Annotated in this window: 101 protein-coding genes and 1 pseudogene (1 of these 102 running past the window's edge); 43 read left to right on the top strand and 59 right to left on the bottom strand. The window is 66.8% G+C overall.

Translation table 11 applies throughout. From position 1 onward, the window contains the following. Nucleotides 1-50, top strand: partial view of a type II toxin-antitoxin system HipA family toxin gene (locus AC3WLF_RS24325; RefSeq protein WP_492351737.1) — the end only. The gene continues 1,270 nt to the left of window position 1, outside the view; the window shows 50 of its 1,320 coding nt (coding positions 1,271-1,320); its start codon lies off the left edge, out of view; it ends in the stop codon at nt 48-50. A gap of 19 nt (nt 51-69) precedes the next feature. Here the strand turns inward: AC3WLF_RS24325 and AC3WLF_RS24320 are convergent, their stop codons facing one another. Both AC3WLF_RS24320 and pedF read right to left on the bottom strand, forming a co-directional pair. Continuing rightward, complete coding sequence (locus AC3WLF_RS24320) at nt 70-981, bottom strand: substrate-binding periplasmic protein (RefSeq protein ID WP_492351736.1); 912 nt, start codon at nt 979-981, stop codon at nt 70-72. Between the two features lie 82 nt (nt 982-1,063). Next, on the bottom strand, nt 1,064-1,543 hold the full coding sequence (gene pedF, locus AC3WLF_RS24315; RefSeq protein WP_492318604.1) for a cytochrome c-550 PedF: 480 nt from the start codon (nt 1,541-1,543) through the stop codon (nt 1,064-1,066). 274 nt (nt 1,544-1,817) lie between these two features. On the opposite strand from pedF, the gene AC3WLF_RS24310 reads away from it, so the two are divergent. Continuing rightward, on the top strand, nt 1,818-3,806 hold the full coding sequence (locus AC3WLF_RS24310; protein WP_492358938.1) for a sigma-54-dependent Fis family transcriptional regulator: 1,989 nt from the start codon (nt 1,818-1,820) through the stop codon (nt 3,804-3,806). Nucleotides 3,807-3,836: 30 nt separating this feature from the next. Here the strand turns inward: AC3WLF_RS24310 and AC3WLF_RS24305 are convergent, their stop codons facing one another. Continuing rightward, complete coding sequence (locus AC3WLF_RS24305) at nt 3,837-4,799, bottom strand: MBL fold metallo-hydrolase (RefSeq protein WP_492318606.1); 963 nt, start codon at nt 4,797-4,799, stop codon at nt 3,837-3,839. Then, entirely contained in the window at nt 4,799-5,758 is a 960-nt protein-coding gene (locus AC3WLF_RS24300; protein WP_492351733.1) for an alpha/beta fold hydrolase, read from the bottom strand. The genes AC3WLF_RS24305 and AC3WLF_RS24300 overlap by 1 nt, the downstream gene beginning before the upstream one ends. 92 nt (nt 5,759-5,850) lie before the next feature. On the opposite strand from AC3WLF_RS24300, the gene pqqA reads away from it, so the two are divergent. From pqqA to pqqE, 5 genes are all read left to right on the top strand, one after another. After that, nucleotides 5,851-5,925, top strand: a complete 75-nt coding sequence (gene pqqA / locus AC3WLF_RS24295) for a pyrroloquinoline quinone precursor peptide PqqA (RefSeq protein WP_010809778.1) — start codon at nt 5,851-5,853, stop codon at nt 5,923-5,925. A 132-nt stretch (nt 5,926-6,057) separates the two neighbouring features. Beyond that, complete coding sequence (pqqB, locus tag AC3WLF_RS24290) at nt 6,058-6,975, top strand: pyrroloquinoline quinone biosynthesis protein PqqB (RefSeq protein WP_492318608.1); 918 nt, start codon at nt 6,058-6,060, stop codon at nt 6,973-6,975. Further along, nucleotides 6,972-7,673 (top strand): pyrroloquinoline-quinone synthase PqqC, encoded by a 702-nt coding sequence (gene pqqC, locus AC3WLF_RS24285; protein ID WP_492358937.1) that lies wholly within the window; start codon nt 6,972-6,974, stop codon nt 7,671-7,673. Before pqqB ends, pqqC begins: the two co-directional genes overlap by 4 nt. Beyond that, on the top strand, nt 7,670-7,942 hold the full coding sequence (pqqD, locus tag AC3WLF_RS24280; RefSeq protein ID WP_010809775.1) for a pyrroloquinoline quinone biosynthesis peptide chaperone PqqD: 273 nt from the start codon (nt 7,670-7,672) through the stop codon (nt 7,940-7,942). Before pqqC ends, pqqD begins: the two co-directional genes overlap by 4 nt. Next, the gene (pqqE, locus tag AC3WLF_RS24275; protein ID WP_492358941.1) at nt 7,914-9,065 is read left to right on the top strand and encodes a pyrroloquinoline quinone biosynthesis protein PqqE; all 1,152 of its coding nucleotides are present in this window, start codon (nt 7,914-7,916) and stop codon (nt 9,063-9,065) included. Before pqqD ends, pqqE begins: the two co-directional genes overlap by 29 nt. An 80-nt stretch (nt 9,066-9,145) precedes the next feature. Here pqqE and AC3WLF_RS24270 read toward each other — a convergent pair whose 3' ends face one another. The 9 genes from AC3WLF_RS24270 to AC3WLF_RS24230 form a co-directional block, all read right to left on the bottom strand. Beyond that, nucleotides 9,146-9,469: a c-type cytochrome gene (locus AC3WLF_RS24270; protein WP_492358936.1), complete on the bottom strand. Its 324-nt coding sequence runs from the start codon at nt 9,467-9,469 to the stop codon at nt 9,146-9,148. A gap of 100 nt (nt 9,470-9,569) precedes the next feature. Next, nucleotides 9,570-11,312 (bottom strand): PQQ-dependent methanol/ethanol family dehydrogenase, encoded by a 1,743-nt coding sequence (locus AC3WLF_RS24265; protein WP_492318610.1) that lies wholly within the window; start codon nt 11,310-11,312, stop codon nt 9,570-9,572. A gap of 201 nt (nt 11,313-11,513) precedes the next feature. Next, entirely contained in the window at nt 11,514-12,485 is a 972-nt protein-coding gene (locus AC3WLF_RS24260; protein ID WP_492358935.1) for a quinoprotein relay system zinc metallohydrolase 1, read from the bottom strand. After that, on the bottom strand, nt 12,482-13,261 hold the full coding sequence (locus tag AC3WLF_RS24255; RefSeq protein WP_492318612.1) for a quinoprotein dehydrogenase-associated SoxYZ-like carrier: 780 nt from the start codon (nt 13,259-13,261) through the stop codon (nt 12,482-12,484). The genes AC3WLF_RS24260 and AC3WLF_RS24255 overlap by 4 nt, the downstream gene beginning before the upstream one ends. Before the next feature lie 17 nt (nt 13,262-13,278). Continuing rightward, a complete protein-coding gene (locus AC3WLF_RS24250) occupies nt 13,279-14,091 on the bottom strand; it encodes an ABC transporter permease (RefSeq protein ID WP_492318613.1) in 813 nt (270 codons plus the stop codon). A gap of 7 nt (nt 14,092-14,098) precedes the next feature. Beyond that, nucleotides 14,099-15,304 carry a type 1 periplasmic-binding domain-containing protein gene (locus AC3WLF_RS24245; protein ID WP_492318614.1) on the bottom strand — a complete coding sequence of 402 codons (1,206 nt, stop codon included), beginning with the start codon at nt 15,302-15,304 and terminating at the stop codon, nt 14,099-14,101. Then, on the bottom strand, nt 15,297-16,325 hold the full coding sequence (locus AC3WLF_RS24240) for a PQQ-dependent catabolism-associated beta-propeller protein (protein WP_492351730.1): 1,029 nt from the start codon (nt 16,323-16,325) through the stop codon (nt 15,297-15,299). The genes AC3WLF_RS24245 and AC3WLF_RS24240 overlap by 8 nt, the downstream gene beginning before the upstream one ends. Further along, nucleotides 16,322-17,098: an ABC transporter ATP-binding protein gene (locus AC3WLF_RS24235; RefSeq protein WP_492356187.1), complete on the bottom strand. Its 777-nt coding sequence runs from the start codon at nt 17,096-17,098 to the stop codon at nt 16,322-16,324. Before AC3WLF_RS24235 ends, AC3WLF_RS24240 begins: the two co-directional genes overlap by 4 nt. Beyond that, nucleotides 17,098-18,093: a tripartite tricarboxylate transporter substrate binding protein gene (locus tag AC3WLF_RS24230; RefSeq protein ID WP_492358934.1), complete on the bottom strand. Its 996-nt coding sequence runs from the start codon at nt 18,091-18,093 to the stop codon at nt 17,098-17,100. Before AC3WLF_RS24230 ends, AC3WLF_RS24235 begins: the two co-directional genes overlap by 1 nt. 373 nt (nt 18,094-18,466) lie before the next feature. On the opposite strand from AC3WLF_RS24230, the gene AC3WLF_RS24225 reads away from it, so the two are divergent. The 3 genes from AC3WLF_RS24225 to AC3WLF_RS24215 all read left to right on the top strand — a co-directional run bounded on the left by AC3WLF_RS24225 (nt 18,467) and on the right by AC3WLF_RS24215 (nt 23,126). Further along, the gene (locus AC3WLF_RS24225; RefSeq protein ID WP_492358933.1) at nt 18,467-20,908 is read left to right on the top strand and encodes a TonB-dependent receptor; all 2,442 of its coding nucleotides are present in this window, start codon (nt 18,467-18,469) and stop codon (nt 20,906-20,908) included. A gap of 226 nt (nt 20,909-21,134) precedes the next feature. Continuing rightward, the gene (locus AC3WLF_RS24220) at nt 21,135-22,679 is read left to right on the top strand and encodes a methyl-accepting chemotaxis protein (protein ID WP_492297108.1); all 1,545 of its coding nucleotides are present in this window, start codon (nt 21,135-21,137) and stop codon (nt 22,677-22,679) included. 114 nt (nt 22,680-22,793) lie between these two features. After that, nucleotides 22,794-23,126: a hypothetical protein gene (locus tag AC3WLF_RS24215; protein WP_492356183.1), complete on the top strand. Its 333-nt coding sequence runs from the start codon at nt 22,794-22,796 to the stop codon at nt 23,124-23,126. Nucleotides 23,127-23,163: 37 nt separating this feature from the next. Here AC3WLF_RS24215 and AC3WLF_RS24210 read toward each other — a convergent pair whose 3' ends face one another. Together AC3WLF_RS24210 and AC3WLF_RS24205 are read right to left on the bottom strand one after the other, a co-directional pair. Continuing rightward, nucleotides 23,164-23,877 (bottom strand): GntR family transcriptional regulator, encoded by a 714-nt coding sequence (locus AC3WLF_RS24210; protein WP_492344827.1) that lies wholly within the window; start codon nt 23,875-23,877, stop codon nt 23,164-23,166. A gap of 239 nt (nt 23,878-24,116) precedes the next feature. After that, nucleotides 24,117-25,142 carry an AraC family transcriptional regulator gene (locus AC3WLF_RS24205; protein WP_492318621.1) on the bottom strand — a complete coding sequence of 342 codons (1,026 nt, stop codon included), beginning with the start codon at nt 25,140-25,142 and terminating at the stop codon, nt 24,117-24,119. 128 nt (nt 25,143-25,270) lie between these two features. Here AC3WLF_RS24205 and AC3WLF_RS24200 point away from each other — a divergent pair, with 128 nt between their 5' ends. Continuing rightward, on the top strand, nt 25,271-26,182 hold the full coding sequence (locus AC3WLF_RS24200) for a TauD/TfdA dioxygenase family protein (RefSeq protein ID WP_492318622.1): 912 nt from the start codon (nt 25,271-25,273) through the stop codon (nt 26,180-26,182). Between the two features lie 75 nt (nt 26,183-26,257). On the opposite strand, the gene AC3WLF_RS24195 is transcribed toward AC3WLF_RS24200, so the two are convergent. From AC3WLF_RS24195 to cyoA, 9 genes are all read right to left on the bottom strand, one after another. Beyond that, a complete protein-coding gene (locus AC3WLF_RS24195) occupies nt 26,258-27,253 on the bottom strand; it encodes a Bug family tripartite tricarboxylate transporter substrate binding protein (protein ID WP_492356181.1) in 996 nt (331 codons plus the stop codon). Nucleotides 27,254-27,512: 259 nt separating this feature from the next. Continuing rightward, nucleotides 27,513-28,574, bottom strand: coding sequence for a beta-keto acid cleavage family enzyme (locus AC3WLF_RS24190; RefSeq protein WP_010809758.1), 1,062 nt, complete (start codon nt 28,572-28,574; stop codon nt 27,513-27,515). Between the two features lie 71 nt (nt 28,575-28,645). Beyond that, entirely contained in the window at nt 28,646-29,626 is a 981-nt protein-coding gene (locus tag AC3WLF_RS24185) for a quinone oxidoreductase family protein (RefSeq protein WP_492358932.1), read from the bottom strand. Between the two features lie 289 nt (nt 29,627-29,915). Then, nucleotides 29,916-30,908, bottom strand: coding sequence for a Bug family tripartite tricarboxylate transporter substrate binding protein (locus AC3WLF_RS24180; RefSeq protein ID WP_492318625.1), 993 nt, complete (start codon nt 30,906-30,908; stop codon nt 29,916-29,918). Between the two features lie 174 nt (nt 30,909-31,082). Then, complete coding sequence (locus tag AC3WLF_RS24175) at nt 31,083-32,069, bottom strand: hypothetical protein (RefSeq protein WP_492356179.1); 987 nt, start codon at nt 32,067-32,069, stop codon at nt 31,083-31,085. A 59-nt stretch (nt 32,070-32,128) separates the two neighbouring features. Beyond that, nucleotides 32,129-32,542, bottom strand: a complete 414-nt coding sequence (gene cyoD, locus AC3WLF_RS24170; RefSeq protein WP_492358931.1) for a cytochrome o ubiquinol oxidase subunit IV — start codon at nt 32,540-32,542, stop codon at nt 32,129-32,131. Beyond that, complete coding sequence (gene cyoC / locus AC3WLF_RS24165; protein WP_492318627.1) at nt 32,539-33,195, bottom strand: cytochrome o ubiquinol oxidase subunit III; 657 nt, start codon at nt 33,193-33,195, stop codon at nt 32,539-32,541. Before cyoC ends, cyoD begins: the two co-directional genes overlap by 4 nt. Then, the gene (cyoB, locus tag AC3WLF_RS24160; protein ID WP_492318628.1) at nt 33,188-35,191 is read right to left on the bottom strand and encodes a cytochrome o ubiquinol oxidase subunit I; all 2,004 of its coding nucleotides are present in this window, start codon (nt 35,189-35,191) and stop codon (nt 33,188-33,190) included. The genes cyoC and cyoB overlap by 8 nt, the downstream gene beginning before the upstream one ends. An 81-nt stretch (nt 35,192-35,272) precedes the next feature. Further along, nucleotides 35,273-36,322, bottom strand: coding sequence for a ubiquinol oxidase subunit II (gene cyoA / locus AC3WLF_RS24155; RefSeq protein WP_492318629.1), 1,050 nt, complete (start codon nt 36,320-36,322; stop codon nt 35,273-35,275). Between the two features lie 177 nt (nt 36,323-36,499). On the opposite strand from cyoA, the gene AC3WLF_RS24150 reads away from it, so the two are divergent. The 3 genes from AC3WLF_RS24150 to AC3WLF_RS24140 all read left to right on the top strand — a co-directional run bounded on the left by AC3WLF_RS24150 (nt 36,500) and on the right by AC3WLF_RS24140 (nt 39,814). Further along, the gene (locus tag AC3WLF_RS24150; RefSeq protein ID WP_492318630.1) at nt 36,500-37,819 is read left to right on the top strand and encodes an MFS transporter; all 1,320 of its coding nucleotides are present in this window, start codon (nt 36,500-36,502) and stop codon (nt 37,817-37,819) included. 182 nt (nt 37,820-38,001) lie between these two features. Continuing rightward, a complete protein-coding gene (locus tag AC3WLF_RS24145; protein WP_492351723.1) occupies nt 38,002-38,910 on the top strand; it encodes a DMT family transporter in 909 nt (302 codons plus the stop codon). Nucleotides 38,911-39,253: 343 nt separating this feature from the next. Continuing rightward, nucleotides 39,254-39,814 carry a cysteine peptidase family C39 domain-containing protein gene (locus tag AC3WLF_RS24140; protein ID WP_492358930.1) on the top strand — a complete coding sequence of 187 codons (561 nt, stop codon included), beginning with the start codon at nt 39,254-39,256 and terminating at the stop codon, nt 39,812-39,814. A 337-nt stretch (nt 39,815-40,151) separates the two neighbouring features. On the opposite strand, the gene AC3WLF_RS24135 is transcribed toward AC3WLF_RS24140, so the two are convergent. Together AC3WLF_RS24135 and ppk1 are read right to left on the bottom strand one after the other, a co-directional pair. After that, complete coding sequence (locus AC3WLF_RS24135) at nt 40,152-41,387, bottom strand: hypothetical protein (RefSeq protein ID WP_492351721.1); 1,236 nt, start codon at nt 41,385-41,387, stop codon at nt 40,152-40,154. A 543-nt stretch (nt 41,388-41,930) separates the two neighbouring features. Then, the gene (ppk1, locus tag AC3WLF_RS24130; RefSeq protein WP_492358929.1) at nt 41,931-44,066 is read right to left on the bottom strand and encodes a polyphosphate kinase 1; all 2,136 of its coding nucleotides are present in this window, start codon (nt 44,064-44,066) and stop codon (nt 41,931-41,933) included. A 153-nt stretch (nt 44,067-44,219) separates the two neighbouring features. Here ppk1 and AC3WLF_RS24125 point away from each other — a divergent pair, with 153 nt between their 5' ends. The 6 genes from AC3WLF_RS24125 to AC3WLF_RS24100 all read left to right on the top strand — a co-directional run bounded on the left by AC3WLF_RS24125 (nt 44,220) and on the right by AC3WLF_RS24100 (nt 51,101). Beyond that, nucleotides 44,220-44,546: a hypothetical protein gene (locus tag AC3WLF_RS24125; protein ID WP_492358928.1), complete on the top strand. Its 327-nt coding sequence runs from the start codon at nt 44,220-44,222 to the stop codon at nt 44,544-44,546. 87 nt (nt 44,547-44,633) lie between these two features. Next, the gene (locus AC3WLF_RS24120; RefSeq protein ID WP_492318636.1) at nt 44,634-44,864 is read left to right on the top strand and encodes a hypothetical protein; all 231 of its coding nucleotides are present in this window, start codon (nt 44,634-44,636) and stop codon (nt 44,862-44,864) included. Next, nucleotides 44,865-46,397, top strand: coding sequence for a CYTH and CHAD domain-containing protein (locus tag AC3WLF_RS24115; protein ID WP_492358927.1), 1,533 nt, complete (start codon nt 44,865-44,867; stop codon nt 46,395-46,397). Between the two features lie 243 nt (nt 46,398-46,640). Beyond that, a complete protein-coding gene (locus AC3WLF_RS24110) occupies nt 46,641-47,681 on the top strand; it encodes an isocitrate/isopropylmalate dehydrogenase family protein (RefSeq protein WP_492318638.1) in 1,041 nt (346 codons plus the stop codon). A 187-nt stretch (nt 47,682-47,868) separates the two neighbouring features. Next, complete coding sequence (locus tag AC3WLF_RS24105) at nt 47,869-49,191, top strand: CitMHS family transporter (RefSeq protein WP_492358926.1); 1,323 nt, start codon at nt 47,869-47,871, stop codon at nt 49,189-49,191. Between the two features lie 686 nt (nt 49,192-49,877). Then, the gene (locus AC3WLF_RS24100) at nt 49,878-51,101 is read left to right on the top strand and encodes a polyhydroxyalkanoate depolymerase (RefSeq protein WP_492356173.1); all 1,224 of its coding nucleotides are present in this window, start codon (nt 49,878-49,880) and stop codon (nt 51,099-51,101) included. Here the strand turns inward: AC3WLF_RS24100 and AC3WLF_RS24095 are convergent. Together AC3WLF_RS24095 and AC3WLF_RS24090 are read right to left on the bottom strand one after the other, a co-directional pair. Then, complete coding sequence (locus AC3WLF_RS24095) at nt 51,079-52,368, bottom strand: MFS transporter (RefSeq protein WP_492318641.1); 1,290 nt, start codon at nt 52,366-52,368, stop codon at nt 51,079-51,081. The two genes, AC3WLF_RS24100 and AC3WLF_RS24095, sit on opposite strands and share 23 nt — an antisense overlap. 24 nt (nt 52,369-52,392) lie before the next feature. Then, nucleotides 52,393-53,550, bottom strand: a complete 1,158-nt coding sequence (locus AC3WLF_RS24090) for a pyridoxal phosphate-dependent aminotransferase (protein WP_492318642.1) — start codon at nt 53,548-53,550, stop codon at nt 52,393-52,395. A 287-nt stretch (nt 53,551-53,837) separates the two neighbouring features. On the opposite strand from AC3WLF_RS24090, the gene AC3WLF_RS24085 reads away from it, so the two are divergent. Beyond that, a complete protein-coding gene (locus AC3WLF_RS24085) occupies nt 53,838-54,281 on the top strand; it encodes a cupin domain-containing protein (RefSeq protein ID WP_492318643.1) in 444 nt (147 codons plus the stop codon). A 79-nt stretch (nt 54,282-54,360) separates the two neighbouring features. Here AC3WLF_RS24085 and AC3WLF_RS24080 read toward each other — a convergent pair whose 3' ends face one another. Further along, nucleotides 54,361-55,008 (bottom strand): TetR family transcriptional regulator, encoded by a 648-nt coding sequence (locus AC3WLF_RS24080; RefSeq protein WP_492318644.1) that lies wholly within the window; start codon nt 55,006-55,008, stop codon nt 54,361-54,363. Nucleotides 55,009-55,172: 164 nt separating this feature from the next. Here AC3WLF_RS24080 and AC3WLF_RS24075 point away from each other — a divergent pair, with 164 nt between their 5' ends. Next, the gene (locus AC3WLF_RS24075; protein ID WP_492358925.1) at nt 55,173-58,460 is read left to right on the top strand and encodes a bifunctional cytochrome P450/NADPH--P450 reductase; all 3,288 of its coding nucleotides are present in this window, start codon (nt 55,173-55,175) and stop codon (nt 58,458-58,460) included. A 39-nt stretch (nt 58,461-58,499) separates the two neighbouring features. On the opposite strand, the gene AC3WLF_RS24070 is transcribed toward AC3WLF_RS24075, so the two are convergent. Both AC3WLF_RS24070 and AC3WLF_RS24065 read right to left on the bottom strand, forming a co-directional pair. Next, nucleotides 58,500-59,996, bottom strand: coding sequence for a M81 family metallopeptidase (locus tag AC3WLF_RS24070; RefSeq protein WP_492356170.1), 1,497 nt, complete (start codon nt 59,994-59,996; stop codon nt 58,500-58,502). Between the two features lie 29 nt (nt 59,997-60,025). Next, nucleotides 60,026-61,345, bottom strand: coding sequence for an MFS transporter (locus tag AC3WLF_RS24065; RefSeq protein ID WP_058698529.1), 1,320 nt, complete (start codon nt 61,343-61,345; stop codon nt 60,026-60,028). Between the two features lie 137 nt (nt 61,346-61,482). Between AC3WLF_RS24065 and AC3WLF_RS24060 the strand changes: the two genes are divergently transcribed. Beyond that, the gene (locus AC3WLF_RS24060) at nt 61,483-62,445 is read left to right on the top strand and encodes a LysR family transcriptional regulator (protein WP_010809730.1); all 963 of its coding nucleotides are present in this window, start codon (nt 61,483-61,485) and stop codon (nt 62,443-62,445) included. A 26-nt stretch (nt 62,446-62,471) separates the two neighbouring features. Here the strand turns inward: AC3WLF_RS24060 and AC3WLF_RS24055 are convergent, their stop codons facing one another. The 6 genes from AC3WLF_RS24055 to AC3WLF_RS24030 all read right to left on the bottom strand — a co-directional run bounded on the left by AC3WLF_RS24055 (nt 62,472) and on the right by AC3WLF_RS24030 (nt 67,446). After that, nucleotides 62,472-62,813: a zinc ribbon domain-containing protein YjdM gene (locus AC3WLF_RS24055; RefSeq protein ID WP_492318647.1), complete on the bottom strand. Its 342-nt coding sequence runs from the start codon at nt 62,811-62,813 to the stop codon at nt 62,472-62,474. 57 nt (nt 62,814-62,870) lie between these two features. Further along, entirely contained in the window at nt 62,871-63,254 is a 384-nt protein-coding gene (locus tag AC3WLF_RS24050; protein ID WP_035827758.1) for a hypothetical protein, read from the bottom strand. A 122-nt stretch (nt 63,255-63,376) separates the two neighbouring features. Then, complete coding sequence (locus AC3WLF_RS24045; RefSeq protein ID WP_492318648.1) at nt 63,377-64,387, bottom strand: Bug family tripartite tricarboxylate transporter substrate binding protein; 1,011 nt, start codon at nt 64,385-64,387, stop codon at nt 63,377-63,379. A 114-nt stretch (nt 64,388-64,501) separates the two neighbouring features. Beyond that, entirely contained in the window at nt 64,502-65,560 is a 1,059-nt protein-coding gene (locus AC3WLF_RS24040; protein WP_492318649.1) for a beta-keto acid cleavage family enzyme, read from the bottom strand. A gap of 50 nt (nt 65,561-65,610) precedes the next feature. Next, nucleotides 65,611-66,453 carry a TauD/TfdA dioxygenase family protein gene (locus AC3WLF_RS24035; RefSeq protein WP_010809725.1) on the bottom strand — a complete coding sequence of 281 codons (843 nt, stop codon included), beginning with the start codon at nt 66,451-66,453 and terminating at the stop codon, nt 65,611-65,613. A gap of 12 nt (nt 66,454-66,465) precedes the next feature. Further along, the gene (locus AC3WLF_RS24030; protein WP_492351713.1) at nt 66,466-67,446 is read right to left on the bottom strand and encodes a quinone oxidoreductase family protein; all 981 of its coding nucleotides are present in this window, start codon (nt 67,444-67,446) and stop codon (nt 66,466-66,468) included. A gap of 161 nt (nt 67,447-67,607) precedes the next feature. On the opposite strand from AC3WLF_RS24030, the gene AC3WLF_RS24025 reads away from it, so the two are divergent. Further along, complete coding sequence (locus AC3WLF_RS24025) at nt 67,608-68,606, top strand: AraC family transcriptional regulator (protein ID WP_492318651.1); 999 nt, start codon at nt 67,608-67,610, stop codon at nt 68,604-68,606. 9 nt (nt 68,607-68,615) lie between these two features. Here AC3WLF_RS24025 and AC3WLF_RS24020 read toward each other — a convergent pair whose 3' ends face one another. Next, nucleotides 68,616-69,035, bottom strand: coding sequence for a PaaI family thioesterase (locus AC3WLF_RS24020; RefSeq protein ID WP_492318691.1), 420 nt, complete (start codon nt 69,033-69,035; stop codon nt 68,616-68,618). A gap of 304 nt (nt 69,036-69,339) precedes the next feature. Here AC3WLF_RS24020 and AC3WLF_RS24015 point away from each other — a divergent pair, with 304 nt between their 5' ends. Together AC3WLF_RS24015 and AC3WLF_RS24010 are read left to right on the top strand one after the other, a co-directional pair. After that, nucleotides 69,340-70,746, top strand: a complete 1,407-nt coding sequence (locus tag AC3WLF_RS24015) for a selenium-binding protein SBP56-related protein (RefSeq protein ID WP_492340454.1) — start codon at nt 69,340-69,342, stop codon at nt 70,744-70,746. Continuing rightward, on the top strand, nt 70,743-71,408 hold the full coding sequence (locus tag AC3WLF_RS24010; RefSeq protein ID WP_492318653.1) for a hypothetical protein: 666 nt from the start codon (nt 70,743-70,745) through the stop codon (nt 71,406-71,408). Before AC3WLF_RS24015 ends, AC3WLF_RS24010 begins: the two co-directional genes overlap by 4 nt. 9 nt (nt 71,409-71,417) lie before the next feature. On the opposite strand, the gene uraD is transcribed toward AC3WLF_RS24010, so the two are convergent. Then, the gene (uraD, locus tag AC3WLF_RS24005; protein ID WP_492318654.1) at nt 71,418-71,936 is read right to left on the bottom strand and encodes a 2-oxo-4-hydroxy-4-carboxy-5-ureidoimidazoline decarboxylase; all 519 of its coding nucleotides are present in this window, start codon (nt 71,934-71,936) and stop codon (nt 71,418-71,420) included. A gap of 124 nt (nt 71,937-72,060) precedes the next feature. After that, on the bottom strand, nt 72,061-73,005 hold the full coding sequence (locus tag AC3WLF_RS24000) for a LysR family transcriptional regulator (protein WP_492318655.1): 945 nt from the start codon (nt 73,003-73,005) through the stop codon (nt 72,061-72,063). Between the two features lie 390 nt (nt 73,006-73,395). On the opposite strand from AC3WLF_RS24000, the gene AC3WLF_RS23995 reads away from it, so the two are divergent. The 3 genes from AC3WLF_RS23995 to uraH (AC3WLF_RS23985) are packed head-to-tail and all read left to right on the top strand — an operon-like array spanning nt 73,396 to nt 75,623. Continuing rightward, the gene (locus AC3WLF_RS23995; RefSeq protein WP_492351711.1) at nt 73,396-74,745 is read left to right on the top strand and encodes an MFS transporter; all 1,350 of its coding nucleotides are present in this window, start codon (nt 73,396-73,398) and stop codon (nt 74,743-74,745) included. A 1-nt stretch (nt 74,746) separates the two neighbouring features. Next, nucleotides 74,747-75,256, top strand: a complete 510-nt coding sequence (uraH, locus tag AC3WLF_RS23990) for a hydroxyisourate hydrolase (protein ID WP_340526673.1) — start codon at nt 74,747-74,749, stop codon at nt 75,254-75,256. A 31-nt stretch (nt 75,257-75,287) separates the two neighbouring features. After that, a complete protein-coding gene (uraH, locus tag AC3WLF_RS23985) occupies nt 75,288-75,623 on the top strand; it encodes a hydroxyisourate hydrolase (protein ID WP_011616942.1) in 336 nt (111 codons plus the stop codon). A gap of 66 nt (nt 75,624-75,689) precedes the next feature. On the opposite strand, the gene AC3WLF_RS23980 is transcribed toward uraH (AC3WLF_RS23985), so the two are convergent. Further along, nucleotides 75,690-76,136, bottom strand: coding sequence for a winged helix-turn-helix transcriptional regulator (locus tag AC3WLF_RS23980; RefSeq protein WP_492318657.1), 447 nt, complete (start codon nt 76,134-76,136; stop codon nt 75,690-75,692). A gap of 103 nt (nt 76,137-76,239) precedes the next feature. On the opposite strand from AC3WLF_RS23980, the gene AC3WLF_RS23975 reads away from it, so the two are divergent. Next, complete coding sequence (locus AC3WLF_RS23975) at nt 76,240-77,496, top strand: MFS transporter (RefSeq protein ID WP_492318658.1); 1,257 nt, start codon at nt 76,240-76,242, stop codon at nt 77,494-77,496. Nucleotides 77,497-77,538: 42 nt separating this feature from the next. On the opposite strand, the gene AC3WLF_RS23970 is transcribed toward AC3WLF_RS23975, so the two are convergent. The 6 genes from AC3WLF_RS23970 to AC3WLF_RS23945 are packed head-to-tail and all read right to left on the bottom strand — an operon-like array spanning nt 77,539 to nt 84,020. Continuing rightward, complete coding sequence (locus tag AC3WLF_RS23970; RefSeq protein ID WP_492318659.1) at nt 77,539-78,525, bottom strand: Bug family tripartite tricarboxylate transporter substrate binding protein; 987 nt, start codon at nt 78,523-78,525, stop codon at nt 77,539-77,541. 60 nt (nt 78,526-78,585) lie between these two features. After that, the gene (locus AC3WLF_RS23965) at nt 78,586-79,347 is read right to left on the bottom strand and encodes a cupin domain-containing protein (protein WP_492318660.1); all 762 of its coding nucleotides are present in this window, start codon (nt 79,345-79,347) and stop codon (nt 78,586-78,588) included. A 14-nt stretch (nt 79,348-79,361) separates the two neighbouring features. Next, entirely contained in the window at nt 79,362-80,189 is an 828-nt protein-coding gene (locus AC3WLF_RS23960; protein WP_492358924.1) for a GntR family transcriptional regulator, read from the bottom strand. Then, nucleotides 80,186-81,976 carry an acyclic terpene utilization AtuA family protein gene (locus AC3WLF_RS23955; RefSeq protein WP_492358923.1) on the bottom strand — a complete coding sequence of 597 codons (1,791 nt, stop codon included), beginning with the start codon at nt 81,974-81,976 and terminating at the stop codon, nt 80,186-80,188. The genes AC3WLF_RS23960 and AC3WLF_RS23955 overlap by 4 nt, the downstream gene beginning before the upstream one ends. Before the next feature lie 23 nt (nt 81,977-81,999). Next, a complete protein-coding gene (locus tag AC3WLF_RS23950; RefSeq protein WP_492356166.1) occupies nt 82,000-82,767 on the bottom strand; it encodes an enoyl-CoA hydratase/isomerase family protein in 768 nt (255 codons plus the stop codon). Between the two features lie 2 nt (nt 82,768-82,769). Then, nucleotides 82,770-84,020: a CaiB/BaiF CoA transferase family protein gene (locus AC3WLF_RS23945; protein WP_492358922.1), complete on the bottom strand. Its 1,251-nt coding sequence runs from the start codon at nt 84,018-84,020 to the stop codon at nt 82,770-82,772. 147 nt (nt 84,021-84,167) lie between these two features. On the opposite strand from AC3WLF_RS23945, the gene AC3WLF_RS23940 reads away from it, so the two are divergent. Next, nucleotides 84,168-84,761, top strand: a complete 594-nt coding sequence (locus tag AC3WLF_RS23940) for a hypothetical protein (RefSeq protein ID WP_316154142.1) — start codon at nt 84,168-84,170, stop codon at nt 84,759-84,761. Nucleotides 84,762-84,809: 48 nt separating this feature from the next. Here AC3WLF_RS23940 and AC3WLF_RS23935 read toward each other — a convergent pair whose 3' ends face one another. Continuing rightward, nucleotides 84,810-85,706, bottom strand: a complete 897-nt coding sequence (locus tag AC3WLF_RS23935) for a LysR family transcriptional regulator (protein ID WP_492358921.1) — start codon at nt 85,704-85,706, stop codon at nt 84,810-84,812. 142 nt (nt 85,707-85,848) lie between these two features. On the opposite strand from AC3WLF_RS23935, the gene AC3WLF_RS23930 reads away from it, so the two are divergent. The 3 genes from AC3WLF_RS23930 to AC3WLF_RS23920 are packed head-to-tail and all read left to right on the top strand — an operon-like array spanning nt 85,849 to nt 88,619. Continuing rightward, a complete protein-coding gene (locus AC3WLF_RS23930) occupies nt 85,849-86,844 on the top strand; it encodes a hydroxyacid dehydrogenase (protein WP_492358920.1) in 996 nt (331 codons plus the stop codon). A gap of 44 nt (nt 86,845-86,888) precedes the next feature. Further along, nucleotides 86,889-87,593 (top strand): RraA family protein, encoded by a 705-nt coding sequence (locus tag AC3WLF_RS23925; RefSeq protein WP_492318667.1) that lies wholly within the window; start codon nt 86,889-86,891, stop codon nt 87,591-87,593. A 51-nt stretch (nt 87,594-87,644) separates the two neighbouring features. Continuing rightward, the gene (locus AC3WLF_RS23920) at nt 87,645-88,619 is read left to right on the top strand and encodes a Bug family tripartite tricarboxylate transporter substrate binding protein (RefSeq protein WP_492318668.1); all 975 of its coding nucleotides are present in this window, start codon (nt 87,645-87,647) and stop codon (nt 88,617-88,619) included. A gap of 52 nt (nt 88,620-88,671) precedes the next feature. Here the strand turns inward: AC3WLF_RS23920 and AC3WLF_RS23915 are convergent, their stop codons facing one another. From AC3WLF_RS23915 to AC3WLF_RS23900, 4 genes are all read right to left on the bottom strand, one after another. Further along, entirely contained in the window at nt 88,672-90,261 is a 1,590-nt protein-coding gene (locus AC3WLF_RS23915) for a gamma-glutamyltransferase family protein (RefSeq protein WP_492318669.1), read from the bottom strand. Between the two features lie 65 nt (nt 90,262-90,326). Next, nucleotides 90,327-91,304, bottom strand: coding sequence for a Bug family tripartite tricarboxylate transporter substrate binding protein (locus tag AC3WLF_RS23910; RefSeq protein ID WP_316154148.1), 978 nt, complete (start codon nt 91,302-91,304; stop codon nt 90,327-90,329). 273 nt (nt 91,305-91,577) lie between these two features. Further along, nucleotides 91,578-93,029, bottom strand: a complete 1,452-nt coding sequence (locus AC3WLF_RS23905; protein WP_492318670.1) for an NAD-dependent succinate-semialdehyde dehydrogenase — start codon at nt 93,027-93,029, stop codon at nt 91,578-91,580. Nucleotides 93,030-93,038: 9 nt separating this feature from the next. Then, the gene (locus AC3WLF_RS23900; RefSeq protein WP_492318671.1) at nt 93,039-94,304 is read right to left on the bottom strand and encodes a 4-aminobutyrate--2-oxoglutarate transaminase; all 1,266 of its coding nucleotides are present in this window, start codon (nt 94,302-94,304) and stop codon (nt 93,039-93,041) included. A 140-nt stretch (nt 94,305-94,444) separates the two neighbouring features. On the opposite strand from AC3WLF_RS23900, the gene pdxR reads away from it, so the two are divergent. The 4 genes from pdxR to AC3WLF_RS23880 all read left to right on the top strand — a co-directional run bounded on the left by pdxR (nt 94,445) and on the right by AC3WLF_RS23880 (nt 98,792). Next, nucleotides 94,445-95,959, top strand: coding sequence for a MocR-like pyridoxine biosynthesis transcription factor PdxR (pdxR, locus tag AC3WLF_RS23895; RefSeq protein WP_492358919.1), 1,515 nt, complete (start codon nt 94,445-94,447; stop codon nt 95,957-95,959). A gap of 65 nt (nt 95,960-96,024) precedes the next feature. Next, nucleotides 96,025-97,209, top strand: coding sequence for an amidohydrolase family protein (locus tag AC3WLF_RS23890; protein ID WP_492318673.1), 1,185 nt, complete (start codon nt 96,025-96,027; stop codon nt 97,207-97,209). Between the two features lie 136 nt (nt 97,210-97,345). Then, nucleotides 97,346-97,687 carry a hypothetical protein gene (locus tag AC3WLF_RS23885; RefSeq protein ID WP_492318674.1) on the top strand — a complete coding sequence of 114 codons (342 nt, stop codon included), beginning with the start codon at nt 97,346-97,348 and terminating at the stop codon, nt 97,685-97,687. Between the two features lie 64 nt (nt 97,688-97,751). Then, nucleotides 97,752-98,792: a ribonuclease Z gene (locus AC3WLF_RS23880; protein ID WP_492358918.1), complete on the top strand. Its 1,041-nt coding sequence runs from the start codon at nt 97,752-97,754 to the stop codon at nt 98,790-98,792. On the opposite strand, the gene AC3WLF_RS23875 is transcribed toward AC3WLF_RS23880, so the two are convergent. Further along, nucleotides 98,789-100,690 carry a potassium transporter Kup gene (locus tag AC3WLF_RS23875; RefSeq protein ID WP_492358917.1) on the bottom strand — a complete coding sequence of 634 codons (1,902 nt, stop codon included), beginning with the start codon at nt 100,688-100,690 and terminating at the stop codon, nt 98,789-98,791. The two genes, AC3WLF_RS23880 and AC3WLF_RS23875, sit on opposite strands and share 4 nt — an antisense overlap. Nucleotides 100,691-100,908: 218 nt before the next feature. On the opposite strand from AC3WLF_RS23875, the gene AC3WLF_RS23870 reads away from it, so the two are divergent. After that, on the top strand, nt 100,909-101,454 hold the full coding sequence (locus AC3WLF_RS23870; RefSeq protein ID WP_492351699.1) for a ProQ/FinO family protein: 546 nt from the start codon (nt 100,909-100,911) through the stop codon (nt 101,452-101,454). A gap of 27 nt (nt 101,455-101,481) precedes the next feature. On the opposite strand, the gene AC3WLF_RS23865 is transcribed toward AC3WLF_RS23870, so the two are convergent. Together AC3WLF_RS23865 and AC3WLF_RS23860 are read right to left on the bottom strand one after the other, a co-directional pair. Next, on the bottom strand, nt 101,482-102,621 hold the full coding sequence (locus tag AC3WLF_RS23865) for an acyl-CoA dehydrogenase family protein (RefSeq protein ID WP_492318678.1): 1,140 nt from the start codon (nt 102,619-102,621) through the stop codon (nt 101,482-101,484). After that, nucleotides 102,614-103,810, bottom strand: a complete 1,197-nt coding sequence (locus AC3WLF_RS23860; RefSeq protein ID WP_492351698.1) for a CaiB/BaiF CoA transferase family protein — start codon at nt 103,808-103,810, stop codon at nt 102,614-102,616. Before AC3WLF_RS23860 ends, AC3WLF_RS23865 begins: the two co-directional genes overlap by 8 nt. A gap of 115 nt (nt 103,811-103,925) precedes the next feature. Between AC3WLF_RS23860 and AC3WLF_RS23855 the strand changes: the two genes are divergently transcribed. Further along, nucleotides 103,926-104,831 (top strand): LysR family transcriptional regulator, encoded by a 906-nt coding sequence (locus AC3WLF_RS23855; RefSeq protein WP_492318680.1) that lies wholly within the window; start codon nt 103,926-103,928, stop codon nt 104,829-104,831. 114 nt (nt 104,832-104,945) lie between these two features. Further along, the gene (locus AC3WLF_RS23850; RefSeq protein ID WP_013952607.1) at nt 104,946-105,170 is read left to right on the top strand and encodes a DUF3820 family protein; all 225 of its coding nucleotides are present in this window, start codon (nt 104,946-104,948) and stop codon (nt 105,168-105,170) included. Between the two features lie 18 nt (nt 105,171-105,188). On the opposite strand, the gene garD is transcribed toward AC3WLF_RS23850, so the two are convergent. After that, complete coding sequence (gene garD, locus AC3WLF_RS23845; protein WP_492358916.1) at nt 105,189-106,754, bottom strand: galactarate dehydratase; 1,566 nt, start codon at nt 106,752-106,754, stop codon at nt 105,189-105,191. Between the two features lie 388 nt (nt 106,755-107,142). Between garD and AC3WLF_RS23840 the strand changes: the two genes are divergently transcribed. Then, nucleotides 107,143-108,198: a cyclase family protein gene (locus AC3WLF_RS23840; protein ID WP_492318682.1), complete on the top strand. Its 1,056-nt coding sequence runs from the start codon at nt 107,143-107,145 to the stop codon at nt 108,196-108,198. A gap of 28 nt (nt 108,199-108,226) precedes the next feature. Continuing rightward, complete coding sequence (locus AC3WLF_RS23835) at nt 108,227-109,468, top strand: ABC transporter substrate-binding protein (protein ID WP_492318683.1); 1,242 nt, start codon at nt 108,227-108,229, stop codon at nt 109,466-109,468. Nucleotides 109,469-109,572: 104 nt separating this feature from the next. Here the strand turns inward: AC3WLF_RS23835 and AC3WLF_RS23830 are convergent, their stop codons facing one another. The 3 genes and pseudogenes from AC3WLF_RS23830 to AC3WLF_RS23820 form a co-directional block, all read right to left on the bottom strand. Then, nucleotides 109,573-110,160 carry a helix-turn-helix transcriptional regulator gene (locus tag AC3WLF_RS23830; RefSeq protein ID WP_492318684.1) on the bottom strand — a complete coding sequence of 196 codons (588 nt, stop codon included), beginning with the start codon at nt 110,158-110,160 and terminating at the stop codon, nt 109,573-109,575. Between the two features lie 482 nt (nt 110,161-110,642). Next, nucleotides 110,643-112,061, bottom strand: coding sequence for a pyruvate kinase (gene pyk, locus AC3WLF_RS23825; RefSeq protein WP_492318685.1), 1,419 nt, complete (start codon nt 112,059-112,061; stop codon nt 110,643-110,645). 56 nt (nt 112,062-112,117) lie between these two features. Continuing rightward, a pseudogene (locus AC3WLF_RS23820) lies at nt 112,118-112,295 on the bottom strand (iron-sulfur cluster carrier protein ApbC); the annotation flags it as partial.

Here is a 112,295-nt window from a genome sequence, read left to right as displayed (position 1 = left end):
AGCGCCTGCAGACGCTGCCGCTTGCACGGGCCGGCAGGCCGGCCCGGTGAGGCGCTCGCCACCCACCCCTCACGGCGCCTGCATCGACACCCCGTAGCCGGCAAAGATGCGCGCCAGCTCGCCATTGCTGCGCAGCGCGCTCAACGCCTTTTCCAGCGCTTCGGCCAGTTCCCGCTCGCCTGCCTTGACCGCCATGCCGACGGCCCACCCGCGCCGCGGCAGCAGCGGCGCGCTGGGTTCCGTCGCGGCAAAGCGCGCCCCGGATTGCCCCGCGGCCTTGAGCGCGCTCTCGTATTGGGCGCGCGTCACCATCGCCGCCGCGATCTCGCCGGAGAACAGCGCGCGCAATGCCGCGTCGGCTTCGGGGTAGATCCTGACCTTGTCGCGCAAGGCGCCGCCCGCGCCGGACAGCAGCGCATTGGCCCCGGCCGAACCGGCTGCGGCGCCGGTCGGCTGCCCGGCCAGGTCTTCCAGGCCGCGCACCGCCGGCACGCGCTCGCGGTCCTGCACCAGCACGAAGGTCTCGCGGTAATACGGCGCGAAGATCAGCGCCTTGTCGTTCTCGCGCATGAAGGCGCGGTCGACCGGCACGTGCAGCATTACGTCGGCCGGTCCGTAACCAAGATAATGGCCGCGCCAGACCATGGCACGCAAGTCGTCAGCCATGCTTTCATCGGCATCGAACGGCATCAGCGCCACCGACAGGCCCAGCTCCTTGCCCAGTGCCCTGGCCAGGGCCACGTCGATGCCCGCGGCCTGACTGCCCGCGATCGCGGAGAACGGCGGCAAGCCTTTGTAGACCGCCACCTTGAGGGTGCCGGTCTGGCGGATCCTGGCCAGGTCGGCCTGGGCCGGTTGCGCGCAGAAGAGGAGCGCGCCGGCAGCCAGCATGGCGCCGCACAGCCAGCGCACGGCGCCTGCCGGCGCCGCCGGCATGGGGGACACGGAATGCCTGGGGCCGCGGACAGGGCTGGCGGGCATGGGATGGCTCCTGGAAGATGCGTTGACCCGGCACTGCGGGCCGGGGCTGGACAACGTGAAGGACTGCCGGCGCAGCCGCCTCTTACTCGTGGCGCGACTCCAGGTAGGTCTTGATGGCCCACACCGCCTCCTGGCTCAGCACGCCGTCGAACGGCGGCATGTAGACGCGGCCGTCGCGCGTGCGGCCCTTGCGCACGGTGGTGGTGTAGAACTGCGAGATCTCGCTCATGCACGCCTGCTTCTTCTTTGCATCCGCCAGTGAGACGCAGTCGCCGTCAAGCTTGCGCAGGTCCGGCGCGATGCCCCCTGACACCGCTTCCAGGCCATGGCAGCGCGCGCAGTTCTGGTTATAGGCCGAGCTGCCGATGCGCAGCGCCTCCTTGTGCGCATCGCCGCTGCGGTAGGGATTGTCCGGGCGCCATTCGTCGCCCAGCTGTGGTAACGCTTTGGTATCGACGGCCTGGGGCGTGACGTCGCCATGGGCCAGCACGGAGCCGGCCGGGACGGCGGTCAGGGACGCGCAAAGCGCGAGCAAGGCAAGCAGGCGGCGCTGCGTTTTCATGGATGTCTCCTACAGTGGACGGGTCTTGGTTGTTTGCCCTGTTTCCGCAAGAGCCATACCAGCCAGCCGGACCAGGCCCGGAGGCGCCTGCAGGCAGGCTTCACCGCGCCGCCATGGTTCAGTGCAACGCAGCATCGCGGCACGGGTGTCCCGGATTGCCACACCCTGGCAAGTGTTTTGCTTCATGACGCAACACTGTCGACCATGCGCCCCGGCGACGCCGACAGCGACCCGCGCAAAGATCGCGGGCGGACTTTCCACAGGAGACAGAGAAATGACCTTCCAGCCGGAACCGGCCCGCCCCGCGGCGGGCGCCCCGGGTGACACGGGGCAGCCCGAGCGCGACCAACTGATTGCCCAGGCCCACCAGCGTTCCGAGTCCTATGGCCTGCGTCCCTATGAATCGCCCGACTTCTGCCCGGTGCTGCAGAGCGAGCTGAAAACGCGGATCGAGCGTAGCCAGTCGCTGTTCGCCTATGCGCTGCCGGTGATGGAAACGCTCTACGACCAGATCGTGAATACGCAGAGCATGGTCATCCTGACCGACGCCGATGGCCTGATCCTGCACTCGATGGGCGATGACGACTTTCTGGCCCGGGCCAACCAGGTCGCGCTGCGCCCGGGCGCGGAGTGGTCGGAAGCGCGCCGCGGCACCAACGCCATCGGCACGGCCCTGGCCGAGAACCGGGCCACGCTGGTACACGGCGCCGACCACTTCCTGGAGGCCAACCAGTTCCTGACCTGCTCGTGCATGACCATCCTCGACCCTTACGGCAAGACCGTGGGGGCGCTGGATGTGACCGGCGACCAGCGCGGTTTCCACAAGCACACCATGGCGCTGGTGCGGATGTCGGCGCAGATGATCGAGAACCAGCTGTTCGGCAACGCCTTCCGTGACATGGTGTGCATCCGCTTCCATTCGCGCGCGGAGTTCCTGGGCACGCTGGTCGAGGGCATCGTCTCCTTCACGCCCGGCGGGCGCTTCCTGTCAGCCAACCGCAGCGGGCAGTTCCAGCTTGGCCTGTCCAATGGCGCCCTGCATGCGCACACCTTCTCCTCGCTGTTCGGGCTGTCGATGTCGCAGCTGTTCGACGCGGTGCGCGCGGCTCATGCGGGCATCGTCCAGCTGCACCTGCCCAGCGGCGTCAAGGTCAGCGCCCGGGTCGAATGGAAGTCACCCGCCGCATCGTTGCCGGGCAACACCGATGCCGGCCACGCAGTCCAGCCTGGCACGGCCGCCGCACCGCGCAGCCTGGCCGCAGGCCCGGCCCCCTCCCCCGGGCTGGACGACCTGGACACGGGCGACGCGCACATCCGCGCGGTCATCGGCAAGCTGCGCAAGGTCATCGGCAAGGATATTCCGGTGATGGTGCTGGGCGAGACCGGCACCGGCAAGGAACTGATGGCGCGCGCCATCCACGCCGACAGCCCGCGCCATGCCGGGCCGTTCATTGCGGTGAACTGCGCCTCCATCCCGGAAAACCTGATCGAATCCGAGCTGTTCGGCTATGAAGAAGGGGCCTTCACCGGCGCCCGCAAGAAAGGCGGCATCGGCAAGATGCTGCTGGCCAACGGCGGCACGCTGTTCCTGGACGAGATCGGCGACATGCCGCTGCATCTGCAAGGGCGGCTGCTGCGCGCGCTGCAGGAACGCGCGGTGTCGCCGCTGGGCAGCAGCAAGGTCATCCATATCGATGTCTCGGTGGTGTGCGCCACCAACCGCAACCTGCGTGATCTGGTCGCCAACGGCCAGTTCCGCGAAGACCTCTACTACCGCCTCAACGGGCTGGTGGTGCGGCTGCCGGCCCTGCGCGAGCGCGGCGACCTCGACGTGGTGGCCGCCAGGCTGCTGCGCCAGGAGCAGGCCGGCGTGCAACCCGGCGAGCCGCCCCGCATCCGCGAGTCGGTGATGGAGATGTTCCGCCGCTACCACTGGCCGGGCAATATCCGCCAGCTGGGCAACCTGCTGCGCACCGCGCGGCTGATGGCGGAAGGCGAAGCCGAGATCACCGAGGACCACCTGCCCGACGACTTCCTCGATGACTTGCGCGAGCGCCAGGGGCATGCGGCGGCGCCCGCGGGCCATATGCTGCCGCGCGCGCAGCCCACGCGGCTGGCCGATGTCGAGGCCATGGCCATTGTCGCCACGGTCAAGGCGCACAACGGGAATATCTCTGCGGCGGCCAAGGCGCTGGGGATCTCGCGCAATACGGTCTACCGGAAAATGGAAGAGGCCCGCGGGCTGCCCCACCAGGCCGGCTGATCCCGGCCACGCACCAGGGCAGCCGCGCGCTCAGGCCAGCGGCTCGCCCTGCATCCACAGGTCTTCGAGCTCGCGCCAGGCGCGCTGCAGGTTCAGCGGGTGGCCCGACTGGAAATGGCGCCAATGCCGGAACGGCTCCGCCGCCACGGCGTCGCTGGCGCGCGAGGCATCGCTGCCTGCGGCCAGCGCGGCGCCGATTCCGTGCGCCAGCGCATCCAGGTAGGCCAGCGTCGGCGCCAGCGTCTGGGCGGGCGTGCCCACCGCCGTGCCCACCACCGTGCGCGCCGGCAGCTCCTGCAGCCGCCGCAGCGCACGGCGCCACCCCTGCAGCGAGGCCTCGTGCATCTCCGGCACGCGCTCGCGGTAAGCCAGGCCACCCGCACACAGCAGCTGCAGCTGCGGCGCGTACAGCACCGTATCCGAGGCACTGTGCGCGTTCGCATAAACCTGCACCTGCCAGGTGGTAGCGCCGGTGTGCAGCCAGCCATCGTGCTGCAGCGCGGGCTGCGGCAGCACGATCGCGGCGCCGCGCATGGCACCGTTGCCGAGCAGCGTGGCCATGCGGGCCAGGCAGGCCGCGCAGCGTTGCCGCATCAGCGCAGCCGTGGCGGCGGAAGCCAGGAACACGGGCCGGGGCCGCAGCCGTGCGAACGCGGCATTGGCCAGCACGTTCTCCGGGTGGGCGTGCGTGTTGACCACCCAACGCACGGGCTGCGGCGTCAGCGCCCGGATGGCGCCGAGCAGCGCACCGCCCCACGCCGCCTGCGGCCCGGGGTCCACCACCAGCACGCCCGCACCGCTCAGATGGACCAGGGTCGGCACCACTTCGGCGGCGTTGGCGCGCGCCGCTTCGGCATTGCCGGCGCGGGCCACGTACACGCCTGGCTGCAGCCGCTCCAGCGTGACCCGCGTGCCGGCAGCGGCCGCCGGGCGCCAGCCGTTCATGGCCAGCGCAAGCGTGGCGCCAAGAAAGCCGCGCCGCGTCGTGGGCATCACCGCTGCCAGCCCGCGGCGCGGATCGCGGCCACCAGGGCGTCGCGCATGGCCCCGGCCGCCAGGTGTCCGCCGTCCACCCATGCCAGCCGTGCGCCCGGCATGGCGGCCTGCAGGCGCAGCGCGTTGGCGGGACGGCAGACCTTGTCGGCGCGGCCATGCAGCAGCGTCACCGGCAGGCCATGCGCGCCGATGACCCGCGCCGCGCTGAGCAGGGCCGGCTTGCCCAGTCCGGCCCGGTTGCGCAGGTAGTGCGCCTGGATCCGGTATTTGTTCACCGCGGCCATGCGCTCAGGCCGCGGCTGCCGGCGCGAATGCGACGCAGGGGAAAGACCCAGCAACGCCTGTTCGCTCGCCTGCCACGCCGCGGCAGTGTCCCGTTTTTGAACAGGCGTACCACTTTGCAACAGCCGTGACACAGTGAGCAGCCGCGCGCGCGCATCGGGCAAGCGCTCGCCCCATGCCTTGACGCAATGCAGCATGCGGCGGCCCCCATGGCGCGGTGAAAACAGCGCGAGCACATCGTCGCGGCCAGTCAGGAAGGTGCCGCGCAGGACCAGCGCCGCCACGGCGTGCGGGCATTGCGCCGCGTACGCCAGGGCAAGTGCCGCACCCCATGATCCGCCCACCACGCCCCAGCGCTCGATGCCCAGCGCGCGGCGCAGCTGCTCCAGGTCGGCCAGCAGCGCGCCCACGGTATTGCGGCGCAGGCAGCCGGCCGGCCTGGAGCGGCCGGCGCCGCGCTGGTCCGGCATCACCACGCGGTGCCGCCGCGGGTCGAACCACTGCGCCATGGCGGCAGAGCAGCCGCTGCCCGGCCCGCCATGCAGCACCAGCCACGGCTGGCCGTCCGCGGCGCCGGCCAGCCGCACATGCACGCGCTGGGCGTCGGGCGTACGCAAGTGGAAGGTGGTGGCCGCGTCGGAAAAGCCGGCAGAAATCGTTGATGCGTCGGGCATGGATGTTGCCTTGAGGGGATGCGGCAGTCGGGCGGCAGCCAGGCGCCGCTGCACAACGATATTCACTAACCATGCCACCCAAGGAGAGAGACATGCGCTGGACCACCCCCGCCTACACCGAGCTGCGGCTTGGCTTTGAAATCACGATGTACATCGCCAACCGCTGAACGTGCCACGGTGCCTGCGACCGGCGCTGCGCCGACAGGCAAGCCGCGGACCGCAAGCACAACCAACGCAGGCAGGCGCCAGGGCTGGCGCCTGCCCCGTGAAGCCATGACCCAACACCAAGCGCTCACGCCATGACAAGCATCCGGGTACTGGGGTCGGCCGCCGGCGGCGGCTTTCCGCAGTGGAACTGCAACTGCCACAACTGCGACGGCGTGCGCCGCGGCACGGTGCGCGCCACGCCGCGCACACAATCCTCGATCGCGCTGACGGGCGACGGGCCTGATGCCATCCTGGTCAATGCCTCGCCCGATATCCTGCAGCAGCTGCGCCAGGCACCCGCGCTGCAGCCGGCGCGCGCGCCGCGCGACACCGCGATCGCCGCGGTGGTGCTGATGGATGCGCAGATCGACCACGTCACCGGCCTGCTGATGCTGCGCGAACACCGCCAGGCGCTGCCGCTCTATGCCACCGCCGCCGTGCTCGACGACCTGGGCGCTGCCTTCCCGCTGACGCGCATCCTGTCGCACTACTGCGGGCTGCAGACGCATGCCCTGCCCTGCGACGGCACCGCGTTTTCAGTCCCGCCGCTGGACGGCGTGACACTGACGGCGATACCGCTGGAGAGCAAGGCCCCGCCCTACTCGCCCAACCGCCACGCGCCGCGCGCGGGCGACAACATCGGCCTGCGCATCGAAGACCGCCGCAGCGGCCGCAGCGCCTTCTATGCGCCCGGCCTGGGCCGCATCGACGACCACGTCTTTGCCGAGCTGCACAGCGCCGACATCGTGCTGGTCGACGGCACTTTCTGGCGCGACGACGAGATGCAGGCGCCGGGCTTTTCCGGCAAGAGCGCCGCCGACATGGGCCACCTGGCCCTGTCCGGACCCGGCGGCATGATCGAGGTCCTGGAGCGGCTGCCCGCCAGCCGCAAGATCCTTATCCATATCAACAATACCAACCCGGTGCTGGTGGAAGACTCGCCGGAGCGCGCGGAGCTGGCGCGGCACGGCATCGAGGTCGCGTACGACGGCATGGAAATCGCACTATGACATCTGCCATCCTCCCCATCGCCTGGACCGAGGCCGAGTTCGAGGCCCGCCTGCGCGCCATGGAAAGCGGCTACCACATCCACCATCCCTTCAACCAGCGCATGGCGGCGGGCCAGTGTTCGCCCGCGCAGATCCGCGCATGGGTGGCCAACCGCTTCTACTACCAGGACAACATCCCGCTGAAGGACGCCGCCATCCTGTCCAACTGCCCCGAGCGCGACACCCGCCGCGAGTGGGTGGTGCGCATCCTTGACCACGACGGCACCGACACCCGGCCCGGCGGCATCGAGGCCTGGCTGCGCCTGGGCCAGGCGGTGGGCCTGGAGCGCGAAGCGCTGCTGAGCCACCGGCACGTGCTGCCCGGGGTGCGCTTTGCCGTCGATGCCTACGTCAACTTTGCGCGCCGGGCGCCGTGGCAGGAAGCCGTGTGCTCGTCGCTGACGGAGATGTTCGCGCCTGCAATCCACCAGGAGCGCCTGGCCGGCTGGCCCACGCATTACCCGTGGATCGAGGCCGCCGGGCTGGACTACTTCCGCTCTCGCATTCCGCTCGCGCAGCGCGACGTGGACCATGGCCTGCGCGTGACGCTGGGCCACTTCCGTAGCGCGGCGCAACAGCAGCGTGCCCTCGACATCCTGCAGTTCAAGCTCGACGTGCTCTGGTCGATGCTCGACGCCATCCAGCAAGCCAACCCATGACAGCCAGCACGCAAGACCTCGCCAGACCGACCCTGCACCGGACCTTTCGCCTGCAATGGGAAGCCTCCCAGCAAAGCTGGGTGCTGCTGTACCCGGAAGGCATGGTCACCCTCAACGACAGCGCCGCCGCGATCCTGCAGCGCTGCGACGGCAGCCACACGCTGGACATGCTGATCGACGACCTGCAGGCCGCGTTTGGCGTGCAGGGCATCGCCCCGGAGGTACATGCCTTTGTCAAACATGCGATCGAACGCGGCTGGCTCGTCTGAGGCCGCGCCCGGCCCGCCGCTGTGGCTGCTGGCCGAGCTGACCTACCGCTGCCCGCTGCATTGCGCCTTCTGCTCCAACCCGGTGGACTATGCCCGGCATACGGCCGAGCTGAGCACCGCGCAATGGTGCGACGTGTTCAGCCAGGCGCGGGCGCTGGGCGCGGTGCAGCTCGGGCTGTCCGGCGGCGAGCCGCTGCTGCGCAAGGACCTTGAAGTACTGGTCAGGCATGCGCATGGCCTGGGCTTCTACACCAACCTCATCACCTCGGGCGTGGGCCTGACCGATGCCCGCCTTGCCGCCCTGCGCGATGCCGGCCTGGACCATATCCAGCTGTCGTTCCAGGACTCCACCCGCGAGCTCAACGACTTCCTGTCCAGCACGCGCACCTTCGACCTGAAGCAGCGCGTGGCGCGCATGATCAAGGCGCACGGCTACCCGATGGTGATGAACTGCGTGCTGCACCGGCATAACCTGCCGCATGTCGGCACCATCATCGAGATGGCCCTGCAGATGGGCGCCGAATACCTGGAACTGGCCAACACGCAGTACTACGGCTGGGCCTGGGAGAACCGGCTGGCGCTCCTGCCCACCCATGAGCAGCTGCGCGAGGCCGAGGCCGTGGTCCGGCAGTACCGCGCGCGTATCGGCAGGCAATGCCAGATCCTGTTCGTAGTGCCTGACTACTTCGAGGCGCGGCCCAAGAAGTGCATGAACGGCTGGGGCACCACCTTCCTTGGCGTGGCGCCGGACGGCACCGCGCTGCCCTGCCACGCGGCGCGCATGCTGCCGGGCCTGGCGCTGCCCAACGTCGCCACGCAGGGGCTGCGCGAGATCTGGACCGAAAGCGATGCCTTCCGCCGTTTCCGCGGCACGCAGTGGATGCAGGAACCCTGCCGTTCCTGCGACCAGCGCGAGCAGGACTACGGCGGCTGCCGCTGCCAGGCGTTCCTGGTCACCGGCGACGCCGCCGCCACGGACCCGGTGTGCGAGCGCTCCGGCGCGCACGACAAGGTCAGCGAGATCGTGCTGCAGGGCCGGCTGGCCGTGGCGCAGGCGCGCGAGCAAGCGATGGTATTTCGCAGCGATGGCAACTCGCTGCGGCTGAGCAGCGGCCAGCGCTAAGAAAGGGAAAACCCCGGCATGGCAGGCGCCAGCCGGGGTTCCTTGCCGGCATGCCGGCATCGTCCAGACAGTCGCCGGCCTCAGCCGGCACTCAACACCCACTCCGCCAGCTTCTTCGCATCGTCCTCAGCAAGACTGCCATGCGGCGGCATCGGAATCCGCCCCCACGCGCCCTTGCCGCCTTCGCGGATCTTCTTCGCCAGCCGCTCCGCCGCCTGGCTGTCGCCCTTGTACTTGGCGGCCACCTCGGCAAACCCCGGCCCCACCAGCTTTGACTGCATGCCATGGCAGGAAAAGCAGCCGCTCTTGTCGGCCAGGGCCTGCATGTCGGCGGCCGTGCCGGCCAGTGCCGCGCCCGGCAGCAGCGCCGAAGCCACCGCCAGCGCCATCCATTCCTTCTTCATACCTGAGTCCCGTTTCATCCTGTTGCACCCGCGCCCGGCGCGCGCATCGCACCCATGATGCGATGCGCGCGTGCGCCGGGCAGTGTCATCTCCCGCCAGCTCAGCTCTTGTGCAGCTTGAACACCCACACCGAGCCGCCCTGCTCCAGGAAATTCACGCGCTTGGCCACCTCGCCGCCCCACAGCGGCACCGCGCCGCCCCAGCCGGACACCACGGCCACGTACTGCTCGCCGTTCTCTTCCCAGGTGACCGGGGGCGCCACCACGCCGCTGCCGGTCTGGAACTGCCACAGCTCCTTGCCGGTCCTGGCGTCGGCCGCCTTCAGGTAGCCTTCCGGCGTGCCCCAGAACACCAGCCCGCCGGCAGTGGTCATCACCCCGCCCCACAGCGGCGCGCTGTTCTTGACCTCCCACATGATCTTGCCGCTCTTGGGGTTGATGGCCCGCAGCGTGCCGATGTAGTCCTCGTTCAGCGGCTGGATGGTGAAGCCCGCGCCCAGGAAGGCAGCGCCCTTCTTGTAGCTGATGGGCTCGTTCCAGATATCCATGCCCCACTCGTTGGCGGGCACGTAGAACAGGCCGGTCTGCGGGCTGTAGGCCATCGGCTGCTGGTTCTTGCCGCCAAGGAAGCCCGGCGCGGCAAACACGGACTTGCCCTTCTTCTCGTCGCTGCCGGCGGCGGGGTCGCCGGGGCGGCCTTCGGCGATGTAGTTGGGGCGGCCGCTCTTCAGGTCGATGCCGGTGGCCCAGGTGATCTTCTTGACGAAGGGGAAGGCGTTGACCAGCTTGCCGCTGGCCGCGTCGTTGACGTAGAAGAAGCCGTTGCGGTCGGCCTTGCCGCCCATGCGCTTGCCGTCCAGGTCGAAGGTCACGAACTCATTGACGCCATCGAAATCCCAGCCGTCGTTCGGGGTGTTCTGGTAGTGCCAGGCGATCTTGCCGGTGGCGGGATCCAGCGCCACCGTCGAGGCCGAGTAGAGGTTGTCGCCCTTGCGGATATGGCTGTTCCACGGGCCCGGATTGCCGGTACCGAAATACACCAGCCCGGTGGCCGGATCATAGGTGCCGCCCAGCCAGGTGGCGGCGCCGCCGGTCTTCCAGGTCTCGCCCGGCCAGCTTGCGTTGGCGGTGCCGGTCACGCCGTTCTCGGTCTTGTTGCCGTCCTTGTCGTACTTGTAGCCCATATGGCCTTCCACCACCGGCCGCGACCACACCAGCTGCCCGGTCTTGGCATCGCGTGCGTCGACCCGGCCCACCACGCCGAACTCGCCGCCCGAGATGCCGGTCAGCACCATGCCCTTGACGATCATGGGCGCCGCCGTGTACGAATAGCCGGCGGCGTAGTCCTCCAGCTTCTCCTTCCACACCACCTTGCCGGTCTTCTGGTCCAGCGCCACCAGTTGCGCATCGAGCGTGCCGAAGATCACCAGGTTGTCGTAGAGTGCCGCACCGCGGTTCACCACGTCGCAGCACGGCATGATGCCTTCGGGCAGCCGGTGCTCATACTTCCAGAGCTTGCGCCCGGTCTTCACGTCCAGCGCATAGATGCGCGAATACGAGGCCGTCACGAACATCTTGCCGTCATGGATCAGCGGCTGCGATTCCTGCCCGCGCTGCTTCTCGCCGCCAAACGAGAACGACCACGCCGGCACCAGCTGCCCGACGTTCTTCGTATTGATGCGCGACAGCGTCGAATAGCGCTGGCCTTGCGGGCCCATGCCCCACGACAACACATCGCCGGGGCTCTTTGCGTCGTTCTCGATCATGGCATCGGTCACTGCCGCCTGCGCGGCCAGACTGGCCGCGGCAGCCGCAACCGCCATCACTACTCGTAACGTCCTCATTGCCATCTCCTCTCTTGTTTTGGGTTTCCCTGGTGCGCCACTGCGCCACACACCAGACATGCCTTTGGCAAGTCCCATGCCAGTCGCATCCCCGCACCAGCACGCCGGTTGCGGCCCGGTTGCGTGATGCCAGCCGTGCCAGCGCGCAACACTGCGTTGCAGCTGCTCCAGAATTGAACAGCCCGCCACGGCTGGCCGGCGTCAGTGGCCAAGCGCGCTTTCCTCGCGCGCCGGGTAGAGATGTCCGACGTTGCGCAGGTACTCCGCGGGCATCGCGGCCCAGTGCGCATAGGGCTGCGGCACCGGCATCGCCATGACCTCGGCCAGGTCCCGCCCCTGCGCCGCGGCCTCGCGCAGGCGCGTATCCAGCCATTGCAGGTAGCCGCGCGTCTGCGCGATGGCCTCTGCGCCGCCGCCGGCCGCAGGCACTGGCCCGTGGCTGGGGACCAGCACGCGCGCCCTGCTGTCGGCCAGCAGCGCCTGCAGCCGGTCCAGGCTGGCCAGCCAGCGGCCGATATCCGCGTGCGGCGTGGTCGGAATGCGTTGCCGGAACACCAGCCCGCCGGCAAAGACCACGCCCGCGCTGTGGTCCAGCACCACCAGGTCGTCGCCGGTATGGCCGTCCAGGCGCACCAGCTCCAGCGTATGGCGCCCGATCGTGCGCCGGCCCGGCGCCAGCGCGTGGGCAGCCGGCGCGGGCTCGGTGCCGCGCATCCAGTCGCCGCACAGGCGGTAGAGGTTGTCGGCATAAGCGGCACCCTCGCGCCGCGCCCCGTCGATGGTGCCGGCCAGGGCGCTGCCGCCCACATCGGCATAGGCCTGGTTGCCGAAGAAATAGTCGGGATGCAGGTTCAGGTTCAGCACCAGCCGCACCGGGGCGGCCGTGACCGATGCAATCGCCTTGCGCTGCTGCTCGCCATACAACCGCGACGGGCCGGTGTTGATCACCACCACGCCGTCGCCGGTGTCGATAAACGCGGTATTGATGATGTTGCAGCCGTTGCCGGGCGCGAAGTCGGCATTGGCGCCTTCCAGCAGCCACACGCCCGCGGCGATCTCGCGCGGGGCCAGGCGGTAGTCGGGAGGCTGCAGCACGGCCTGCTGGGCGAATGCCGGCGGCACGGGCTGGCCCGCCAGGCATAGCAGCAACCACAGTAGTACGCGTCGCTTCATTGCCACACCCGCGCGGCGATGCGGTTGCCGTTGTTGTCGTGGCCGGCCACCGTCATGCCCGGCTGCACGGCATCGCGCAGGTCGAAGGAGAAGATCGGGTTCTCGGCAACCGGCTCATGCAGCGTCAGGCGCAGCAGCGGCTGCCGGGCCGCGTCGGCCAGCACCAGGGTCTCGATATGGAACGCCGGGATGCCCGCCGCCAGGCCGGTATCCATCGGATGCATCACGCGCAGCCGCACGCGCGCCGCGGCCCCGCCGAAGCCCGGGAACACGCGCGCGTCCACGCGGTTGAGCGTGCGGCTCCAGCTGCCGTCGCGGCGCGTGGCGCCAGGCACCGTGCAGCCCCCGCCGCCGGCATCGACCAGCACGCTGCCGACATGCCAGGTGCCATCGCGCGTGCGCGCCGCCACCCGCACCGGCGAAGCCTGTTCCAGCTTGAAGCGGAACGACAGCGACGGGCGCACCCGCAGCGGTTCGAACGCCAGCACCTCGCGGATCGGGTTGCGGTCCACCGCCACCACGATGCGATCCACTTCGCCCAGCGCCGAGGCATCGAAGGCGATCGGCACGCGCATGGGGTCTTCCGCAAACGCCGGCCCGGTCACCCTGACGCGGCTGTCGAACACCACCGGGCCAGCCTGCAGCAGCTCCTTGTGGATCCAGGCCCATTGCGGCGACTGCAGCGGATCGCCGTGCGCGATGACGGCGCCGTCTGCCGCGGCAGCCGCTACCGCCGGACTGGCCATGCCCAGAGCGGCCGCCATCAGCAGGACCATGCCCCGCGTCCGCCGCCTCATGCCTGCTGCCCCCGGCGCGCCATGCCGCGCTGCGGGTCGTAGCCCTGCAGCGCCAGCGCGAAGAACACCGCCGCGCTGCCCGCCACCACCGCCAGGCTCAGCGGCGCCACCTGCCCGTACAGCGCAAAGCGGATCGCCTCGACCGCGTGGGTGAAGGGATTGAAGCGGGCCAGTTGGTACACCACCTCCGCGCCCGACTCCTGCAGCTTCCACAGCGGGTACAGCGCCGAGCTGATGAAGAACATCGGGAAGATCACGAAGTTCATGGTGCCGGCAAAGTTCTCGAGCTGGCGCACATGGACCGACAGCAGCAGGCCCAGCGCGCCCAGCATCAGCGCGGCCAGCGCCATGGCGCCCGTCGCCGCCAGCAGGTCCAGGGGCTCGAAGCGGATGCCGAAGGCCATCGCCACCAGCAGGAACGCGGCCATCTGCAGCAGCGACAGCACCGTGCCCGCCGCCAGCTTGCAAGCCAGCAGCCAGCCCCGCGGCAGCGGCGCGGTCAGCAGCAGCCGCATCACGCCCATCTCGCGGTCGTACACCATGGCCAGCGACGACTGCATGCCGTTGAACAGCGCGATCATGCCCAGCAGCCCGGGCGCCACGTAGACCTTGTATTCGATGTAGGTGTCGTAGGGCGGCGCAATGGCGACGCCCAGCGCGTTCTGGAAGCCCGCGGCAAACACCAGCAGCCACAGCAGCGGGCGCACCAGCGACGACAGCAGGCGCCCGGGCTGGCGCAGGTACTTGCGCAGCTCGCGCCCGCAAACCGCGCGCAGCGCGCGCCAGCGATGGATCAGGATGGAGGCCATGGGTGCGCTACGCGGATGGGGCCCGGCACGCCGTGTCGGCTTCATCGGCGCCCAGGGTGTCGAGGTTGTTCTTCGGATGCAGCACGCCGTCCACCGGGGCCATGCCGGCCACGCCGTCAGGGTGGGCCAGCAACACCGGCTGGCGCAGCTGGCGGTCCCAGCGGCGGAACGACAGTGGCGGCCCCTTGAAGCCGTCCACCACCACCTGCCCGGCGGCAAGCGCTTGCGCCTGTCCGGCAAACCCGGCCCCGGGCAGGCGCGCCACGCTCTCGGCGATGGCCTTGACCGCCACCCAGGCAGCCCAGTCGTAGCCGGTCATCGGACGGCCCGCCGCGCGCATGAAGCGCCGGTTGAGCTGCGGCCCGCCATTGCGCTCCCAGGCCCAGTGCCACGCCTGCGCGCCCAGCCCGCTGGCGCCCACCACCGGGCGCGGCAGCAGCGTGGCGTAGGGCACGCCGCGCGCGAACTCGCCGTCGGCATCGGCCACCACCACCACGTCATAGTCCACGCCGCCGGTCAGCAGGCCGAGGTTGGCCTGGTCGCGCTCACGCGGGTCGTTGGACAGCCTGAAGGCGCGTTGCGCCGACCAGGCAATGCCAAAGCGCCGCGCCGACGTCACCAGCGCGTCGCGCTGCGCCGCATCGGCCGCGGACGGGCCGCTCAGCAGCAGGGCACGGCGCCATTTGCGCAATACCAGGTACTGCATCAGCGCATCCGCGCGCATGCGCAGGCTGGGCAGCGTGTGCAGCAGCACCGGCGCGCAGCCGGCGCCGCGCAACGCGTCGTCATCGGCCGACACGTTGAACAACAAGGCCTCGCCCGGCTTGACCGCACCCGTGGCTGCCCTGACCGATGCCGACGGCAGGTCCAGCAGGATATAGCGCGTGCCCTGCCGCGCCAGCGCAGCGACCAGCGGGGCCACCTCGGCTTCAGTGCGGGCTTCCTGTGCTTCCAGCCTGAGCGACTGGCCCGCGGCCTCGAGCGCCACGCGCGCTTCGGCGGCCGCCACCTGGGCGCCGTCGAGCGCACGGCCCTGCGGCTGGCCGGGATAGCGCTGCGCCAGGCGCCGGGGCGCATAGCGCGCGTCGTCGGCCTGCGACACGACCGCCACGCGCACCTCGGCAGCGTGCACCGCGGCAGGCAGCCACGCCAGCGCCATGGCGCCCAGCCCGGCACGCCACCACTGCCACCACGCACGCGAGCGCTCAGTCATCGATCGCCACCGAATGCGGCACCCGGCCCGCCTTGAGCGTGGCCACCGCCTTGCGGCTGGCGGTGTCCACCACGCTGACATCGTCGGACAGGCCGTTGGCGACATAAAGCAGTGCGTTGTCGCGGCTCAGCGCCAGCCCCCAGGCGCGGCGGCCGACCAGCACATAGTCATGCACCCGGCGCGACGCCACCTCGACCACCGCGACATGGTTGGCGCGGCCCAGCCCGATATAGGCGCGCGTGCCGTCGCCGCTGGCCGCCATGCCCACCGGGGTCACGTCCTCGGCGCGAAAGCCCCGCGGCGCGAAGGCGATGGTCTGGGCCACCTCGAAGGTATCGGTACGGATCACGCTGACGCTGGCGGAGAGCTCGTTGGACACCCACAGCTCCTTGCCGTCGCGCACCAGCAGCAGCCGCCGCGGCCGGTTGCCGACCTGGATATTGCGGATCACCTTGCGCGCGGCGACGTCGATGACATGGACCAGGTTGGCCACCTCCGAGGTCACGTACACATGCCTGCCGTCGGCGCTGACCTTGACGCCCTCCGGCTCCTCGCCCACCCTGACCGCGAACACGCGCTTGCCCGACGCCGTGTCGTAGGCCGACAGCAACCCGTCTTCTTCATTCGAGACATAGAGCGTGCGGCCGTCCTGGCTGAGATCGAACAACTCCGGATCGTCCCCCACCGGCAGCGATGCCACGGTCTTGCGGCTGGCCACATCGACCACATCCACCCGGTTGTCGTCGCTGCAGGCCACGTACAGGCGCGTGCGGTCGGGCGACAGCTGCAGGTGGCGCGGCCGCTTGCACTGCCGCCATACCGCGACCAGCTGCCGGCTGCGGGCATCGAAGACGGCGAGGGCATCGTCCTTCTCGCTCGAGACAAAGACCTGGTTGCTAGCCTGGCCGACGGGTCGCGCGGCCCCGCCCTGCGCGCCTTCGGCCAGGCCGGCGGCAACCAGCAGCGTCGTGACCAGCAGCAAGGCGCCGGCAAACCAGCGGGGAGATGGCATCTTGTTCATGCGGGTACGCGCCTCACGGCCGGGTCAGTGACAGGGGCCTGCGGCGTCATGGCCAGGAAAGCGCCCTCCAGGGTGTCGCACGCCGCGGCGCCGCGCAGTGCGGCCGGGGTGCCGTCGAAACGCACCATGCCGCGGTCCAGCACGATCACGCGGTCGGCGTGCTCCACCTCCTGCACCAGGTGGGTGGCCCACAGCACGCCGGCCTGCGCCCGCGCCGTCAGGCGCCGGGCATCGGCCACCAGTTGCGCGCGCGCGGCCGGGTCCAGCCCCACCGTGGGCTCGTCCAGCAGCAGCATGGCCGGTTCATGCAGCAGCGCGCGCGCCAGTTCCACCTTGCGCCGGTTGCCGCCCGAAAGCTCGCGCACCGGTGCGCGCGCACGCGCCGCCAGCCCGAAGTCATCGAGCAGCCGGGCGATGCGCTGCGCCGCCACGCCGCGCGGCAGCCCGTGCAGGTCCGCGTGAAAGCGCAGGTTGGCCAGCACCGGCAGGTCCAGGTCGATGGCCGGCTGCTGGAACACGATGCCCAGCCGCGCCAGCGCGCGCACCGGATCGCGCCGCATGTCGCTGCCCATGACCGTGACCTGCCCGGCATCCGCCACGAACAGGCCGCTGAGGATCTGGAACAGCGTGGTCTTGCCCGCCCCGTTGGGCCCGAGCAGTGCCACGAACTCGCCGCGCCGCACGCTGAGCGAGACCCCGTCCAGGGCCGCGCGGCTGCCGAAGGCCTTGCGCACGGCGTCGCAGCACAGCGCCAGCGGCGCTTGCATGGCCATCACAGCTGCCCCCTGGGCCACGCGGTGCCCACGCGCTCGGCAAAGGTCCGCTCGGTCTCCCACGCATGGCGCAGGAAGGCATCGTATTGCGCGGTATCCAGGTAGGTCAGCTCCTGGTCGTACCTGGCCAGTTCCGCAAGGTGGCGCGGCTGCTGCATCGCGGCGCGGAATGCGTCATGCAGGCGGCGGACGATGGCCGGATCGGTGCCGCGCGGCACGCCGATGCCGTAGGGCGAGTGATGGACCGCATCGGCAAAGCCCAGCTCGCTTACCGTCGGCACCTCGGGCCAGCGCGGTGAGCGCTGCGCGCTGAACACGGCCAGCAGGCGCAGCTTGCCGGTCTCGACGAAGGGCGCGAAGCCGGTGGAATTGACCCCCGCCATCAGCGAACCGTTGGCCACCGCCAGCATCTGGTCAGCGGTGCCGTGATACGGCACGTGGATATAGCGCACGCCGCTGCGCCCGAGCACGTCCTCCATCGCCAGATGGGCGGTGGTGCCGATGCCGGTGGAACCCACGGTCAGCTCGCCCGGATGCGCGCGGCCCCAGGCGACCAGGTCGCGCAGCGAGCGCAACGGGCTGTCTGCGGGCACCACGATGCCGAAGGTATAGCCCGAGATCATCAGCACCGGCTGGATGTCGCGCAGCGGCTGCCAGGCGGTCTTCTGCTGATGCGGGAAGCGATACACCGTCAGCGGCAGCTGGCCGATGGTGTAGCCGTCCGGGCGCGCCGCGGCAAGCAAGCCGCCCACCAGCGTGCCGCCGGCGCCCGGCCGGTTCTCCACCACGACCGGCTGCCCCAGCTCGCGCCCGGCCAGCTCCGCCAGGATGCGCATGGAGATATCGGTGGCGCCGCCCGCTGGCCATGGCACCACCAGCGTGATCGGCCGCGACGGATACCCGTGCGCGCCCTCGGCCAGCGCGTCGCCCGCATGGACCAGGCCGAGGCACGGCAACAGCAGGCAGGCAAGGCAGCGACCAAGGCGGCGGAACATGGCTAAGCACCACAGAGTGTTGATGCAGGTGAACAGAGCAAGGCCGATACCATGTGCAGCGCAGCATCGGGCCGCGCTCCATGCCAGCCGTTGCCTGGCCGCGCCGGACGCTCTGCCGGACGCTGCGGCCAGGCCGTGCCTTGTGCGGTGCGCCGCGAACGACTGTCCCATGGTTGAGCACCGGTCCGCTGCCTGTGTCCGCAGCTGTCCTGTTTTGTGACAGGCGTCGGCGCAAGGAGGGTTCGGCCAGCGCGTTCCCGGGCCGCTCACCGCGCAAGTGCCGGACTCCCGATGCACGGTACGAAACCTGCTCAGCTCCGGGCAGGCGCTACCCAATGCAGGTATCGCGCCGCTTATCCGAGGAGACGGAACCATGCCAGCCAACCCGCGCCCCGCACCGCCAGGGCACGCGCCGCGCGAGACCGTGGCTTGCCGCCGCAGGAGCAGCCGCGGCGCCGCCACCGCGATTGCCATGGCGGTCGCCCTGATGGCCCAGCGGCCCGCTGTTGCGCAGCAGGACACCGCTGTCCCAAACCAGGACAGCGCCATGCTGCCGGAAGTCCTGGTGGTGGCCGCCGCGCCGCTGCCAGGCATCGGCGTCGACAGCGACCTGGTGCCCTACACCGTGCAGACCGTGCGCGGCGACGACCTGGACCGGTCGCGCGCCGGCAACCTGGCCGAGTACCTGTCCCGCAACCTGGCCGGCGTCAACGTCAACGACATCCAGGGCAGCCCGTTCCAGACCGACATCACCTACCGCGGCTTCCGCGCCTCGTCCATTGCGGGCGTGCCGCAGGGCCTGTCGGTCTACCTGGACGGCATCCGCGTCAACGAGCCCTTCGGCGACGTGGTCAGCTGGGACATGATCCCGGAAGCCGCGCTGGCGAGCGTGTCGCTGGTGTCCAGCGCCAACCCGGCCTACGGCCTCAATACCCTGGGCGGGGCGCTGGCCATTACCACTCGCTCCGGGCTGGACGCACCCGGCTTCACGGCCGACCTGTCCTACAGCAGCGGTGCCCGCAAGCGCGCCGACCTGTCCGGCGGCGTGCGCAGCGACAGCGGCTGGCACGCATTCGCGGCCGGCACCCTGTTCCAGGAGCATGGCTGGCGCGACCAGTCGGGCGGCCGGCTTGGCAACGTCTTCGCCAAGGCTGGCTATGCGGGCGACACTGACAGCTTGGACGTGTCAGTGCTGCATGGCCGCAGCACGCTGACCGGCAACGGGCTGGTGCCCAGCTTCCACGCCAGCGGCAACGGCACGCTGCCAGACCTCTACCAGGGCAATCGCCACGCCGTGTACACCTACCCCGACCAGACCCGCAACCAGGTGACCCAGGTCGCCGTCAACGGTCGCCACTGGTTCGACGACAAGACCAGCGCCGCCGCGCTGGCCTACGTGCGCACCAGCCGCCGCGACACCACCAACGGCGATGTCAACCCCGCCTACGAGGCCTATGCCGAAGACTGCGAGGACGGCTTTGCGCCCGACGGCAGCCCGCTCGGCGCCGACTGCGGCATGACCCGGGCCGAAGGCGCCGCGCTGCATCCCGCCGTGATCAACACCACCCATATGTGGCAGCAGACCGTCGGCATGGCGCTGAGCATGGCCAGGGAGACCGACCGCCACCTGCTCAACGCCGGCCTGACCCTGGACCGCAGCCGCCTGACCTATTCGCAGTACGCGCAGCCCGGCACCTTCACCGACGACCGCGGCGCCGTGGCCGACCCGGACGCGCCCAACGCCCTGTTCTCCGGCGTCGGCGGCAGCTCGCGCATGCTCGGCCTGTACCTGTCCGACACCTGGTCGCTGACCCCCAGCACCTTCCTGACCGCCTCGGCCAGGTGGAACCACGTCGCGGTAAGCAACACCCTGCGCAACAGCGACGGCAGCGAACAGCCGCGCGAGAGCTTTACCTACCGCCGCCTCAACCCGGCGCTGGGGCTCTCGCAGAAGCTGGGCGGCGGCGTCACCGTGTTCGGAGGCTACGCCCAGAACAACCGTGTGCCGACCGTCCTCGAACTCGGCTGCGCCGACCCGACGCGGCCCTGCCGCCTGCCGGCCGGCCTGCAGGCCGACCCCTACCTGAAGCAGGTGGTCTCGCACTCCTATGAAGCAGGCGTGCGCTGGCACCGCGGCAAGGACACCGAAGTCACCGCGTCGATCTACCGCGTCGACAATCACGACGACATCCTCTTCCTGCGCGCGCCGAACACCCAGCTCGGCTACTTCGCCAACTTCGACCGCACCCGCAACCAGGGCCTGGACCTCAGCGGCCGCCAGCGCGTGGGCGATGTCACGCTGCGGCTTGCCTACAGCTATCTGCACGCCACCTACCAGGCCGCCGGCCAGCTTGCCGCCGGCGAACGCACCATCGACATCCGGCCCGGCATGCGCATGGCGGGCCTGCCCCGCCATACGCTCAAGCTGGGCCTCGACTGGCAGGCACTGGCCGGCCTGACGCTTGGCGCCGACCTGGTGGCGGTGTCAGGCACCGTCTCCAGCGGCAACGAAGACGGCCTGCGCAGCGACCCGCAGCCGGGCGCGCCGCCGAAGACCGCCGACTGGCATGTGCCCGGCTACGCCACCCTGAACCTGCGCGCGGCGTACAAGGTGAACCAGCGGTTTGAGATCTATGCGCCCGTGGCCAATGTCTTTGACCGGCGCTACGAGACCTACGGACAGATCGCGAACGATGTGTTCCCCGGCGGCAGCCTGGTGCGCCCGCATGTGGCACCGGGGGATGCCGCCAGCGCGCTGTTCGTGGCACCGGGCGCGCCGCGCAGCTTCTGGCTGGGGGTGGTATTCCGGATGTAGCAAGCCAGGCACGCCAGATCCACACCCACGCCCTGCGCCACGGTGTCGCCCTCACTCGTTTGAGTGTATTCAACCCCTCCCCTACGGAAGAGGGGATCAGCGCCAGGGAACTGCGGCCGACATGGCGGGGAGAAGGGGGCGCGGACCGGCAGCCGTGGCGCGCCGGAATCCATGCAAAGCAAACAAGGCATGCGCCCCCTGCCCATCGAGAATGAGGAGGAATGCCGTGCGCGACAACCAGCCCGTCACCCAGCGCGAGTTTGATTTCCCGGACAACGCCACGCTGATGTCGACCACCGACACGCAGAGCTACATCACCTACGCCAACGCCGCGTTTGTCGAGGTCAGCGGATTCACGCGGGAAGAAATCCAGGGGCAGCCGCACAACCTGGTGCGCCATCCCGACATGCCCGCTGAAGCCTTTGCCGACATGTGGGCCACCCTCAAGGGCGGAGAGCCATGGACCGCGCTGGTCAAGAACCGCCGCAAGAACGGCGACCATTACTGGGTCCGCGCCAATGCCACGCCCGTGGTGCGCAACGGCCGGCCCGCCGGCTACATGTCGGTGCGCACCAAGGCAACACGCGAGGAGATAGCGGCCGCGGAAAAGCTGTATCGCGATTTCCGCGAGGGCCAGGCCGGCAGCCGGAAATTCCACAAGGGACTGATCGTGCGCACGGGCCTGATGGCCTTTACCTCGCTGTTCCAGACCATGCCGGTACGCTGGCGTGTGCGGCTGGCGCTGGCCGCCCTGCTCCCCGTCAGTATCATCGGCGCCTGGGGCATGGGCCTTTCCGGCATGGCACTGCCAGGTTTTGCAGGGGTCATGGCGCTTGCCACGTTGCTGGCATCCTGGTGGCTGCAACGGCAGATCACCACCCCGCTGGAACAGGTCCTGCAGCAGGCGCTGCGCGTGGCGTCCGGCGAAAGCCAGAAGGCCGTGCACATGAACCGGGTCGACGAGATCGGCATGACGCTGCGCACGATCAGCCAGCTCGGCCTGATGTTCCGCTGGCTGATCGACGACGTCAGCGGCCAGGTCGTCAATGTCCAGACCGCCAGCAATGAAATCGCGCGCGGCAATATCGACCTGAGCGCGCGCACCGAACAGGCGGCGTCCAGCGTGCAGGAAACATCCGCGTCGATGGCGCAGATGACGTCCACGGTGCAGAGCAACGCGGAAACCGCGGCGCAAGCCAACAAGCTGTCCGGCTCCGCCAGCGTCGCCGCGGAGCGCGGCGGGCAGGCGGTGTCGGAGGTCGTCAACACCATGAACGAGATCACCGAGAGCTCCAGGCGCATCGCCGATATCATCGGCGTGATCGATGGCATTGCCTTCCAGACCAATATCCTGGCGCTCAATGCGGCGGTGGAAGCCGCCCGCGCCGGCGAACAGGGCCGCGGCTTTGCCGTGGTGGCGGGCGAGGTACGCAGCCTGGCGCAGCGCAGCGCCAACGCCGCCAAGGAAATCAAGGGACTGATCGATGTCAGCGTCCACAACGTCGCGTCCGGCGCCAAGCTGGTCGACGAAGCCGGCAAGACCATGGACGACATCGTCTCGCAGGTCAAGCGCGTATCCGACCTGATCGCCGAGATCAGCGCCGCCACCACCGAGCAAAGCAGCGGCATATCCCAGGTAGGGGGCGCGGTCAGCGACCTTGACAACATCACCCAGCAGAACGCCGCGCTGGTCGAGCAGAGCGCGGCCGCGGCGGAAAGCCTGAAGCAGCAGGCAACACGGCTGGTGGAGGCGGTCAGCGTGTTCCGCTAAGCGCGGCGAAGCGGGCCGGCATGCAGTGAACCTGCCGGCCCGCTACCGGGGCGCGCTACTATTCGCCTGACGCGGCGCCTTTGCGTCGAGCGTCAGCCCTGCCCCCGACCTGTCATGACCCGCATTGTCCGCATCGCCCTCCACACCCTGGCATCCGCAAGCCTCATGTTCCTGAGCACCGCGCATGCCACCGACATCGACTGCGATCCGTCCGCCACCGCCGCCAGCGCTACGCAGGCGCAGCGCCTGATCTGCGAATCCGCGCTGTTTTCCATGGGCTACCAGCGCATCTATGCCGACCAGCAGCGCCTGCTCAAGGCGCGGGCAATCACCGACGCCGACATTGCAGCATTCCGCAAGAAGCGGGACCGCTGCGATTCGGCATCGTGCCTGGACACGGTCTTCCGGGAATGGAATGCATTCGCCAGCCGGGCGCGGGTCCCCTGACCGGAGAGCCAAAGCGGGCAGTCCCGCCCGCGCGGACTCAGAAAGCGCCGGCTGGCACAGCGTCGTTGCCGGCAGCGCCGGCCTTGCCTTTCCGGACGCCGGATGCCAGGGCACGGATGGCGGCTTCGCGGGAGTTTCCGATGCGCTTGTGCGCGGTCTCCAGCACCGCATCGATGTCCCGCCTGGTCACGGCGCGCTGCAGGGCACGCCAGGTCTTGAAGGAATTCTCCAGCGACCCGGGACGGGATGCGAGCCCCAGTCGCACATAGCGCAGGACCCGCAGCGAGATGGAATTCAGCAGCTCCCCGACCAGCCGGTTGCTCGACAGGTCTGCCATGGCCATGTTCGCCAGGAAGGTCACGCTGATATAGGCGTCCACCGATTCCTCGACGGCCTTGCCGAGCCGCGGCATGAATTGCTCGAATAACGCATCAAGCGCGTCCGCGCGCTCTTCCATCAGCTGCCTGAGCAGAATCGCAAACAGTGCGTCCCGCACCACGTAGATATCCCGCAGGTCCTGGGCATTGGGCTCGGTGACAATGGCGCCGCGCCGCGCGCGGAACTCGACCAGCCGCTCCCGCTCCAGGATGCGCAAGGCCTCGCGCACAGGAGCGCGGCTGACCTCCAGGACCTCGCTGATGTCTTTCTCAAGCAGCCGTTGGCCTGCGTGGATCACGTCGATCGTAATCAGTCCCGCCAGCCGCACCGCAATCTGGTCAGCGACGGATGCCGACCAGTCGCGTCCATGCATAAGCGCCTGCTCGACCGCCAGCGTGACCGGATTCTGCGGTGTTTGCGGCGCAAGCAGCGACTGCAGTTCTGGCGTGTTGGTAGTCTTGAGTCTGCCCATGAGGGGTAAGTCCTTCCGATTATTGGGGAACCGGTCGGGTGTTGCCCTCGATCGGCGCTGCACCGCTCGCAGCGCCCAAGATCTTACCTTACGTGGCGTATCGGGCGGATGGCCGAGGGTGGCATCGCGGTCGGTGCAGGCTAGGCAGTCGTCTTTCGGCGCACTGCGCCGCGCGTGGACCGGCTCTCCTTGGGGCTGCAACCAAATTGCGCGTGATACCAGCGCGAGAATCCGCTCGGCGCGGAAAAGCCGAGCAGGGTCGCCACCTCGGTCAACGGACGATCGCTCTCGATGACATGACGCGCGGCAAGCTCCGTGCGGATGTCGTTGACGATCGACGAGAAGCTTTGTCCCTCGTCCGCCAGCCTGCGCTGGACCGTGCGGCACACCACGCCCAGATGATCCGCCACTTGCTCGATGCTGCAACGTCCGCTGGGCAACAGCAGCAGGACAATGCGCCGCACGTCCTCAAGCATGGTCGCGTGCTGCGACATGACAGACGCGTCGATCAGCTGCTGCGCGTAGCGCGCCATGGCCGGATCGGCGGACGGGTTGCGTGCATCGAGATCGGCCTTCGCGCAGATGATGCAGTTGAAGTCATAGTCGAACTCGACGCAAGGGCCAAAAAACCGTTGGTGCGTACCAAGGTCGCGCGGCGCCGGGTGCTCGAAGCATACGCGCCGCGGCTCCCAGTCGGGCTTGAGAAGCTGGCGTATCAGCCGCACCATTACCCCCAGCGCCAGTTCAACCCTTTGGCGCGTGGGCTGATGCGCGCTGCCAGCGATGACCGCCTCGCGAATAATGACCAGTTCGCCGCACTCCTCTACCGCCAGCGACAGCGCACCGTTGAGCAACGCCTGATAGCGCATCAGCATGCGAAGCGAGTCGCGCAGCGTCGCCTGGTCGCGGATCAGCAATCCTACGGCCCCAAGATTGGACAACAGGCGCGACTCGGCCATGCACAGTCCGAAACTCTCGTTGCCTGACATGGTTGCCGACGCCTGCAGCAGTCGCCCGACACGCTCAACCGGAATCATGAGGTCCGGCTCGCGCAGCACGCCCGGACTCAACCCCGCATCAAGGAGCATCCGCACCGGGTCCAGTCCGGCGGCTCGGGCGACCTCGCTGTAGTTGGTGAGGGCCGCAGCGCGGACAAGTGACGACATTGGCGAGCAGAGTAGAACATTGACATGAAATGATAAATCCCGGTCATGTAGTGTCAAGCGGGAGAAACCCGCTGGATCCAGACTCGCAGGAATCGATCGGCCTGTTCGAAAAATCGGAGACAACGTTCATGATCCAACGCCTCAAAGCGGCACCCGCCGTGGTCCGCGCAACCTCTCTGGGCAATTCGATCCAGGTCGAGCCAGTCACCTGCACGATCGGTGCTGAGCTCAGCAACGTCAACCTCGGCGCGGCAGCCGAAGACGACCAGCTGATGGCGGAAATCCGCGCCCTGCTCCTCAGACATCGCGTGCTGTTCTTCCGCGACCAGGACATCACGCGCGCGCAGCACGTGGCTTTTGCGCGCCGCTTCGGCGAGCTGGAGGACCATCCGGTGGTAGGCAGCCATCCCGATTACCCGGGGCTGGTCCAGATCTACAAAACCCCGGACAGTCCTCCCGACCGCAACGAAAATTCCTGGCATACCGATGCCACCTGGCGCGAGAAGCCACCGCTAGGCTGCGTGCTGCGCTGTATCGAGTGCCCGCCCGTGGGCGGAGACACGATGTGGGTCAACATGGTCGAGGCGTACAACCAGTTGCCCGAGGATATCAAGACGAAGATCGCCACATTGCGCGCGCGCCACGGCATCGAGGCGAGCTTCGGTGCCGCCATGCCGATCGAAAAGCGTCTTGCGCTGAAGGCCCAGTACCCGGACGCCGAGCACCCGGTGGTGCGCACCCATCCCGAAACCGGAGAGAAACTGCTGTTCGTCAATGGAAGCTTTACCACGCACTTCACCAACTACAACGTGCCGGCCAACGTGCGCTTCGGCATCGACAAGGCCCCGGGTGCCGCAAATCTGCTTAGCTACCTGGTCAGCCAGGCCACCATCCCCGAGTACCAGGTGCGTTTTCGCTGGAAGAAAAACAGTGTTGCGTTCTGGGACAACCGTTCGACCCAGCACTACGCAGTGATGGATTACCCCCCGTGCCACCGGAAGATGGAGCGCACCGCCATTATCGGTGACGCGCCTTACTGAAAGATCGACATGACCGGTCGGGCATGCCGCAACGGTAGTCACCCAGCCCAGTTGCGCGGCCGGGTGACTGCCGTATTATTCCGGCTGGTAGTTGATGGACTTCAGCAGCGCGGCCTGTTGCTGGTATGCCTGCTTCAGGTCCGCCATCATCTCTTCCGAGGTGGCGGCATTCCCCTGCTCCATGCCCATATCCCTGACGCGGTTCTGCACTGCGGGCTGCTTGAAATACGCCAGCGTCGCCTCGCGGATTTTTTGCTGGACCGCCGGAGCGACATCCGGGCGCGACCACACGGCGAACCAGCCTGCTTGCGCCAGCTGCGGGTAACCGAGCTCCTTGAACGTCGGCACATCCGCCAATCCGGCAATCCGGCTCGGATAGGCCACGGCAATCGCTCTGATCTTCCCCGCCTTGATCAGCGGCATTGAGGTAGTCACCCCATCGAACATCAGCGGCACATGGCCGCCCATCAGGTCGTTCAATGCCGGAGGAGAGCCCTTGTAGCCAACATGCCGCATTTGCACCTGGGTGAGTTGGCCGAGCAGTATGCCGGAGGTGTGGCCCCTCAATCCCGCAGCGTAGGAAGCGAAAACCAGGCCGTCCTTCTGCGATTTGCCGTAGTCCACCAACTGCTTCAGGTTAGAGACCGGCACATCCTTGTTGGCAACCAGCACCAACCCCGTGCGGCTGACCTGGGCCAGGGGCTTCAGGTCGGCAAAGGGCTTGTAATGGACCTTGTAGGCCAACGGCGCTTCGCTGACGACGCCGCCCTGGATGACCAGAAGGGTATGACCGTCCTTGCCGGTGACCTGCAAATCGGTGATCGCCAGCGCGCCGGCGGCACCAGGCTTGTTTTCCACGATAACCGGCTTGCTCCATGCCTTCTGCAGGCCTTCCGCCAGCAGCCGCGCCAAGGCGTCGGCGCTGCCGCCGGCAGGCCCCGCCACCACCAGGCGGATCGGCTTGCTTGGCCAATCCTCCTGGGCCTGGGCCACGGGCACTCCACCGACGACACCAACTCCGATCGCCAAGGCGTATCCGCGCCACCATAGATTATTGGTTCGCTTCCTCATGTCTGTACCTCTTGATTGCCGTCTTTTCTCCATTCTCGGATCGCCCTGCGTCAACCGGCTTGACCGATCACGCCAAGTTGTTGTCGATTCGCGCAAACAGAGGGAAAACCCTGCTCGCGGTATCGGCCACACGGCAATTGAGGTCTCGAGGGTCCACGGCAGCAAGGCGAAAGAACGGGCCGCATACCGTCGCGGGTCCCGCCTTCGCCATCACATGTTGGGTCCGGGATGCCCGGCCGTCAGTTCCCCCAAGGGCTCTTTACATGCATTCGGCCTTGCGCAGGAAGCCCTGGTGGCCACCGTTACGATTGGGTGCGAAGCCATTCTTCTGAAGCGTCTCTTCCACCGTGTCGTAGAAGACCCCAAGCTGCAAGATCTCGCGGGTCTGCTGCGCCGTCGCGATGGGGCGGCCAAATTCGCCGGCGATACGCACCAGTTGCTTGATCTGCTCGACGGTGCTCATCTTTCCCGTGCGGGTCTGGTTCCAGAGCACGTCCTCGATGCCACACCGCACATGCAGGCCCAAGGCCATGCCAATCATGTTGATGGGAAGCACATTCAGCACCGAACTCTCCACCGTTACCACGGCTCCGTCCGGCACAGCGCGCAGGATGTTTGCCAGGTTGTAGATGTTCGCCTGATCCATGCCGCCGCTGATCGCCACCCAGTTCATCACCAGCGGGCCCTTGTAGACGCCGCGGCGGATCATCCGCTCAATCGTTTCAAAGCTGTTGATGTTGTAGCATTGAAACTCACTCTGGATCCCCGCGGCTGTCAGACGCCGAACGTGCTCCTCGAACCAGCTGGGATTCGAGGGCACGACCATGTCCTTGTAGGTATCGTAGAGGTGCGCGAACCCTCGCGACAGTCCCTTGAAATCATCCACACCGGCATGCTCCGTCACATTCATCTGCGAGGTGTTGACGGTCACCGTCACCTGGTCGGGCTTAGGATCGAGTTCGGCCAGCATATGCCGCGTGTCATCGCTAAGCCATTTGGCGCCTTGGCCCTCTTCAGGCGCGAAGCTGATAGAGCCGCCCACCTGGATGACCATTTCCGGACAGGCCTTGCGCACGCCGGCGATCAGCTCATTGAACTTGGACAGGCGCTTGCTGCCCTTGCCGTCCTCTTCGCGCACGTGCAGATGCAGCACTCTCGCACCGGCTTCGTAGCAATCCACCGCCTTCTGGATCTGGTCCGCCATGGTGACAGGGATATCTTCCGGGAAGTCTGACGGGATCCAGCCCGGCGCATAGGGAGCGGCGGTGATGATCAGAGGCTGCTGGTTCTCGGGATACAGGTGGCCGTCAAGGAAGTTCATGTTGATGGATCTCCGGGTTGAGATGTGAATCTTGAGAAGGTCGAACTGGATGAGACGGCTGCTTCGTGCCGTCAAATCACGAAAATGGACGAGCCGGTGGTCTTCCGCGACTCCAGGTCCCGGTGTGCCTGCACGGCATCCTCCAGGGCATAGCGCTGATTGATCCCGATGCGGATGCGGCCAGCCGCCACGTGGCCGAACAGCTCGCCGACCAGTTCCGCCTTTTCGGCAGGATCGGCGATATAGTCGGCCAGGCCCGGGCGCGTCAGGAAGGCCGAGCCTTTGCGGGCCAGGATTGCCGGATCGAACCCGGTGACCGGGCCGGAGGCGAAACCCACGCACACCAGCAGGCCGCGGCGCTTGAGGGAGTCCAGCGAGGACATGAAGGTGTCCTTGCCCACGCTATCGAAGACCACGTTCACGCCCACGCCGTCGGTCAGTTCCCGCACGCGCCCGGCCACGTCCTCATGGCTGTAGTTGATGGTGTGGTCACAGCCGTGGGCGCGCGCCACTTCGGCCTTGGCATCGGTGGAAACCGTGCCGATCACCGTCAGCCCCAACAATTTGGCCCACTGCGAAACAATCAGGCCAACACCACCTGCCGCGGCATGCAGCAGGATGGAGTCGCCCGCCTTGAAGGGGTAGATCCGGCGCATCAGGTAGGCCGCCGACAAGCCGCGCATGGTCATGGCCGCCGCGACTTCGCAACTGATTGCCTGCGGCAGCCTGATCAGCGGATCGGCACAGATCAGCCGCTCCGTGCTGTAGGCGCCCAGCGTGTTGGTGAAGCCCGTATAGGTCACACGGTCGCCGACCGCCAGATGGGTGACGCCGGCGCCGACGGCCTCGATCACGCCAGCGGCCTCGTTGCCGATGCCGCTGGGCAGCGGCACCTTGTACGTGCCGCTGCGGAAGTAGGTATCGGCAAAGTTCAGGCCTGCCGCCACGTGGCGAACGCGGACCTCCCCCGCTCCGGGCTCGCCAACGCTGCCGTCCTCAAGACGAAGGACGTCGGGTCCGCCGGTTTCATGGAACTTAACGATTTTCGCCATGCCGTCTCCTGTTCTCTATCGAATATGACCGTTCACCTGCGGATCGCCGCTTGAGCTCGCCGAAGGACAAACCGGTTTGGTGATGCAGTGGATGGGTTGATGTCCGAGTGTGTTTCGCGACGATCGAATCATCTGGCAGGGCGCAACGTTCCGCTTTACCTGGCACGCCTTGGACTTTCCTTCTTATGACAAGGATTCGCTGGTGCAGGCGCACTGGATCGTTGACGGCCGGCTGCCATCATGGCGGGCAATGGGCCGCTGGGCAGGCCGCAATGACGGGGCGCCAGCCTTATTCGTCGACCCTGATCCCTGCGTCGTTGGCGATCCTCGACCAGACTTGCAGATCGCTCCGGACGATCTCGCCCAGCTGCGCGGAGGTCTTTACCGGCGGCGGCTCGAAGTTCAGTTTCTTCATCAGCGCCGCGATCTCCGGCAATGCCTGCACCTTGTTGGCCTCATCGGACAGCCGCTTCACGATCGCCGGACTGGTTCCGGCCGGGGCGAACATGCCGAACCATCCCACCGTGTTGAACTTGTAGCCCTGTTCACTCATGGTCTTGACGTCGGCAAGCTGTGGCGAGCGCACGTTGCCGACGATGGCAATGCCACGCACCTTCCCGGAACGCAGGAACGGAACCGCCACGCTGGGATCGGTCCAGCCGATATTCAGCACCCCTGAGGAAAGCTCGGTGAGCAGTTGACTTGTTGTCCGATATGCGACGTGCTCGGTCTTCATGCCGGTCTGCTTCTTCAGCCATTCCATGGTCAAGTGCGCGGACGAGCCGGTGGCCCAGCTGCCATAGCTGTACTTGTCCGGATTCGCCTTCACCAGCTCGATGAGTCCTGGCAAGTCGTGCACCGGCAGATCCGGGCTCACCAGCAGCAACACCCCACCCGCGGCTGTCTGCGCGATCGGCATGAGGCTCTTTCTTGCCTCCTGGGATATGGACTTCATGACGGCAGGCGCAACCACCATGTTGGATGCCGTCGTGTAGAGAATCGTGTAGCCGTCCGGCGCCGCCTTGAGAACGGCATTGGTCCCGATCACGCCGCTGCCGCCCGGCCGGTTCTCCACGACCACGGCCTGCTTCAGCGATTCGGAAAGGCGCTGCGCCATGGCCCGCGCCAGCGCGTCGGTTCCCGAGCCGGGAGACGACGGAACGATCATTTGAATCGGGCGTGCGGGCCAGGCTTCCTGTGCCTGCAGCGGCCCTGGCGCGCACAGGGCAATGATTGCCTCCGCGCACAATGTGATGGCGAGCAGCTTGTTCAGTGATGACATCGTCGTCCCCATGTTCTCTCGACTATTTCCCAGCCTGAAAAGTGCTGCCAGCCCCACCACTGTGCGGCAAGCAATTGCTACCGGCTCAGGCTATCGTGCGCAAATCATAGCAGTCGAAATTTTTATTGTCGACATGAATATATTTGGCTGGTCGTGAGGTTGCCGGGAATCGATTCAGTCCGGCTTCTTGCCCGTTGGCGCCGTGCCCTCCGTCGCGGGCGCCTCGAAGGCATCGAACAAAAGATCGGGGGCGCTGGTGTTGTGACGCGACCGGACCGTACGGCCGAATCGCACCGCGGTCGCCTGCATTGAAGTGACTGCCATCACCGGCTTCCTGATGGCCTCACCAGCCGGCCCGGTCGTCCAGGTGACCTCGCTCGCGTCTGCGTTGTCGTCGGCAACGTACATGGAGCGCAGCATCGCGAACGGGCGCTTGGCGTCATAGGCCGGCAGGAACCGGACATCGAGCGCAGTACGCATGTCGCTGATTTCAGTGATGGTGACCGTTGCCTGGCCTCCGCCAGTGAAATGCAGCCTGAAAGCCAAGGGCTGCGGCTCGATTTCTATCCGAGCGATGTTGACCACCGGGCGCCCTTCCTGCTCTATCGGCCCCAGCAGGAACGAAGAGCCATAGGCATTGACACCCAGATGACGGGCCGGCAACGGTTTCGCCCGCCAGTAGCCATCGGCGGGATAGAGCACCAGGACCTCGGCACGGGTCCGGCCGGATTTCCGGAACACCTGGATCAGGTGAAAACCGGCATCGGCCCTGCCCGCTACCGTGACCGGCACCCGATGTGGCCGCCAGAAGCTGGCGAACGTGATGCCGACAATGGCAATATTCCTGCCGTCGTAAAGGGTGACCGTGCGCGGCACGAAGACATGGCGGGGATCAGTCGGGTGAGGCGTCTTGCCGAAGTTGCACCCGGAGAAATCCGGCGCGGAGCTGTCAATGCGGATGGCGTTGACGTAGGGGGGATGCAATGCCTGGATGCGGAAGCTGCCAACCGCGGCGGCGGACAGGGCGAACGAGACATTGTCTTCTTCCGCGCATGGGCCTGGCGTGCTGAAATTCTCGACCTCCACGGCCAGCCGCTGCGCGCAAGCCGGCACGGAAAGCAGCGCCAGGCACAGGGCCGCGACAAGGCGCGTTGCGCGCATGCCAGGCTCCGTGAACGGGAATGAGACGGGATCCGATTCCCGCCTCCGTGAGCCTGTTCCTACTTGGTCCTGGGCGGCACGATCGCAGTGCCGGCGTCGGTGGTGCGCTCGTGCTGCATGGTCGGCATCATGTTGCTGTTCAGGTGGAACATGACCCAGAGCGAACCCGTCAGCGTGATCACCACCAGCACCAGCGTGAACATCAGCGACAGCATGTTCCAGCCGCCCTCCGACCGCGCGTTCATGTGCAGGAAGTAGATCATGTGCACCACGATCTGCACGGCGCCGATCAGCAGGATGACGATGGCGGTGGTGGACGACTTGTCGAACACCTTTCCCATGACCAGCCAGAACGGGATCGCGGTCAGGAAGACGGACAGCACGAAGCCCGTCAGGTAGCCGCCCAGCGTGGCGTGCGGCCCCACTTCCTCGTCATGCCCGTGGCTGTCCAGCGTTTCGTCGTGCGCGCTCATGGCAACGCTCCCATCAGGTAGACGAAGGTAAAGACGCCGATCCAGACGACGTCGAGAAAGTGCCAGAACATCGACAGGCACATCAGCCTGCGCTTGTTGGCCGTGATCAGCCCGTGCTGCGCCACCTGGGTCATCAGCACGACCAGCCAGATGATGCCGCACGTGACGTGCAGCCCGTGGGTGCCGACCAGCGCGAAGAACGAGGTCAGGAACGCGCTGCGCTGCGGCCCTGCGCCCTCATTGATCAGGTGCGCGAACTCATAAAGCTCGACCGCCAGGAACCCCGCGCCGAAGACCCCCGTGATGGCCAGCCAGATCTGGGTTCCGGCGATGCGGTTCTGCTGCATCTGCAGCATGGCAAAGCCGTAGGTAATCGACGACAACAGCAGGAACGAGGTGTTCAGTGCCACCAGCGGCAGCTCGAACAGCTCTGCCCCGCTCGGTCCCCCCGCATACTCCCGGCCCAGCACGCCATACGCGGCGAACAGGCACGCGAATATCAGGCAGTCGCTCATCAGGTAAAGCCAGAACCCCAGCAGCGTCCCGTTCTGCGGGTGATGGTCATCGGGCAGGTAGAACTGGTAGCCCCCCGGCGGGGCCGCGTCCGCGGTGCCGGTGCCGCTCACATGGTTGGGAAAGGTCGTGTCAGCCATGGCCAGCCATCCGCTGTGTGCGCGCCGCTTCGGTCTGGACCACCAGGTCCGCCGGGAGGTAATAGTCGCGCTGGTAGTTGAACGTATGGATGATCGCGCCGATGATCGTTGCCGCGAACGATGCCGCCGCCAGCCACCAGATGTGCCAGATCAACGCGAAACCGCAGAGCGTGGACAGTCCCGCGAGCACGATCCCGGCCGCGGTGTTCTTCGGCATGTGGATCGGAATAAAGCCCTGCTGTGGCCGCGCGTAGCCGTTCTGCTTCATGTGCCACCAGGCGTCGGTGTCGTGCACCACCGGCGTAAAGGCGAAGTTGTACTGCGGCGGCGGGGACGACGTCGACCATTCGAGCGTGCGGCCGTTCCACGGATCGCCGGTCAGGTCGCGCAGCGCCTCGCGGTGGATGAAGCTGACCACCAGCTGGACCAGGAAGCAGGCAATGCCGATGGCGATCAGCAAGGCGCCGAACGCAGCCAGCTGGAACCAGACCTGGTGGGTTGCGTCCTCGAAATGGCTCATGCGCCGGGTCACGCCATGCAGCCCCAGCCAGTACAGCGGCATGAACGCAAAGTAGAAGCCGACCAGCCAGAACCAGAACGATGCCTTGCCCCAGGACGAGACCAGGCGATAGCCGAATGCCTTCGGGAACCAGTAAGTAATGCCTGCCATCAGGCCGAACAGCACACCGCCGATGATCACGTTGTGGAAATGCGCGATCAGGAACAGGCTGTTGTGCAAGGAGAAGTCAGCCGGCGGCACCGCCAGCAGCACGCCGGTCATGCCGCCGATCACGAACGTGACCATGAAGCCGATGGTCCAGAGCATGGGGGGCTCGAAGCGGATCTTGCCGTGGTACATCGTGAACAGCCAGTTGAAGATCTTGGCACCGGTGGGGATCGATATGATCATGGTGGTGATGCCGAAGAACGAATTGACGCTGGCACCCGATCCCATCGTGAAGAAATGGTGCAACCAGACCAGGTACGACAGCACGGTGATCACCACCGTGGCGTAGACCATCGACGCGTACCCGAACAGGCGCTTGCGGCAGAACGTGGCGACCACTTCCGAGAACACCCCGAACACGGGCAGCACGAGGATGTACACCTCCGGATGGCCCCATATCCAGATCAGGTTCACGTACATCATGGCGCTGCCGCCCAGCTCGGTGGTGAAGAAGTTGGTGCCGACGTAGCGGTCCAGCGCAAGCAGCGCCAGCGCCGCGGTCAGCACCGGGAACGCGGCGATGATCAGCACGTTGGTGCACAGCGCGGTCCAGGTGAAGATCGGCATGCGCATCAGCGTCATGCCGGGCGCCCGCATCTTGACGATGGTCACCAGCAGGTTGATCCCGGATAGCAGCGTCCCTACCCCGGCCACCTGCAGCGCCCAGATGTAGTAGTCGACGCCGACGTCAGGGCTGTGGATGATGCCGGACAACGGCGGATAGGCCAGCCAGCCGGTGCGCGCGAACTCGCCCACGAACAGCGACATCATGACCAGGATGGCACCGCCCGTGGTCATCCAGAAGCTGAAGTTGTTCAGGAACGGGAAGGCCACGTCGCGCGCGCCGATCTGCAGCGGCATGACGAAGTTCATCAACCCCGTGACCAGCGGCATGGCCACGAAGAAGATCATGATCACGCCGTGGGCGGTAAAGATCTGGTCGTAGTGGTGCGGCGGCAGGTAGCCAAGGTTGTCGCCGAACGCGATGGCCTGCTGGATGCGCATCATGATCGCATCGGCAAAGCCCCGCAGCAGCATCACGATGCCCAGGATCACATACATGATGCCGATCTTCTTGTGGTCGATGCTGGTGAACCATTCCCGCCACAGGTAGCCCCAGAGGCGATAGTAGGTGAGCGCCGCGACGATTGCGCCCCCGCCGATCACCACCACGATGAAGGTGCCGAGCAGGATGGGATCGTGCAGCGGGAGGGCCTCCCACGAAAGCCGGCCGAAGATCAAATTGGCGAGTTCCGAGCGCTCGGGCATGTTTGTCACCTGGGGCCTGAATTAACCAACCATGGCCGATGGGGCTGGCCAGTACCGCGAGGGAAGATCCGGATCCGCACCCTACTGCAGCAGCACCCGGCCGTCATTGCGCGCGGACTCCGACGCGAACACGGGCGCTGTGGCCGCGGTGTTGCGCGCCGTGCAGATGCCGGCGAACGGGTCGAATTTGCCGCGGCTGCGGTCAAGCGCCATGGTGTCTGCCATGCACCGCCCGCCGCCCACACAACGGTTCAGGATCAGGTCGTAGAGGCCTGGCGCCACGCTGGCATAGCGTTGCACCGCGTCGCGCTCGCTGGGCTGCGCGAGCTTGAGGTACATATCCGTGGACAGGCCATGGCCCGATGACTTGACCTGCTGGATCCAGCGCTCGAAGTCCTGGTTGGACAGCCCATGGAACTTGAAACGCATGTGGGAGAAGCCCGCACCGCTGTAGTTGGCGGAGAAGCCTTCATACACGCCGGACTTGTTGATCACGGCATGCAGCTTGGTTTCCATGCCGGGCATGGCGTAGACCATGCCCGCCAGCGACGGGACGAAGAATGCGTTCATCACCGAGGTGGCGGTGATGCGGAAAGCGATGGGCCGGTCGACCGGCGCCGCCAGCTCGTTGACGGTGGCGATGCCCTGCTCGGGATACAGGAACAGCCACTTCCAGTCCATTGCCACCACCTCCACCGTCAGCGGCTTCACGTCCGCCGGAACCGGCCGGCCTGCGTCGATCCGCGTCAGCGGCCGGTACGGATCGAGCTGGTGGGTGCTGACCCAGGTCACGGCGCCCAGCGCGATGATGATCAGCAGCGGCGCGGCCCAGATCGCCAGCTCGAGCACCGTGGAATGATCCCAGTCGGGGTTGTAGGGCGCGTCGGTCGCGCTTTCCCGATAGCGCCACGCAAACAGCAGCGTGAGGATGATCACCGGAACGATGATCAGCAACATCAGGCAGGTGGCGATGATGATCAGGTCGCGCTGGCGCAGGGCCATGTCGCCGGATGGCGCAAGCAGCACTGCGTTACAACCGGCCAGGCACGCCAGCATGACTGCGGCGGCGCATCGCAGCAGTAGTCTTCCCTGCACACGTCTTGGCGGCACTACAGAGTCGAAGCGGCCCATAGTCTCGGAAGTGGCGTCTGAGGAATATCGGCAAACTGCCGGCGAACTCACCTTTCGTTTTTCTAAGGCAGTTTAGGCGCTATTCTTGTCAGTGCGAGACTTAAGAGCCAATTTCATCGGAATGGGGTCGGCTCCATGTGCAGTATCGACGCACTCCTGCCAGAAGGAGACTTGACGATGGCCAGCCTCACCCACCAGCATCGCGCATCGCCGACTGCACCTCCGGCACCCGGCCACCACCAGGTGGCGCCTGCCGAGATCGCCACCGGGGTGGTGATCGGTCGGGCCTCCGAGTACTTCGACTTCTTCGTGTACGGCATCGCCTCCGTGCTTGTCTTCCCGGCGGTCTACTTCCCGTTTGCGAGCGAGCTGGCGGGGTTGCTCTTCAGTTTCACGATCTTCTCGTTTGCGTTTATCGGACGCCCGTTCGGCACCGCGCTGTTCATGCGCATCCAGCGGCGCTGGGGCCGCGGCATCAAGCTGACGGCGTCGCTGTTCCTGCTCGGCACGGCCACGGTGGGGATTGCGTTCCTGCCGTCCTACGCCTCGATCGGGGCCGCGTCGATCTACCTGCTGGCGCTGTTCCGCTTCCTGCAGGGCATTGCGTTCGGCGGGTCGTGGGACGGGCTGCCGTCGCTGCTGGCGCTCAACACGCCGGAGGACAAGCGCGGCTGGTATGCGATGGTGGGCCAGCTCGGCGCACCCACCGGGTTTATCGTCGCCAGTTCGCTGTACCTGTTCCTGCATGCCAGCCTGACCCCGCCTGAGTTCATCGAGTGGGGCTGGCGCTATCCGTTCTACGTGGCCTTCGCCATCAACGTCGTGGCACTGTTTGCACGGCTGCGCCTGGTGGTGACCCATGAGTACACGCAGCTGCTCGAGGAAGACGAGCTGGAGCCGATCAGCACCTTGCAGATGGTGAACGCGCAAGGCTTCAACATCTTCCTGGGGGCCTTTGCTGCGCTGGCCAGCTATGCGCTGTTCCACCTGGTCACGGTGTTCCCGCTCTCCTGGGTAATCCTGCACCGCACCCAGAGCATCTCCGACGTGCTGGCCGTGCAGATCGTGGGCGGCTTCATCGCGTTCATCGGCACGCTGCTATCCGGCTGGATCGCGGACCGCATCGGCCGGCGCACCACGCTGTCGGCAATGGCCGTGCTGATCGGCATCTTCAGCCTGGCAACGCCGTGGCTGCTCGGTGGCGGCGCGACCGGCCAGGACATCTTCATCCTGGTCGGCTTCGGCTTGCTGGGCCTGTCGTACGGACAGGCTGCGGGCGTGGTGACGTCGAACTTCGAACGCCGCTTCCGCTACACCGGCGCCGCGCTGACCACCGACTTCGGCTGGCTGTTCGGCGCCGCCTTTGCGCCGCTGGTGGCGCTGGGCCTGTCTTCGCTGTTCGGCCTGGCGGCGGTCAGCCTCTACCTGCTGTCTGGCGTGATCGGCACGCTGGCCGCCTTGCGCATCAGCCGGGCGCTCGGGACGCCTGACATGTGACAGCGGTCATGGCCTGCGCAAGGCCATGACGATTCCCCTGCGACGGGCGGGCTGATTCGCCGCCCGATTTCCTCGTGCGCTTCCTTGCTTGCTGGCCCCTGCCCGGCTGCCTGACCCTTGGCGCCCGGCGCCCCGGCGCCGCATATGGCGGATAATGCGCTATTTGCAAGCACCTCCCTCCCATGCCCGCAAGCAGCAACACCACTGGACGCATCGACTGGACAACGCTGTTCCTGCTTACCTTCCCGCCACTGAGCTGGGCCGGCAATGCCATCGTCGGCCGCCTGGCCGCCGGCACTGTGCCGCCCATCACCCTGAACTCTGTGCGCTGGGTGCTGGCAGGGCTGCTGCTGGCACCCTTTGCCTGGCGCGGCGTGATCGAGCACCGCGCGGCACTGCGCCGGCACGCCGGCGTGATCACCGCCCTGGGCGTGCTTTCGATCGCCAGCTATAACGCCCTGCAGTACCTGGCGCTGACCACCTCGACCCCGATCAACGTGACGCTGATCGGCGCATCCACGCCGCTGTTTCTGATCGTGATCGGCGCGATCTGTTTTGGCGAACGGGTGAAGCCATGGCATGTCGCCGGGGCGCTGCTGTGCATGGTCGGCGTGACCTTCGTCCTGGTACGCGGCGAGCTGGGCCGGCTCGCCCAGCTGGACCTGGTTGCCGGCGACCTGTTCATGCTGGCCGCCACCATCGCCTGGAGCGGCTATACCTGGCTGCTGCGCAAGCAGCGCCCCGCCATGCCGCTGCCGGTGCTGCTGTTCGCGCAGATCGTCACCGGCGTACTGGCAAGCGCTCCCGTGACGGCATGGGAGCTGATGACGCTGGACCAGCCGCTGCAATGGAACGGCAAGGTCGCCGCCATCCTGCTCTATGTAGCGACCATTCCCTCGCTGCTCGCCTACTTTGCCTGGGACCGCGCCATCGCCCGCGCGGGCGCGCAGTTGCCGGTGTTCTTTATCACCCTGACGCCGGTGTTCGCCGCCCTGCTGTCCACGCTGCTGCTGGGCGACTGGCCCCGCTGGTACCACGCCGTGGGACTGGCCGCGATCGCGGCGGGGATCTGGCTGGCGCAGCGGCGTTGAGGGGGGCGGCCGGTCCACGCCAGCGAACAGGCACGCCCCGGGCGTTTCAATCCTGAATCAGTCTTGCCGCGTCTGCACTAGCCTGTTTGCAGGATGGGCTCGCGCACCGTGGTGCACTACCCTCGCAGTAGAGCTCACGCCACTGAAACCGGGGGGAATCATGGGTGAACAGAGTCCGCGCGGGCGACATGCGTCGGCTGACCTTGCACTATGCGAGGCGCCAGCAGAAGACATCGAAGCTGGATCAGCGCCACCGCGGCGCACACACAGCACAACGCCCGCTGTGCATCCCGGGACTTCCGGCCTGTACGTCATGGCTGGCCGCCAGGAGCCTCCTGCCGCAATGAGCCGGCCCACGGGTGCGGACGATCCGATGCTGGGCTGCCTGCTGTTGCTGAACCGGGCCCTGCAACGGACGGTGCCTTCAGCGGTCCTGCTGGAAGGACTGCCGCTGGATGGACAGGCCCTGACGTTGCCGATGCTCTGCGCCGCAGCGGCGCGCGCCGGCTTGTCGGCCCGGCTGGCGGAGCGCGACCTCGACGATATCCCGGATACCTCGATACCGGCAATCCTGTTGCTGGACAAGAACAGGCCGTGCGTACTGCTGCAGCGCTGCGAGCACGGACGGTTTCTCGTCGCCCTGCCAGGCTGGGGCGGTGGGGTGCAGGAAGTCAGCCGCGAGGAACTGCTGGCCCAGTACAGAGGGCACGCCGTCTTCGCGCAGCCCGTGCTGCAAGCGGACGTGTCAGCCGATACGGAGCCGGCACAGCCGTGCCCGTGGCCCGACGACGCGATGCGGCCATCATGGCGGCGCCGTTGCGAGCGGCTGCTTGCCTCGACGCTCAGGGCACTATGCCTGCGGGGCAGGCTTCCGGCTGAAGATGTCGCCCGCGCTGGTGGCTAGTCAGTGTCCGGCCAGATAGGCGCGGCTTTGATGACGCATCAGGACGCCGGCGCTGCCGATGTGTTGCCCGAACTGCTCTGCCAGATCCCCACCGACAGGTCGCGTTGAGCGGCCACCGCTCGTCATAGCGGTGACCGACATCCTCGGTCAACCCGGCCGGGGCCATCCGCGATCCGCGCTGTCCCGGTATGCAAAAGGTCAAGCCGAACGGGCTGCACGCAGTCGTTCACCATGCCAGGCGTCTTGAGCAAACAAAAGGAGGCAGGACAATTTTCCCTGCCTCCGCACAAGCGCGCGCCTGCCCCCCGGCACAGACGCGCGCCCCCATTCAACCAGCTTATTTGACGCAGGCGAGGTTGACGGCGAGGCCTCCCCATTCGGTGGCCTGGTTGTTGTCGACCTGTACCTGCAGCTTGTCGTTGTGGTTGACGATGCCGGCCGGCACCTCCTCACTGCAGTTCTGCAGGCCGTTGGTGACTTTGCAGCTCAGATCGTTGAGGGGCGCGATGGTCGCTGACGCGCCGGACCCTGACACCTTGTACACCGAAATGTCCAGCGTTCCCCTGACCTTGCCGAGTGTGCTGGCAGTGAGCGTGACCTTGGTGCAATCGTAGGGGATCACGACACCGAAGTCCGTCGGCAAAGGCACCGCCCCGCCGGCGCCGGTCATGGCATAGCGGCCGCGGCTGAGCGTTTCTGGCACGTTGAAGTTGCCGTTGTAGACGGTGCCTGTCCCTGCGGTCACGCCCGAGGTCGGCCACTTGCCGCCCGCCTTGGGACCGTACAGCGTCGAGGTCGTGGTGTCGAAATAGAAGTCGCCATCGACGCCGATGTCGTCGGTCGGCGCACCGCTGCCATACAGGATGTGGCCGCCGTTGCCTGCAGTGCCGCCGCCGGTGCCGCCGGTGCCGCCGCTGCCGCCCGGCTGGGTGACCAGCGAGACCCCTGCCGGCCACACGTCATTGGCCTTGGGGCCGTACAGCGTCCAGGTGTTGGTGTCGAGGTAGTAGTCGCCATTGTTGCCGACGCTGTTGGCTGGCGCGCCCGCGCCCGTCAGGACGACGCCGCCGCCGGTGCCCGACCCGGTGCCGCCCCCCATCGGGACACCCGGCGGCCACGTGCCGTTTGCCTTGGGCCCGAACAGGGTCGAGGTGGTGGTATTGATGTAGTAGTCGCCATTGTTGCCGACGCTGTCGGTCGGATCGACCGAGCCGGACAGGATGGTGTTCCCGGCCGAGCCGGTATTGCCGGTACCCGCTATCGAAATCCCTGCCGGCCACACGCCGTTTGCCTTGGGCCCGAACAGCATCCAGGTCACGGTATTCAGGTAGAAATCCCCGTCCTTACCGATCTCGGGCCCCGGATCGGTGGTACCCGACAGCATGACGCTGCTGCTGCCCGCGGTCTCCGTTGTTGGCGACGTTGGTGACGTTGGCGTTGACGTTCCGGTGCCTGGTGCCGTGGTGGCGGCAGTGGTAGACGTCGAGTCGCCCCCGCCTCCCCCGCAACCTGCGACCGTGATGACGAGACAGGCGAGCGGCAAGGCCGCCAGCTTCATGTGGATGCGTTTCATGGATGGACCCCCTTTCCTTGGCCTATTAAGCACGCGAAATTCGATGGCTTTGGCCGCGCCAGCGATGAGGTCAATCTAGCTGGCGGAATTGGAATGGAAAATCGGCTCTATGGACGAGTCGCGGTTATACGGAATGCCGCACCGCGCGCGGATGAAAATGCGCCGCGCCACCGGCGCGCGGGATAATGTCGGAGCCCGCGGCACTGGTCACGGGTACTGTCGCCGCGGGACTGCGGAATTCCCTTGAAGCCTTGCAGGACAAGGCATCGCCAGCCATGGGAATTCGTTTGCGGAGGCTCCGGCAGGCACGGCGGACACGGATATCCAACGCCCCGAATCATGCGGTCAAGCCCCACTGGAGGGGAATGCTGGCGCGAGCCGAACGGCTTAGCGAGGAAGTATTAGGCAGGCCGCCAGAGCGGCCGGAAAAAGTATGTATAGGAGATGAAACGTCTCGGGCAACATCAAATTCATGATGAAAGCAGGCCACCGGCCGATCCAGGACGATCTCGGTTGATCAAGGGCACGATCACGCGGCAGGGCTCACGTCAAAGCCGACAGCAGGATATCCTGCACCCCCTCGCCGTCACGCGAGGCCTGACGCTCGTAGGTTCCGTCCGGCGCCATCTGCCAGGTGTCACGCCGGTCTGCCAGGTACGGTTTCAGCCCTTCCGCGATAACGCGCTCCTTCAACCCGGCATCAAGGATGGGAAAGCAGATCTCGATCCGCCGGGACAGGCTTCGCTCCATCCATTCACCGCTGGACAGCATGACCTTTTCCGCCCCGCCATCGTGAAAATAAAAGATGCGCGAGTGCTCGAGAAACCGGCCCATGACGGATTTCACCGTAATGTTCTCCGACAGGCCGGCAACGCCGGGGCGCAGCGCACAGGCGCCCCGGATGATCAGGTCGATACGGACACCGTCGCGTGAGGCGTCGTACAGCGCCTGAATCAGGTCGGGTTCCAGCAGCGCATTCATCTTGACCACGATCCATCCCTTGCGGCCGGCCCTGGCGTGCCCGGCTTCGCACCGGATCGCTTCAAGCAACGCCTGCTTCATGGTGAAGGGCGATTGCCAGATATGGGTCATGCTATGGGTCTGGCCGCGGCCGGTCAGCTGGCTGAACACTTGCGCCACATCCTGCGTCAGCGACTCACTGCAGGTGAGCAAGCCAAAATCCGTGTAGGTGCGCGTGGTCTGGTGGTGATAGTTCCCGGTTCCGAGATGCACATAGCGGCGAAGCTTCCCGCCCTCGCGCCGCAATACCATGACCATCTTGGCGTGCGCCTTGAAACCGACGACCCCATAGATGACATGCGCGCCGACTTCCTCCAGTTGCGTCGCCCAACCGATATTGGCCTCTTCATCGAAGCGGGCCAGCAGTTCCACCACGACGGTGACTTCCTTGCCGTTGCGCGCGGCCTCGATCAGTGCCGAGAGCAGGACCGAGTCATGCCCGGCCCGATACACGGTCTGGCTGATTGCCACCACATCGGGGTCCTGTGCCGCCTGCCTGACAAAGTCCACCACCGGAGTGAACGACTGGAACGGGTGATGCAGCAGGATGTCGCCCTCGCGAATGGCGCGGAAGATATCGGATTGCTCGTGCAGCACCTTCGGCAGGCCGGCCCGGAAAGGCAGGTACTTCAGTTCGGGCCGGTCCACCTGGTCCGGCACCTGCATCAGGCGAACCAGGTTGACCGGTCCGTTGACGGAGAACACCTCGCTTGCCGCCAGGCCGAACTGCTGCTGCAGGAACCCAGTCATTGCCGGCGTGCAGTTGTCAGCCACCTCCAGCCGGACCGCATCGCCATAATGACGGTGCGGCAGTTCGCCTTGCAGCGCCTCGCGCAGGTTCTTGACCTCTTCCTCGTCCACGAACAGCTCGCTGTTGCGGGTCACGCGGAACTGGTAGCAGCCGCGCACCGTCATGCCACTGAACAGCTCGCCGACGTGGGCATGCAGGATGGAAGACAGGAACACAAAGCCATGCTCGCATCCGGCAGTCTCCGGCGGCAAGGCGATGACCCGCGGCAGCGCTCGCGGCGCCTGCACGATGGCATAGCCGGAGTTGCGCCCGAACGCATCCTTGCCCTCGAGCTCAACGGCGAAGTTCAGGCTCTTGTTGAGCACCCGTGGAAACGGATGCGCCGGGTCCAGCCCGATCGGCGTCAGGACCGGCATCAGCTCGGCGAAGAAGAACTCCCGGATCCATTCCGCCTGCGCGGGGTTCCACGTGGGCCGCCGCAAGAAGCGGATCTGCTGCTCGGACATGGCCGGGATCAGCATGTCATTGAACAGGCGGTACTGCTGGTCGATCAGCTCCCGGACCCGCTGGTTGACCCTGGCATAGACCGCCTGCGGCGTCAGCCCGTCCGGGCCCGCCACCGGGGATTGAAGCAAGCACTGCTCCTTCAGGCCTGCGACGCGGATCTCGTAGAACTCATCCAGGTTGCTGCTGAAGGTGCACAGGGCACGCAGCCGCTCCAGCAGTGGCACCGCGGGATCGGCGGCCTGCTGCAGCACGCGGCCGAAGAACTCCAGCTGGCTGAGTTCGCGGTTGATATAGAGCTCATTGCCATTCGGCAGGCCATCCGCGTCGACCGGGGTGCCGAGGCGCCCCTCCCCCGCGACCATCGGTGACGCATTCTGCATGGGATCGGATTCGGGTTTCATGGTGTGAGTGCCTGTGCGGGGGAATCCTTCCCGATTCTAGCTGGCGTATCGCGCATATCGGGGCGAAACTGATCGCACTGCTCCCGCGAAATACGTACCATCTTATGAGCATCCGATGCGTAGAATGATCTGACGCGCCCACTGGAGCTGCCAATGACCCACGTAATACCATCTGCGACCGAGACCACCCCGGAAGGGCTGATGCGCTTGATCGAGCATATTGGAGGTGCTGCAGCGCAAGGTCACCTTGACCCGGAGTTTGTGCGCAAGTTGGGGAAGCGCATTGCCAACGAATTGCAGGATATGAAAGCGACCAGGCTGCCGGGTGACCGCGAGCTTGCCGGGCTGGAGGACGGCATAGAGGCACTGCTGCTGGCCGCGGACCGCAAGCACGGCGCCAGGCTGACCCAATCGCTGCAGAAGTTGCGGGAGCACGAAATCCCCTTCGGCGGGGAGACGAATGCCAGCCAGTCGCACTAGCAGGGGTGCCTGGCGAAGCGTGAGCTCATTAAGCACGCAGTTCAATGACCTGGGTCGTTATTGCCACCGCAGATAACCTTGGAACCTATGTCGAAGACTGACAAGAAACGATACCTGAAAGCACTTAACCGGCGCCTGAAGAAAGAGTCGGCCGGAAAGTTCGATACGCTCTTTATCTTCGACCCGCCCGGCTCGAAGCCGAAGAACGCCACCGGGGTGACCACCAGCGGCCCTGCCAGTGACGAGACCCTTGCAGTGATGAACGCAGTCCAGGCCAGGGTATTCGCAAAATTCGAGGGCACGGCAAAGCTCGGATAAATGGAACGCGAACTCAAGCTCGAGTTGCTGCAGGACCAGGCCGAAGCGCTGATCGGCTTGCCCCTGGTGTCGTCCTGCTGTGTGGAGCCGCCGCACGAAGACAGGCTCGTGAGCACGTATTTCGATACGTCGGACCTTGCTTTTCGGCGTATGCACGCGTCGCTGCGCGTGCGGCAAGCGGGTGAACATCATGTGCAGACCTTGAAGACCTGGGGCACGCAGCATGGGGCGCTTTACGAGCGGGAAGAGTTTGAGTCGGCGGTCCCCGGAAATACGCCAGATCTGGGTGCACTGCGAGACAAGCTGCCCGAAGGCACTGCGTTGGGGACGCTGCTGCGTGAAGGCGACCTGGCACAACGCCTGAAGCCGATCTTCATCACGGATGTCCGGCGCACGGTCCTGCTGTTGCGCTTGCCACAGGGGGACGAGGTCGAACTGGCGGTCGATCGCGGCGTTGTCCGCGCGAACGACGCCACGGAGCCGATCCGCGAGCTTGAGATGGAGATCCAGGCCGGGGAATCGGCCCATCTGTCAGCGTTTGCCCTGCGGCTGCTCGACGCAGTGCCAATGCGCCTGAGCCGCGCCAGCAAAGGCGACCGTGGCTATGCGCTGGTGGCTGCCGAGGCCGAAGAAGCGGTACGGGCGCAGCCCCTCAGGCTGGCCGATGCCGGCTCGGCGGAGGCGGTGTTTCGGTGCATTGCCCAGAACTGCCTGGCGCAAATCTCCGGGAACGAACGCGGCGTGGTCAACGGCTCCAATCCGGAAAGCGTGCACCAGATGCGTGTCGGCCTGCGTCGCCTGCGCTCCGCGCTCGATATCTTTGAGCCGCTGCTTGCCTGCCCGCCGGCACTGCAATCGGACCTCAAATGGATTGCCGATGAACTCGGCCCCGCACGTGACTGGGAAGTGCTTGCCAATACCACCTTGCGTGACGCGTTCGATGGGGCGCCGGAGGACGTGGGCGCGGGCGCGGTGCTTGCCGCGGCGAAGGCAGTCGCAGCCGATGCCCGGCAACGCGCGGCCCAGGCCGTGAATTCCGATCGCTACACCCGGCTGATCCTGACGCTGAGCCATTGGCTGGGCAGCGCGGACTGGCGCGATGGCCTTGGCGAGGCGCAGCGCACGGCACTCACCGGACCCGCCAGGGATTTCGCGCTGACCACGCTGCGCAAGCGGCAACGCAGGCTGCTCAAGCGGGGACGGGGCATGGCAAAGCTCGATGAGCAGCGGCGCCATCGTGCGCGTATCGCCGCAAAGAAGCTGCGCTATGCGACCGAGTTCTTTGGATCCTTGTTTGCCGCGAACAAGGTGCACCGCTATCGCCGGCAATTGTCGCGCCTGCAGGATGACCTCGGATGGCGCAATGATATGGCGGTTGCAGCGGGGTTGTTGCTGCGCCTGGGGACAGAACGGCAGCAACTTGCCATTGGCTGCGGCTATGCGCGCGGCTATATCGCAAGGGGTGTCAGCGTTGACCGGCAGCCGCTGCGCCGCCTCTGGAAACAATTCAAGGCGGCACGCCTGTCCGCCTAGCCCGGCTTCCGGGCATCAGCGCCCGTTCAACGTCGCGGCCAGCCGCTCTCCGTCAGCAGAGATCGTCCCCCTCCGCGTAAACCCCAATGACATAGCCGGCACATTGACAGTTTCCTGACAGCCTTCCCCGCCTAGAATCGGGCCCCTGGTCACCCGGACCGGCGCCCGCCCGGCGACGAGAAACATAGCCTCCCTGGCGCCCTGGCCGGCCAGCGAAACGCTCAATTCACGACAGGAACGCAAATGGAAAACGGTGCACGCGAACAGATCCCGGCCACGCTGATCCCCGGCGACGGGATCGGTCCCGAAGTTGTGGACGCCACCGTCAGGGTGCTGGAAGCGCTGGACGCCCCGTTTGCCTGGGATATCCGGCGCGCGGGGATGGCCGGCGTCGAATACAGCGGCGATCCCCTGCCGCAAGACACGCTGGACAGCATCGGCCGCACCGGCCTGGCCCTGAAGGGGCCGCTGACCACGCCGGTGGGCGGTGGTTTCCGCTCGGTCAATGTGCGCCTGCGCGAGACGTTCAACCTCTATGCCAATGTACGCCCGGCCCGCACCCTGGTGCCGGGCCGCTTCGAGAATATCGACCTGGTGCTGGTGCGCGAGAACGTCGGCGGCTTCTATGTGGCCCATGACTACTACATCCCGGTTGGCGACGACCCGCATGCGGTGGCGGTGTCGACCGGCACCAACACGCGCGACGCGTGCCGGCGCATTGCCCGCTTCGCCTTCGAGTACGCCGTCAAAAACGGCCGCAAGAAGATCACGGTGGTGCACAAGGCCAATATCCTGAAGGCGCTCACCGGCATCTTCCTGGAAGCGGCGCGCGAGGTCGCCAAGGACTACGCGGGCCGCGTGGACATGGACGACATCATTGTCGACGCCTGCGCCATGCAGCTGGTGCTCAACCCGTGGCGCTTCGACATGCTGCTCTGTACCAACCTGTTCGGCGACATCCTGTCGGACCAGATCGCCGGCCTCGTTGGCGGGCTTGGCATGGCGCCGGGCGCCAACATCGGCGACCAGGCCGCGATCTTCGAGGCCGTGCACGGCTCGGCGCCAGACATCGCCGGCAAAGGCATTGCCAACCCGATCTCGCTGATGCTGGCCGCCGGCCTGATGCTCGACCACGTGGGCCGCCAGGACCTGGCCACGCGCCTGCGCACGGCCATCGAGCTGACGCTCGTCCAGGACCAGGTGAAGACCGGCGACCTCCACGGCACGGCCACCACGCTGCAGTTCGCGGACGCGGTAGTGAAACGCATCGTTTCCGCCAGCTGAGCCGCGCCCGCGCGGCCCGCCCGGGCCAGCGCGCAAGACTGCCACCCTCCGCGGTCATTCCATACCCGGCACGCCCTGGCGTGCCGGCGGGATCGGCCTTGCTTTTAACCTCGTGCGCCGCACGGACGCGCACACACCCGCCCGCAAGCACCCCACGCTGCAGGGCGGCAAAGAGATCCAGAAAAAGATGTTGACCCTGCTCGCCTATTCGATGGTGATCGTGTTCATGGCACTGATCATGACCAAGCGGCTCTCCGCCATGGTGGCGCTGATCCTGGTTCCGATTGCGTTCGCCGCGATCGGCGGCTTCGGCCCCGAACTCGGCCCGATGATGCTGGACGGCGTCAAGAAGCTGGCGCCGACCGGCGTGATGCTGATGTTCGCCATCCTGTATTTCGGCCTGATGATCGATGCCGGGCTGTTCGATCCGGTGGTGCGCGCGATCCTGAAGATGGTGGGCGGCGATCCGGTCAAGATCATCATGGGCACCTTCGTGCTGGCCGCGCTGGTGTCGCTCGACGGCGACGGCTCGACCACTTACATGATCACCTGCGCCGCCATGCTCCCGCTCTACAAGCGCCTGGGCATCAGCCGGCTGGTGCTGGCCTGCGTGATCATGATGGCCGGCGGGCTGATGAACATCCTGCCCTGGGGCGGCCCGACCGCGCGTGCCGCCAGCGCGCTGGGCGTGGACGTGGGCTCGCTGTTCGTGCCGATGATCCTGCCGATGATCGTCACCGGCATGTGGGGCCTGTTCGTGGCATTCCTGCTCGGCCGCCGCGAACGCAACCGGCTTGGCAGCATCGCCCTGATGCGCACCGGGGCCGGCGATGACGGCCATGTCATGCCGGAGGCTGCCACCGGCGATCCCCGGATCGCCAGGCCCAAGCTGCTGTGGTTCAACTTCCTGCTGACCAGCGGCCTGATGGTGCTGCTGATTCTCGGCACCTTGCCGCTGCCTGCGCTGTTCATCATCGCGTCCGCCATCGCGCTGATGGTCAACTACCCGAGCCTGCACGAACAGAAGGAGCGCATGAGCGCGCATGCCGCCAACGTCGTGCCGGTGGTGTCGCTGATTTTTGCCGCCGGCATCTTCGTCGGGATCCTGTCCGGCACCAAGATGGTCGACGCCATCGCCAACAGCGTCATCAGCGCCGTGCCGGACTGGATGGGTCCCTACATGGCCCTGGTGACCGGGGTGCTGAGCATTCCGTTCACCTTCTTTATCTCGAACGACGCGTTCTACTTCGGCATCCTGCCGATCCTGGCCAAGGCCGCCGCCGTCTATGGCATCGGCGCGGCGGAAATCGGACGCGCCTCGCTGATCGGGCAGCAGGTTCACCTGCTGAGCCCGCTGGTCGCGTCGACCTACCTGCTGGTCGGCCTGGCCGAGGTCGAATTCGGCGATCACCAGCGCTATACGCTGCTCTGGGCGCTGTCGGCGGCAGTGGTCATGATGCTGGCTACCGTTGCCTTCGGCGTGATTCCGGTCATTGGCCGGGCAGCTTGACAGCGCGGAAGCGGCACCGGGCGGGTCAACCGCATCCGCCTGCCTGGCGTTTTACCCGAACGTAACTTGCAAAGATTTACAAATAGCCCGGCAGACGGCCTGACGGCATCCGCCCTGCTGGCTATAGAGGATCACATCCCGGCAGCACATGAGCCGCATTCGCATCGAATGAACCAGCCAGCCTTCATTTCGTTGCAAATGACGTATGCAAAGCGTTGCAATAGGGTTAGATCGAATATGTTACTGAATGTAAATGACGTAACTTGATTGCAAGCTGTACCGCAGGCATTGCGACGCAATGCCGGTGGCTTGAGTAGTAGGGGGGCATCATGCAGCATTCCAGCCGATTCGCGTGCGACCTGGGCCGCGCGCACCTGTCCGGCCGCAACGGCCGCCACGGCAACGCCGGTGCTTCCCGCAACCAGTCCATTCGACATCGACGGCACCTGAGCCGCGCGCAGCACTTCTCGGTGCACCAGCGCCACCTTCCCACTGACGCACCCGCGGCAGAAGCCTGTCGCCCGCCCAGCCATCTTGCACGAAGCCGGCCGTGCGGCTGCCGGGCGCGCCACCTGCGCTGACGCCCGCATCGCGCAGCACCTGCAAGAAAGCACTGGTCTCTGCCCGGTTTGCCGGCCCCTGCGCCAGAACAACACACCAACCCTATCAAGAAGGCGGGAATCGCCATGGCGCTCTACGCTCTGCGGGAACTCACGCTGCAATCCCTTGGCCCGCTCGGGGCGATGATCGAAGCGGGTTATCGTGCAGTCAATTTCTGGGGTGAGTCGGTCGCCTGGCTTCCGGGGCTGCGCGAGACCGACGCCGCGCTTGAGTTGTTCACCCGGCTGACCAAGGCCTACGGGAAACCTCGCTTTGAGATCGACGAGGTCCTGGTGCGCGGGCAGCCGGTGGCCGTCACCGAGACCGCGCTCATCGAAGCGCCCTTCTGCCGGCTGCTGCATTTCAGGAAGGACATGTCCAGCCCTGGGCCCCGCGTGTTGCTGGTGGCACCGCTCTCCGGCCACTACGCCACCCTGCTGCGCCCGACGGTCGAGGCATTGCTGCCGGAGCACGATGTCTACATCACCGACTGGGCCGATGCGCGCCAGGTCCCGCTTGACGCCGGGCACTTCGATCTTGGCGGCTATGTCGACTACCTGAAAAAGTTCTTGCGCTACCTCGGCGCCGGCACGCATATCGTCGCGGTTTGCCAGCCCGGGGTCCCGGTGCTTTGCGCGGTCGCCCAGATGGCCGAAGACAACGAGCAGGTGCAGCCTCGCTCAATGACCCTGATCGCCGCGCCCATCGACACGCGCGTCAGCCCGACGGCGGTCGACCAGTTCGCGCAGCAATATTCGCTGGCGTGGTTCGAGGCCAACGTCATCGAACGGGTGCCCGCCGGCTACCCGGGAAACGGGCGCCGGGTTTATCCGGGCTTCCTCCAGCTGGCAGGCTTCGTATCGATGAACGTCGCACAGCACGCCGGTGCGCACCTCGACTTCTACCGCCACCTGGTCGATGGCAGGCAGACCGAGGCAGCCAGGCACCGCAAGTTCTATGACGAGTACAACGCCGTGCTCGACGTGCCGGCCGAGTACTACCTGGAAACCATCCAGAAGGTTTTCCTGGAGCATCACCTGTGCCGCGGCTGCATGGAAGTCGGCCAGCGCCGCGTCTACCCCGAGGCCATTGCCAACGTTTCATTGCTGACCATCGAAGGCAGCGACGACGACATCACCGGCCGCGGCCAGACCGAAGCGGCTCACGCGCTCTGCGCCGGTCTTGCGGCCGACCGGAAGGAACACCTGGTCGTCGATGGCGTGGGTCACTACGGCACCTTCGCCGGCCAGCGTTTCCGGCAATCCATCCTGCCCGCCATCACGCAGTTCATTCAACGGTGCGCTGACTGAGGACCTCCGGATTTGCTTCGCCGTCCCGGGTAGCAATCAATGCTTTTGGCGCCAGCGGGATCAAAAACAGGATCAGTGCGTACACCACCGTAGTCGCGATCACACAATATGTGAAACCGTGCGTCGGGCTGCTGTTATAGATCCATGATCCCAGGACATCGCCGGCACGCGCCGAGAGCGCAAGAACGCCATCCACCAGCATCATCAGGGTTCCTTGCAGGCCCGGCGGACAGGACCGCATCGCGAGATCGAAGTATGCCGCCGTGGCGACACCGCCCATCAGCCCTATCGGTGCCGCCAGTACCAGGGCAAGATTGGCTGAGTCGATGAATGCCAGCGGAACCATCTGCGGCACTGCGACGATCGTTCCCCACCACAGCAGCTTGTTCAGCGATACCTTCTTGCACAGAAAGCCATACAGCAGGAATGTCGGGATGAACGCGGCGGCAAAGATCCCGTTGTAGTACGAGTAAACGGAATCCGATGCATGCAGCTCATTGCTCAGATAGAACTGCAGCGGCGTGGCCGCGCCTGGCGCAAAGTTCCACAGAAAGCAGATGAGAACCGCTGGATAGACAGCCTTATGTCTCACCAGCCGCCTGACATTGCCAACGAGATCCGTGCCCCTGGCTTGTGGCTTCTCGTAGATGTGGCGGAAGACCGAAGCGGGCTTCCAGAGCCCCAGCACCGCAATCGACAAGGCGAACATCGCCATCAGGAGGAAGGCTTCCTTTGCGGCAAGATGATCCGAGATGTACCCGGAGGCGAACGCCCCCGCAACCACCGGGACGGAGCCGACCACGTTCAACAGCGCGCTCAGGCGCCCGGACATGAGCTTCTCCTGGCCCACCAGCGCGATCAACCCCTGATAGGCTGCAGCGATAAATCGGGACGACAGCATTGCCAGCAGCATCCCGATGACCAGTCCCGCGTATGAGAAACCTGAATACGCCATCCAGATGAATGCCGCCGCGGTCGCCGGGGCGAAAATCAGGAAGAAGCCCCGATCGCGCAATCCCAGCGGGTTCCATTGGTCGCGCGCGAGGCCAAAAACGAACGCAAGGTAGACTGGTATGCCCGTCACCAGCCGGAATATCGATATCTCAGTCGCCGTCGCATGCAACTGGTTCTTGAGCAGGTACGACGTCTGTATATCGACCAGGTAGCCGGCCGGCGTTGCCAGGGCGATGAACAGGGTCAGCCAGCCGAAATACAGCAGGGTCCGGTCGTTGCCCTCGGAACCACCATGACCAGAAGCGGCCGGCATTTTCGTCGCTCAGCGTTGCACGTGTCAGAGGTCCCACGCCAGGCGAATCCGCTCGCGAATGTCAGCCAGGCGCTGGACCGGCTCATTGGCAAAGACGAAGCGCAGGTAGCGGATGCCGCTTGGCCCCCAGTTATCCATCGGCGTGGCCGCCACGTCGCCGCGCGCCAGCAAGCGCCTGGACGCTTCAGACGGTGCAAGACCGAGCCGTTGGGTATCCATCAGAAGCGACCATCCGCCGTGCGGGCGAATCACGGGGAGATCGGCCAGCGCGGACAACATCATATCGCGGCGTGATTCCCACTCTGCCGTTGCCGCGGCCACGCCATCGTCGCTGGCAGTCAGTGCGGCTGTGGCCCCTGGCATGGCGATACCGACCTGGCACACGACGTTCGACAAGCTGGTCAGCCGCACGTCGGCCATCAGCGGCTCCGGCCCGACTATCCAGCCGACTCTCCAGCCAATCATGCGATATTCCTTGGAGACCGAACCAACGGTGATGGTGCGCTCGCGCATGCCAGGCAGAGAAACGGGGTGGATCACCTGCCGACCGTCGAACAGGATTCTTTCCATGGCTGCGTCATATACCAGCCACGCACCGACCTGCTCGCAGTGCCGGGCGATCTCCTCCCACTCCGGCGCGGACACGACGAAGCCAGTCGGCATCGACGGCGACATGATGAGCAATGCCCGTGTGCGGGGCCCGATCGCGTCGGCGAGGCTGTCCAGGTCGAGTCGCCAGCCGTCGACCCCTGGCATGAGGCGCGCAAATCTTGGCAGCCCGCCTGCGAGGTAGACACGATTGATCAGGCCTGCGTAGGTCGGATCCGTCAGTACCACCTCGTCCCCCGTCTCGATTGTGGATAACAGGACATTCAGAATCCCGGCCAATCCACCCGCGGAGATGATGCATTCGGTATCAGGGTGGTATGTGACGCCGGAGATGCGCCGGACACGCGCCACCGCGGCTTCCCGCAGTGCACGCTGGCCCATGAATGGCAGATAGCTGTTGGCAGCATCGTCATCGATTGCCTCATGCGTGCGCCGGATTGCTGCTGGCGGCGGCCGCAAGTCAGTGTCGAGGTTCTCCAGTCGCAAGATATTGGCGTTTCGCATCGAGTCAGCCTTGTCGGCCATCCTGTCAACCCCGATGCCGGGAATGCTCTGCAAGCGAGTGACTGTCATGATGTCATCCCCTCTCCCTGTCAACTCCATTGAAATGGGAAAGCGAGCCAGGGGCAAGTGACATTGCGCATGGGAGGAACGTTTGCTGACGCACATTGGCCATGGCAATCCTCATTCCTGGCGATGACTTCCGATCGTGGGCCGCCTAAAATTCCCAGACATCAAATATGGGAGCAGCCCATGCCCCGCCCGTCCGGCATCGTGGCCGGCTCGCTTTGGAGCTGCCGCATGCCTCACACCTGGACAGCATCGCCACGTCGACGTTCTCACTGACGGAGCAGAACAGCATGAAACCAGAACCATTTGCGGTGACTCCGGATGCGTATGGACGCGCGCTCAACGTGGTGGGAGAAAGGATCACGGTGCTGGCATCCAGGACCGCCACGCAAGGCTATGAGGTGTTTCTGCAGCAGGGCGAAGAAGGCAGTGGCCCACCGCCCCATAGCCATGACTGGGACGAATCGTTCTTCATTACCAAGGGGACGGTCGAGATCGGCTATGGCGATCAAGCGATCACTGCTGCCGCTGGCACCTTTGTCCATGTGCCAGCGGGCACGGTGCATTACTTCCGTTTCGGCTTCGGCGGCGGCGAAATGATTTCAGTCACCAGCCATGGCGGAAACGCATCGCGCCTGTTCACGCGGCTCGATGAGGAAATTGCGCCAGGCGCGCCGGACATGGAAAAGCTCCTGGCGGTGGCGCAAGAGTGCGGCATCACGATTTCAGGGTGAGCGCTGGCCCGGACACACGCCTTCGCTTCGGCCACTGCTTCGGCTGAATTCTTCCTTCCGCGTGTTTCGTCGCAGCAGGCTACGCCGCCACGGCCTTGCGCTCCCTGCCTGATTTCGTTCCCGGCTGGGCATTCGGCCCTGCCGCGCCCTGCAGCAGCCAGCAACTCAACTGCACCGAGCGCGCCATCAGCCTGCGCCGTCCGGCGGCATCGGCTTCGATGTAGTCGACGCATTGATGGAAAAGGTAGGAAACGACGTACGCGCAGACGTCGTCAATGACCGGGCGTGAGAGCTTGGGACACAACCCCAGCCGCTCGATGTCTTCCGCCATCTCGGCGGCGATGTCATCCAGCACCGTGCGAATGGCAACGCGAAGCGCGGGCTGCGGGCCCGTGATCCCGCATACACCAACGATGAATGCATCCGGGTGATGCTGCGCGTACAAGAACAGGGCTTCGCAGGCACGCTTGGCCACTTCACCCGGGTTGTCGCGGGCAGCGGCCCATCGGACCGCACGCAGCATCGGCCGCAGTTCAGCGCTGACTTCGGCCATGGCGGTGATGGCCAGGTCTTCCATGTCGCTGAAATGCCGGTAGAACGTGTTGGGATTCAGGCCGGCCTCGCGCGCGATCTCGCGCAGCTTGAGTGCCGCAAAGCTGCGCTTGGCTGCGGCCAGCCGCAACGCGGCGTCGATCAGGCGGCGTTTGCCGTCGGCAATGGCTTCCATGAATGTGGTTTAGTAGCAGGACTCGGTTTTTGCCCGACAGGCTTCGTTGACAGCATGTCTACGGTTGTCTACGCTTGGGCCGGTAGACAGATGTCTACGTTAAATGAAACGGCCGCACGTGGCAAATCGCGTGTCAGCGCCCGTTCAGGAGACACCGCCCCGCCATGCCGCCGCCCATTGAGCTATCCAGCCCCGACCAGGCGTCCGACGCGCCGCATCAAACCCCTGCCCGCTCCATGCATGCCCCCATCCCCGAGCCCATCCCGCGCGACCCGGGTTGGCCGCTGGTCGGCAACCTGCTGCAGATCACGCCTGGTGCGCTGGGCCAGCACCTGCTGGCGCGCAGCCGCCACCATGACGGCATCTTCGAGCTGAATTTCGCCGGCCGGCGCGTGCCGTTCGTGACGTCGGTGGCACTGGCCTCCGAGTTGTGCGATGCCGCGCAGTTCCGCAAGTACATCGGCCCGCCGCTGTCCTACCTGCGCGGCATGGCCGGCGACGGGCTGTTCACCGCACGCTCCGACGAGGCCAACTGGGGCAAGGCGCACCGCATCCTGATGCCGGCGTTCAGCCAGCGCGCGATGAAGGGCTACTTCGACGTCATGCTGCGCGTGGCCAACCGGCTGGTGGACAAATGGGACCGGCAAGGCCCGGATGCCGATATCGCGGTCGCCGACGACATGACGCGGCTGACGCTCGATACCATCGCGCTGTCCGGCTTTGGCTATGACTTTGAATCGTTCGCCAGCGCGGAACTGCACCCCTTCATCGAGGCCATGGTGGGCGCGCTGGAAGAGGCGATGTCCAAGCTGACGCGCTTTGCCCTGCAAGACCGCTTCATGCACGCGGCACGCCAGAAGTTCGACCACGACACCCGCTTCATGCGCGACCTGGTGGACGACGTGATCCGGCGGCGGCGCGCGGGCGACGCGGGCGAACGCAGGGGCGGCACGGCCAACGACCTGCTCGGCCTGATGCTGGAAGCGCGGGACCCGGACACCGGCCAGCGGCTGGACGACGAGAACATCCGCAACCAGGTGATCACGTTCCTGATTGCGGGCCACGAGACCACCAGCGGGCTGCTCACCTTCGCGCTGTATGAACTGCTGCGCAACCCGGGCGTGATGGCACAGGCCTACGCGGAGGTGGACGCCGTGCTGCCCGGCGACGCGGCGCCGGTCTACGCCGACCTGGCGCGGCTGCCGGTACTGGACCGCGTGCTGAAGGAAACCTTGCGCCTGTGGCCCACCGCGCCCGCCTTCGCCGTGGCGCCGTTTGAAGACACGCTGCTGGGCGGCCGCTACCTGATCCGCAAGGACAGGCGCCTGTCGGTGGTGCTGACCGCGCTGCACCGCGACCCCAAGGTGTGGGCCGACCCGGAACGCTTTGACATCGACCGTTTCCTGCCTGAGCAGGAGGCAAAGCTGCCGCGCCACGCCTACATGCCTTTCGGCAACGGGGAACGTGCCTGCATCGGCCGCCAGTTTGCGCTGACCGAGGCCAAGCTGGCACTGGCGCTGATGCTGCGCAATTTCCAGTTCACCGACGCGCACGACTACCAGTTCCGCATCAAGGAAACACTGACGATCAAGCCCGACGGATTCACGGTGCGTGCGCGCCGGCGCCGGCCGCATGAGCGCATCGCTGCGGCGCCGCTCGCCGGGATCGCGCAAGCGCCGCAGGCGGGCCCCGATGTGCGGGGCGGCGGCAGGACGCTTGCCGTGCTGTACGGATCCAGCCTTGGCACCGCGCGCGAACTGGCTGAGCAGGTGCATGCCGGCGCGCTGGCGGCGGGCTTCGATGCGACGCTGCGCGACCTGGACGACGTGGCCGACGCGCTGCCGACCACCGGCCTGGCCGTCATCATCGCCGCCACCTATAACGGCCGCGCGCCGGACTCGGCAAGGCGGCTCGAAGCACTGCTCGACAGCGGCGCCGCCAGCGGCTACCGGGCAGAAGCGCTGAGCGTGGCCGTGCTGGGCTGCGGCAACTCGCAATGGCCGACGTACCAGGCCTTCCCGCGCCGGGTCTATGAATTCTTCACCAATGCCGGCGCCAGTCCGCTGCTGCCGCGTGGCGAAGCTGACGGCAACGGCGACTTCGACCAGGCCGCGGAACGCTGGCTCGCCTTGCTGTGGCAAGCCTTGCAGGCCGGTGACGGCGTGGGCGGGCCGGCCCAGGGAACGCCGCCGGTCCGGGTGCAGGTGAAAGACGTCGCCGAAATCCGCGCATCCACGCTGCCGGCGAACACCCAGGCCTTCACGGTCCTGGCCAACACCGAGCTGGTGAACGATCCAGCCGGCCTGTGGGATTTCTCGCGCGAGGCGCCGCGGACTTCCACGCGCGATATCCGCCTCAGGCTGCCCGAAGGCGTGCGCTACGCCACCGGCGACCACCTCGCCGTCTATCCGCAGAACCAGCCCGGGATGGTCGCGGCCCTGTGCGAGCGGATCGGCATCGACCCGGACGCCATCGTCACCTTGTCCGCCTCCGGCGGGGCCGCGCGCGGCCTGCCGCTGGGCGAGGCCCTGTCCGTGCGCCAGTTGCTGACCCATTTTGTGGAGCTGCAGGACGTGGTGTCGCGCCATACCCTGCGCCTGCTGTCGCAGTCTTCGCGCTGCCCGGTCACGCGCCAGGCCCTGCAGCAGCTGGCCTCGGACGACGCCGGGAGCGGGTACGCCGCCCAGGTGGCGCCGCGCCGGCTCGGGCTGGCCGACGTGCTGGACCGCTTTCCAGCGATCGAGGTGGATCTGGCCGGCCTGCTCGCTTGCACCGTGCCGATGCGGCCGAGGTTCTATTCGATTGCCTCATCGCCGCTGGTCTCGCCCGACGTGGCGACCATCACCGTCGGCACGGTCTGGTCACCGGCGCTGTCTGGCCGCGGGCTCTTCCGCGGCGTGGCTTCCACCTGGCTGCAAAGCCTGGCGCCAGGCGCCATGATGGCGGGCGCCATCCGCACGCCCAATCCCACCTTCGCGCCCGCGGCGGACCCGGCCACGCCCATGATCCTGATCGGCCCCGGCACGGGCATCGCGCCGTTCCGCGGCTTCCTTGAGGAGCAGGCCGCGCAACAGGCAGCCGGGCGGCCGCTGGCCCCGGTGCAGCTGTACTACGGCTGCCGCCACCCCGCGCACGACTGGCTCTACCGCGACGACGTGGAGCGCTGGCAGGCACAGGGCGTGGTGCAGGTCCACCTGGCCTGTTCAGTCGTGGATGGCGAGCCGCGCTACGTGCAGGACCTGCTGTGGCAGCGCCGTGCCGATGTCTGGGCGCGGCTGAACCAGGGTGCGATCATCTACGTGTGCGGCGACGGCCGCCACATGGCGCCCGCGGTCAGGCAGGTGCTGATTCAGATCTGCGCAGAGCAAGAGGGGATGACGGCAGAGGCGGCGTCTGACTGGCTGGCGGAGATGGTCAGCGCGGGCAGGTACCGGCAGGATGTCTTCAACTGACGCCCCGCCGGGTCGCCAGGCCGCGCCGCTGGCGCGGTACTAGCCCTGGAAGGGCTTGCCCATCGGCTTGAGACGGATGCCGGGGGCAAGCCTGGTCCAGGGCAGGTCCGCGGGATCCGCCGTCATCGGGCCGGGCGCCTTGGCCACCAGCACGGCGTGCGCAATGCCCTGGAAATCGGCCCGGAAATGCACCGAACTCTTGTTGACGAGAATCTTCATGGCCTCGGGCTCCACCCCGCCCACGCGGAACAGGTTGCGGTCCAGCATCTGGGCCTTGCCGGCACTGACGACCACCAGCACATCGTCGATACGCAGCAGCGCAACGGGCCCGACATCGGCCAGCATGCCGTTCATCATCGGCCCGCCGTAGCGGCATACGCCATCGGAGAGCTTCAGCACCTTGAAGCGCCCCCGCAGCGGCTCGTCACCGGGCACCCCGGAAACCCCGCCGAGAGCGACGTCGATGGTGGCTCCCACGCCGGCGCGGTGCGCCTCGGCCGCCACGGCCGGATCCCAGATCAGCCCGATGGCCGCGTGCCGCGCGCCGTGGCGCAGCAAGGCGCGCAGCATGCCCGTGGTGTTCGAGTCGCCACCGGCCCCGGGGTTGTCCTGCGTGTCGGCAATGACCACCGGGCGCGTCGCCCCCTCGGCCAGCCGCATGGCCTCGAGCACGGCTTCGTCCGGCGAGAGGAACGGGACCTCCCAGGCAGGCTCATCGGCCAGCATCCGGTCGTACAAGGCCTGCACCGCCGCGTCGACCGCTGCGGCGTCCTCGCCGTATCCCCAGACCACCGGCCCGCATTCCGGGAAATCGGCTGCGGGAAAGCCCGGCGCGAACGACAGCGACACCACGGCGCCGCTTTCCCCCTGCTGCAGCAGCGAATACATGGCGCGGGCAGGCTCCAGCATCGTGCACATGCCGTTGATCGGGATCAGGAACGGCAGCCGGCGTACTGCGCGATGCAGCGGCCCCCTGCCCTCCAGCAAGCGCTGCAGCAATGCCGCGGCCCGCTCGCCGGTCTCGGCCATGTCCACGTGGGGATACGTTCGATAGGCCACCAGTGCGTCGGCGGCCTCGAGCATCGCCCGCGTGACGTTGGCATGCAGATCGAGCGATGCGACCACCGGCACGCCCGGCCCCACCACGGCACGGATGCGCGCGAGCAAGGTGCCTTCGCCATCGTCCCTATGTTCGGCAACCATCGCGCCGTGCAGGTCCAGATAGACCGCATCGAATCCGCCGGCGCGCGTGGCCTCGACGATTTCGCCGGCAATGCGCTCGAACGCATCCTCGGTCACGTGCGCGGATGGGCTGGCGCCGGCCCAGATCACCGGCAGCAGCATCCAGCCGCGCCGCTCAGCCGCGGCAATGAAGCCGCCGGCCGGAATGTTGACGTCGCGCAGCGACAGCACGTCATCGCCACGCACCATCGCCGGAAAGCCTTCGCCGCGCTCGAAGCTGGCATAGGTGGCCTTTGACGGCGCAAAGGTGTTGGTCTCGTGCTGAAATCCGGCGATCAGAATCCGTGTTGCCAATGTTCTCTCCGTGAATTGAATGGCCAGCCTCAGGCGGGCGAGACCGCGCCCTGGGGCGAGGGCATCCGGTTGGCTACCAGTACGGCCGCTCCGGCCATCAGCAGCGCCACCATCACCAGCAGGCCGGCCTGCATGCTGCCGGTGGCGGTGCGCACCGCGCCAATGATGGTCGGGCTCAGGAAGCCGCCAATCAGGCCGATGGTATTGATCAGCGCGATGCCACCGGCGGCGGCATCGCCCTTCAGGTATTGCGACGGAATCGCCCAGAACACGGTATAGGCGGCCCACATCATCGCCGTGGCGACGGTCATGCAGAGCAATGACAGCGGCAGGTTTCCACTCGAGACCGTGGCCAGGGCCAGCGCCACGGCGCCGACAAATGCGGGGACCGCGCTGTGCCAGCGGCGCTCGCCGCGGCGATCCGAGCTGCGGCCGATCACGACCATGGCGATTGCCGCCGCCATGTACGGAATCATCGAATACAGCCCGATCTGCATGGTGTCCGTGACGCCGTCGGCCTTGAGGATCGACGGCAGCCAGAAGCTCACGGCGTAGATGCCGCAGATCATCGTGAAATAGGCAAAGGCCAGCAGGTAGACGCGCCGGTCGCGCGCGACCTGGCCGAATGACTGGTGGCCGCCTGCCGGCACCTGCAATTCAGCCGCCAGCATGCGCTTCTCTTCGTCGCTGAGCCACTTCGCCTCGGCGGGCCGGTCGGCCAGCACGCGCAGCGCCAGCGCACCGAGCAGCACGCAAGGCAGCCCTTCGACCAGGAACATCCATTGCCAGCCCGCCAGGCCGTAGGCGCCGGACAGTCCTGTCATCAGCCACGTCGACAGCGGCGAGCCGAAGATCCCGCCGATGGGCCCGGCCAGCATCACCACGGCCATCACGCGCGCCATGCGACGCTGCCCGTACCAGTAGGTCAGGTAGAAGATCATGCCCGGTGCAAAGCCGGCCTCGAACACGCCGAGCAGGAAGCGCAGCACATAGAACGTGGTCTCGTCACGCACGAACATCATGCCCGCGGAAGTGAGACCCCACAGCACCAGGATGCGGCTGATGGTCTTGCGGGCGCCAATCCGGGGCAGCAGCAGGTTGCTCGGGATTTCGAACAGGACGTAGCCGAAGAAGAAGATGCCGGCGCCCAGCCCGTACACCGCATCGGAAAAGCCGAGATCGCTTTGCATCTGCAGCTTGGCAAAGCCGATGTTGACGCGATCCAGGTAGGCAAAGGTGTAGCAGAGCAGCAGGAACGGCAACAGGCGCCAGTTCAGCTTGCGGTACAGCGCCTGCTGCGCGGCGCTGCCGTACTCCGGCGTGGTACGTGGGGGCAGGGTTGCGGACATGTCGGTCTCTCCCGTGGTCGGCTCTATCTCTTGTGGATGCGATGTCGTTCAGGGTCGATCGTCTGGCATATGAAAAAACAGAGCAAGAGCAACTTAAGTCAGCTATCGTTGCCCTATTGGCAACAGCGGGATCCGATATGCGGGAACTGAACCAGCGCAGGCTGCGCTATTTTCACGAGGTACTGACACATGGCTCGATCCGTGGCGCGGCCGACAGCATCAACACCTCGCCATCGGTGATCACGCGCCAGATCCGGCTGCTGGAAGATGAGGTCGGCGCGCCGCTGTTCGACCGCCATGCACGCGGGGTGCAGCCGACCGAAGCCGCGGTGCATCTGCTCGAGTACTGGCGCGGCTGCCGCGCACAGCAGGAGCTCTTCGAAGACCGCCTGCAGGCCTTGCGCGGCCTGCAGCACGGCCAGGTGCGCATCGCCACCAGCGAGGGCTATGTCGACGGACTGATGGACGAAGTGCTGACGGACTTCTGTGCGCGCTATCCCAGGCTCGACGTGACCGTCGACATCCTCCCGGTCAACAACGTCCTGCAAGAGGTAGCGGAAAGCCGCGCGCATATCGGGCTGGCCTACAATCCGCCTGCGCATGCCGATATCGCCTGGGTTGCCACGTCATCGCAGCCGGTGGTGCTGCTGGTGCATGCCGGGCATCCGCTGGCACGCCGGGGCGGCAAGGTCGACGTGCACGAACTGGGCGACTACCCGCTGGCGATGATGCCGCCGGCATTCGGACTCGGGCAGGTCGTGCAGATGCTGGCCTACACGGAGAATGTCCAGATCCGCCCGACGCTGACCACGAACTCCCTGGCCGTGCTGCGCCATTTCGTGAAGCGGCATGATGGCATCACGCTCATCGGCGGGTTCGCGGCCTATCGTGAATTGCAGTCCGGCGAGCTGGTGACGCTGCCTATCGCCCATCCGCTGTTCGAGGCCGCCAAGGCACGCCTGCTGGTGAAGGCTGGCCGCCCGATGGGCGTGGCCGCGAATACGCTGCTGGACTGTATCCTGCGCGACATGCAGATGTTCGCGGCAGCCCGTTCGCGCAGCCGGGGGACAACCCCGTCCCGGAAGCCGCCGCGCAGGTGACTGAGCGGCGAAGGTGCAACGTCCGTTCAAACCTTCCTGACGAACTCCGATTTCAGGCTCATGGCACCAAAGCCGTCGATCTTGCAGTCGATATCGTGGTCACCGTCGACCAGGCGGATGTTCTTCACCTTGGTACCCATCTTGACCACACCGGCCGACCCCTTCAGCTTCAGGTCCTTGATGACGGTGACGGTGTCCCCGTCCTGCAGGACATTGCCTGCCGCATCGCGATAAACCCTGGCCTCCGGTTCGGCCGGCGCCGCTGCCTGCGCCGACCATTCATGCGCGCATTCCGGGCAGACGTAGAGGCCCCCGTCTTCATAGGTGAACTCGGAATGACATTTTGGGCAGGGAGGCAAAGCGCTCATGGGAACTCTCGGGTGTCCGGCCAGGGCCGTAAAGGAGCGGAAGTATACCGCCCCCGCCTATGGCAACATCTCGGGCGGCAGCACGCTCCATCCCGAAATGCTGCCGGACGTGGTCAGGCGCTGGCTCCTGAGGACCCCGTTCTCGTCGAACTCGAAGAAAACCGTCGACGACCGGATCGCGCCGCCGGCGAACAGCGGGCCAATGAACGGGATAAAGCTCTCAGGGTGCGGCCTGGAGGCCGCAAACGAATAGATCAGGATGGTCGACCCGTTGACCAGGGTGGTCTGCGACGAGGGCTTCCCCAGCTGGGTGGTAACGTCGTCGAGGGTGGAGAAACCGAGCAGGAAGTTCGCCATCTGCTCCTGTTTCACCTCGACGCCCGTCGATACGCAGGCGGCCAGCATGACGCAAGTCACAATCAATGCGTGAGCAGGCTTCATATCGTCACCGCCATACTTTTTGCGCCGGGGCCGGGACGCGCTGAAGGCGCCCGGCGCGCCATGCAGAAAGCATACAACTTTGCTGAACGATTCGCCGAGGCCCGCGCAAGGCGGGCCTCCCCCTACTCCGGCACGAAATGTATCGACCGCAGCAACTCCGCCTGCCGCTCATGGGCGGCGCGCGCATCCCTGGACAGCGCCTCGCTGCTGAGCGGTTGCCCGGCGTCCATGCCCATGGCCTCCACGCGCTCGCGGTAGCCGGGCTGCTGCACGATGGCCAGCGTGGCGTTGCGGATCTTTTCCTGCACCGCCGCCGGCACGTCCGGCGGCAGCCACACCCCCATCCAGCCGGGCTCGGTCATCGCCGGGAAGCCGACTTCGGCGAAGGTCGGCACATCCGGCAGCGCGGGAATGCGCCTGGGATACGCCACGGCATAGGCCTTGAGCTTGCCGGACTTGATCAGCGGCAGCGACGTGGCCAGGCCGTCGAACATCAGCGGCACATGGCCGCCCATCACGTCCTGCAGCGCGGGCGGCGATCCCTTATAGCCGACATGCTTCATATCCACGCCGGCCAGGCGGTTGAACTGGACGCCGATGGTCTGGCCGCGCATGCCGGCGGCATAAGAGGCATAGTCGATCTGCCCGGGCTTGCTCTTGATGTAGGCAAGCAGTTCGCTGAAGTTCTTCGCCGGCAGCTTGGGGTTGCCCACCAGCACCAGCCCCGTGCGTGCCACCTGGGCAACGGGTTTCAGGTCCTTGAAGGGATCGAACGAGACCTTGAGCGCCAGCGGCGTTTCGGAAACGATGCCACCCTGGATCAGCAGCAGCGTATGCCCGTCATGCGGTGCGGAAAGCAGTGTGTTGACCGCGATCGCGCCAGCGCCGCCCGGCTTCTGCTCGACGATCACCGGCTTGCCCAGCGACTGCGTCAGCCCCTCGGCCAGCATGCGCCCGAGGATATCGGCGGTGCCGCCGGCGGGGCCGCCGACCACGATCTTGACCACCTTGGTCGGCCACGCCTGGGCATAGGCGATCGATGGGAGCGCAGCCGGCAGCGCCACCGACAGCGCCAGGCCGAGCATGCATGACAGCGACGCCCTGCGGCGTGCCGACGGTTGTGCTTGATTCATGGTTGTCTCCGAATGTTCGAGGGTTGTTCAGGGCAGCAGCCGGCTTCATCGTGAGCCGGTGATCTGCCACCCCTGCCCTTCTGCTGGCGCATCGCCAGTGCCGACCGACCCGGGTCAGGCGGCCTTGCGCAGGAAGCCCTGATTGCCGCCATTGCGGTTCGGCGCGAAGCCGTTGGCCTCCAGCGTCTCTTCGACCGTGTCGTAGAACACGCCGATCTTCTGGATCTCGCGCGCTTCCTGGGCCGTTGCCACCTTGCGGCCGAATTCGCCCGCGATGCGCACCAGTTGCTCGATCTGCTTCACCGTGCTCATCTTGGCCGTGCGCGACTGGTTCCAGAGGCAGTCCTCGGTCCCGCACCGCACATGCAGGCCCAGGGCAATCCCCATCATGTTCACAGGCAGCACGTTGCGCACGGAGCTTTCGACGGTCAGCACCGCGCCATCCGGCACGGCGCGGACGATGTTGGCGAGGTTGAAGACGCTCGGCGCATCCATGCCGCCGCTGATCGCCACCCAGTTCATGACCAGCGGGCCCTTGTACACGCCGCGCCGGATCAGCCGCTCAACGGATTCGAAGCTATTGATGTTGTAGCACTGGAATGCGCTCTGGATGCCGGCAGCGGACAGGCGGCGGATGTGCTCTTCGACCCAGCCAGGCTGGGCGGGAACCGTCATTTCCTTGTACGCGTTGAAGATCGCGGGGTTCTCGCGCGAGGTGCCCTTGAAATCCGCAAGTTCCGCATGCTCCGTCACGTTCATCTGCGACGTGTTCACCGTGACGGTCACCTGGTCCGGAACGGGGTCGAGTTCGGCAAGCATGTGGCGCGTGTCGTCGGAAAGCCACTTGGCGGCATCCCCCTCGTTTTCCGGGGCGAAGCTAATCGAACCGCCCACCTGGATGACCATCTCCGGCACCGCCTTGCGCACCCCGGCGATCAGCTCGTTGAACCTGGACAGACGCTTCGAGCCCTTGCCGTCGAGTTCGCGCACATGCAGGTGCAGCACAGTCGCGCCGGCGTTGTAGCAATCCACGGCCTTCTGGATCTGGTCTTCCATCGTCACGGGGATGTCTTCCGGGAAATCGGAGGGCAGCCAGCCCGGTGCGTACGGTGCCGCGGTGATGATCAGCGGCTGCTGGTTTTCAGGGAACAGGGATCCATCGAGGTAGTGCACGGCATGTCTCCATTGATAAAGGCACGTGGCCTGGCGGCGGCTGGCGCGCCTCAGAACGGCTTGTCGCCGATGATGGCGGCGCGCTCCATCTTGCGCGGCGCCGGCCAGTAGTCCTGCACCGCGTAGTGCTGGGTGCAGCGGTTGTCCCAGATGGCCACGCTGTTGGGCTGCCAGCGGAACCGCACCTGGTATTCGGGAATCGCCGCCTGGCTGATCAGGTAGTTCAGCAGATGGCTGGCGCCCGGGGTCTTGTCCTGTCCGTAGCGCACGTTCTCGGGCGTATGGAAGTTGGCGAAATGCGTGGAGAAGCCGCAGACGTAGAGCGCCTTCTCGCCGGTTTCCGGATGCGTGCGCACCACCGGGTGCTCGACCATGGGGTACTGCGCGGCAAGGCTGGCGCGCTTTTCCGGGCTCATCGCCGCGCCGAACGAATGCTCGATGCTGTGCTTGGCGCGCAGGCCGGCGATGCGCTGCTTGATTTCCTCGGGCAGGTGCTCGTAGGCCGCCGCCATGTTGACCCAGATGGTGTCGCCGCCGACCGGCGGGCATTCGATGCAGCGCAGCACGCAGCCCATGGGCGGGGTTTCGCGCCAGCTGCCATCGGTGTGGTAGCTGTTCTCGTAGTTCTCGCGCTTGTCGCTGCGATAGATCTGGACCAGCCCCGGATGATCGGGATCGCTGCCGGCGACGGGATGGTCTTCCAGTTCGCCGAAGCGGCGCGCGAACGCCACGTGGTCCGCGCGGGAGATTTCCTGGTCGCGCAGGAACAGCACCTTGTGCGTGAGCAGCAGGGACTTGATCTCGGCAAACAGCGCGTCGTCGCGCGCGGCATCGGCCAGGCTGACGCCGCTGACTTCGGCGCCGATATTGCAGGTAAGGGGTTGGGCTCGCATGGGGACGCTCCTTTACAGCACAAAGATCGAAGACCCGGTGGTGTTGCGTGATTCCAGGTCGCGGTGGGCCTGCACGGCATCCTGCAGCGCATAGCGCTGGTTGATTTCGATGCGGATACGGCCGGCGGCAACATGGCCGAACACCTCGGCGGCCAGTTCCGCCTTTTCGGCGGGGTCCGCAATGTAGTCGGCCAGCGCCGGACGGGTCAGGTAGACCGAACCCTTCCTCGCCAGCAACTGCGGATCGAATGGCGGGATGGTGCCGGAGGCCGTGCCGACGCAGACCATCAACCCGCGCCGCTTCAGCGAGTCCAGCGACGCCATGAAGGTGCTCTTGCCCACGCTGTCGAAGACCACCGACACGCCTGCGCCATCGGTCAGTTCCCGCACCCGCTTTGCCACGTCCTCATGGCTGTAGTTGATGATGTGGTCGCAGCCATGGGCGCGCGCCACCTCTGCCTTGGCCTCGGTCGAGACAGTGCCGATCACGGTCAGGCCGAGCAGCCTGGCCCATTGCGCGACGATCAGCCCCACGCCGCCGGCAGCCGCGTGCAGCAGGATGGTTTCGCCACCCTGGAACGGGTAGATGCGGCGCATCAGGTAGGCGGAGGTCAGGCCGCGCATGGTCATTGCTGCCGCGGTCTCGAAGCTGATCGCTTCCGGCACGCGGATCAGCGGTGCGGCGGGCACCAGGCGCTCGGTGCTGTACGCACCCAGGGTGTTGATAAAGCCGGTGTATGTGACGCGATCGCCCTCCGCGACATGGGTCACGCCCGGCCCGACCGCCTGCACCACGCCGGCTGCCTCCACGCCCATGCCGCTAGGCAGCGGCACCGGGTAGGTGCCGTTGCGGAAGTAAGTGTCGGCATAGTTCAGCCCGACCGCGGCGTGGCGGATCCGCACCTCGCCCGGGCCCGGGTCGCCTACCTCGGCGTCCTCATAGCGGAGGACTTCGGGCCCTCCGGTCTCGTACATGCGAATGGCTTTTGCCAAGGCTGTCTCCTGATTGTCGTGTCCTGCCCGCGCCGCTATCATTGGCGCGACGGAAACGATTGTCAGACAGCCATGGCGCGGCACCCTTGACCGATTGCGCCAGGATTTGACATTTGATGACGGACACGACCGACGCCCCCACCCACTCTCGCGGCAGCCTTATGACCGTCCTTGTTCGCAGCGCTTCCCTGACCAAATACCTGGCGATTGCCCGGGGCGCGGGCCTGGATCCGGTGCGCATGGTGGCCCAGGCAGGCCTGGACCAGGCCTGCCTGTACACCCCGGACCTGCGCATCCCGGAAGCGCGCCTGGCCGAAGTGCTGGAGGCCTCGGCGCGCGTCACGGCCTGCCATTCGCTTGGCCTGATGGTGGGGGAATCGTGGCGCCTGTCAGACTTCGGCCCGGTCAGCCTGCTGCTGCAGCACCAGCCCACGCTGCGCCACGCGCTGGCGGAGATCGAGCGCTACCGCCACTGGCTCAGCGACTCCATCTCCATCCTGGTCACGGAGTATCCCGAGATCGCGGTGCTGCATGTGACGTTGCAGACCGGCCGGCACCAGCCCGGCAGGCAGGCCATGGAACTGACCGTGGCCGCCCTGTACAGCCTGATCCGCGCCATCCTGGGCGCGTCCTGGAAGCCGCACAGCGTGCACTTCGCCCATGCGGCGCCGGCCGACCTGCAAATCCACCGGCGCCTGTTCGGGCAGCACATTGAGTTCGGTTCGGAGTTCGACGGGCTGGTGCTCGCCAGCGGCGACCTGGATCGCATCAACCCGCTGGCCGATGCCAGCCTGGCCGGGTATGCCAGGGGCTTCCTCGACCTGCAGCCGGGGGCCGGCAAGCCTTCGATCGCGGCCGACGTCCGGCGCACCCTGCACCAGCTGTTGCCGCGCGGGCGCGGCGCGGTGGAACAGGTCGCGCAAAGCCTTGGCATCAGTCCGCGCACCCTGCAGCGCCAGCTGGAGCAGGATGGCGATACCTTCTCCGCGCTGGTCAATGAGGTGCGCCGCGAGCTTGCGCAACGCTACCTGCAGGATCCGCAGCGGCCGCTGGCCCGGGTCGCCACGCTGCTGGGGTTTTCGGAACCCAGCGCGTTCTCGCGCTGGTTCGCGGCACAGTTCGGCAAGTCGCCGACACGCTGGCGCCAGGACGGCGCCTGAGCGCACTGCCTACTTCAGGTACTTCATCGTGGCGACGCCCGTTGCCACCAGCAGCTCCCCATCCAGCCACACCTCTGCGCGCGCAAAGAAGATCGAGCGTCCGCGCCGGTCGACCATGCCCTTTGCGGTCAGCAGCTTGCCCGTGCCGTTGCTCAGGAAGTTCGAGGTCAGCGACAGCGTGACCGCATGGCGCGCGGCCTCGCCCGGCGCCGAGTAAAGGCCCGAATAGCCAGTGGCGGCATCGAGCAAGGTGCAGATGGTGCCGCCATGCACGACCCGGCTGCGGTTGAGCATACTGGGCGCGAGCGGCAGCTCAAGTTCTACATAGTCGTCGCGCCACTCGGTGATCCTGACACCGATGCTCTCCAGTGCCGGATTGTCCAGGCAGAACTTCTCATCGCCCTCACCTTGAGGTTTCACCGCATCCATTGCTTGGGTTTCCATTTCGCTGATCGTTTCGCTGATACCGGCGTGGCGCGCGTCGCGCGCTGGCCCGGAGCCTCATTTCTGCTTGATTTATGGCTTTTCGTAAATCTCTATTTCACGAAGCGCATCTTTTGCCAGCATGAATCGGCACCCTGGAGGTCATTCCTTTGCCGCGCCTGTGCCGCCTTTGACTCGGTATTGAGAACGACCTAGGCTAAGTAGGCTTCCCCTGCACCTTGGCCACGCGCCACGGGCAAGTGATGTACCGGCGACGTTGCGACGTCCTGCAAAACCAGGAGGGCTCACCATGAACATGCGGCCAGATCCGACATTTCACGCCTCGCCGGAACTCGCGATCAGCGCACCAGCGGAATCATTTGCCTATACGGTGCTGCTAAGCCCCGACGCCTCGCAGCCAGACGCGCTCGCGGTGATCGACGCCAAACCCGGCTCGCCCACCTACAGCCAGGTGGTGCATACCGTGCCGATGACCAACAAGGGCGACGAGTTGCACCATTTCGGCTGGAATGCGTGCTCGTCGTCGTTGTCGCCGCTGACCGGCCATGCGTTTCTCGAACGGCGCTACCTGATCATTCCGGGCATGCGCTCGTCGCGCCTGTATATCATCGACACCAAGCCGCACCCGACCCAGGCACGGATCCACAAGATCGTTGAACCGGACGAGATCTTCCGCAAGACCGGCTACTCCAGGCCGCACACCGTGCACTGCGGGCCGGAGGGCATCTATGTCAGCACGCTCGGGGGCGGTGGCCCGGATGGCACGGACGGCGCGCCCGGCATCTTCATCATGGATTGCGAGACCTTCGACGTGCTGGGCCGCTGGGAAATCGACCGCGGCGAGCAGGAAAAGCACTACGACTTCTGGTGGAACCTGCCGCGCGACTACATGGTGTCGAGCGAATGGGCCCTGCCGCCGCAGTTCGAGAACGGGCTGGTGCCCGAGGACCTGCTGGGCAACCGCTACGGGCACAAGCTGCATTTCTGGGACCTGCGGGCGCGCCGCAACGTGCAGACCATCGACCTTGGCGCCAACCACCAGATGGCGCTGGAAGTCCGGCCTGCGCATGATCCGATCCGGGAATACGGCTTTGTTGGCGTGGTGGTCGATACCACCAACCTGGAAGGCTCGATCTGGACCTGGTGGCGCGAAGGCGGCAAGTTCCACGCCGAGAAGACCGCAACCATCCCGCCCGAAGCCGCCGACGCAAGCCTGCTGCCGCCGCTGCTGCAGGGCTTCGGCGCCGTGCCGCCGCTGGTGACCGATATCGATCTGTCCCTCGACGACAAGTTCCTCTACGTGTCCTGCTGGGGCACCGGCGAAATGCGGCAGTATGACGTGAGCGATCCGCGCAACCTGAAGCTCGCCGGCTCGGTCCATATCGGCGGCATCGTCCGCCGCACGCCGCATCCCAACGGCAAGCCCTTCACCGGCGGCCCGCAGATGGTCGAGATCAGCCGCGACGGCAAGCGCGTCTACTGGACCAACTCGCTCTACTCCACCTGGGACAACCAGTTCTACCCAGACGGCATCCCCGGCACGCAGGTCATGGCGCATGCCGGCCCGGACGGCGGGCTGACGCTGGCCGATGACTACTGGGTCGAGTTTCCGGAAGGCTACCGCGCGCACCAGATCCGGCTGGAAGGCGGCGACTGCTCGACCGACTCGTTTTGCTATCCGTCGGTCAAGGCTTGACCGGTCACGCCTGGGAACAGATCGGCCTCTGGTCGGCAGTGCTGGCCAGCGGCCTCTATCACGGCATCAACCCGGCCATGGGCTGGCCGCTGGCGGTAGCGAACGGCCTGCTGGCGCATAGCAGCCGCGCCCTCCTTGCTGCGCTCGGGTACCTGGCTTTCGGGCATGCGCTTGCGGTATTGGCGGTGACGCTGCCTTTCGGCATGCTGGCGGCCCTGGTCGCCTGGCAAGCGCAGATCCGCATCGGCGCCAGCGTGCTGCTGATCGGCTGCGGCATCGTGCTGCTGCTCAGGCGAGGCCACCCGCGCGCACTGGTGCGCATCGCGCCATCGCGGCTGGCGCTATGGTCGTTCGCGGTGGCGATCGCGCATGGTGCCGGCCTGATGCTGGTGCCGATCTATCTTGGCCTCTGCCGTGTCGAGACGGACCTGGGGCACCAGGCCGCCGCCACGCTCGCCAGCGCCAACCTGGGCATGGCGCTGCTGGTGTCCGTCATCCACACCCTGGCCATGTTCGCCGTGGGCGGCGCCATGGCATGGCTGGTCTACCGCTACCTGGGACTGAAGTTCGTGTCGCGGAGCTGGTTCAACCTGGAGGCGGTCTGGGCCGCCAGCCTCATCCTGGTGGGGATGCTGGCGCTGGCGCTTGAAGCCTTTGGATAGGCGCTGGACTCAACCGGCCAGCCGCGCCGCCAGCCGCCCGCGCGTGATCGCGGCGATCTGTGCCAGCGCTTCGTCAAGCTCCTGCTGCGTGCTGCGGCCAAGCCGGCGCTCGAACGCGGCGAAGATGCCTTCGCGGGTGTAGTGGCGCACGCAGATGATGAACGGGAAGCCGTGGCGCGCCTGGTAGTCAGCGTTGAGCTGGTCCAGCGTGGCCTCTTGCTGCGCCGACATCGCATCCAGGCCGGCGCTCTTCTGCTCGGCGTTGGAATCGGCCGTCATCGTGCCCGCGCGGATATTGCGTGCCGACAACTGCGGGTGCAGGTTCAGGAAATCACGCTGGCGCGGCTCGTCGAGCTTGCGCACCACGTCCATCATGGCGCCATGCAGCGCCGTTGCCGATGCGAACGGCCGCTGCGCCCAGGCGCCCTCGGCGGCCTGCGGAAAGTGTTCGAACACGCTGCCGAAGGCATCGGCAAAGGCCGCTTCGTCCAGGGCGTTGACCGACGCCAGGTCGAGTGGTTGAGACATGGATGCTTCTCCCGTAGGGATCCCGCGCATGGGGAATCGTTGGATACGGGGCCGAGTATAGGAACGGCCCGCCGCAGCGGCGAGAGCCCGCGCCCTATAGATCCCATAACAGAAACCGATACCGCTAGCGGCGCATATCGCGCAGGTCGCGCAGCTCCTGCGAGGCGGCGGTCAGCATGCCGCGCAGCCAGACATGCGCGGCCGAGCGGTGGCGCGACGGATGCCACAGCTGGTAGAAGCGCATGAACGGGAACTCGATCGGCGGCTCCAGCACCGCAAGCGGCACATGCTGCGCATGATAGTTGGCGAAGTGGCGCGCGGTGGTCAGGATCAGGTCGGTGCCGGGGATCAGGCTGGGCGCCAGGTTGAAGTAGGGACAGCTGACGCGGTTGTCCCGGTGCACGCGCATGGTGCTCAGCCCGGCATCGACCAGGCCGCGCTGGTCGCGCGAATACGGCGTGGGCACGATATGCGAGGCGCCCAGGTAGGTTTGGGCCGTAAACTTGCCGGGCTGCGCATGCACGCTGTCCTGCGCCACCACGCACACCACCTCGTCTTCCAGCAGCACCGACAGGTGCAGGTGCTCAGGCGGGTTGGGCCAGTTGCCGATCACGATGTCGACCGTACCCGCAGACAGCGCCTGCTCGTAATCGAAGGTGGCCCCCAGCGGCAGCGCCGACAGCCGCGCGTGCGGCGCCGCACGCCGCACCGCGCGCACCACGTGCGCGAAGAACGGCGGCGCCAGGTAGTCAGGCATGGCCACCACGAAGCTCTGCTCGGTGGAGGCGGGATCGAAGCGCTCGTCCGAGACCAGCAGGTTGTCCAGCGCGCTGAGCGCGGCCTGGGCATTGCGCGCCAGCTGCAGCGCGCGCTCGGTCGGCACCATCACGTTCTTCTCGCGCGTGAGCAGCGGGTCGTTGAAGATCGCGCGCAGGCGCTTGAGCGCGGCGCTGATGGCCGGCTGCGACTGGTTCAGGCGGATCGCCGTGCGCGACACGCTCTGCTCGGCGATCAGGATGCACAGCACGCGCAGCAGGTAGGTATCGAACGGGTCGTCGGCGCGAATCATGTTGGGTCCGTGGCAGCAAAAGTGGAGGCCTGGCGGGTGCGGCCGCCGCCGCTCCGGGCGGCAACGCCATGCCGGGCAATGGCAACTTTGTAGCGTGTCGCGCACCGCACGGCAACCGGTACAACCCGGACGAGCCTGCCCGGCGCGCGTGCGCGCACCCCCGAAAACGCTCTGACTAGGGTAATCCATAGGTACGCCGAAGGTCCGCCCCGTCTCCCGCAAACCCGCGCCACACAAGGGATTGCAGCCCATATCGGCGCTGCTATGGGGCCTATACCAGCCCCCTCGTTTCGCATTGGCGGGCCATTCATATACTTGCTCCCAACCCGGCGGACGGCATGCACCGCCGCCAAGCAAGACCTGGCAGAACACGACAAGACAGGAGACATCATGTCGATCACGAAACAAGGCATCCCGGTATTCGCCGGCACCGCCGACGACGCCGAGGACAGCGTCTACCGCAAGGTAACCTGGCGCCTGCTGCCCTTCCTTGGGGTGCTGTGGGTACTGGCCTGGCTGGACCGGGTCAACATCGGCTTCGCCAAGCTGCAGATGCTGGACGCGCTGCAGTTCAGCGAGGCCGTGTACGGGCTGGGCGCGGGCATCTTCTTCCTTGGCTACTTCTTCTTCGAAGTGCCGTCGAACATGCTGCTGCAGAAGATCGGCGCCAAGAAGACGATCATGCGCATCACCATCTGCTGGGGCGTGATCTGCATGCTGCAGAGCTTTGTCACCACGCCCACGCAGTTCTACATCCTGCGCTTCCTGCTGGGCGCGTTCGAAGCCGGCTTCTACCCGGGCGTGATCCTGTACCTGACCTACTGGTATCCGTCGCAGCGCCGCGCGCGCGCCTTCGGCACCTTCATGTCCGCCTCGGCCATCGCCGGCGTGCTGGGCGGCCCGCTGGCCGGCTGGATCATGACCGGCATGGCTGGCGTGAACGGCATGCACGGCTGGCAGTGGCTGTTCATCCTGGAAGGCATCCCGTCGGTGCTGGCCGGCATCTTTGCCTGGTTCTACATGACCGACAAGCCGGAGCAGGCGCGCTGGCTCTCCGACGACGACAAGCGCGTGCTGCAGGACGCCCTCAAGCGCGACAACGCCGCCCTGGGCGAGCGCGGCCACGACTGGCGCACGCTCTTCACCAACCCCAAGGTGTGGCTGCTGATCGCGATCTTCTTCTGCCTGCTGTGCGCCAACTCGACGCTGACCTTCTGGATCCCGACCATCATCAAGGACGTGGGCTTCACCACGCCGATGGCGGTGGGCTGGATCGCGGCCGTGGCCTACCTGTGCGGCGCCGCCGGCATGATCCTCAACGGCGCGCATTCCGACCGCCGCAACGAAGTGCGCTGGCACTTCAGCGGCGCGGCGCTGGTCGGTGGCGGTGCCATGGCCGTGCTGGCCGTGCTGCTGGGCGCGCAGGTGCTGTCGCCGGTGATCGCACTGCTGGCCATGACTGCCGCGCTGGTCGGCACCATGAGCGCCATCCCCGTGTTCTGGCAGCTGCCCAACCGCTACCTGGCAGGCAGCGCCGCCGCGGTGGGCGTGGCCCTGATCAACTCGGTGGCCAACCTGGCCGGCTTTGGCGCGCCTTATGTGATGGGGCTGGTCAAGAACACCACCGGCAAGCTCACCTCCGGCCTGTACCTGGTGGCGGCGATCGAGGTGCTGGCCGCGGTGCTGGTGCTGATTGGCATCCGCAAGCTGGGCGGCAAGCACGGCAAGCAAGGGGCCTGACATGGACGACCATAGCTTCGATCCCACCCGCCGGCGCTTCGCGCTGCAATCGATGACGCTGGGCGGCGGCGCGCTGCTGGCCGGCGCCAGCTGGGGCGCAACGCCCGATGCGGCGGCCCCCAACCAGACCGCAGCACCGGTGCAGCAAGGCGGCCTGAGCCCGCGCCTGACGCTGCACGCGCTGGACACCTATCACGGCACGCCCGCGGCCGGCATGCGCGTGGAGATGTTCCGCATCGACAATGGCCAGCGCACGCCGCTGCAGACCGTCACGCTGGCCGCCAACGGCCGCAGCGAACCGCCGCTGCTGATCGGCGACAGCTACCGCACCGGCACCTACGAACTGATCCTGCACGCGGACGAGTACTTTGCCGCGCGCAAGGCCAGCCTGCCGCAACCCTCCTTCCTGTCGAAGATCCCGCTGCGCCTGCGCGTCACCGACGCCAGCCAGCGCATCCACCTGCCCGTGCTGTTCGGGCCGTGGAGCTACAACTACTACCGCGGCAGCTGACGCCGCGGCCCTACCCGGAGACAAACGCATCATGGCAGGCATCAGCACACATGTGCTCGACGTATCCCTGGGCCGCCCCGTGGCCGGCATGCAGGTCGAACTGTTCGACGTCGCCACCCAGCCGCCACGGCTGATCGCGCGCACCCGCACCAACCACGACGGCCGCACCGACACGCCGATGCTGCCGCCGGCCCAGGCGCGCACCGGCGAGTTCGAGCTGCGCTTCTGGGTGGCGGACTACTTCCGCACCCCCGACGTGTTCGCCGACATCGTTCCCGTGCGCTTTACCATCGCGGACGCCGCGCAGCACTACCATGTGCCGTTGCTGTGTTCGCCGTGGAGCTTCGGGACGTATCGGGGCAGCTAAAGGCAAGAACCATGTCGCCCGTGCTGGAAAGCGGGCGACTGTTGACGACCTCATCACCGCCCGCCCCTAGCGCGGCTTGCGCACTTCCGCTTCCCCCGGCAAGAGCACATCACCGTCGCTGGTCCGGGGCATCATCAACGGCACCGGCTTCCCGGTCCGCTTTTCCACCATCTGCGAGCGCCGCTCGCCCCGCGCAAACAGATGGTGTTCGCCCCATTGGCGCAAGGCCAATACGATGGGGAACAGGCTCTCTCCCTTCTTCGTCAGCACATACTCGTGATACGCACTGCCATCGGAAGCCGGCTGCGTCGTCAGGATGCCGGCTTCCACCAGCCGGCGCAGGCGGTCGGACAGGATGTTGCGCGCGACCGCCAGGCTGCGCTGGAAGTCGCTGAAGCGGCGCATGCCGTCGAAGGCATCGCGCACGATCATCAGCGACCAGCGCTCGCCGACCAGCTCCAGGGTGCGCGCGACGGGGCAGGTTTCATCGCCCGGGTCTTTGCGGGTGGCCATGTCTTGGTTGCCTTGGGGCTGTGCAGCCCGTCAATGTAGTTGCATTTTAAAACCAGTAGGCTTACGCTTCAACTGGTTTTATTTTGCAACCACATGGACTGGTATGGAAACCTCCCCCGCTACGCCGGTGACGGCACCGCCTCCGACTTGCCCTGCGGCACCGCGCGCGAACCTGCCGCGCGGCGCCGTGCTGCTGTTCGCCTGCGCCAGCGGCCTGAGCGTTGCCAATGTCTATTACGCCCAGCCGCTGCTGGATGCGCTGATGGCGGATTTCTCCATCAGCGCCGGGGCCATCGGCGGCGTGGTCACCGCCACCCAGCTTGGCTGTGCCCTGGCACTGCTGTTGCTGGTGCCGCTGGGCGACCTTGTGCAACGCCGCCGCCTGATGCTGGCACAGGTGCTTGCCCTGGCCGGCGCGCTGGCTGCCGTGGCACTGGCGCCGTCCGTTGCTGTGCTGCTGGCGGGGATGCTCCTGACCGGCTTGCTCGGCACCGCCATGACCCAGGGACTTGTCGCCTATGCGGCCGCGGCAGCAGGGCCGCATGAACGCGGGCACGTGGTCGGCACCGCGCAGAGCGGCGTCTTCATCGGACTGCTGCTGGCGCGTGTGGTTGCCGGCGGCGTCAGCGACATGGCCGGGTGGCGCAACGTCTATGTCTGCGCCGCAGCGGCGATGCTGGTGCTTGCGTGGCTGCTATGGCGTGCGCTGCCAGTGGTGGCCAGCGCCGGCCAGCGGATGCGCTATGCCAGCCTGGTCGCATCGATGTTCCTGCTGCTGCGCCGCGACCGGGTCTTGCAGATCCGGGGAACGATCGCGCTACTGATGTTCGCGGCGTTCAACATCCTGTGGAGCGCCCTGGTATTGCCGCTGAGCGCTCCGCCCTACGGGCTGTCGCATACCGCCATCGGCGCTTTCGGGCTGGTTGGCGCGGTGGGTGCCCTGGCGGCCGCGCGTGCGGGACGCTGGGCGGACCAGGGCTTCGGGCAGCGGACCACGCTCGCGGCACTGGTGCTGCTGGTGGCGGCCTGGCTTCCGCTGTCGTGGCTGGAGACATCGCTGTGGCCGCTGGCCATTGGCATCGTGCTGCTCGACCTGGGGGGCCAGGCCATCCACGTCACCAACCAGAGCATGATCTTCCGCACCGATCCCGCGGCGCACAGCCGGCTGGTCGGCGCGTACATGCTGTTCTACGCGGCGGGCAGCGGGCTGGGCGCCATTGCCACCACGGCGGTCTATGACGCCGCCGGCTGGCGGGGCGTCTGCGTGCTGGGCGCCGTGGTCAGCTTGCTGGCACTCGTGTTCTGGGCCGCCACCCGCCGCTTCATGCCGGCGCAAGCCGCGCAAGCGCATAAGGTGTAGGGCCTGCAGGGAACGTTCCGCGCATCAATGCCCCCCTCTGCGTCACTCGGGCTCGATTCCCGCTGCCTTGATCACCTTGGCCCATTTCAGGGTCTCGCTGCGGACAAAGGCGGCCAGTTCCTCGGGCGTCGACGGCGCAGGCTGGCCTCCGGTGCGGGCAAAGTAGTCGGTGGCAGCCGGGCCGGTCAGGCCATTGCGCATCAGTTCGCTCATGCGGTCCACTACGGGCTTTGGCGTTCCGGCCGGGAAGAAGGCCGCCGACCATGCCACCATCTCATAGCCGGGCAGGCCGCTCTCCGCCATCGTCGGGACATCCTTGAGCACCGGATTGCGCTGCGCGGTGGTCACCGCGACCGCGCGCAGCTTGCCGCCCTGGATCAGCGTCATGGCCGGCGATATATCGGAGATCATGAAATCGACCTGGTGCCCCATCAGGTCGGTCAGGGCCAGCGGCACCCCCTTGTAAGGCACGTGCAGCGCCTGCACGCCGGCCAGCATTTTGTAGAGTTCGCTGGCGATGCGGGTCGACGAACTGCCGCTGGCAAACGTCAGCGCGCCATTTTTTGCCTTGGCCAGCGCGGTCAGGTCTGCCAGCGTGCGTACCGGACTGTCGGGCGGCACCACCAATACCAGCCCGCTCTTGGCGATCAGCGATGCCGGGGCGAAATCCTTGATCGGATCATAGGGCAGCTTCTTGAACAAGGACGCATTGGCTGCATGCGTGGTGTTGGTCGTCACCAGCATGGTGTAGCCGTCGCCGGTAGCGCCGGCTACAGCCTTGGCGGCAATGAAGCCGTTGGCGCCCGGGCGGTTGTCCACCACCACCGGCTTGCCCGTCTGCGCGGTGATCCGCTCGCCGACGAAGCGCGCGCTGCTGTCGGTGCCGCTGCCCGCGGGAAACGGCACGATGACGCGGACTGCCTTGTCGGGATATTGGCTGGCGTCCGCGGCCTGCGCCGTCCCGGCTGCGACCGCGGCCAGCGGCAACAGCAGCCCGATGGCCATATTGCGCATGCATGGATGAATCATGCTTTGTCTCCTCGTGCCTTTGGCATCTGTTGATGGTTCGGACCCTGGCGCGGGCCGGGTTCAGGGCACCGCGTCGTGCGCCCGCACCAGGATGGCCTCGCACGGGCCACCCTGCGCCGCAAAGCTGAAAGTGCCGCCCTCCGGCACAAAGACCCAGTCCCCCGGCTTCGCTGAGAAGCGCTGGCCGTTGATCTCGCCGCAGACCGAACCCGACTGCAGGAACAGCACCTGCTCCGTTGCCGCCACCGCGTGCGCTTCGGCGCCGCCCGTGGCTTCCAGTTCCAGTGCGCGGATATCCAGGTGCCGGGCGCCGACCGTGTCGCGCGTAATCACGGGCCTTGCACGCACGCGATGGTAGTGAGGCAGGCTTTGCGCCGCCTCATGCGCCGGCACCTCGCGCAGGCTGTCCGCCTGCGCGCGGCAGCGGGGGTCATCCGCTGCGCTGGCGACCACGGCGGCGTTCGGGTTTTCACTGTACGGCGGCGCGTACACCACCATGACCCGCACCGGCTCGTCGCTGACGACCTCGAAGCGGTGGAATACCCCCATCGGATTGAAACCCCAGTCGCCCGCACGCAAGGTGCGCGCCCTGCCGGCGACCTCGCCGATGCCCTCGCCTGCCAGCAGGTAGGACGCCTGCTCCAGGTTGGGATGCGCATGGGGCAAGGCGCCATGGCCGCGAGAAATCGTGCCCAACAGCACCTCGATGCGCCGCGCCCCGACTGTCTCCTTGCCGATCACGCGCTGGTTGGCGGTTCCGGTATGGTTTGCCGGGGAATAGGCGGGCACATCGGCGGCGCGCCTTACGAATTGCGATGTCATGCGTTGTCTCCTGTTTAGTCCTCTTGTCGGGGAGCAGCTTTCGGCACGGCCAGTTCGGGATAACGATCGGTCAGCTGCGCGGGCATCTCCACGTCGAGGATGAAGCGGTCGCCTCGGTACCAGAACCGGCCTGCCGTGAGCACGTTGCCGTCGACATCCAGCGTGGTACGGACAATGCGCGCGACTGGTGCCGCAAAGGCATAGTCCAGGTCGCGCGCCAGCATGGCGTCGGCCGGCTCCACGGTCATGGTCTGGCGCATCGTGCCAAGCCGGTCGCCCAGCTGCTCCCGCAGCAAGTGGGCAATCTTGTGATGCTTCTCACCGCCGCGCGGGAACCTGGCGAACACCGCTTCGGCCACGTACAGCTCGATCAGGCAGAACGGCATCCCGTCATGCACATGCAGCTTGCGCAGCATCACATAGCGGTCCATTGGCGCGCCGCAGGTGGCAAGCCCGGGCGGCAGGGCCATATCCTTGTGCTTTTCCAGGATGCGGATCTCGAGGTCGCTGGCGCCGACCGAGACATCATTGATGGCCGAACGCATGCCTTCGCCCGGGCCGGACGGCACCATGATGACGTGCGTGCCCCGCCCGCGCTGGCTGCTGATCAGCCCCTCCTCGGTCAGCAAGGCAAAGGCCTGCCGCACGGTGACCTTGGCAATGCCGTACGCCTGCGCGAGGTGCTCCACCGTGGGCAGCTGGTGCCCGACCGGATACTCGCCGGCGACGATCTTGTGGCGCAGCACGCTTGCCAGCTGCCGGTAGCGGGTCACGCCGCCGGCGCTGTCGTCGGCCAGCGCGATGCCGTCATTGGCTGCGACACTTGCGGTGGCGCGCGTCATGACAGCAGGCTCCGCGGCACGCGCACCGGCATCGTCAGCAGGATCTGGGCCATTCCCTTGCCAAGCGGATCATTGCGCAGCGATGCCATGCCGCCGCCATCGAGCGCCGACTCGCAGACGAAGTTCATCGCGTCGAAGCCCGGCAGGTCAAAGCGCGACACCGGCCCCAGCACCAGGTGGCCCAGCCAGTCAGCCACCCGCGCGGCCGTGACCTCGGCGCGCAGCAGCGCGAGGTATTCCGGCCGGCGCGCAATCAGGCCGATATTGGAGATATCGCCCTTGTCGCCGCTGCGCCCGTAGGCAAGCCGGACCAAAGGGACTTCAATGCTGTCGCCACCGGCGGGGCTGGCGGCGGCACCCTGCGCCTGCGCCGTCGCGCGGGCGGCGGCGTCCGTCGCTGCGTGCCCGGCCGGGATGGCAACGGCAGTCCGCACGCCATCCATGACCACCGCCGGCGACAGCGCGCCCTTGTCCAGCAGGAAGGCGTATTGCCGGATCGATGGCGACGGGCTCGCGCGTCCGCCGCCCGATCCCGTGGTGCCCGGCGACCAGCTCGTGCCGGCTGCCGCGATTTCGCGCGCGAACAGTTCAAGGGCCGCCTTCTCGGAATGCATGACCGCAAGCCGCATGATCGCCTCGCGGGTATGGCGCGCCGCGGCGTGTGGCCCGAAGCAGGATTCGGCGCCCAGCACTTCGACCCGGGTGCGGGTGTAGTCGCCCCATCCGTTTTCCGCGAAGAGCCTGCGCGTGCGGGCCAGGATGGCCTCGGCCGTGCGCTCGGCCTTGGCCACGGCGTCAATGCCGACGATGGTCAGCTGGGCATTGCAGCGGAAGCCATCCATATAGGTGGCGCTGACCTTGTAGCAGTGGCCCGGCGCACGCCCACGTGCGCCGCGCACCTCGACCAGGTCCGGCCCGGCCTGGCGCAGCGTCACTTGCGTGAAATCGCAGGTCACGTCCGGCAACAGATAGGCCGAAGGGTCGCCGATCTCATACAGCACTTGCTCGCCGACCGTGGCAACAGTGACCAGCCCGCCCGTCGCGGGTGGCTTGCCCACCAGGAAGCTGCCGTCCGCCCGGCACGCCACCACCGGATAGCCGATGCCCGGCCAGTCCGGCACCTGCTCCCAGTCGGTATGCAGCCCGCCTGTCGCCTGGCAGCCGCACTCGATGATGTGGCCGGCCAGGCTGCCCTGCGCCAGCCGGTCATAATCGTCCGCCTGCCAGCCGAACTCATGCATCAGCACGCCCAGGGTCACCGCGCTGTCCACGCAGCGGCCGGTAATGACGATCTGCGCGCCCTGGTCCAGCGCCTTGCTGACCGGCAGCGCGCCGAGATAGGCATTGGCGCTGACCAGCTGGTCCGGCAGCGGCAAGCCCTTCTGCATGTCGGTGATGCCTGCCTGGCGCAGCGACGCCACCATCGGCATGACATCATCGCCCTCCACCACCGCGATGCGCACGGCAATGCCCTGCTCGGCGGCGATCGCCGCCAGCGCCTGCGCGCAGCCCCGCGGATTGATGCCGCCGGCATTGCTGACCACGCGGATGTTGCGCTCAACGATCTCCCGCAACAGGCTCTTCATCGTCACCGTCACGAAGTCGGTGGCGTAGCCAAGCTCCGGCTTGCGCAGGCGTGCCGAGGCCAGCACGGACATGGTCAGCTCCGCCAGGTAGTCGAACACCAGGTAGTCGATATCGCCGTGACGCACCAGTTGCGGCGCGCCCACGCTGCTGTCGCCCCAGAAGCCGGACGCGCCGCCGATGCGCACTGTCTTGTCATGCATGGTCCTGTCTCCTTGCCTTTGGCTTACTTGCCGGTCCAGTTCGGCTTGCGCTTTTCGCGGAAGGCGAGCTGGCCCTCGCGCGCGTCCTCGGTCATGGCGAACAAGCCGATCTGGCTTTCCGTGAACGCCATCGACTGCTCGAAGGACATCGCATCGATATGCTTGAGGGTATAGAGCCCACGCCGGATCGCCGCGGGCGACTTGTCGAGCAGCCGGCCCAGCAGCCAGTCAAGCTTGCCATCCAGGTCCGCACTGACGTGGTTGACCAGCCCTGCCGCCAGCGCTTCCTGCGCGGTCAGCGGCTCGCCGCAGAGGCAGAGCTCATTGAGCACGCGCCGCGGCACCAGCTGCTGCAGCACGCTCAGCACCTGCGCCGGGAACACGCCCACCTTGACCTCGGGCAGGCCGAACACGGCCCGCTCGCTGGCCACCGCCATGTCGCACATGGCCATCAGCCCCATGCCACCCGCCATGCAGGCGCCGTTGACGCGAGCGATCAGCGGGACGTTGGAGCGCCGCGCCTGGCGCAGCAGGTCGGCAAGCCGCTGGCCCGGCTCCGAATAGTCGAACGCAAAGGACTTGCCGCTCTGCAGGTCGGCGCCCGCGCAAAAGGCCTGGTCCCCGGCCCCGGTGATGACCACGGCGCGGATGGCCTCGTCATGGCTGGCACGATCGATTCCCGCGTGCAGCCCGTCCAGCACCGCCGGATTGATCGCGTTGCGGCGCTCGGGCCGGTTGATGGTCAGCCAGAGGACCGCGCCGCGGACTTCGCTCAGGAGTTCTTCGTTCATGTTCAGGCCTCGCTTGCCGTGCCGGTCGCATGCGCCGATGCCTGGCGCGGTTCGCGCGATGCGCCGGATGCCATCAGGCTGTCGATGTCGGCCTCGTTGTAGCCGGCCTCGCGCAGCACCTCGCGGCTATGCTCGCCCAGGGCCGGGGCATGACGGCGCTGCGATGGCGGCGTGCCGTGCCATTCGCTGGGCACTGCCATTTCGCGGATGCGGCCCACCGCCGGGTGGTCGGTTTCGCTGAAGAAGCCGATGTCATTCAGGTGCGGATCATCGAGCAGCGATTCAAAGGTGTGCATCGGGAACACCGGAATATCCGCCTCCTTCAGCAGCACCTGCCATTCCTCCGTGGTCCGCCTGGCCAGTTCGTCGCTGACCATGCCGTAGAGCTCGGTGATGTGCGCCGTCCGGGTGGTGATGTCCGCGAAGCGCGGATCGGTGTCGTACAGGCCGGGCTTGCCGATCACCCTCAGGAAGGCACGCCAGTGATGGTCGTGATAGATCAGGCAGCAGACATGGCCGTCGCGGGTCCGGTAGGGCCGGCGCTCGGGAGACAGCAGGCGCGGATAGCCAAATCCGCCCTTGGCTGGCACGAAGGTCTCGCCATAGAGATGGTCGCCCATCACGTAAGGCACCATGGTTTCGAACATCGGCACATCGACGCGCTGGCCGCGGCCGGTGCTCGCCCGCGCGTAGAGCGCGGCACAGATCACGCCGAAGGCATAGAGCCCGACGGAACGGTCGGCAATGGTCAGCGGGAGATAGCGCGGAATGTCGCCGGTGCCCATGGCGACCGCCTGGGGCAGCCCGGTGGCTGCCTGGATCAGGTCGTCGAACGCCGCCTGCGGGGCATAGCGTCCGCGCTGCGAGAAGCCGAACATGCCGACATAGACCAGGCGCGGATTGATCTGCGCCAGCGTCTCGTAGTCCAGGCCGAGCCGCTGCATCGCCTGGGGCCGGACGTTGTAGGCCAGCACGTCCGCATCCGCCACCAGGTGCAGCAGCGCCTCGCGCCCCTGCGGCGACTTCAGGTCCAGAACGATGCTGCGCTTGTTGCGGTTCAGCCCCAGGAAAAGCGGCCCCATCTTCTCATTGCCGCAAGGTCCGATGCCACGGGTGCTGTCGCCCGTGGGCGGCTCCACCTTGATCACATCCGCGCCGAGGTCGCCCATCATCTGCGTGGCCGAGGGGCCCATGAACACGGCCGTGATGTCCACAACCTTGACGCCAGCCAGCGCTCCAGTCCTTGTCTCCATCCTTGCTCCTGTCTTACTTCTATAGTTCTATGAATAGAACTATATGACAAGCAGCCCGGCGGTGCAAGGGCCACGGGCAGACGTGGAGATGCATGGCAGGAGGCAAGAAAGCCGTAGAATCCCCGGCTGACAACTTCCCTCAAGACCGTGAAAGCACTTTCCCGCCTGAACCTGAAGCAGGTCGCCCTGCTCTGCGCCACCCTGCTGGCATCTGTTTCGATCCATGCCGCATCCCCTGCCCAACCTGACGCAGCCAGCAACACCGCGGCGCCGCTGGGACTGGAGCTGGGCAAGGCCAGGTGCTCTCGCCTGGCGCCGCCGCAGAATCACGCCAGGACCGGCAAGTCCGAGTGGGCCGGTGGCGACGCCGTTGAGCTCAGGCACCTGGAGCGCTTCCACCTCCCGGGCCTGACGCGCGTGATCCTGAACTGCGACGCGCAGGACACCGTGGCGCTGATCACGATGACATTCGAGCGCACGGCCCTGGATGAGGTGCGCAAGAAGCTCGACGAACGCTATGCGCCCCTGCGCAAGACTGAAGGCGCGGCGGAGAATGGCTACGCCGAGTGGGCCGCCGCCAATGGCAGCCTGGAATTGCTCTATGGGCGCGACAGCAAGCACTTCACCGTGGCGTACTGGGCCAGGGGCGCGAAGGCGAGGTACTTCTCATATAGCGGCACTGACAACAAGAAGCCCGCCGCGGCCACGCCTGCCAGCCAGCCCCAGCCTGCGCCGCTGTGACGGGCCCCGCGCTCCACGCAGGCGCCGTGGGCGCGCTAGCCGCACGCCTCAGTGGAGTTGGTCGAAGAGCGTCTTGCCAAAATCATGCAGCAGGCGGATCAGCCGGTCTGCCACGGGCGAAAGCGGCTGGTCCTTGCGAAACGTGATGCCGAAGTTCCGCACAAGCGTGGCAGCGGGCAAGGGCACTTCCACCAGCTCGCCACCACTGGCGCGCAGGGTGCGGCGCGAGACAAAGGTCAGCAGCTCGGTATCGGCGACCACACGGGGAATCAGCGGGATCGAGTTGGTCTCGATCTGCACCACGGGCCGCGGCAGGCTGCGCGACTCCAGCGTGTGGTCGAGCCAGGTCCGGCTGGGGACGGCGCGATTGGGCAGGGCCCAACGATATCCGGTCAGCGCTTCCAGCCCCGGCTTGCGCACCCGGAAGATCGGATGCCCCCTGACTGCCGCTACGACCACGGTGTCTTTCAGCAGCGTCTCGCAGTGAAACTCGTCTTCCTGTTCCGGCACGAAGCCGAGAATCACGTCCACGCGCCCTTCCCGAAGATCGCCGCGTAGCTCGTAGTTGTTGCGAATACTCAGTTGCAGCACCACGTTGGGGGCTTCGCGCAGCAGCATTCTGCAGATCGGCGGCAACAGGTATTCCGCGCCCAGCGGTCCGCTGCCCAGTCTCACCGTACCCGCAACGCCCCGGGCAATGGCCCCGACTTCATCACGCACCAGCTCCGCCTCCTGCAACAGGCCGGCGGCCCGGGCGCGCAGCGCGGTCCCTGCCGCGCTCAGCTTCTGTCCCCTGCCGTCACGTTCGAACAGTGCCGCGCCCAGCGAGGCTTCGAGCCGGTCCACCGCCTTGGTCAGGGTTGGCTGGCTACGGTGCACCAGCTCGGCCGCACGCCGGAAGTTGCCGGCATTCGCCACGGCAAGAAAGTACTTGAGGTCACGCAAATCCATACCGGCACTCCGCATCGGGTGGTCGGGAAGTCGGGGCACGACTGATTACTTATATTTATCGAATAAGGAAAATTATAAGCTGGACGGAATCTGACTGGCGGTACAAGAATGGCCCCATACCAAACCGATCGCAGCCATGCCCTACACCGTCCTTGTTACCGCGCCCCGCCTTGCCGATGCCGGCGTCCGCCTGCTGGAAGCCGCCAACGCCAGGTTGCACTGCCTGGCCAACCCCAATGACTCGCAGGAGCTGCATCACCTGCTCGGCACACTGCCGGTAGACGCGGTGATCTCGCGCACCGTGGATCTGACCGGTGCCGCCATCGACGCCTGCCCCACGCTGAAGGTGATCTCCAAGCATGGCGTGGGCGTCAGCAACATCGATGTCGGCGCGGCCACCAAGCGTGGCATTCCCGTCTACGTGACGCCCGGCGCCAATGCCCAGTCGGTGGCGGAACTCACGCTTGGCCTGATGTTCGCCGCCGCCAGGCGTGTGACGTGGATGGATAGCGAGTTGCGCGCGGGCCGGTGGTCGCGCGCGCAGGATGGGGTGGAACTGCATGGGCGCACCATCGGCCTGGTCGGATTCGGGCAGGTCGCGCAACGCGTGGCGCGCGTCTGCCTGGCACTGGGCATGCAGGTCGCGGCCTTTGATCCCGCCCTGGCCGGCACTGCAGTGCCGGCCGCCGGCGTCACCCGTTTCGACACGCTGGAAGCATTGCTTGCCGTGAGCGATGTGGTCAGCCTGCACGCTCCCCTGAACCCGCACACGCGCGCGATGATCGGCCCCACCCAGCTTGCATGCATGCGGCATGGCGCCATCCTGATCAACACGGCCCGTGGCGAGCTCGTCGACGAAGCGGCCCTTGTTGCCGCCTTGCGCGGCGGGCAGCTCCATGCCGCGGGCCTCGACACCATGGCCGTCGAGCCGCTGCCGGCAGGCAGCCCGCTGCTCACGCTCGACAACGTCGTGCTGACGCCGCATGTCGGCGGCTCTACGCCGACGGCGCTGGCGGCCATGGCCAGCGATGCCGTGCGCAATGTGCTCGGCTACCTGCAAGGGACGCCGCCGGCGCCGGCCTGGTGCGTGAATCCCGGCGTGCTTGCCGGGCTGGGCCAGCGCATCGCATAGCGGCTGGCTGCCACCCTTCCCACCCGGTTTTCCAGGAGATACCCATGCACACCGAGCAAGCCACGGCCCTGTCATGGCCGGCGGGATACCGCATCAACCCCTGCGCCGACGGCTTTCCGGCCCCGCTGATCGCGGCATTCCGCGAGCTGCCGGTGCCGGCCGTCGGGGACGCCATGAGCCGCCAGATCGGCACGATCGGCCTGCGTCCCTACCATCGGCGGCCGGAGGCAGTGCTGTGCGGCCCGGCCGTTACCGTGCGCGTGCGGCCCGGCGACAACCTGATGATCCACAAGGCCCTGATGATGGTCCGCCCCGGCGACGTGCTCGTCATCGACGGCGCAGGCGATGTCACCCAGGCGCTGGTGGGCGGACTGATGCGCACCACCTGCGTGGCAAAACGGCTTGCCGGCCTGGTGATCGACGGCGCGATCCGCGACGTGCTGGAATGGGCCGAAGACGGCATGCCCGTCTTCGCGCGCGGCAATACCCATCGCGGCCCGACCAAGGACGGTCCCGGGGAGATCAACGTGCCGATCACCTGCGCGGGCATGGCGGTGATGCCGGGAGACCTGATCGTGGGCGATGCGGATGGCGTGATCGCGGTGCCGGCAGCGCAGGCCGCAGAGATCCTCGCGCGCACGCGCGCCCACCTGGAGAAGGAAACGAAGATCCGCGCCGGCAATGCCACGGGAACGTCGGATCCGGAGCGCTTCGATGCCACGCTGCGGGCCAAGGGGCTGCCGGTCTGACGGGCCTTCGCCTTACGTCATGGCCTCACAACAAAGATTACGGAGACAACGATGCAACGACGTCAGTTTATCCAGGCCGGCGCAGCGATGACGCTGGCCGCCTCCGGCTTCGTCCGGGCGCAAGGTCCCTGGCCGCAGAAGCCTGTCCGGCTGGTGGTGCCCTTCCCGCCCGGGGGCGGCACCGATGCCACCTCGCGGCTGATCGCCGAGAAGCTGGCAACGCTCGAGCGCTGGACCGTGGTGATCGACAACAAGCCCGGCGCCGGCGGCAACATCGGCCTGGACATGGTGGCCAAGGCCGCGCCGGACGGCTACACCATCGGCATGGGCCAGGCCGCCAATCTCGCCATCAACCCCGGGCTCTACCCGAAGATGCCGTTCGATCCGCTGAAGGACTTCACGCCCATTGCCGGCGTCGCGGCGCAGCCGGTGGTGCTGGTCGTGCGGCAGGACTCCCCGCTGCGCACGCTCGCCGACTTCATCCAGGCAGCAAAAGCGCGCAGCGGCGAGACCGGCATTGCCCAGCCGGGCAACGGCACGGTCGCACACCTTGCGGGAGAGATGCTGGCGCGGCGGGCCGGCGTGCGCCTGATGCAAGTGCCTTACAAGGGAGCGGGCCCGGCCATGAACGACCTGCTTGGCGGCCAGGTGGCTGCCTGCTTCGGCAACACGGTGTCGGTCATGCCGCAGCTTGCTGCAGGCAAGATCCGCGCACTGGCGGTGACCTCGGCGCAGCGCCTGTCCGCGCTGCCAGCCGTTCCCACCGTCGCGGAACAGGGCTTCGCGGGCTTCGAGGTAACGACCTGGCTCGGCCTGGTCGCGCCGGCGGGCCTGCCGGCCGAGGTGACAGCAAAGCTCGCGGCAGCAACCCTCCAGGTCATGAGCCGGCCGGATGTCCAGCAACGGCTGAAGCAGGAAGGCAGCATCGCAACCCCGACGCCGCCCGCCGCATTCGCCGCGCATATCCGTGCGGAGCACGCCAGATGGGGTGCGCTGATTCGCGAGGCACAGATCAAGCTGAGCTGACCAGGCCATCGACGCCGACGCGGCCGGGTTGCCCCGCAACGCCCGCGCCCGCCTAAAACCCCACTGCCTGCCCGTCGCGCCGCGAGTCCGAGGCCGCGATATAGCCGTCCGGCGCCTTGTAGATGAGCTGCGCCGAGCCGAACTCCAGGCTGTCGCGCGGCGCCACCTCGACGCGATGGCCCATGCCGCGCAGCGTGGCGACCACGTCCGGCGGCAGGTGCGCCTCGACATTCACCACCGGCCCGTGCTCCACGCGGAAGCGCGGGGCATCGCTCATGGCCTGCGGATTCTGGCCGAAGGCAGCGAGCCGCGCCATCATCTGCACATGGCCCTGTGCCTGCATCGAGCCGCCCATCACGCCGAATGACATCACCGGCTCGCCATTGCGGGTGACGAAGCCCGGGATGATGGTGTGCATCGGCTGCTTGCCCGGCGCCACGCAGTTGGCGTGGCCGGGCTTGAGGTTGAAGCCCGCGCCGCGGTTATGCAGCGCGATGCCGGTGCCGGGCACCACCACGCCAGAGCCGAAGCCGCGGTAGTTGGACTGGATATACGACACCATCGAACCCGCCGCATCCGCGCTGGACAGGTAGACGGTGCCGCCGCTCTTCGGGACGCCAGCGGTGGGTGTGCCGGCGCGTTTCATGTCGATCAGCGCCGCGCGCTCGGCAAGATAGGCCGGATCCAGGAAGGCGGCGGGCGCGTGCTGCATGGTGGCCGGGTCCGACACGTGGCGGTGCAGGTCGGCGAAGGCTAGCTTCATCGCCTCGATGCTGACGTGGTAGAAGCCGGCGCTGTCGCAGCCCATGCTTTCCACGTCGAAGCGGTCCAGGATGCCAAGGCCGATCAGCGCGGCGATGCCCTGGCCGTTCGGGGGAATTTCATGGAGCGTGTAGCCGCGGAACTGCTGCGCCATCGGCTGGACCCAGGCGGCGCGATGCGCGGCCAGGTCGTCGGCGCGGATGGCGCCTCCGGTTTCCTCGGCGAACGCGACGATGCGCGCGGCGAGTTCACCCGTGTAGAAGCTCTCGCCATCGCTCTCGGCGATGCGCTGCAGCGTGGCGGCCTGCTCCGGGAAGCGCCAGCGCTCGCCTGCCTGCGGTGCCCTGCCATCGCGCAGGAACGCCTTGGCAAAGCCAGGCTGGCCGGCCAGCACCGGCACCTGCGCGGCCCATTGCCGTGCGATCTGCGGCGACACCAGGAAACCCTGCTCGGCGTACTCGATGGCCGGCGCGAACAGCCGCGCGAACGGCAGCTTGCCGAAGCGGGCCGACAGCGCCTTCCAGCCCGCGACCTGGCCCGGCACGGTCACCGTATCCCAGCCCACCTGGGGCATGCTGTCGTGGCCGGCGAAATGATCCAGGGTCCAGCGCGCCGGCGCCCGGCCGCTGGAGTTGAGCCCGTACAGTTGCCCCTCGTGCCAGACCAGCGCGAACATGTCCCCGCCAATGCCGTTCATGACCGGCTCCACCACGGTCAGCGCAATCGCACTGGCAATGGCGCTGTCGATGGCATTGCCGCCTTCGTACAGCATGCGCAGCCCCGCCTGCGCGGCGAGCGGCTGGCTGGTGCTGACCGCGTTGGCGGCCAGCAGCGGCATTTTTTGCGACGGGTAGGGAAAGGTCCAGTCGAAAGGCAACATCGAGAACTCCACTCAGAACAGATGAAAGGGCGCGCGGGCGGCGCCCCAGGGTTGCTGCACGCGGCTTATTGCAAAGTCACGCCGGACTGCTTGACCAGCTTTTCGGTACGCGGGATCTCCGCGCTGACCATCGCGCTGAAATCGCCGACGCTGCCGCCGCGCGGCTCGGCACCGGTGGCAGCCAGGCGTTCACGGAACTCCGGCGCTTTGAGCAGCTTGTTGATCGAGACATTGAGCTTGCTGACCACGTCGGCCGGCGTGCCCTTGGGCGCGACAATGCCATACCAGGGCGCGATATCGAAACCGGCATAACCCTGCTCGGCAATCGTCGGAATCTCCGGCGCGTTGGGCGAGCGCTTGCCGGTGGACATGCCGAGCGCGCGCAGCTTGCCTGCCTTCACATACGGCAGGCCGGTCATGATGGTGTCGAAATACATCGACACCTGGCCGGACAGCAGCGCCGGGATCGCTTCGCCGGCGCCCTTGTACGGCACATGGACGATATCGATGCCGGCCGCGGCCTTCAGCATCTCCCCGGCGATATGCGAAGTGGTGCCGGCACCGAAGGAGGCATAGGTCAGCTTGCCCGGATTGGCCTTGGCATACGCGACCATTTCGGGCAACGTCTTGAACGGCAGCGACGGGTTGGACAACAGGATATTCGGCGTGACCGCGACCACCGCCACCTTCTCGAACGCATCCGGGTCATAGCTGAGCTTCTTGTACAGGAACCGGTTGGTCACCATCGACGCCGGCCCGGACATCAGCAGCGTATAGCCATCGGCCGGCGCGCGTGCGGCCACTTCGCTGCCGATCATCGCGGCGGCGCCCGGCCGGTTTTCAACCACGAAGGTCTGGCCGTATTCCTTGCCGAGCCCGATGCCGATCTGCCGCGAGATCAGGTCGGTGGCCGAGCCGGCCTGGAATGGCACGACAATACGCACCGGCTGGCTGGGCCAGTCGCGGGCGCCTTGCGCAAGTGCCAGTGAAGAGGCCGCCAGCATGGTAACTGCAAGCAGGCTGCGGATAGCAGTGGAACGCATCTTTGTACCCTCATCGATAGAAGAAATGGCATCCGCTGACAGCAACGGATGGCACTTCCCAGTCCGCAATATGCGTGCCATTGGCGTTGGGCTGATCCCGGCGCGCGTCCTGTCCGCCCCCTTCCGTTTCCTGGAAGTTTGCGCAGGTCATGCACCGGAGACGCCCACCTGGCGCCGGCATTTGCCGGACTGTCTTGTCTCCGTGGGGCCAGCGCACTGCGTGGGTGCGCCGTGCCCCGCCCTGGTGGTGGGGTGTTCCTCACCCCATTGTTGTTATTCGACTTCCATGCAGAGGTACTTCGTCTCCAGATACTCGTCGATGCCATGACGTGAGCCTTCGCGGCCCAGCCCCGATTGCTTGACGCCGCCGAACGGCGCCACCTCGTTGGAGATCAGCCCGGTATTGATGCCGACCATGCCGTACTCGAGCGCCTGCGCCACGCGCCAGATCTTCGCCATGTCGCGCGAGAAGAAGTAAGCGGCCAGCCCGGATTCGGTATCGTTGGCCATCGCCACCACTTCTGCTTCGCTGGTGAAGCGGAACAGCGGTGCCAGCGGGCCGAAGGTCTCCTCGCGCGCGACCCGCATCGACGCAGTCGCATTGGCCAGCACCGTCGGCGCGAAGAAGGTGCCGCCGAGCGCATGGCGCTGGCCGCCCGTCAGCACCGTGGCGCCGTGCGCGAGCGCATCGGCGATATGCGCTTCGACCTTGGCCACCGCATCGGCGTCGATAAGCGGGCCTTGCGTGACCCCGCTGTCGACGCCATGGCCCGGCCGCAACTGTTCGACCGCGCTGACCAGCCGGCGCGCGACCTCGTCGTAGACGCGGTCGTGCACATAGATGCGGTTGGCGCAGACACAGGTCTGGCCGCTGTTGCGGAACTTGGAGGCAAGGATGCCCTCGACCGCGCGATCCAGGTCGGCGTCGTCGAAGATGATCAGCGGCGCGTTGCCGCCCAGTTCCAGCGAGAGCTTCTTCACGGTGCCGGCGCACTGCGCCATCAGCAGCTTGCCGATCGCGGTCGAGCCGGTAAAGCTGAGCTTGCGCACCACCGGGCTGGCGCACAGCACGCCGCCGATCTGCACGGCGTCGCCGGTCACCACCTGCAGCACGCCACGCGGCACGCCGGCCTGTTCGCCCAGCACGGCCAGCGCCAGCGCCGTGAGCGGCGTCTGTTCGGCCGGCTTGACGATGATGGTGCAGCCGGCGGCGAGCGCCGGGCCGACCTTGCGCGTGATCATCGCCGCGGGGAAGTTCCACGGCGTAATGGCCGCGCACACGCCCACCGGCTCGCGCAGCACCAGCATCTTCTGGCTGCTGCGCGGGCTGGCCAGCACCTCGCCATCGACCCGCTTGGCTTCCTCGCCAAACCACTCGAGGAAGCTCGCGGCATAGGCCACCTCGCCACGCGCCTCGGCCAGCGGCTTGCCTTGCTCGGCGGTCATCAGCCGGGCCAGGTCTTCCTGGTGCGCCAGCATCAGGTCGGCCCAGCGGCGCAGCACGGCGGCACGCGCCTTGCCCGTCTGCGCGCGCCATGCCGGCAGCGCGCGCTCGGCGGCGCGCACCGCCTGTTCGGCTTCAGCCGCGCCGGCCAGGGGCACCGAGCCGATCCGTTCCTGAGTCGCCGGGTTGAAGACGGCGAGTTCTGCGCCGCTTTGCGCTCCGGTCCATTCGCCGTCGATCAGGCAATGGCTGCGCAACAGCGCGGTATGTTGGCGTTCCATGTGTTCCCCTTATTCGGCCAGCGCCTGGGCCAGCACCGCCAGCGCCGCGTCGAACTGCGCCTGCGGGATGGTGAGCGGATAGAGGAAGCGGATGACGTTGCCATAGGTGCCGCAGGTCAGCAGCACCAGGCCGGCTTCCAGCGCACGCGTCTGTACGCGCTTGGCATGCTCGGCACTTGGCTGGCCCGTGGCGGGATCGCAGAATTCGGCGGCAACCATCGAACCCAGCCCACGCACCTCGGCCATTGCGGGGCAGTGCTTGCGCTGCGCCAACAGGTGCTCGCGCAACTGCTGGCCCAGGCTGGCGGAGCGCTCGCACAGTTCTTCTTCCTCGATGACATCGATGACCGCGTGCGCCGCCGCCACCGCCAGCGGATTGCCGGCATAGGTGCCACCGAGGCCGCCGGGCAGCGGCGCATCCATGATCGCGGCCCGGCCACTGACCGCCGACAGCGGCATGCCGCCAGCCAGGCTCTTGGCCATGGTAATCAGGTCCGGCTCCACGTCATGGTGCGACATCGCGAACATCTTGCCGGTACGGCCAAAGCCGGTCTGCACTTCATCGGCAATCAGCACGATGCCGTGCTGGTCGCACACCGCCCGCAAGCCCCGCATGAAATCGGCCGGCGCCGCCTGGAAGCCGCCCTCGCCTTGCACCGGCTCAACGATGATCGCGGCCACGCGGCCCGGATCGATATCGGTCTTGAACAGGCCTTCAAGCGCCTGCAGCGCCCGCTCAGTGCTGACGCCATGCAGCGCGCTGGGGAACGGGGCGTGGTAGATGTCGGAGGGGAACGGGCCAAAGCCGATCTTGTACGGCGCCACCTTGCCGGTCAGCGCCATGCCCAGCAGCGTGCGTCCATGGAAGGCGCCCGAGAAAGCGATCACGCCGGGGCGGCCGGTATGCGCACGGGCGATCTTGATGGCATTCTCCACGGCCTCTGCGCCGGTGGTGAACAGGGCCGTCTTGTTCAGGCCCTGGATCGGCACCAGCGCGTTGATGCGCTCGGCCAGCGCGACATAGCCCTGGTAGGGCACGATCTGGTAGGCGGTATGCGTGAAACGCTCCAGCTGCGCGGCGATGGCCTGCATCACGCGCGGGTGGCGGTGGCCCGTGTTGAGCACGGCGATGCCGGCGGCGAAGTCCGTGTAGGCACGGCCTTCCACGTCCCACAGCGTGGCGTTCTCGGCGCGGTCGGCGTAGAAATCGCACATCACGCCCACGCCGCGCGGCGTCGCGAGGGTACGGCGTTGGTTCAGTTCGAGGTTTTTCATGGTCTTTGTGCGGTGAGGACTGTCGGCACCGGCCGACTCGCGAAACGGGCACCGCTGGCAGGGGCCCAGCGATGCCAGCCATTTCAACCGGCCTTGGCCCTATAATCCAGTACCGCTTTTGCAATTCCGATGGTGCCAATTTGAAATCGATCTGCGGCGACCAGCTGCTCCAGCGCCTGGGCCCCGAAGGCACGGCGGCACTGGGCAAACCGCTCAACCGGGGCCTCTACGAATGCATCCGCGGCGCGATACAGGACGGCAGCCTTGCGCCGGCCACGCGCCTGCCGCCGCAACGCGACCTGGCCGCCGAGCTGGGGTTGTCGCGCAACACGGTGATGTTTGCCTACGACCAGCTGCTGGCCGAGGGCTACCTGTACGCGCGCACCGGCAGCGGCACCTTCGTTGCCGCCACCGCGCCGGAGCGCTACCTGAACGCCGCCGCCGTGCCGGCGACCGAGGTCGGGCCGCAGGCCATGCCCGGGCTGTCGCCGCGCGGACAGCGGCTGCTGGCCAATGCCTCGGCCTCGCCCACGCAATGGGGCGCCTTCATGCCGGGCGTTCCCGACGTCACGCGCTTCCCGCATCGCCGTTATGCCCAGATCTCGGCCCGCCTGTGGCGCAACCCGCACCCGGAGTGGCTGAGCTACAGCCATGGCGGCGGGCTGCCGGCGCTGCGCGAAGCCCTGGCGGCGCACCTGCGCGTGGCGCGGTCGGTGCGCTGCGATCCGGACCAGGTGCTGATCACCGAGGGCATACACCAGGCCATCGACCTGGTGGTGAGGATGCTGGGCTCGCCCGGCGACCAGGCGTGGGTGGAGGAACCCAGCTATTGGGGCATCCGCGGCGTGCTGCAGGTCAGCGATATCGGCATGGTGCCGAAGCTGGTGGACGACGAGGGCCTGACGCTGCCCGACACCGAAGCCGGCAGGGACATGCCCGCGCCGCGCTTTATCTTCGTCACGCCCTCGCACCAGTACCCGCTTGGCGCCGTGATGAGCCTGAAGCGCCGGCGCGCGCTGCTGGAGTACGCTCGCCAGCGCGGCAGCTGGATCGTGGAGGACGACTACGACAGCGAGTTCCGTTTTTCCGGACAGCCGGTCCCGTCGTTGCAGGGCATGGAACCGGATGCGCCGGTGATCTATATCGGCACCTTCAGCAAGACCCTCTATCCGGGCTTGCGCATGGGCTACCTGGTGCTGCCGCGCAGCCTGGCCGGCGCCTTCCAGACCGCGCACGCCGAGCTATACCGGGCCGGCCACCTGATGACGCAGGCAACCGTCGCCGAATTCATGCAGGCGGGCGACTATGCCGCCCACATCCGCCGCATGCGGCCGCTGTATGCCAGGCGGCGCGCCATCCTGGCCGCGTTGCTCGAGCGCTACCTCGGCCCCGGCGCGCTGCACGAGCACGGCAGCAATGCCGGCCTGCACCTGGTGCTGCGCCTGCCCGACGATGCCGACGACGTGGCCATCACCGCCGCCGCCCGCGAGCGCGGCATCATGGTGCGGCCGCTGTCGCGCTATTTCATCGGCGCTGCCGTGCAGCGAGGCCTGCTGCTGGGGTATGCCTGCGTGCCGGAGGAGGACATCGCGCCGGCCTTCGACAGGCTGCTCGGCTGCCTGCCGCGCGGCGGCATGCGCGCCCCGCAGCGTTGAACCGTGCCGAGAGACAAGCCCCGCCGTCCTGAAGGCGACTTCATCCTGAAATAACGGAAGATGCAATGAATCAACTATTGGTCCGCAATGTCCGGCTCGCAGCCGGGAACCAGGTCGATATCCTGATCGCAGACGGTCAGTTCGCGAGCATCGGCGCCGGGCTTGACACGCCGGCCGGATGCCAGGTCGAGGACGGCGCCGGCGCGCTGGCGCTTCCCGGCCTGGTCGAGGCGCACACCCACCTGGACAAGACCCTGTGGGGCATGCCCTGGTATCGCAATGAGGTCGGTCCCAACCTGACCGACCGCATCGACAACGAGCGCCGCTGGCGCGCCGCCACCGGCCACGATGCCCGCGCGCAATCGCTGGTGCTGGCGCGCGCCTTCCTCGCGGCGGGCACCACGCGGCTGCGCACCCACGTCGACATCGACACCGACGCGGGGCTGCGCCACCTGCAAGGCGTACTGGCCACGCGCGACCAGCTGTCCGCGCAGATGGACATGCAGATCGTCGCGTTCCCGCAGTCGGGCGTGCTGGGGCGCCCCGGCACGGAAGCCCTGCTGGATGCGGCGCTGCGCGATGGCGCCGACATCCTCGGCGGGCTGGACCCGTGCGCCATCGAAGGCGACCCGGTGCGCGCGCTGGATGTCCTGTTCGGCCTCGCGCAGCGCCATGGCCGCCCGCTCGACATCCATCTGCACGAGCCCGGCACCATGGGCGCCTATTCCCTCGACCTGATCCTGCAGCGAACGGCCGCGCTGGGCATGCGCGGCATGGTCACGGTCAGCCACGCCTTCTGCCTGGGCGATATTGCCGAACGCGAGCGCGACGCGCTGCTGCGACGCATCGCCGACCTTGGGGTTGTCATCGTCACCACCGCGCCGCCGTCGCGCCCGGTGCCGCCGGTCGCCGCGTGCCGCGCGGCCGGTGTCAGGATTGCCGGCGGCAACGACGGCATCCGCGATACCTGGACCCCATACGGCTCGCCCGACATGCTGGAGCGGGCCATGCTGATCGGCCTGCGCAACAACTTCCGCCGCGACGACGAACTCGCGCTTGCGCTCGATTGCGTGACGCACGCGGCCGCCGGCGCATGCGGCTTCCAGCGCTATGGCCTGGCGCCGGGCGACCGGGCCGACCTGGTGCTGGTCGCCGCGCAAACGGTGGCCGAGGCGGTCGTGGCAAGGCCGGTGCGGCAACTGGTGGTGTCGGCCGGCCGGGTCGTGGCACGCAACGGCGCGCTGGCATGAACGCATCCGTCAAATAAACTAGCTGCAGGGCGGCGTTGAAATCGTGCTCTTGCGTCGCGCGGCAGTCGCCTGCAAAGCACATTGCGCGCCGGGGCCAGGTGACAAGCGGCCCGCAACCGCACGGAGGTGGCCTTCAATGAAGCCTCGTCACGATCCACAGCAATGGCGCCGCTTCTATATCCTGGATGAGAAGAACCGGCCAGTGCAGGTAACCGACCACGACGAATGGTCGCGCTGGATGGCGGACAACGACCTGGTATTCCGCCGCACCCTGCTGGAGCAGTCCGGCGGCATGGTGACGACCCGCTTCCGGGGCGTGTCCGAGGCCGCACCGACGGACACCCCCTTGTTCATCACCCGTGTGACCGGGCTGGCCGAGCAGGACAATGAAAGCTATGGCGCGCAGACGCTTGACGCGGCGCTGGAAGAGCATGAGCGGATCGTGCAGAAGCTGCTGCGCCAGCTGACCGGGCGGTGACAGGCAGCCCGGACCAGCATGCGCCTTTGCCTGGGCCCTGGTGCCGGTCGCACCGCGAGTGAACATGCGTCACCTGCTGGAAGCCCGCCTCGTCAACGATGCCTTTGGCGATCCTGGGCTGTTCGTAAACTTCCTGGACGAACGGCGCGCGCTGCTGTTCGACCTGGGCGACATCGCCCGGCTGATGCCGCGCGAGCTGATGCGCCTGTCGCATGTGTTTGTCACGCATGCGCACATGGATCATTTCTCTGGCTTCGACAAGCTGCTGCGGGTGCTGCTCGGGCGCAAGCCGCGCATCGTGCTGGTCGGCGGGCCGGGGTTCCTGGCACAGGTCGAGCACAAGCTGCTCGCCTATACCTGGAACGTGGTGCATCGCTACGCCATCGAACTGGTCATCGAAGTGGCCGAACTTGGACTGGACGGGCAGATGCGGCGCGCCTGCTTTTCCAGCCGGCACGGCTTTGCCAGGGAGGCCGAGGCGTGTGTCGAGAGGGCCGGCGATATCGTCCACGACGAAGCGACGTTCCGGGTGCGCGCCTGCTTTGTCGACCACGGGATTCCATGCCTGGCCTACCTGGTGGAGGAAAAGGCCCGGCTCGGCGTCAACAAGGAACGCCTGGCTGCATCGGGCCTGACCACCGGCGCCTGGCTGCGCGAACTCAAGCATGCGGTCCTGACCGGCGCGGCCGGCGATACCCCGATTCTTGTGCAGTGGCGGGACAGGAGCGGCGACCATGCGTCGGCGCGAACGGTCGGCGAGCTGAGCCGGCTGATCCTGGCTACCGAGCCCGGCCGGCGCATCGGCTACGTGACCGACCTGCGCTATACGAGCGCGAACGTGCAAGCATTGTCGCAACTGATGCAAGGCGTCGACCAGCTCTTCATCGAGAGCGTGTTCCTGGATGTCGACCGGGCACACGGCCTGCGCAAGAACCACCTGACCGCTGCCCAGGCCGGATTGATTGCGCGCAGCATAGGTGCGCGCGCGGTGACGCCGTTCCATTTTTCGCCACGCTATCAAGGGCGCGCCGATGAACTGGCCGCCGAGGTACGGGACGCCTGGGCCACGGAGTCCTTTGCAGAACAGGTACCGCCGGCGGTCTAGATCTTGATCTGCGTGCCAATCTCGATCACGCGATTTGCCGGTATGTTGAAGTAATCAGCAGCATTGCCGGCGTTCCTGCTCATCGTGGCAAACAGACGTTCACGCCATGACGCCATGCCACTGGGACCGCCGGCTGCAGCGACGATGGCGTCGCGACTCAGGAAGAACGAGGTGTCCATGATGTCAAACTCCAGGCCAGCCGCCGGAGGCAGCGCGCCGAGCGCCTGCGCGACATCGGGCCGGTTCATGAAGCCGAAGCGCAGCGTTATCCGGTAGCAGGCGTGTCCGAGCGCTTCAACGGCTGCGCACTCGGTCGCCGGCACCGATGGTACATCCTTCATCTTCACGGTAAGAAACACAACGCGCTCGTGTAGCACCCTGTTATGGTTGAGGTTATGCATCAACGCGTGTGGCACCACATCCGGTGTCGGGGTGAGGAACACCGCCGTGCCGGGCACACGCGGCGGTGGTGCGAGAAACAGCGAATCCAGGAACGACTTGAGGGGCACGTCGGTACTTTGGAGCCGCTCCAACAGGGCTTGCCGGCCGCGAACCCATGTCAGCATCACGACGAATATCCCGGCCCCGACAACGAGCGGGAACCAGCCCCCTTCGGCAACTTTCAACAGGCTGGAGGAAACGAAAGCCATATCCACCGCAATAAAGAAGCCGGTTGCGACAAGGCTTAGCAGCAGGTTGTAGCGCCAACCGTAGTGGATCACAAAGAAGGTGAGAAGCGTCGTCACCAACATCGTGCCGGTGACCGCGACCCCATACGCCGAAGCGAGATTGGACGAAGATCCGAAGCCGAGCACGGCAACCAGAACCGCAACAAGCAACATCCCGTTGAGAGTCGGTATGTAGATCTGACCGATCGCTCGCTCCGATGTGTGCACCACGTTCATGCGTGGCAGATAGCCCAGCTGGATTCCCTGTTTCGTCAGCGAGTAGGCACCCGAAATCGTCGCCTGCGACGCGATCACTGTTGCCGCTGTCGCGAGTGCAACCATCGGATAAAGGGCCCACGACGGAAACAGCAGGTAGAAGGGGTTCTCGATTGCTTTTGCATTCACAATGATCAGCGCGCCCTGCCCCAGGTAATTGAGCGCAAGCGCCGGGAATACCAGCCCGAACCAGGCCAGGCGAATCGGGGCACTGCCGAAGTGCCCCATATCGGCGTAGAGCGCTTCGGCACCGGTGAATGCGAGCAGCACCGCCCCAAGCACCGCGAACGAGGCGAACCCGTGCTGCGTCACGAAACCGAGCGCGTGCAGCGGGCTGAGCGCGCCCAGGATTGCGGGATACCGGGCGATGCCGTGGATGCCCGCGGCGGCCAGGGCGAGAAACCACACGATCGTGACAGGCCCGAACAGCGCGCCGATGGCGGCGGTGCCATGCCGCTGGAACAGGAACAGCGCGATCAACACACCCACCGATGCCGGCAAGACATAAGGCTGCAGCGCGGTAGTGCCCACCTCGATGCCTTCGAGCGCCGAGAGCACCGACATGGCAGGTGTCAGCACCGCATCGCCATAGAAGAGCGCCGCGCCGAACAGGCCCACCAGCAGGATCGGCGTCGGCGAGCGGCCGACCTTTTTCACTGACGACAGGGCGAGCGCGAGCAGTGCCATGATGCCGCCTTCGCCCCTGTTGTTTGCCCGCATGATGAGGATCACGTACTTGAGCGAAACCACCACCATCAGCGCCCAGAGGATCGCGGAGATGCCGCCAAGTATGTTCTCGGTTACGAGCGGAATCCCGTGGGCTGGATTGAAGGTTTCCTTGACCGCATAAAGGGGGCTCGTGCCGATATCGCCGTAGACCACGCCCAACGCAGCAAGCGTGAGCGCTGCGCGGGATTGCTGCGGGTGCGACGCGGCTGGCGTTTCACCGTTCATGGCATGGGAATCCACCGCTGCTCCTCGATTTTCGAACGGATGGTCCGCCTGCTCAGGGCAATCACGTGAGGGCGCCCCCGCCGCGAGCCCTTCTGTCCGGGCCCCGCCTTTCGGGAGCGAGAGACGTATTCGACCCATGCCCGCCGCATGCAAATTGCCGCCAAACCTGTCGTTGGCCCAGCCTTGCTACAATTCTGGTTCACAGAACGGCAAATATCATGGGCTTTGAACAACTCGCAGCACTAAGGGATCAACTGGCAAGCAAGGCGAAGGCCGAATCTCGTACGGAAGGCAAGCGCCGGCGCCCTGCGCCGGCTGCCGCGCAGGCTGCGGCGCCCGCGAAGCCGCCCGTCGATCCGGTGGTGCATTCCATTGCCCGGCTGCAGAAGCACTTCCCCAAGGCGTTTCCGAAGAATCCGGCGCCCAAGGTGCCGCTGAAGGTCGGCACGTTCGAGGATCTGGCCCAGCATGCGGGCAAGCTAGCCCTGACCGAGGCGGAGCTGCGTGAAGCGATCCGCACCTGGTGCAGCGGCGCACGCTATTGGTCGTGCATGGTGGAAGGCGCCAAGCGGCTGGACCTGGAAGGCAATGAGGCCGGCGTCGTCAGCGTGGCGGATGCCAAGCGGGCCCAGCAGCTGAAGGCCCGCCGCGGTGCGGGCACCCGGCCGCGGAAAGCCAAGCCCGCCACGCCCGCTGCCACGCCTGACACCCCTGCCGCGCCCGCCGCCACGCCTGACAGCCCCGACACGCCTGCCGCGCCCTGATCCCCGCCGTCGGATCTGCAGCGGCGCTTACGCCAGCACTGCGCGCGCGATCACCGTCCGCTGGATTTCCGACGAGCCTTCATAGATGCGCAGGATCCGCGCATCGCGCACCAGCCGCTCCAGCGGCATTTCGCGCGTGAAGCCGTAGCCGCCGTGGATCTGCAGCGCGGCGTCGGTGACAAAACCGACCATCTCCGAGGCATAGAGCTTGGCCATCGATGCCTGCTCGGTGAAGGGCTCGCCGTCCCGGCGCCGCACCGCTGCCTGCAGGGTCAGCAGCCAGGCCGCCTCCAGCCGCGTGCGCATGTCGGCGAACATCCATTGCAGGCCTTGCTTGCGCGCCAGCGGCTCGCCGCCGACCTGGCGCTGCCTGGCCCAGTCCGCCGCGCAGGCCAGCGCTGCCTCGGCAATGCCCAGGCTGGTGGCGGCCACGTCCAGGCGGCTGTTGTCCAGCACCTTCATCGCGGTACGGAAGCCCGTGCCTTCCGGCCCCAGCCGGTTGGCGGCGGGGACGAAGCAGTCCAGCGCCACCTCATGGGCCGGCGCCCCGCGAATCCCCATCAGTTTCTCGGCGGGTGCGATCTGCACGCCCTCGCTGTGCCGGTCCACCACGAAGGCGCTGATGCCGCGCGTGCCGGCGGCCGGATCGGTCTTGGCGTAGACGACGATAAAGTCCGCAGCGTCCGCATTGGAGATGAAGTGCTTGACCCCGCGCAGGCGGTAGCCGTCGCCCTCCGGGGTGGCGCGCGTGGCCATGTCGGCCGGGTTGGAGCCGGCGCGCGGCTCGGTCAGCGCAAAGGCGCCCAGCTTGCCGCCGGCGGCCGCATCCGGCAGGTAGCGCTCGCGCAGGCTGTGGTCGCCGCCGATCAGGATGGAATCGGTCGCCAGGTAGTGCGCGCCGATCATCGACGAGGTCGAGGCGCAGGCCTTGGCAACCTCCGCCAACGACAGGATCAGTGCCACCGGCGAGGTCTCGGTCCCGCCCCAGCGCTCCGGCAGGTTCATCCCCATCAGGCCGAGCTCGGCAAGTTGCGGCACATAACACGTGGTGGAGGCTTCGGCCCGGTCCACCTCGGCCGCCTTCGGGGCCAGTTCGCTTTGCGCGAAGCGGCCGATGGCGTCGGCAATCTCGAGATCGCCCGGCTCGACGCCCAGTCGTTTATGCATGTTGTTTCTCCTTGCTGAACACTTGCGGATGCGCCGTGGCAGCGTTGGCCAGCTCGGCCAGAATGGCTTCGGTATGCTGCCCCAGCGCAGGCGCGGGCGTCACGCGATTGGCGCCGTAACCGGAAAACTTCACCGGCTGCGAGGGCAGCCGCACGGTGCCGCCCTCCGGCCCGGGCACTTCGGCAAGCAGGCCGCGGTGGGCGGCATGGTCGCTCTCCAGGGCGTCCTTGACGTTGCGGATGGGCGCGACGGGAATGCCCGCCTCGCTCAGCAGGCGGTTCACCTCGGCCACGGAAAGGCCGGCCGACCAGGCTTCGAGACCGGCGCGCAGATCGCCCTCGAAGCGGCAGCGCGTCTCGTCGTCGGCAAAGCGCGGGTCCTGCGCCATCTCCGGCCGGCCGATGGCATTGGCCAGCGCCTGGAACAGCTTGTTGTTCAGCACCGCCACCACATAGAAGCCGTCTGCGGCGCGGTACACGCCGAACGGCGCGGACGAGGGATGGCGGTTGCCGACGCGCCGCGGCGCCAGGCCGGTCGCGGCATAGCGCGCGACCAGGGTGGCGCTCAGGCTCAGGGTGGCGTCGAACATCGAGACATCGACATGCGTGCCCCGCCCGGTCTTCTCGCGCGCCAGCAGCGCGGCCAGCACGCCCCATGAGGCGAACAGGCCGCTGACCGCATCGGAGATGGCCTCGCCCAGCATGGTCGGGGTGCCGTCCGGGGCGCCGGTGGCATCCATCAGCCCGCACATTGCCTGCAGGATGATGTCGTAGGCCGGGCGGTGCGATTCCGGCCCGGTCTGGCCGAAGCCCGACACGCTGGCGTAGACCACCGGCGGATTCAGCGCACGCAGCGCCTCATAGCCGATGCCCAGCTTGTCCGCGACACCCGGGCGGAAGTTCTCGACCACCACGTCGGCCCGGACGCAGAGCGAGCGCGCCAGCTCCAGGCCCGCTGCCGTCTTCAGGTCGATCACGATGCTCTGCTTGTTGCGGTTCATGGCAGAGAACAGGCCGCTCTTGCCATCGACAAAGGGACCGACCGCGCGGTAGTCGTCGCCGCCAGGCGGTTCGATCTTGATCACCTCTGCGCCAAGGTCGCCGAGCAGCGCCGTGCAGTAAGGGCCCGCCAGCACGCGCGAGAAATCGATCACGCGGATGCCGGCAAGCGGCAGGTCGGAATGGGTCACGTCTTGGCCTCCAGGCTTGCAAACCCGCGGGCTTGCGTTTCAGTGACACCGATTCTGCGCAGCGCAGGCTATCAAGTAAAATATTGAATTCGACTAGCACCTATAGGATTTCCTGATGCGCGTCTCCTTGCGGCTGTTGCGCTACTTCGCCGCGGCGGCGGAAACCGGCAGCACCACGGCGGCGGCGCGGCTGCTGAACGTCTCGCAGCCCTCGATCTCCGTTGCCATCCGCGAACTGGAGACGCTGTTCGAGGAAGCCCTGTTCGCCCGCGATGTCGGCGCAAGGATGACCCTGACCCGCTTCGGCGTGCGCAAGCTGGCGGAAGCGCGCCACATCCTTGGGGCAGCAACGGCATTTGAAGTGGACAAGAGCGGCGATGCCGCCGCGGGCGAGGTGCAGATCGGCGTGTTCCGCACGCTGGCGCCGGTCTACCTGCCGGTGGTGCTGCGCCTGGCACGCGAGCGCTATCCCAAACTGTCGGTCCGCTTTGTCGAAGGAGATCTCGCCCAGCTGGAAGACTGGCTGCACGGTGGGCAGATCGAGCTGGCGCTGACCTACGACGTCGGCATGCCCGATGACATCGAGCGCGAACTGCTGGCAGAGCTGCGGCCCTACGGCCTGCTGCCTGCGGGCTCGCGGCTGGCCAGGCGCAAAGGCAGCCTGTCACTGCACGAATTGGCGCAGGAACCGCTGATCCTGATCGACCTGCCGCACAGCCGTGAATTCCTGATGGCGCCGTTCTGGCAATTCGGGCTGCAGCCCGAGGTGCGCTACCGCGCGACTTCGCTGGAACTGGCGCGCGGCATGGTGGCGAACGGACTGGGCGCGGCGCTGCTGATCACGCAGGCGCCGGCGTCGTCCCAGATTACCGCCGTCGTGGAAAAGCCGATACGGGAAGATAGCGTGCGCCAGCCGCTGGTGATCGCGCGCACGGCCCGCGCGACGCGCACGCGGGCGTCAGAGTTGCTGGCTGAATGCGTGCGCGCGGCCGTGCAGGAAGCGATGATCAAACGCGCCTGACCGCAGGCGGTGTCCACGAGCCGTCGAACACCGGCGCCTTCGGCCAGCAGGCCCGGGCATCACGAGCGCATTCTGACTGTGATAGCGTGGAGCCTTCCGACTTTCCGCCCACCCATGACCGATTTCGACGCCGACGCCCTCAAGCGGCTGGTCACAGTCACCATGCCCTTTGGCAAGCACAAAGGCACGGTGATCGCCGACCTGCCAGGCAACTACCTGAACTGGTTCGCGCGCGAGGGCTTCCCGCCGGGGCAGATCGGCGCGCTGCTGGCGCTGATGCATGAGCTGGACCACAACGGCCTGTCGCATCTGCTCAAGCCGTTGCGCGGGCGCACGTAGCGCCCTCGGGCCTGAGGCTCAGGTCACCGGTGCCGGATTGAACAGCACCAGCGCATTGCGGATCTTCCAGTGCTCGGCCCATGACTTCTTGCCACTGGCCACGGCCAGGAGCGTGTGGAACAGCTCCCAGCCCACTTGCTCGATGGTGGCCTCGCCGGTCGCGATGCGGCCGGCGTTGACATCCATCAGGTCGTGCCAGCGCCGTGCCAGGTCGTTGCGGGTGGACACCTTGATCACCGGCACCTCGGCCAGCCCGTACGGCGTGCCGCGCCCGGTGGTGAATACGTGTAGGTTCATGCCGGCAGCCAGCTGCAGCGTGCCGCAGACAAAATCGCCCGCGGGCGTGGCGGCGTAGATCAGCCCCTTCTGCGTGACCTTCTCGCCGGGGCCAGTGACGCCGTGGATCGGGCCGGTGCCGGACTTGACGATCGAGCCCATCGCCTTTTCCACGATATTCGACAGGCCGCCCTTCTTGTTGCCCGGCGTGGTGTTGGCGCTGCGGTCGACCTTGCCCTGCTCCAGATAGCGGTCGTACCAGGCCATCTGCCGCACCAGCGCCTCGGCCACCTCGGGGGTGGCCGCGCGCGCGGTCAGTTGGTCGATGCCGTCGCGCACCTCGGTCACTTCGGAGAACATCACCGTGGCCCCGGCGCGCACCAGCAGGTCGGTGGCAAAGCCCACCGCGGGGTTGGCGGTGACGCCGGAGAAGGCATCGCTGCCGCCGCACTGCACGCCGACCACCAGGTCCGACGCCGGACAGGTCTCGCGCCGGCGTGCGTCCAGGCGCGCCAGGTGCTTCTCCGCCGTGGCCATGATCGAATCGATCATCGAGGCAAAGCCCACATGCTGCTCGTCCTGCAGGCAGACCACATCGGGCTCGCCCTCCTTCTGGATCGGGATGGTGCCGGCGCCGATCAGGCGCGCCGGCTGCAGCTTCTCGCAACCCAGGCTGACGATCATCACCTCGCCGCCGAAATTGGGGTTCAGCGCGATATTGCGGATGGTGCGGATCGGGATGCCGGCGTCGGACGCGTCGATCGCCACGCCGCAGCCGTAGGTGTGCTCAAGGCCCACTACGTCGTCGACATGGGGATACTTGGGCAGTAGTTCTTCCTTGATGCGCCGCACGGCAAACTCCACCACGCCCTCCACGCACTGCACCGTGGTGGTAATGCCCAGGATATTGCGCGTGCCGACCGAGCCGTCCGCATTGCGGTAGCCCTCGAAGGTATAGCCATCCAGCGGCGGCAGCGGCGCCACGCGCGTGCCGACCGGCAGGTCGTGCAGTTCAGGCGCGGCCGGCATGCGGGTCACCCGCTCATTGACCCAGCTGCCGCGCGGCAGGCCTTTCAGCGCGTAGCCGATCACCACGTTGTAGCGGATCACCGCGTCGCCCTCGCGCAGCTCAGTCAGCGCCACCTTGTGGCCCTGCGGCACGCCCTCTGCCAGCACCAGGCCGCAGGGGAATTCCGTTCCCGCCGGCAGGCCGCCGTCGTTGGCCACGATCGCGACGTTGTCGTTCGCGTGCATCGTGATGTACAGGGGGCGGGCCGCCTTCCCACCTGCCGTCGGGGTCACTGCCATGTCATCTCCAGCCTGGCGCTGTCGCGCACCTTTAGTGTTACGTTGTCTGACAACATTCTATCTGCTTATGCTTGTCTATGGCCTCGGGAATTCCCTATCTCTTTCCATCTCAGGGCAAACATAAGCCACTTTCCTAGGTTTGTTGTACGACAACACATCATGAACCAGGATTGTCCGCCCCAGGAACGAGGCCAACCCGCCGAAATCCTGTTGCACCGCAAAATGACCATTCCCCGCAATATGGCCTATAAGGATGCAACCGGTTTCATGCCACGAGAACCGGACAGGAGACCTTCCGCGCGGCGACGCACATCGCGCAGCCACGCCGCACTGATACCCCATACACCGGCCGCTCCCTCGGCCACGCCCACGACAGGAGGCATGACTCATGCGCTGGAAGCAACGTCCGCAAGGTTCCAACTGGGGTGATTTCGGCCCCGACGACCAGCTTGGCCGCGTCAACCTGATCGGCCCGGAACAAGTCGTCAAAGGCGCGCGCGAGGTGCAGGCCGGCATCAGCTTCTGCCTGTCGCTGCCGCTGGACTACCCCGGCGGCAACAAGCTCAACCCGCGCCGGCATCCGCCGGTGCTGCGGCCTACCCTGCGCGACGACATCCCCTATTTGAACTTCCCGCTGGCCAAGGTCGATCCCACCGCCACCGACGTCATCAGCGACGACCAGGTGCTGCTGTGCCTGCAATACAGCACGCAATGGGATGCGCTGGCGCACGTGGGGGCGCTGTTCGATGCCGACGGCGACGGCCGCCCGGAGCGCGTGTATTACAACGGCTACCGCGCCAACGAGCATATCGTCGGCCCGGTCGACTATGCCGAGGACGACAACTTCGCCGCGCACCCTTGCGGCCACGACCACAGTGCCGCGCAGGCGCTGGGCATCGAGAACTTCGCGGTCAAGGGCATGCAGGGCCGCGGCGTGCTGGTGGACCTGGCGCATGCCTTCGGCATGGACTTCCGCAATGTCGGCTACGACGACCTGATGCACGCGCTGGACGCCGGCAAAGTGGAGGTCGAACGCGGCGACATGCTGCTGCTGCGCACCGGCTTTGCCGAGGTGGTGCTGTCGATGCAGCGCAACCCCGATGAAGCCGTGCTGCACCACAGCTGCTGCGCGCTGGACGGCCGCGACGAGCGCCTGCTGAACTGGATCACCGATGCCGGCATCGCCGCGCTGATCGCCGACAACTACGCGGTGGAACGCTACCCCGCCCGCCCCGCGCCCGACGGCGACAAGAGCCACCCGCTGCTGCCGCTGCACCACCATTGCCTGTTCAAGCTGGGCCTGCCGCTGGGCGAGCTGTGGTACCTGCGCGAACTGGCGGACTGGTTGCGCGCCAGCGGCCGCACCCGCTTCCAGCTCACCGCCCCGCCGTTGCGCCTGCCCGGCGCGGTGGGGTCGCCGGTGACGCCGATCGCCACGGTATAAGCCAACAACAATAAACCAGGGAGACACCATGAACCATCGCCACGCGCTCCGCCGCATTGCCGCCAGCGCCCTCGCCTTCGCCGCGGCGCTTGCCTGCGGCACCGCCCAGGCCCAGCCCAGGGCCGCCGTCTCTGACGATGTCGTCAAGCTCGGCATGCTGCTCGACATGAGCGGCCTGTATGCCGACGTCACCGGCCGCGGCAGCGCCACCGCCGCGCAGATGGCCATCGACGATTTCGGCGGCAAGGTGCTGGGCAAGAAGATCGAGCTGGTGGTGGTCGATCACCAGAACAAGGCCGACATCGCCGCCAACAAGGCGCGCGAATGGTTCGACACTGCCAATGTCGACGCCATCCTCGACGTGGCCGCGTCTGCGCCGGCGCTGGCGGTGCTTGAGGTTGCAAGACAGAAGAACCGCATCGTGGTGTTCTCCGGCCCGGGCACCGAGCGCATCACCAACGACCTGTGCACGCCGGTGTCAGTGCACTACGCCTACGACACCTACGCGCTGGCCAACACCACCGCGCGCGCGATGGTGCAGCGCGGCGGCAAGTCCTGGTTCTTCCTGACGGCGGACTACGCCTTCGGCCACACGCTGCAGGACTCGGCCACCGCGGTCGTCAACGAGACCGGCGGCAAGGTGCTGGGCGCCGCGCGCCACCCGCTGGCCACCAGCGACTTTGCCTCTTACCTGCTGCAGGCGCAGGCCAGCAAGGCACAGGTGGTGGGCCTGGCCAATGCCGGCGGCGATACCGTCAACGCGATCAAGGCCGCCTCTGAATTCGGCCTGACCCGCAACAACACGCAGCGCATGGCGGGCCTGCTGCTCTATATCAACGACATCCACGCCATCGGCCTGAAGACCGCCTCCGGGCTGGTGCTGACCGAAGCTTTCTACTGGGATATGAACGATGCCACGCGAGCCTGGTCGCGCCGCTATTTCGACAAGCTCAGGAAAATGCCCAACATGAGCCAGGCGGGTGCGTATTCATCGGTGACGCACTACCTGAAGGCCGTGCAGGCAGCCGGCACAGACGAGACCGCGGCGGTGATGAAGAAGATGAAGTCGATGCCGATCAACGACTTCTTCGCCAAGAACGGCCGCATCCGCGAAGACGGACGCATGGTCCACGACATGTATCTGTTCGAGGTCAAGACGCCGGCCGAGTCCAAGTACCCATGGGACTACTACAAGGTGCTGGCCACGGTGCCGGGCGAGCAGGCGTTCATGCCGGTGTCGAAATCGCAGTGCTCGCTGGTCAGGCGCTGATGGCGGCGCCGGTAGAGATAAGCGGCGTAGAGGCGCGGGGCCGAGGTTCCTGACCAATACAGATCATGGTTTGTATTCGAGAAATACAATCCATATTGCGCATTTTAGTCCCTGGTCAGGTTTTCCAGCCACAGGCTCATCAACCCCGCCCGGCCCCTGACGCCGAATTTCCGGAAAATGCCGGTCACATAGGAATGGGTCGTTGAAACGGCCAGGCCGAGGCGCTGGGCAATCTGCTTTTCCGATGCGTCGGTCAACAGCAGCCGCAAGACCTTCTGCTCGTGGGGCGCCAACGGAACGGAGGAAAGCGCCAGCCCAAGGTCAAGAATGCTCTCCTTCTTCAGCGCAGTGACATCGCGGGCAACCCCGACGCGCAACCGTTCCGACTGGAGCCATCCGGCGGACCACATGATATGGACGGCGCTGCCGTCCTTGTGGCGATAGCGGTTTTCAAAACCGATCCGCTTCTTTCCCGACATCACCTGCTTGGCCTCGACAATGGTCCGGTCCCGGTCGCCAGGCATGACCAGATCGATGATGAACTCACCCGCCATATCCTTCGGCGTATAGCCAAAAATGCCCTCGCACGCTGCGCTGACATACTGGATGCGGCCGCCTGTGTCGACCAGGAATACGGCGTCCAGCAATTGGTCGGCAAACGCAGTGATGTCTTTTCCGATCTCGATACTCATGGCAGTCCAGACCCCCGATACTGGCGCTTTTACTGGCGCCTTGATTGGCCCCTTCGCCCGGATTTCACCCGAACGCGAGTCAACGTGAAGACTAGACCACGCGCCAGCGCATGTACAGTGTTGGCATCGATAAAAACCGTGCAAGGATCGCCAGCCGGAAGGCCTTTAACGGCGCCACTGATGCCTGCGCGCCGTCAAAGGCACCCTGCTGATTAGCAGGGTATGACTTTTGCACCGTTTCGATACCATCATGGCCATCATTTGCCCTGGTCTTCGGCCAGATAACAATGGCCCCGCCGGGGCGCCGCCAAAGCCGTAGTCAACGAGAGTCGGGGCAAATGAGCCAGGCCTCGGCATTGCCTGCCTCTTTCGAGGGGGGATGGAGGTCAGGAGGGGAGCGGCCCGGCCCGCTGACAGAGGTGGCAGTGGCCTCTGTCAGCGGGGACCGTGCAACGCCGCCGCAATACGTGGTGGCCATCGCCTCATTGAATCTGCGCGATGCGCAGCAGGTTGGTGGTTCCCGCCACCAGGAACGGCAGCCCGGCGGAGATGACGATGGACTGTCCGGATTCGCCGAACCCCTCGGCCAGCACGGTGCTGCTGGCCAGATCGGTCATTTCCAGCACGTCCACCACCTCGCGGCAGAGCACGGCGTGCACACCCCAGGTGAGCGTCAGCCGCCTGGCCGTTGCCATGCGGGGTGTCATGCCGAGAATGGGCACCTGCGGCCGCTCGCGCGCCATGCGCAGCGCCGAGTAGCCCGAGCTGGTATAGGCCACCGTCGCCGGCACCTTGAGCAAGCGCGCGATGTGGCGCACCGCGTAGCCGATGGCATCGGCCGCTTCCGCGCGCGGCGGGGTGTGGGATGCCTCGATGGCGTCGCGGTACAGCGGGTCGGATTCCGTGCGGGAGATAATGCTGTTCATCATTCGCACCGCCTCCACCGGATACCGGCCGGATGCCGACTCGGCCGACAGCATGACCGCGTCGGCACCGTCGTAGATCGCCGTCGCCACGTCTGACGCTTCCGCGCGGGTGGGCACGGGGGCGGCAATCATCGATTCGAGCATTTGCGTGGCAACGATGACCGGCTTGCCGGCCTTGCGGCACGCGCGGACGATCTGCTTCTGCAGCGACGGCACCTGCTCGGCCGGCATCTCCACGCCCAGGTCGCCGCGCGCCACCATGATGGCATCGGCCTCGGCGACGATCAGGTCCAGGCTCTGGATGGCGGCGGGCTTCTCCAGCTTGGCCACGATACCGGCGCGGCCGTTGACGATTGCCTTGATCTCCCGGATGTCCTCAGGCCGCTGCACGAAGGACAGCGCGATCCAGTCCGCACCCAGGGCCAGACCGAAGTCGAGGTCGCGCCGGTCCTTTTCGGTCATGGCAGACAGCGGCAGCACCGCATCCGGCACGTTCACCCCTTTCCGGTCCGAAAGCGTGCCGCCGTTGACGACCGTGGTCTCGGCGAAGCCGGCGCCGCACTGCTCGACGCGCAGCCGGATCTTGCCGTCGTCCAGCAGCAGCTCCACGCCTTCGCTCAGCGCGGCGAAGATCTCCGGGTGCGGCAGGCAGACCCGGCTGGCCGAGCCAGGCGCCGCGCTGTCCAGGTCCAGCCGGAAGCCGGCTCCCGCGGCCAGTTGCACCGGCCCGCCGGCGAAGGTGCCGATGCGCAGCTTCGGACCCTGCAGGTCGAGCAACACACCGATGGGACGGCCCCGTTCGCGCTCCACGGCGCGGATCGCCTCGAACCGTTGCCGGTGGTCGTCGTGGGTGCCGTGGCTGAAGTTGAGCCGGAAGACATCGGCGCCGGCCTCGAACAGCGCGTCGATGAGCTCCAGGGTGCTACTCGCGGGGCCGAGCGTGGCCACGATCTTGGCGTTGCGAAGGCGTCTCATGCCATTGCTCCATGTCAGCGCGCGACAGGAGCCGCGCGTAAATCGTTCACCCCCGGTCAGGTGTTCTGCACGACGATGCTCGGGAACTTGCTGGTCATGTCGCGCGCCTTGTCGGCGATCTTGATCGCCACCTTGCGCGCCATGGCGCGGTACATCCCGGCCACCGGGCTGTCGGGCTCGGCCACCACGGTCGGACGGCCGGAGTCGGCCTGCTCGCGGATCTGCAGGTTCAGC

The sequence above is a fragment of the Cupriavidus sp. FW306-01-F10A genome, assembly GCF_058782785.1.
The sequence above is the reverse complement of the archived record's forward strand: the minus strand, read 5'-3'. Positions and strand labels throughout refer to the sequence as shown.

What these genes read in the sequence shown, in the direction of transcription:
- AC3WLF_RS24320 (WP_492351736.1), bottom strand. Translation starts at nt 981, where the DNA reads ATGCCCGCCAGCCCTGTCCGCGGCCCCAGGCATTCCGTGTCCCCCATG.
- pedF (WP_492318604.1), bottom strand. Translation starts at nt 1,543, where the DNA reads ATGAAAACGCAGCGCCGCCTGCTTGCCTTGCTCGCGCTTTGCGCGTCC.
- AC3WLF_RS24310 (WP_492358938.1), top strand. Translation starts at nt 1,818, where the DNA reads ATGACCTTCCAGCCGGAACCGGCCCGCCCCGCGGCGGGCGCCCCGGGT.
- AC3WLF_RS24305 (WP_492318606.1), bottom strand. Translation starts at nt 4,799, where the DNA reads ATGCCCACGACGCGGCGCGGCTTTCTTGGCGCCACGCTTGCGCTGGCC.
- AC3WLF_RS24300 (WP_492351733.1), bottom strand. Translation starts at nt 5,758, where the DNA reads ATGCCCGACGCATCAACGATTTCTGCCGGCTTTTCCGACGCGGCCACC.
- pqqB (WP_492318608.1), top strand. Translation starts at nt 6,058, where the DNA reads ATGACAAGCATCCGGGTACTGGGGTCGGCCGCCGGCGGCGGCTTTCCG.
- pqqC (WP_492358937.1), top strand. Translation starts at nt 6,972, where the DNA reads ATGACATCTGCCATCCTCCCCATCGCCTGGACCGAGGCCGAGTTCGAG.
- pqqD (WP_010809775.1), top strand. Translation starts at nt 7,670, where the DNA reads ATGACAGCCAGCACGCAAGACCTCGCCAGACCGACCCTGCACCGGACC.
- pqqE (WP_492358941.1), top strand. Translation starts at nt 7,914, where the DNA reads ATGCGATCGAACGCGGCTGGCTCGTCTGAGGCCGCGCCCGGCCCGCCG.
- AC3WLF_RS24270 (WP_492358936.1), bottom strand. Translation starts at nt 9,469, where the DNA reads ATGAAGAAGGAATGGATGGCGCTGGCGGTGGCTTCGGCGCTGCTGCCG.
- AC3WLF_RS24265 (WP_492318610.1), bottom strand. Translation starts at nt 11,312, where the DNA reads ATGAGGACGTTACGAGTAGTGATGGCGGTTGCGGCTGCCGCGGCCAGT.
- AC3WLF_RS24260 (WP_492358935.1), bottom strand. Translation starts at nt 12,485, where the DNA reads ATGAAGCGACGCGTACTACTGTGGTTGCTGCTATGCCTGGCGGGCCAG.
- AC3WLF_RS24255 (WP_492318612.1), bottom strand. Translation starts at nt 13,261, where the DNA reads ATGGTCCTGCTGATGGCGGCCGCTCTGGGCATGGCCAGTCCGGCGGTA.
- AC3WLF_RS24250 (WP_492318613.1), bottom strand. Translation starts at nt 14,091, where the DNA reads ATGGCCTCCATCCTGATCCATCGCTGGCGCGCGCTGCGCGCGGTTTGC.
- AC3WLF_RS24245 (WP_492318614.1), bottom strand. Translation starts at nt 15,304, where the DNA reads ATGACTGAGCGCTCGCGTGCGTGGTGGCAGTGGTGGCGTGCCGGGCTG.
- AC3WLF_RS24240 (WP_492351730.1), bottom strand. Translation starts at nt 16,325, where the DNA reads ATGAACAAGATGCCATCTCCCCGCTGGTTTGCCGGCGCCTTGCTGCTG.
- AC3WLF_RS24235 (WP_492356187.1), bottom strand. Translation starts at nt 17,098, where the DNA reads ATGGCCATGCAAGCGCCGCTGGCGCTGTGCTGCGACGCCGTGCGCAAG.
- AC3WLF_RS24230 (WP_492358934.1), bottom strand. Translation starts at nt 18,093, where the DNA reads ATGTTCCGCCGCCTTGGTCGCTGCCTTGCCTGCCTGCTGTTGCCGTGC.
- AC3WLF_RS24225 (WP_492358933.1), top strand. Translation starts at nt 18,467, where the DNA reads ATGCCAGCCAACCCGCGCCCCGCACCGCCAGGGCACGCGCCGCGCGAG.
- AC3WLF_RS24215 (WP_492356183.1), top strand. Translation starts at nt 22,794, where the DNA reads ATGACCCGCATTGTCCGCATCGCCCTCCACACCCTGGCATCCGCAAGC.
- AC3WLF_RS24210 (WP_492344827.1), bottom strand. Translation starts at nt 23,877, where the DNA reads ATGCATGGACGCGACTGGTCGGCATCCGTCGCTGACCAGATTGCGGTG.
- AC3WLF_RS24205 (WP_492318621.1), bottom strand. Translation starts at nt 25,142, where the DNA reads ATGTCGTCACTTGTCCGCGCTGCGGCCCTCACCAACTACAGCGAGGTC.
- AC3WLF_RS24200 (WP_492318622.1), top strand. Translation starts at nt 25,271, where the DNA reads ATGATCCAACGCCTCAAAGCGGCACCCGCCGTGGTCCGCGCAACCTCT.
- AC3WLF_RS24195 (WP_492356181.1), bottom strand. Translation starts at nt 27,253, where the DNA reads ATGAGGAAGCGAACCAATAATCTATGGTGGCGCGGATACGCCTTGGCG.
- AC3WLF_RS24190 (WP_010809758.1), bottom strand. Translation starts at nt 28,574, where the DNA reads ATGAACTTCCTTGACGGCCACCTGTATCCCGAGAACCAGCAGCCTCTG.
- AC3WLF_RS24185 (WP_492358932.1), bottom strand. Translation starts at nt 29,626, where the DNA reads ATGGCGAAAATCGTTAAGTTCCATGAAACCGGCGGACCCGACGTCCTT.
- AC3WLF_RS24180 (WP_492318625.1), bottom strand. Translation starts at nt 30,908, where the DNA reads ATGTCATCACTGAACAAGCTGCTCGCCATCACATTGTGCGCGGAGGCA.
- AC3WLF_RS24175 (WP_492356179.1), bottom strand. Translation starts at nt 32,069, where the DNA reads ATGCGCGCAACGCGCCTTGTCGCGGCCCTGTGCCTGGCGCTGCTTTCC.
- cyoD (WP_492358931.1), bottom strand. Translation starts at nt 32,542, where the DNA reads ATGAGCGCGCACGACGAAACGCTGGACAGCCACGGGCATGACGAGGAA.
- cyoC (WP_492318627.1), bottom strand. Translation starts at nt 33,195, where the DNA reads ATGGCTGACACGACCTTTCCCAACCATGTGAGCGGCACCGGCACCGCG.
- cyoB (WP_492318628.1), bottom strand. Translation starts at nt 35,191, where the DNA reads ATGCCCGAGCGCTCGGAACTCGCCAATTTGATCTTCGGCCGGCTTTCG.
- cyoA (WP_492318629.1), bottom strand. Translation starts at nt 36,322, where the DNA reads ATGGGCCGCTTCGACTCTGTAGTGCCGCCAAGACGTGTGCAGGGAAGA.
- AC3WLF_RS24150 (WP_492318630.1), top strand. Translation starts at nt 36,500, where the DNA reads ATGGCCAGCCTCACCCACCAGCATCGCGCATCGCCGACTGCACCTCCG.
- AC3WLF_RS24145 (WP_492351723.1), top strand. Translation starts at nt 38,002, where the DNA reads ATGCCCGCAAGCAGCAACACCACTGGACGCATCGACTGGACAACGCTG.
- AC3WLF_RS24140 (WP_492358930.1), top strand. Translation starts at nt 39,254, where the DNA reads ATGAGCCGGCCCACGGGTGCGGACGATCCGATGCTGGGCTGCCTGCTG.
- AC3WLF_RS24135 (WP_492351721.1), bottom strand. Translation starts at nt 41,387, where the DNA reads ATGAAACGCATCCACATGAAGCTGGCGGCCTTGCCGCTCGCCTGTCTC.
- ppk1 (WP_492358929.1), bottom strand. Translation starts at nt 44,066, where the DNA reads ATGAAACCCGAATCCGATCCCATGCAGAATGCGTCACCGATGGTCGCG.
- AC3WLF_RS24125 (WP_492358928.1), top strand. Translation starts at nt 44,220, where the DNA reads ATGACCCACGTAATACCATCTGCGACCGAGACCACCCCGGAAGGGCTG.
- AC3WLF_RS24120 (WP_492318636.1), top strand. Translation starts at nt 44,634, where the DNA reads ATGTCGAAGACTGACAAGAAACGATACCTGAAAGCACTTAACCGGCGC.
- AC3WLF_RS24115 (WP_492358927.1), top strand. Translation starts at nt 44,865, where the DNA reads ATGGAACGCGAACTCAAGCTCGAGTTGCTGCAGGACCAGGCCGAAGCG.
- AC3WLF_RS24110 (WP_492318638.1), top strand. Translation starts at nt 46,641, where the DNA reads ATGGAAAACGGTGCACGCGAACAGATCCCGGCCACGCTGATCCCCGGC.
- AC3WLF_RS24105 (WP_492358926.1), top strand. Translation starts at nt 47,869, where the DNA reads ATGTTGACCCTGCTCGCCTATTCGATGGTGATCGTGTTCATGGCACTG.
- AC3WLF_RS24100 (WP_492356173.1), top strand. Translation starts at nt 49,878, where the DNA reads ATGGCGCTCTACGCTCTGCGGGAACTCACGCTGCAATCCCTTGGCCCG.
- AC3WLF_RS24095 (WP_492318641.1), bottom strand. Translation starts at nt 52,368, where the DNA reads ATGCCGGCCGCTTCTGGTCATGGTGGTTCCGAGGGCAACGACCGGACC.
- AC3WLF_RS24090 (WP_492318642.1), bottom strand. Translation starts at nt 53,550, where the DNA reads ATGACAGTCACTCGCTTGCAGAGCATTCCCGGCATCGGGGTTGACAGG.
- AC3WLF_RS24085 (WP_492318643.1), top strand. Translation starts at nt 53,838, where the DNA reads ATGAAACCAGAACCATTTGCGGTGACTCCGGATGCGTATGGACGCGCG.
- AC3WLF_RS24080 (WP_492318644.1), bottom strand. Translation starts at nt 55,008, where the DNA reads ATGGAAGCCATTGCCGACGGCAAACGCCGCCTGATCGACGCCGCGTTG.
- AC3WLF_RS24075 (WP_492358925.1), top strand. Translation starts at nt 55,173, where the DNA reads ATGCCGCCGCCCATTGAGCTATCCAGCCCCGACCAGGCGTCCGACGCG.
- AC3WLF_RS24065 (WP_058698529.1), bottom strand. Translation starts at nt 61,345, where the DNA reads ATGTCCGCAACCCTGCCCCCACGTACCACGCCGGAGTACGGCAGCGCC.
- AC3WLF_RS24060 (WP_010809730.1), top strand. Translation starts at nt 61,483, where the DNA reads ATGCGGGAACTGAACCAGCGCAGGCTGCGCTATTTTCACGAGGTACTG.
- AC3WLF_RS24055 (WP_492318647.1), bottom strand. Translation starts at nt 62,813, where the DNA reads ATGAGCGCTTTGCCTCCCTGCCCAAAATGTCATTCCGAGTTCACCTAT.
- AC3WLF_RS24050 (WP_035827758.1), bottom strand. Translation starts at nt 63,254, where the DNA reads ATGAAGCCTGCTCACGCATTGATTGTGACTTGCGTCATGCTGGCCGCC.
- AC3WLF_RS24045 (WP_492318648.1), bottom strand. Translation starts at nt 64,387, where the DNA reads ATGAATCAAGCACAACCGTCGGCACGCCGCAGGGCGTCGCTGTCATGC.
- AC3WLF_RS24035 (WP_010809725.1), bottom strand. Translation starts at nt 66,453, where the DNA reads ATGCGAGCCCAACCCCTTACCTGCAATATCGGCGCCGAAGTCAGCGGC.
- AC3WLF_RS24025 (WP_492318651.1), top strand. Translation starts at nt 67,608, where the DNA reads ATGACCGTCCTTGTTCGCAGCGCTTCCCTGACCAAATACCTGGCGATT.
- AC3WLF_RS24020 (WP_492318691.1), bottom strand. Translation starts at nt 69,035, where the DNA reads ATGGATGCGGTGAAACCTCAAGGTGAGGGCGATGAGAAGTTCTGCCTG.
- AC3WLF_RS24015 (WP_492340454.1), top strand. Translation starts at nt 69,340, where the DNA reads ATGAACATGCGGCCAGATCCGACATTTCACGCCTCGCCGGAACTCGCG.
- uraD (WP_492318654.1), bottom strand. Translation starts at nt 71,936, where the DNA reads ATGTCTCAACCACTCGACCTGGCGTCGGTCAACGCCCTGGACGAAGCG.
- AC3WLF_RS24000 (WP_492318655.1), bottom strand. Translation starts at nt 73,005, where the DNA reads ATGATTCGCGCCGACGACCCGTTCGATACCTACCTGCTGCGCGTGCTG.
- AC3WLF_RS23995 (WP_492351711.1), top strand. Translation starts at nt 73,396, where the DNA reads ATGTCGATCACGAAACAAGGCATCCCGGTATTCGCCGGCACCGCCGAC.
- uraH (WP_340526673.1), top strand. Translation starts at nt 74,747, where the DNA reads ATGGACGACCATAGCTTCGATCCCACCCGCCGGCGCTTCGCGCTGCAA.
- uraH (WP_011616942.1), top strand. Translation starts at nt 75,288, where the DNA reads ATGGCAGGCATCAGCACACATGTGCTCGACGTATCCCTGGGCCGCCCC.
- AC3WLF_RS23980 (WP_492318657.1), bottom strand. Translation starts at nt 76,136, where the DNA reads ATGGCCACCCGCAAAGACCCGGGCGATGAAACCTGCCCCGTCGCGCGC.
- AC3WLF_RS23975 (WP_492318658.1), top strand. Translation starts at nt 76,240, where the DNA reads ATGGAAACCTCCCCCGCTACGCCGGTGACGGCACCGCCTCCGACTTGC.
- AC3WLF_RS23970 (WP_492318659.1), bottom strand. Translation starts at nt 78,525, where the DNA reads ATGATTCATCCATGCATGCGCAATATGGCCATCGGGCTGCTGTTGCCG.
- AC3WLF_RS23965 (WP_492318660.1), bottom strand. Translation starts at nt 79,347, where the DNA reads ATGACATCGCAATTCGTAAGGCGCGCCGCCGATGTGCCCGCCTATTCC.
- AC3WLF_RS23960 (WP_492358924.1), bottom strand. Translation starts at nt 80,189, where the DNA reads ATGACGCGCGCCACCGCAAGTGTCGCAGCCAATGACGGCATCGCGCTG.
- AC3WLF_RS23955 (WP_492358923.1), bottom strand. Translation starts at nt 81,976, where the DNA reads ATGCATGACAAGACAGTGCGCATCGGCGGCGCGTCCGGCTTCTGGGGC.
- AC3WLF_RS23950 (WP_492356166.1), bottom strand. Translation starts at nt 82,767, where the DNA reads ATGAACGAAGAACTCCTGAGCGAAGTCCGCGGCGCGGTCCTCTGGCTG.
- AC3WLF_RS23945 (WP_492358922.1), bottom strand. Translation starts at nt 84,020, where the DNA reads ATGGAGACAAGGACTGGAGCGCTGGCTGGCGTCAAGGTTGTGGACATC.
- AC3WLF_RS23930 (WP_492358920.1), top strand. Translation starts at nt 85,849, where the DNA reads ATGCCCTACACCGTCCTTGTTACCGCGCCCCGCCTTGCCGATGCCGGC.
- AC3WLF_RS23925 (WP_492318667.1), top strand. Translation starts at nt 86,889, where the DNA reads ATGCACACCGAGCAAGCCACGGCCCTGTCATGGCCGGCGGGATACCGC.
- AC3WLF_RS23920 (WP_492318668.1), top strand. Translation starts at nt 87,645, where the DNA reads ATGCAACGACGTCAGTTTATCCAGGCCGGCGCAGCGATGACGCTGGCC.
- AC3WLF_RS23915 (WP_492318669.1), bottom strand. Translation starts at nt 90,261, where the DNA reads ATGTTGCCTTTCGACTGGACCTTTCCCTACCCGTCGCAAAAAATGCCG.
- AC3WLF_RS23910 (WP_316154148.1), bottom strand. Translation starts at nt 91,304, where the DNA reads ATGCGTTCCACTGCTATCCGCAGCCTGCTTGCAGTTACCATGCTGGCG.
- AC3WLF_RS23905 (WP_492318670.1), bottom strand. Translation starts at nt 93,029, where the DNA reads ATGGAACGCCAACATACCGCGCTGTTGCGCAGCCATTGCCTGATCGAC.
- AC3WLF_RS23900 (WP_492318671.1), bottom strand. Translation starts at nt 94,304, where the DNA reads ATGAAAAACCTCGAACTGAACCAACGCCGTACCCTCGCGACGCCGCGC.
- AC3WLF_RS23890 (WP_492318673.1), top strand. Translation starts at nt 96,025, where the DNA reads ATGAATCAACTATTGGTCCGCAATGTCCGGCTCGCAGCCGGGAACCAG.
- AC3WLF_RS23885 (WP_492318674.1), top strand. Translation starts at nt 97,346, where the DNA reads ATGAAGCCTCGTCACGATCCACAGCAATGGCGCCGCTTCTATATCCTG.
- AC3WLF_RS23880 (WP_492358918.1), top strand. Translation starts at nt 97,752, where the DNA reads ATGCGTCACCTGCTGGAAGCCCGCCTCGTCAACGATGCCTTTGGCGAT.
- AC3WLF_RS23875 (WP_492358917.1), bottom strand. Translation starts at nt 100,690, where the DNA reads ATGAACGGTGAAACGCCAGCCGCGTCGCACCCGCAGCAATCCCGCGCA.
- AC3WLF_RS23870 (WP_492351699.1), top strand. Translation starts at nt 100,909, where the DNA reads ATGGGCTTTGAACAACTCGCAGCACTAAGGGATCAACTGGCAAGCAAG.
- AC3WLF_RS23865 (WP_492318678.1), bottom strand. Translation starts at nt 102,621, where the DNA reads ATGCATAAACGACTGGGCGTCGAGCCGGGCGATCTCGAGATTGCCGAC.
- AC3WLF_RS23855 (WP_492318680.1), top strand. Translation starts at nt 103,926, where the DNA reads ATGCGCGTCTCCTTGCGGCTGTTGCGCTACTTCGCCGCGGCGGCGGAA.
- AC3WLF_RS23850 (WP_013952607.1), top strand. Translation starts at nt 104,946, where the DNA reads ATGACCGATTTCGACGCCGACGCCCTCAAGCGGCTGGTCACAGTCACC.
- garD (WP_492358916.1), bottom strand. Translation starts at nt 106,754, where the DNA reads ATGGCAGTGACCCCGACGGCAGGTGGGAAGGCGGCCCGCCCCCTGTAC.
- AC3WLF_RS23840 (WP_492318682.1), top strand. Translation starts at nt 107,143, where the DNA reads ATGCGCTGGAAGCAACGTCCGCAAGGTTCCAACTGGGGTGATTTCGGC.
- AC3WLF_RS23835 (WP_492318683.1), top strand. Translation starts at nt 108,227, where the DNA reads ATGAACCATCGCCACGCGCTCCGCCGCATTGCCGCCAGCGCCCTCGCC.
- AC3WLF_RS23830 (WP_492318684.1), bottom strand. Translation starts at nt 110,160, where the DNA reads ATGAGTATCGAGATCGGAAAAGACATCACTGCGTTTGCCGACCAATTG.
- pyk (WP_492318685.1), bottom strand. Translation starts at nt 112,061, where the DNA reads ATGAGACGCCTTCGCAACGCCAAGATCGTGGCCACGCTCGGCCCCGCG.